Annotated in this window: 110 protein-coding genes and 3 tRNA genes (1 of these 113 cut by a window edge); 49 read left to right on the plus strand and 64 right to left on the minus strand. The window is 59.5% G+C overall.

The features are described from left to right. The 3 genes from G5380_RS13140 to G5380_RS13150 form a co-directional block, all read right to left on the minus strand. A partial coding sequence (locus G5380_RS13140; protein WP_421352800.1) for a GTP-binding protein occupies positions 1-365 on the minus strand: 365 nt, incomplete at its 3' end. 168 nt (positions 366-533) lie between these two features. Then, positions 534-608 (minus strand) — tRNA-Gly (locus G5380_RS13145). Between the two features lie 38 nt (positions 609-646). After that, positions 647-731: transfer RNA gene (locus G5380_RS13150), tRNA-Tyr, on the minus strand. A 263-nt stretch (positions 732-994) separates the two neighbouring features. Between G5380_RS13150 and coaA the strand changes: the two genes are divergently transcribed. Further along, on the plus strand, positions 995-1,933 hold the full coding sequence (gene coaA / locus G5380_RS13155) for a type I pantothenate kinase (protein WP_005339877.1): 939 nt from the start codon (positions 995-997) through the stop codon (positions 1,931-1,933). A gap of 81 nt (positions 1,934-2,014) precedes the next feature. On the opposite strand, the gene birA is transcribed toward coaA, so the two are convergent. Further along, entirely contained in the window at positions 2,015-2,980 is a 966-nt protein-coding gene (gene birA, locus G5380_RS13160; protein WP_421209070.1) for a bifunctional biotin--[acetyl-CoA-carboxylase] ligase/biotin operon repressor BirA, read from the minus strand. Continuing rightward, positions 2,977-4,014 carry a UDP-N-acetylmuramate dehydrogenase gene (murB, locus tag G5380_RS13165; RefSeq protein WP_158110830.1) on the minus strand — a complete coding sequence of 346 codons (1,038 nt, stop codon included), beginning with the start codon at positions 4,012-4,014 and terminating at the stop codon, positions 2,977-2,979. Before murB ends, birA begins: the two co-directional genes overlap by 4 nt. Positions 4,015-4,141: 127 nt before the next feature. Here murB and G5380_RS13170 point away from each other — a divergent pair, with 127 nt between their 5' ends. Beyond that, positions 4,142-4,795 carry a potassium channel family protein gene (locus G5380_RS13170; protein ID WP_005339863.1) on the plus strand — a complete coding sequence of 218 codons (654 nt, stop codon included), beginning with the start codon at positions 4,142-4,144 and terminating at the stop codon, positions 4,793-4,795. Next, positions 4,792-6,147 (plus strand): TrkH family potassium uptake protein, encoded by a 1,356-nt coding sequence (locus tag G5380_RS13175; RefSeq protein WP_005356363.1) that lies wholly within the window; start codon positions 4,792-4,794, stop codon positions 6,145-6,147. Before G5380_RS13170 ends, G5380_RS13175 begins: the two co-directional genes overlap by 4 nt. 41 nt (positions 6,148-6,188) lie before the next feature. Here the strand turns inward: G5380_RS13175 and G5380_RS13180 are convergent, their stop codons facing one another. Continuing rightward, positions 6,189-7,019, minus strand: coding sequence for a cupin domain-containing protein (locus tag G5380_RS13180; RefSeq protein ID WP_421352801.1), 831 nt, complete (start codon positions 7,017-7,019; stop codon positions 6,189-6,191). Between the two features lie 101 nt (positions 7,020-7,120). On the opposite strand from G5380_RS13180, the gene G5380_RS13185 reads away from it, so the two are divergent. Next, on the plus strand, positions 7,121-7,654 hold the full coding sequence (locus tag G5380_RS13185) for a carboxymuconolactone decarboxylase family protein (protein WP_064338932.1): 534 nt from the start codon (positions 7,121-7,123) through the stop codon (positions 7,652-7,654). 14 nt (positions 7,655-7,668) lie between these two features. Next, positions 7,669-8,109 carry a DUF417 family protein gene (locus G5380_RS13190; RefSeq protein ID WP_307895705.1) on the plus strand — a complete coding sequence of 147 codons (441 nt, stop codon included), beginning with the start codon at positions 7,669-7,671 and terminating at the stop codon, positions 8,107-8,109. 40 nt (positions 8,110-8,149) lie between these two features. Here G5380_RS13190 and G5380_RS13195 read toward each other — a convergent pair whose 3' ends face one another. The 3 genes from G5380_RS13195 to G5380_RS13205 all read right to left on the minus strand — a co-directional run bounded on the left by G5380_RS13195 (position 8,150) and on the right by G5380_RS13205 (position 12,600). Then, positions 8,150-10,123: a DNA topoisomerase III gene (locus G5380_RS13195; RefSeq protein ID WP_421209072.1), complete on the minus strand. Its 1,974-nt coding sequence runs from the start codon at positions 10,121-10,123 to the stop codon at positions 8,150-8,152. Between the two features lie 67 nt (positions 10,124-10,190). Then, positions 10,191-10,577 carry a response regulator gene (locus tag G5380_RS13200; protein WP_421352802.1) on the minus strand — a complete coding sequence of 129 codons (387 nt, stop codon included), beginning with the start codon at positions 10,575-10,577 and terminating at the stop codon, positions 10,191-10,193. A 55-nt stretch (positions 10,578-10,632) separates the two neighbouring features. Then, the gene (locus G5380_RS13205) at positions 10,633-12,600 is read right to left on the minus strand and encodes an ATP-binding protein (RefSeq protein WP_421352803.1); all 1,968 of its coding nucleotides are present in this window, start codon (positions 12,598-12,600) and stop codon (positions 10,633-10,635) included. 276 nt (positions 12,601-12,876) lie between these two features. On the opposite strand from G5380_RS13205, the gene G5380_RS13210 reads away from it, so the two are divergent. Together G5380_RS13210 and torA are read left to right on the plus strand one after the other, a co-directional pair. After that, on the plus strand, positions 12,877-14,007 hold the full coding sequence (locus tag G5380_RS13210; protein WP_005339847.1) for a NapC/NirT family cytochrome c: 1,131 nt from the start codon (positions 12,877-12,879) through the stop codon (positions 14,005-14,007). A 23-nt stretch (positions 14,008-14,030) separates the two neighbouring features. Further along, the gene (gene torA / locus G5380_RS13215) at positions 14,031-16,511 is read left to right on the plus strand and encodes a trimethylamine-N-oxide reductase TorA (RefSeq protein WP_421352804.1); all 2,481 of its coding nucleotides are present in this window, start codon (positions 14,031-14,033) and stop codon (positions 16,509-16,511) included. An 85-nt stretch (positions 16,512-16,596) separates the two neighbouring features. On the opposite strand, the gene G5380_RS13220 is transcribed toward torA, so the two are convergent. The 4 genes from G5380_RS13220 to G5380_RS13235 are packed head-to-tail and all read right to left on the minus strand — an operon-like array spanning position 16,597 to position 19,462. Continuing rightward, entirely contained in the window at positions 16,597-17,058 is a 462-nt protein-coding gene (locus G5380_RS13220; RefSeq protein ID WP_108542312.1) for a hypothetical protein, read from the minus strand. Positions 17,059-17,099: 41 nt separating this feature from the next. Next, positions 17,100-18,449, minus strand: a complete 1,350-nt coding sequence (locus G5380_RS13225; RefSeq protein ID WP_216952239.1) for a sensor histidine kinase — start codon at positions 18,447-18,449, stop codon at positions 17,100-17,102. Next, positions 18,446-19,102 (minus strand): response regulator transcription factor, encoded by a 657-nt coding sequence (locus G5380_RS13230; protein ID WP_005341873.1) that lies wholly within the window; start codon positions 19,100-19,102, stop codon positions 18,446-18,448. Before G5380_RS13230 ends, G5380_RS13225 begins: the two co-directional genes overlap by 4 nt. 21 nt (positions 19,103-19,123) lie before the next feature. Further along, on the minus strand, positions 19,124-19,462 hold the full coding sequence (locus G5380_RS13235) for a PepSY domain-containing protein (RefSeq protein ID WP_005339825.1): 339 nt from the start codon (positions 19,460-19,462) through the stop codon (positions 19,124-19,126). 63 nt (positions 19,463-19,525) lie between these two features. Here G5380_RS13235 and G5380_RS13240 point away from each other — a divergent pair, with 63 nt between their 5' ends. Next, positions 19,526-19,774 carry a PepSY domain-containing protein gene (locus G5380_RS13240; protein WP_013724184.1) on the plus strand — a complete coding sequence of 83 codons (249 nt, stop codon included), beginning with the start codon at positions 19,526-19,528 and terminating at the stop codon, positions 19,772-19,774. On the opposite strand, the gene msrQ is transcribed toward G5380_RS13240, so the two are convergent. Both msrQ and msrP read right to left on the minus strand, forming a co-directional pair. After that, the gene (gene msrQ, locus G5380_RS13245) at positions 19,771-20,397 is read right to left on the minus strand and encodes a protein-methionine-sulfoxide reductase heme-binding subunit MsrQ (protein ID WP_421209075.1); all 627 of its coding nucleotides are present in this window, start codon (positions 20,395-20,397) and stop codon (positions 19,771-19,773) included. The two genes, G5380_RS13240 and msrQ, sit on opposite strands and share 4 nt — an antisense overlap. Next, complete coding sequence (gene msrP / locus G5380_RS13250) at positions 20,388-21,389, minus strand: protein-methionine-sulfoxide reductase catalytic subunit MsrP (RefSeq protein ID WP_421352805.1); 1,002 nt, start codon at positions 21,387-21,389, stop codon at positions 20,388-20,390. Before msrP ends, msrQ begins: the two co-directional genes overlap by 10 nt. A 369-nt stretch (positions 21,390-21,758) precedes the next feature. On the opposite strand from msrP, the gene G5380_RS13255 reads away from it, so the two are divergent. Beyond that, positions 21,759-22,241 (plus strand): DUF1097 domain-containing protein, encoded by a 483-nt coding sequence (locus G5380_RS13255; RefSeq protein WP_005339809.1) that lies wholly within the window; start codon positions 21,759-21,761, stop codon positions 22,239-22,241. Position 22,242: 1 nt separating this feature from the next. On the opposite strand, the gene G5380_RS13260 is transcribed toward G5380_RS13255, so the two are convergent. The 4 genes from G5380_RS13260 to G5380_RS13275 all read right to left on the minus strand — a co-directional run bounded on the left by G5380_RS13260 (position 22,243) and on the right by G5380_RS13275 (position 25,640). Beyond that, on the minus strand, positions 22,243-23,523 hold the full coding sequence (locus G5380_RS13260; protein WP_421223022.1) for a sigma 54-interacting transcriptional regulator: 1,281 nt from the start codon (positions 23,521-23,523) through the stop codon (positions 22,243-22,245). Next, complete coding sequence (locus tag G5380_RS13265; RefSeq protein WP_227341794.1) at positions 23,520-24,038, minus strand: hypothetical protein; 519 nt, start codon at positions 24,036-24,038, stop codon at positions 23,520-23,522. The genes G5380_RS13260 and G5380_RS13265 overlap by 4 nt, the downstream gene beginning before the upstream one ends. Then, positions 24,035-25,444, minus strand: coding sequence for a sensor histidine kinase (locus G5380_RS13270; RefSeq protein ID WP_421252063.1), 1,410 nt, complete (start codon positions 25,442-25,444; stop codon positions 24,035-24,037). The genes G5380_RS13265 and G5380_RS13270 overlap by 4 nt, the downstream gene beginning before the upstream one ends. A gap of 103 nt (positions 25,445-25,547) precedes the next feature. Then, on the minus strand, positions 25,548-25,640 hold the full coding sequence (locus G5380_RS13275) for a YnhF family membrane protein (protein ID WP_216952243.1): 93 nt from the start codon (positions 25,638-25,640) through the stop codon (positions 25,548-25,550). 124 nt (positions 25,641-25,764) lie between these two features. On the opposite strand from G5380_RS13275, the gene G5380_RS13280 reads away from it, so the two are divergent. Next, positions 25,765-26,340, plus strand: a complete 576-nt coding sequence (locus G5380_RS13280; RefSeq protein ID WP_216952244.1) for a 2-amino-4-hydroxy-6-hydroxymethyldihydropteridine diphosphokinase — start codon at positions 25,765-25,767, stop codon at positions 26,338-26,340. Here G5380_RS13280 and G5380_RS13285 read toward each other — a convergent pair. Continuing rightward, the gene (locus tag G5380_RS13285) at positions 26,266-26,970 is read right to left on the minus strand and encodes an SDR family oxidoreductase (RefSeq protein ID WP_216952245.1); all 705 of its coding nucleotides are present in this window, start codon (positions 26,968-26,970) and stop codon (positions 26,266-26,268) included. The two genes, G5380_RS13280 and G5380_RS13285, sit on opposite strands and share 75 nt — an antisense overlap. A gap of 162 nt (positions 26,971-27,132) precedes the next feature. On the opposite strand from G5380_RS13285, the gene G5380_RS13290 reads away from it, so the two are divergent. Beyond that, positions 27,133-27,537 (plus strand): CBS domain-containing protein, encoded by a 405-nt coding sequence (locus G5380_RS13290; RefSeq protein WP_216979929.1) that lies wholly within the window; start codon positions 27,133-27,135, stop codon positions 27,535-27,537. On the opposite strand, the gene G5380_RS13295 is transcribed toward G5380_RS13290, so the two are convergent. Further along, positions 27,534-28,070, minus strand: a complete 537-nt coding sequence (locus G5380_RS13295; RefSeq protein WP_064338940.1) for a DUF2301 domain-containing membrane protein — start codon at positions 28,068-28,070, stop codon at positions 27,534-27,536. The two genes, G5380_RS13290 and G5380_RS13295, sit on opposite strands and share 4 nt — an antisense overlap. An 87-nt stretch (positions 28,071-28,157) precedes the next feature. On the opposite strand from G5380_RS13295, the gene G5380_RS13300 reads away from it, so the two are divergent. After that, a complete protein-coding gene (locus G5380_RS13300; protein WP_421209076.1) occupies positions 28,158-28,922 on the plus strand; it encodes a substrate-binding periplasmic protein in 765 nt (254 codons plus the stop codon). Between the two features lie 63 nt (positions 28,923-28,985). Here G5380_RS13300 and asnC read toward each other — a convergent pair whose 3' ends face one another. Further along, positions 28,986-29,447, minus strand: a complete 462-nt coding sequence (gene asnC, locus G5380_RS13305; RefSeq protein ID WP_005339783.1) for a transcriptional regulator AsnC — start codon at positions 29,445-29,447, stop codon at positions 28,986-28,988. Between the two features lie 154 nt (positions 29,448-29,601). On the opposite strand from asnC, the gene asnA reads away from it, so the two are divergent. Then, positions 29,602-30,594: an aspartate--ammonia ligase gene (asnA, locus tag G5380_RS13310; RefSeq protein ID WP_194494708.1), complete on the plus strand. Its 993-nt coding sequence runs from the start codon at positions 29,602-29,604 to the stop codon at positions 30,592-30,594. Between the two features lie 208 nt (positions 30,595-30,802). On the opposite strand, the gene G5380_RS13315 is transcribed toward asnA, so the two are convergent. The 4 genes from G5380_RS13315 to rluD all read right to left on the minus strand — a co-directional run bounded on the left by G5380_RS13315 (position 30,803) and on the right by rluD (position 36,392). Beyond that, positions 30,803-31,627 carry an MBL fold metallo-hydrolase gene (locus G5380_RS13315; RefSeq protein ID WP_421352806.1) on the minus strand — a complete coding sequence of 275 codons (825 nt, stop codon included), beginning with the start codon at positions 31,625-31,627 and terminating at the stop codon, positions 30,803-30,805. Between the two features lie 60 nt (positions 31,628-31,687). After that, on the minus strand, positions 31,688-34,261 hold the full coding sequence (gene clpB / locus G5380_RS13320) for an ATP-dependent chaperone ClpB (protein ID WP_005356335.1): 2,574 nt from the start codon (positions 34,259-34,261) through the stop codon (positions 31,688-31,690). A gap of 200 nt (positions 34,262-34,461) precedes the next feature. After that, positions 34,462-35,199, minus strand: coding sequence for a peptidoglycan editing factor PgeF (gene pgeF / locus G5380_RS13325; protein ID WP_421352807.1), 738 nt, complete (start codon positions 35,197-35,199; stop codon positions 34,462-34,464). Between the two features lie 212 nt (positions 35,200-35,411). Continuing rightward, positions 35,412-36,392: a 23S rRNA pseudouridine(1911/1915/1917) synthase RluD gene (gene rluD / locus G5380_RS13330; RefSeq protein WP_227341786.1), complete on the minus strand. Its 981-nt coding sequence runs from the start codon at positions 36,390-36,392 to the stop codon at positions 35,412-35,414. 117 nt (positions 36,393-36,509) lie between these two features. On the opposite strand from rluD, the gene G5380_RS13335 reads away from it, so the two are divergent. After that, positions 36,510-37,265, plus strand: a complete 756-nt coding sequence (locus tag G5380_RS13335) for an outer membrane protein assembly factor BamD (protein WP_005339769.1) — start codon at positions 36,510-36,512, stop codon at positions 37,263-37,265. 290 nt (positions 37,266-37,555) lie between these two features. Here G5380_RS13335 and G5380_RS13340 read toward each other — a convergent pair whose 3' ends face one another. Together G5380_RS13340 and G5380_RS13345 are read right to left on the minus strand one after the other, a co-directional pair. Continuing rightward, positions 37,556-39,238 (minus strand): ArnT family glycosyltransferase, encoded by a 1,683-nt coding sequence (locus G5380_RS13340; protein ID WP_421352808.1) that lies wholly within the window; start codon positions 39,236-39,238, stop codon positions 37,556-37,558. Then, positions 39,225-40,592, minus strand: coding sequence for a UDP-glucose dehydrogenase family protein (locus G5380_RS13345; protein WP_421352809.1), 1,368 nt, complete (start codon positions 40,590-40,592; stop codon positions 39,225-39,227). The genes G5380_RS13340 and G5380_RS13345 overlap by 14 nt, the downstream gene beginning before the upstream one ends. 401 nt (positions 40,593-40,993) lie before the next feature. Here G5380_RS13345 and arnB point away from each other — a divergent pair, with 401 nt between their 5' ends. From arnB to arnF, 7 genes are read left to right on the plus strand one after another with little or no spacing between them, the layout of a single operon-like run. Beyond that, positions 40,994-42,130, plus strand: coding sequence for a UDP-4-amino-4-deoxy-L-arabinose aminotransferase (gene arnB, locus G5380_RS13350; protein WP_421352810.1), 1,137 nt, complete (start codon positions 40,994-40,996; stop codon positions 42,128-42,130). A gap of 6 nt (positions 42,131-42,136) precedes the next feature. Beyond that, on the plus strand, positions 42,137-43,117 hold the full coding sequence (gene arnC, locus G5380_RS13355; protein WP_421172616.1) for an undecaprenyl-phosphate 4-deoxy-4-formamido-L-arabinose transferase: 981 nt from the start codon (positions 42,137-42,139) through the stop codon (positions 43,115-43,117). Continuing rightward, a complete protein-coding gene (gene arnA, locus G5380_RS13360; RefSeq protein ID WP_421352811.1) occupies positions 43,114-45,105 on the plus strand; it encodes a bifunctional UDP-4-amino-4-deoxy-L-arabinose formyltransferase/UDP-glucuronic acid oxidase ArnA in 1,992 nt (663 codons plus the stop codon). The genes arnC and arnA overlap by 4 nt, the downstream gene beginning before the upstream one ends. Continuing rightward, complete coding sequence (arnD, locus tag G5380_RS13365) at positions 45,098-45,997, plus strand: 4-deoxy-4-formamido-L-arabinose-phosphoundecaprenol deformylase (RefSeq protein WP_216952257.1); 900 nt, start codon at positions 45,098-45,100, stop codon at positions 45,995-45,997. Before arnA ends, arnD begins: the two co-directional genes overlap by 8 nt. A gap of 31 nt (positions 45,998-46,028) precedes the next feature. Beyond that, positions 46,029-47,672 (plus strand): lipid IV(A) 4-amino-4-deoxy-L-arabinosyltransferase, encoded by a 1,644-nt coding sequence (gene arnT / locus G5380_RS13370; protein ID WP_421352812.1) that lies wholly within the window; start codon positions 46,029-46,031, stop codon positions 47,670-47,672. Further along, positions 47,672-48,016, plus strand: coding sequence for an EamA family transporter (locus G5380_RS13375; RefSeq protein ID WP_421352813.1), 345 nt, complete (start codon positions 47,672-47,674; stop codon positions 48,014-48,016). Before arnT ends, G5380_RS13375 begins: the two co-directional genes overlap by 1 nt. Further along, the gene (arnF, locus tag G5380_RS13380) at positions 48,013-48,420 is read left to right on the plus strand and encodes a 4-amino-4-deoxy-L-arabinose-phosphoundecaprenol flippase subunit ArnF (protein ID WP_216952260.1); all 408 of its coding nucleotides are present in this window, start codon (positions 48,013-48,015) and stop codon (positions 48,418-48,420) included. The genes G5380_RS13375 and arnF overlap by 4 nt, the downstream gene beginning before the upstream one ends. Before the next feature lie 72 nt (positions 48,421-48,492). Here the strand turns inward: arnF and G5380_RS13385 are convergent, their stop codons facing one another. From G5380_RS13385 to yqhD, 7 genes are all read right to left on the minus strand, one after another. Next, complete coding sequence (locus tag G5380_RS13385; RefSeq protein ID WP_421352814.1) at positions 48,493-49,821, minus strand: CoA-disulfide reductase; 1,329 nt, start codon at positions 49,819-49,821, stop codon at positions 48,493-48,495. A gap of 98 nt (positions 49,822-49,919) precedes the next feature. Further along, positions 49,920-51,320: an L-cystine transporter gene (locus G5380_RS13390; protein ID WP_421352815.1), complete on the minus strand. Its 1,401-nt coding sequence runs from the start codon at positions 51,318-51,320 to the stop codon at positions 49,920-49,922. Between the two features lie 133 nt (positions 51,321-51,453). Then, entirely contained in the window at positions 51,454-52,740 is a 1,287-nt protein-coding gene (locus G5380_RS13395; protein WP_266135220.1) for a serine dehydratase subunit alpha family protein, read from the minus strand. 279 nt (positions 52,741-53,019) lie between these two features. Next, on the minus strand, positions 53,020-53,796 hold the full coding sequence (locus G5380_RS13400) for a substrate-binding periplasmic protein (RefSeq protein ID WP_323137699.1): 777 nt from the start codon (positions 53,794-53,796) through the stop codon (positions 53,020-53,022). Between the two features lie 98 nt (positions 53,797-53,894). Then, a complete protein-coding gene (pntB, locus tag G5380_RS13405; RefSeq protein WP_005339759.1) occupies positions 53,895-55,379 on the minus strand; it encodes a Re/Si-specific NAD(P)(+) transhydrogenase subunit beta in 1,485 nt (494 codons plus the stop codon). 11 nt (positions 55,380-55,390) lie between these two features. Beyond that, the gene (gene pntA / locus G5380_RS13410; RefSeq protein ID WP_040070064.1) at positions 55,391-56,917 is read right to left on the minus strand and encodes a Re/Si-specific NAD(P)(+) transhydrogenase subunit alpha; all 1,527 of its coding nucleotides are present in this window, start codon (positions 56,915-56,917) and stop codon (positions 55,391-55,393) included. Between the two features lie 507 nt (positions 56,918-57,424). Beyond that, positions 57,425-58,588 carry an alcohol dehydrogenase gene (gene yqhD, locus G5380_RS13415; RefSeq protein ID WP_040070066.1) on the minus strand — a complete coding sequence of 388 codons (1,164 nt, stop codon included), beginning with the start codon at positions 58,586-58,588 and terminating at the stop codon, positions 57,425-57,427. Positions 58,589-58,745: 157 nt separating this feature from the next. Between yqhD and G5380_RS13420 the strand changes: the two genes are divergently transcribed. From G5380_RS13420 to G5380_RS13445, 6 genes are all read left to right on the plus strand, one after another. Continuing rightward, positions 58,746-59,648, plus strand: coding sequence for an AraC family transcriptional regulator (locus G5380_RS13420; protein WP_421206339.1), 903 nt, complete (start codon positions 58,746-58,748; stop codon positions 59,646-59,648). A 17-nt stretch (positions 59,649-59,665) separates the two neighbouring features. Then, positions 59,666-60,178 carry a lipocalin family protein gene (locus G5380_RS13425; protein ID WP_421352816.1) on the plus strand — a complete coding sequence of 171 codons (513 nt, stop codon included), beginning with the start codon at positions 59,666-59,668 and terminating at the stop codon, positions 60,176-60,178. A 417-nt stretch (positions 60,179-60,595) separates the two neighbouring features. Beyond that, positions 60,596-61,291, plus strand: coding sequence for a DUF969 domain-containing protein (locus tag G5380_RS13430; RefSeq protein WP_005341931.1), 696 nt, complete (start codon positions 60,596-60,598; stop codon positions 61,289-61,291). Then, positions 61,291-62,214 carry a DUF979 domain-containing protein gene (locus tag G5380_RS13435; protein WP_216952266.1) on the plus strand — a complete coding sequence of 308 codons (924 nt, stop codon included), beginning with the start codon at positions 61,291-61,293 and terminating at the stop codon, positions 62,212-62,214. The genes G5380_RS13430 and G5380_RS13435 overlap by 1 nt, the downstream gene beginning before the upstream one ends. 17 nt (positions 62,215-62,231) lie before the next feature. Then, complete coding sequence (gene pcp / locus G5380_RS13440) at positions 62,232-62,876, plus strand: pyroglutamyl-peptidase I (protein ID WP_421352817.1); 645 nt, start codon at positions 62,232-62,234, stop codon at positions 62,874-62,876. Further along, the gene (locus tag G5380_RS13445; RefSeq protein WP_042031904.1) at positions 62,873-63,337 is read left to right on the plus strand and encodes a gamma-glutamylcyclotransferase family protein; all 465 of its coding nucleotides are present in this window, start codon (positions 62,873-62,875) and stop codon (positions 63,335-63,337) included. The genes pcp and G5380_RS13445 overlap by 4 nt, the downstream gene beginning before the upstream one ends. A 65-nt stretch (positions 63,338-63,402) precedes the next feature. Here G5380_RS13445 and G5380_RS13450 read toward each other — a convergent pair whose 3' ends face one another. After that, the gene (locus tag G5380_RS13450; protein ID WP_421312899.1) at positions 63,403-65,295 is read right to left on the minus strand and encodes a methyl-accepting chemotaxis protein; all 1,893 of its coding nucleotides are present in this window, start codon (positions 65,293-65,295) and stop codon (positions 63,403-63,405) included. 207 nt (positions 65,296-65,502) lie between these two features. Next, entirely contained in the window at positions 65,503-66,000 is a 498-nt protein-coding gene (locus G5380_RS13455; RefSeq protein ID WP_005339743.1) for a lactoylglutathione lyase family protein, read from the minus strand. A 100-nt stretch (positions 66,001-66,100) separates the two neighbouring features. Between G5380_RS13455 and G5380_RS13460 the strand changes: the two genes are divergently transcribed. Then, entirely contained in the window at positions 66,101-66,973 is an 873-nt protein-coding gene (locus G5380_RS13460; RefSeq protein WP_421206333.1) for a LysR family transcriptional regulator, read from the plus strand. A gap of 144 nt (positions 66,974-67,117) precedes the next feature. On the opposite strand, the gene G5380_RS13465 is transcribed toward G5380_RS13460, so the two are convergent. Beyond that, positions 67,118-67,194 (minus strand) — tRNA-Trp (locus tag G5380_RS13465). Positions 67,195-67,395: 201 nt separating this feature from the next. Between G5380_RS13465 and G5380_RS13470 the strand changes: the two genes are divergently transcribed. The 5 genes from G5380_RS13470 to G5380_RS13490 all read left to right on the plus strand — a co-directional run bounded on the left by G5380_RS13470 (position 67,396) and on the right by G5380_RS13490 (position 70,305). After that, on the plus strand, positions 67,396-67,938 hold the full coding sequence (locus G5380_RS13470) for a hypothetical protein (RefSeq protein WP_335865244.1): 543 nt from the start codon (positions 67,396-67,398) through the stop codon (positions 67,936-67,938). Positions 67,939-68,037: 99 nt separating this feature from the next. Further along, positions 68,038-68,232 carry a hypothetical protein gene (locus G5380_RS13475; protein ID WP_133249581.1) on the plus strand — a complete coding sequence of 65 codons (195 nt, stop codon included), beginning with the start codon at positions 68,038-68,040 and terminating at the stop codon, positions 68,230-68,232. Then, positions 68,213-69,133, plus strand: a complete 921-nt coding sequence (gene pyrB / locus G5380_RS13480) for an aspartate carbamoyltransferase (RefSeq protein ID WP_005339735.1) — start codon at positions 68,213-68,215, stop codon at positions 69,131-69,133. Before G5380_RS13475 ends, pyrB begins: the two co-directional genes overlap by 20 nt. Before the next feature lie 15 nt (positions 69,134-69,148). After that, positions 69,149-69,613 (plus strand): aspartate carbamoyltransferase regulatory subunit, encoded by a 465-nt coding sequence (gene pyrI, locus G5380_RS13485; protein ID WP_005339730.1) that lies wholly within the window; start codon positions 69,149-69,151, stop codon positions 69,611-69,613. Positions 69,614-69,813: 200 nt separating this feature from the next. Next, positions 69,814-70,305, plus strand: a complete 492-nt coding sequence (locus G5380_RS13490) for an arginine repressor (RefSeq protein WP_005339728.1) — start codon at positions 69,814-69,816, stop codon at positions 70,303-70,305. 131 nt (positions 70,306-70,436) lie between these two features. Here the strand turns inward: G5380_RS13490 and G5380_RS13495 are convergent, their stop codons facing one another. The 4 genes from G5380_RS13495 to arcA all read right to left on the minus strand — a co-directional run bounded on the left by G5380_RS13495 (position 70,437) and on the right by arcA (position 75,260). Beyond that, positions 70,437-71,843 carry a YfcC family protein gene (locus tag G5380_RS13495; protein WP_040070076.1) on the minus strand — a complete coding sequence of 469 codons (1,407 nt, stop codon included), beginning with the start codon at positions 71,841-71,843 and terminating at the stop codon, positions 70,437-70,439. Between the two features lie 123 nt (positions 71,844-71,966). Continuing rightward, on the minus strand, positions 71,967-72,971 hold the full coding sequence (gene argF, locus G5380_RS13500) for an ornithine carbamoyltransferase (RefSeq protein WP_421209090.1): 1,005 nt from the start codon (positions 72,969-72,971) through the stop codon (positions 71,967-71,969). A 79-nt stretch (positions 72,972-73,050) separates the two neighbouring features. Next, complete coding sequence (gene arcC, locus G5380_RS13505) at positions 73,051-73,977, minus strand: carbamate kinase (protein WP_005339719.1); 927 nt, start codon at positions 73,975-73,977, stop codon at positions 73,051-73,053. A 62-nt stretch (positions 73,978-74,039) separates the two neighbouring features. Then, positions 74,040-75,260 (minus strand): arginine deiminase, encoded by a 1,221-nt coding sequence (gene arcA, locus G5380_RS13510; protein WP_043850716.1) that lies wholly within the window; start codon positions 75,258-75,260, stop codon positions 74,040-74,042. Positions 75,261-76,007: 747 nt separating this feature from the next. On the opposite strand from arcA, the gene G5380_RS13515 reads away from it, so the two are divergent. From G5380_RS13515 to G5380_RS13525, 3 genes are all read left to right on the plus strand, one after another. Then, entirely contained in the window at positions 76,008-76,184 is a 177-nt protein-coding gene (locus G5380_RS13515; RefSeq protein ID WP_421209091.1) for a hypothetical protein, read from the plus strand. A gap of 106 nt (positions 76,185-76,290) precedes the next feature. Further along, positions 76,291-76,938 (plus strand): AAA family ATPase, encoded by a 648-nt coding sequence (locus G5380_RS13520; protein ID WP_216952274.1) that lies wholly within the window; start codon positions 76,291-76,293, stop codon positions 76,936-76,938. Between the two features lies 1 nt (position 76,939). Further along, positions 76,940-77,308 (plus strand): CopG family transcriptional regulator, encoded by a 369-nt coding sequence (locus G5380_RS13525; protein ID WP_216952276.1) that lies wholly within the window; start codon positions 76,940-76,942, stop codon positions 77,306-77,308. Positions 77,309-78,026: 718 nt separating this feature from the next. On the opposite strand, the gene hemN is transcribed toward G5380_RS13525, so the two are convergent. From hemN to G5380_RS13545, 4 genes are all read right to left on the minus strand, one after another. Further along, positions 78,027-79,400: an oxygen-independent coproporphyrinogen III oxidase gene (hemN, locus tag G5380_RS13530; protein ID WP_216952278.1), complete on the minus strand. Its 1,374-nt coding sequence runs from the start codon at positions 79,398-79,400 to the stop codon at positions 78,027-78,029. Between the two features lie 31 nt (positions 79,401-79,431). After that, positions 79,432-79,872 carry a DUF2489 domain-containing protein gene (locus G5380_RS13535; protein ID WP_421352830.1) on the minus strand — a complete coding sequence of 147 codons (441 nt, stop codon included), beginning with the start codon at positions 79,870-79,872 and terminating at the stop codon, positions 79,432-79,434. A gap of 11 nt (positions 79,873-79,883) precedes the next feature. Beyond that, positions 79,884-80,471, minus strand: coding sequence for a Der GTPase-activating protein YihI (gene yihI, locus G5380_RS13540; RefSeq protein ID WP_421206328.1), 588 nt, complete (start codon positions 80,469-80,471; stop codon positions 79,884-79,886). An 836-nt stretch (positions 80,472-81,307) separates the two neighbouring features. Continuing rightward, complete coding sequence (locus G5380_RS13545) at positions 81,308-81,925, minus strand: c-type cytochrome (protein WP_005339710.1); 618 nt, start codon at positions 81,923-81,925, stop codon at positions 81,308-81,310. 142 nt (positions 81,926-82,067) lie between these two features. Between G5380_RS13545 and yihA the strand changes: the two genes are divergently transcribed. Then, positions 82,068-82,724, plus strand: coding sequence for a ribosome biogenesis GTP-binding protein YihA/YsxC (yihA, locus tag G5380_RS13550; protein ID WP_421209092.1), 657 nt, complete (start codon positions 82,068-82,070; stop codon positions 82,722-82,724). Positions 82,725-83,500: 776 nt separating this feature from the next. Here yihA and G5380_RS13555 read toward each other — a convergent pair. From G5380_RS13555 to G5380_RS13595, 9 genes are all read right to left on the minus strand, one after another. Next, the gene (locus G5380_RS13555; protein ID WP_019445781.1) at positions 83,501-83,761 is read right to left on the minus strand and encodes a DUF1488 domain-containing protein; all 261 of its coding nucleotides are present in this window, start codon (positions 83,759-83,761) and stop codon (positions 83,501-83,503) included. Beyond that, positions 83,758-84,579: a shikimate dehydrogenase gene (gene aroE, locus G5380_RS13560; protein WP_421209093.1), complete on the minus strand. Its 822-nt coding sequence runs from the start codon at positions 84,577-84,579 to the stop codon at positions 83,758-83,760. The genes G5380_RS13555 and aroE overlap by 4 nt, the downstream gene beginning before the upstream one ends. A gap of 103 nt (positions 84,580-84,682) precedes the next feature. Beyond that, positions 84,683-85,591 carry an oxygen-dependent coproporphyrinogen oxidase gene (gene hemF, locus G5380_RS13565; protein WP_421209094.1) on the minus strand — a complete coding sequence of 303 codons (909 nt, stop codon included), beginning with the start codon at positions 85,589-85,591 and terminating at the stop codon, positions 84,683-84,685. Between the two features lie 112 nt (positions 85,592-85,703). Continuing rightward, positions 85,704-86,264, minus strand: coding sequence for an L-threonylcarbamoyladenylate synthase (locus G5380_RS13570; protein ID WP_421209095.1), 561 nt, complete (start codon positions 86,262-86,264; stop codon positions 85,704-85,706). A gap of 135 nt (positions 86,265-86,399) precedes the next feature. Further along, the gene (gene purE / locus G5380_RS13575; RefSeq protein WP_005339704.1) at positions 86,400-86,903 is read right to left on the minus strand and encodes a 5-(carboxyamino)imidazole ribonucleotide mutase; all 504 of its coding nucleotides are present in this window, start codon (positions 86,901-86,903) and stop codon (positions 86,400-86,402) included. A 74-nt stretch (positions 86,904-86,977) separates the two neighbouring features. Continuing rightward, positions 86,978-87,535, minus strand: a complete 558-nt coding sequence (locus G5380_RS13580) for a type I DNA topoisomerase (protein WP_005339702.1) — start codon at positions 87,533-87,535, stop codon at positions 86,978-86,980. 55 nt (positions 87,536-87,590) lie between these two features. Further along, entirely contained in the window at positions 87,591-88,064 is a 474-nt protein-coding gene (locus tag G5380_RS13585) for a DUF494 family protein (protein ID WP_227341765.1), read from the minus strand. Next, entirely contained in the window at positions 88,057-89,172 is a 1,116-nt protein-coding gene (gene dprA, locus G5380_RS13590; RefSeq protein ID WP_421209096.1) for a DNA-processing protein DprA, read from the minus strand. The genes G5380_RS13585 and dprA overlap by 8 nt, the downstream gene beginning before the upstream one ends. A 1-nt stretch (position 89,173) precedes the next feature. After that, positions 89,174-90,268 carry a LysM peptidoglycan-binding domain-containing protein gene (locus G5380_RS13595; protein WP_421209097.1) on the minus strand — a complete coding sequence of 365 codons (1,095 nt, stop codon included), beginning with the start codon at positions 90,266-90,268 and terminating at the stop codon, positions 89,174-89,176. A gap of 108 nt (positions 90,269-90,376) precedes the next feature. Here G5380_RS13595 and def point away from each other — a divergent pair, with 108 nt between their 5' ends. The 5 genes from def to G5380_RS13620 all read left to right on the plus strand — a co-directional run bounded on the left by def (position 90,377) and on the right by G5380_RS13620 (position 96,202). Continuing rightward, positions 90,377-90,889, plus strand: a complete 513-nt coding sequence (def, locus tag G5380_RS13600) for a peptide deformylase (protein WP_216952294.1) — start codon at positions 90,377-90,379, stop codon at positions 90,887-90,889. 12 nt (positions 90,890-90,901) lie between these two features. Further along, positions 90,902-91,846: a methionyl-tRNA formyltransferase gene (gene fmt / locus G5380_RS13605; protein WP_421352818.1), complete on the plus strand. Its 945-nt coding sequence runs from the start codon at positions 90,902-90,904 to the stop codon at positions 91,844-91,846. Positions 91,847-91,906: 60 nt separating this feature from the next. Beyond that, a complete protein-coding gene (rsmB, locus tag G5380_RS13610) occupies positions 91,907-93,199 on the plus strand; it encodes a 16S rRNA (cytosine(967)-C(5))-methyltransferase RsmB (RefSeq protein ID WP_421206317.1) in 1,293 nt (430 codons plus the stop codon). A gap of 87 nt (positions 93,200-93,286) precedes the next feature. After that, on the plus strand, positions 93,287-94,663 hold the full coding sequence (gene trkA / locus G5380_RS13615) for a Trk system potassium transporter TrkA (RefSeq protein WP_005339689.1): 1,377 nt from the start codon (positions 93,287-93,289) through the stop codon (positions 94,661-94,663). 96 nt (positions 94,664-94,759) lie between these two features. Then, positions 94,760-96,202, plus strand: coding sequence for a TrkH family potassium uptake protein (locus G5380_RS13620; protein WP_216952300.1), 1,443 nt, complete (start codon positions 94,760-94,762; stop codon positions 96,200-96,202). 239 nt (positions 96,203-96,441) lie between these two features. On the opposite strand, the gene typA is transcribed toward G5380_RS13620, so the two are convergent. Further along, complete coding sequence (gene typA / locus G5380_RS13625; RefSeq protein ID WP_106844305.1) at positions 96,442-98,253, minus strand: translational GTPase TypA; 1,812 nt, start codon at positions 98,251-98,253, stop codon at positions 96,442-96,444. 351 nt (positions 98,254-98,604) lie between these two features. Here typA and glnA point away from each other — a divergent pair, with 351 nt between their 5' ends. The 6 genes from glnA to G5380_RS13655 all read left to right on the plus strand — a co-directional run bounded on the left by glnA (position 98,605) and on the right by G5380_RS13655 (position 104,919). Continuing rightward, on the plus strand, positions 98,605-100,014 hold the full coding sequence (glnA, locus tag G5380_RS13630; protein WP_005339672.1) for a glutamate--ammonia ligase: 1,410 nt from the start codon (positions 98,605-98,607) through the stop codon (positions 100,012-100,014). A 115-nt stretch (positions 100,015-100,129) separates the two neighbouring features. Further along, positions 100,130-100,711, plus strand: a complete 582-nt coding sequence (locus tag G5380_RS13635; RefSeq protein ID WP_100647086.1) for a DUF4124 domain-containing protein — start codon at positions 100,130-100,132, stop codon at positions 100,709-100,711. An 80-nt stretch (positions 100,712-100,791) separates the two neighbouring features. Further along, the gene (glnL, locus tag G5380_RS13640) at positions 100,792-101,847 is read left to right on the plus strand and encodes a nitrogen regulation protein NR(II) (RefSeq protein WP_005356202.1); all 1,056 of its coding nucleotides are present in this window, start codon (positions 100,792-100,794) and stop codon (positions 101,845-101,847) included. A gap of 9 nt (positions 101,848-101,856) precedes the next feature. Beyond that, the gene (gene glnG, locus G5380_RS13645) at positions 101,857-103,275 is read left to right on the plus strand and encodes a nitrogen regulation protein NR(I) (protein WP_005339666.1); all 1,419 of its coding nucleotides are present in this window, start codon (positions 101,857-101,859) and stop codon (positions 103,273-103,275) included. Positions 103,276-103,416: 141 nt separating this feature from the next. After that, a complete protein-coding gene (gene add, locus G5380_RS13650) occupies positions 103,417-104,418 on the plus strand; it encodes an adenosine deaminase (protein WP_236095642.1) in 1,002 nt (333 codons plus the stop codon). 204 nt (positions 104,419-104,622) lie between these two features. After that, on the plus strand, positions 104,623-104,919 hold the full coding sequence (locus G5380_RS13655; RefSeq protein ID WP_421206314.1) for a hypothetical protein: 297 nt from the start codon (positions 104,623-104,625) through the stop codon (positions 104,917-104,919). Positions 104,920-104,985: 66 nt separating this feature from the next. On the opposite strand, the gene rmuC is transcribed toward G5380_RS13655, so the two are convergent. Both rmuC and G5380_RS13665 read right to left on the minus strand, forming a co-directional pair. Then, positions 104,986-106,326: a DNA recombination protein RmuC gene (rmuC, locus tag G5380_RS13660; RefSeq protein WP_421352819.1), complete on the minus strand. Its 1,341-nt coding sequence runs from the start codon at positions 106,324-106,326 to the stop codon at positions 104,986-104,988. Then, on the minus strand, positions 106,323-106,538 hold the full coding sequence (locus G5380_RS13665) for a hypothetical protein (RefSeq protein WP_033114762.1): 216 nt from the start codon (positions 106,536-106,538) through the stop codon (positions 106,323-106,325). Before G5380_RS13665 ends, rmuC begins: the two co-directional genes overlap by 4 nt. 140 nt (positions 106,539-106,678) lie before the next feature. Here G5380_RS13665 and G5380_RS13670 point away from each other — a divergent pair, with 140 nt between their 5' ends. Continuing rightward, positions 106,679-107,200, plus strand: coding sequence for a ferredoxin-type protein NapF (locus G5380_RS13670; RefSeq protein ID WP_216952305.1), 522 nt, complete (start codon positions 106,679-106,681; stop codon positions 107,198-107,200). 53 nt (positions 107,201-107,253) lie between these two features. On the opposite strand, the gene G5380_RS13675 is transcribed toward G5380_RS13670, so the two are convergent. From G5380_RS13675 to G5380_RS13700, 6 genes are all read right to left on the minus strand, one after another. Further along, entirely contained in the window at positions 107,254-107,706 is a 453-nt protein-coding gene (locus G5380_RS13675) for an Rrf2 family transcriptional regulator (RefSeq protein ID WP_033114760.1), read from the minus strand. 333 nt (positions 107,707-108,039) lie between these two features. Further along, positions 108,040-108,879 carry a PfkB family carbohydrate kinase gene (locus G5380_RS13680; RefSeq protein WP_421276221.1) on the minus strand — a complete coding sequence of 280 codons (840 nt, stop codon included), beginning with the start codon at positions 108,877-108,879 and terminating at the stop codon, positions 108,040-108,042. A 106-nt stretch (positions 108,880-108,985) separates the two neighbouring features. Further along, positions 108,986-109,957, minus strand: a complete 972-nt coding sequence (locus G5380_RS13685; protein ID WP_033114758.1) for a LysR substrate-binding domain-containing protein — start codon at positions 109,955-109,957, stop codon at positions 108,986-108,988. A gap of 155 nt (positions 109,958-110,112) precedes the next feature. After that, positions 110,113-110,841, minus strand: coding sequence for a glutamine amidotransferase-related protein (locus G5380_RS13690; RefSeq protein WP_216952309.1), 729 nt, complete (start codon positions 110,839-110,841; stop codon positions 110,113-110,115). Positions 110,842-110,927: 86 nt separating this feature from the next. Further along, positions 110,928-112,424 carry a CoA-acylating methylmalonate-semialdehyde dehydrogenase gene (locus G5380_RS13695; RefSeq protein WP_266135663.1) on the minus strand — a complete coding sequence of 499 codons (1,497 nt, stop codon included), beginning with the start codon at positions 112,422-112,424 and terminating at the stop codon, positions 110,928-110,930. An 82-nt stretch (positions 112,425-112,506) separates the two neighbouring features. Further along, positions 112,507-113,416: the 3' portion of an aspartate aminotransferase family protein gene (locus G5380_RS13700; protein WP_266135664.1), read on the minus strand. It continues 422 nt past the right edge of the window; the window shows 910 of its 1,332 coding nt (coding positions 423-1,332); its start codon lies beyond the right edge, outside the window; its stop codon occupies positions 112,507-112,509.

The raw sequence follows: 113,416 nt of genomic DNA on the forward strand, positions 1-113,416 counted from the left end.
AGCAGGATGTGCTCACGAGTCTGCGGCATCGGGCCGTCAGTCGCTGCTACTACCAGGATCGCGCCGTCCATCTGGGCTGCACCGGTGATCATGTTTTTAACGTAGTCGGCGTGACCCGGGCAGTCTACGTGTGCGTAGTGACGGGTAGCGGTGTCGTATTCTACGTGGGAGGTGTTGATGGTGATACCACGCTCACGCTCTTCCGGTGCCTTGTCGATCTGGTCGAAGGCGAAAGCTTTACCACCGAAGTGCTTGGCCAGCACGTTGGTGATAGCTGCAGTCAGGGTGGTTTTACCGTGGTCAACGTGGCCGATGGTACCCACGTTAACGTGCGGTTTATTACGCTCAAATTTTTCTTTAGACATGATCGTCCCTCTAAACTAACGCTGAGTACGCGGTGGCAAGCTAACCACAGAACAGTTTATATGATGGATTTGAATCTGGTGGGAAAGAGAGAGGTACTGATGGCTGGTTCGCTTGCCGAACTCACCCTAGGGTGCGGCTCTGCTAACGCCTGAGCCATATCAGCATCTTGGAGCGGGCAGCGGGAATCGAACCCGCATCATCAGCTTGGAAGGCTGAGGTAATAGCCATTATACGATGCCCGCATTTCTCTAACCCAAAGAACTCAAACCGCAGAGAAATATGGTGGAGGGAGAAGGATTCGAACCTTCGAAGGCAGAGCCGTCAGATTTACAGTCTGATCCCTTTGGCCGCTCGGGAACCCCTCCAGACGCCAGATTGTCACAACGGTAATTCTGCTTGCACCCGTTGTGTTTATCGCTTTTGCACGGCAAATAGACGACAGACAGTCAAGCGTCGCGCATTTTATTGTAAGGTTTTGGGGGATGCAACCATTGAACCCGGCAAAATATGCTTTATTGCTGGGAAGTTTGCAAAAAAGCGGGGGCAAACAAGCCAATCCTGCTGCGTCCCTTGTCGCTCCCCCACCCTTGGTGTATGGTCGCCGTGCCCAAGAAACAGTGATGACACCATGACGACAGAGCATAACCCCTATCTGCAATTCACCCGCGAACAATGGGCGTTATTGCGCGATTCGGTCCCCCTGACCCTGACCGAACACGATCTGCAGACCCTGCGCGGGATCAACGAGAAGGTGTCATTGCGGGAAGTGGAAGAGATCTATCTGCCTCTCTCCCGCCTGCTCAATCTCTATGTCAAAGCCAAACAGCGTCGCAGCCGGGTGCTGGAGCAGTTTCTCGGCCAGTCCCGCGGCAAGGGCACCTATATTATCAGCATTGCCGGCAGCGTGGCGGGGGGCAAAAGCACCACGGCCCGTATTCTGCAGGCCCTGTTGGAGCGCTGGCCGGAACATCCGCGGGTGGAGCTGGTCACCACCGACGGCTTCCTCTATCCCAACAAGGTACTGGAAGAGCGCGGCCTGATGCGCCGCAAGGGGTTCCCGGAATCCTACGACATCCGCCATCTGGTGGAATTTGTCGCCAACATCCGCGCTGGTCACGAGAAGGTCGAAGCGCCGGTTTACTCCCACCTTATCTACGACATCATTCCCGATGAGAAGAAGGTGGTGGAGCAGCCGGACATTCTGATCCTGGAAGGGCTCAATGTGCTGCAAAGCGGCATGGATTATCCTCAGGAGCCCCATCGGGTCTTCGTGTCGGACTTCGTCGACTTCTCCATCTATGTGGATGCCGATGCCGAACTGCTGCGCACCTGGTATATCGAACGCTTCCTGAAATTCCGCAGCGGCGCCTTCTCGGATCCCGACTCCTACTTCCATAACTACGCCAAGCTGGCGGAGAGTGAGGCGACCCAGATCGCCAGCAACATCTGGCAAGACATCAACTATCTGAATTTGCAAGAAAATATCCTGCCAACTCGTGAGCGAGCCAACCTGATCATGACCAAGGGCCATGAGCACGCCATCGAACAGATCAAGCTGCGCAAATGATGACTACAGTTGCCGGATAACGAAGAGGGGGCCCGCGGGCCCCCTCTTCTTGTTTGGTATCATGAGCGGCCTTGCTGACCCTCAGTCGCCCCGGCGCAGGGAGAGTTCACCACCCAGATAGAACTTGGTGCCCTCCTCCGTATCCAGTCGCAGGGCGCCGCGATCGTCGATGCCACGAGCGATGCCGCGGATCTCCTGATCTCCCATCAGCAGGCGCACCGGGCGACTGGCAAAGTGATCGAGCCGGTTCCACTCATCGACAAAGCTTGCCAGCCCCTGCTGCTCAAAGGTATGCAACGCCCGCTGCAGATGGACGATCATCCGGGCCGCCAACTGATTGCGATCGACCAGCTCGGGATTGATGTGGCGCAGCTCGGCCCAGGCCTGATCAATCTTCTCACCTTCGCGGGCAGGCATCGCCAGATTGAGACCGATGCCGATCACCAGATGACAGCTGGCCCCGGCACTGCCACTCATCTCCACCAGTATTCCCGCCAACTTGCGGCCCTGATAGTAGAGGTCGTTCGGCCACTTGAGCTCAACACCTTGATAACCAAGGCTCTCCAGCGCTTCAACCACTGCCACGCCGACCGCCAGACTCAGCCCCATGGCCGCCGCCATGCCTTGTTCGAGTCGCCAGTACATGCTGAGGATCAGCTGGCAACCAAACGGCGAAATCCAGGGTTTGCCACGACGACCGCGCCCGGCTGTCTGACACTCGGCCAGACAGCTCTCGCCAGAGCGCAGCTCATTGACCCGATCCAGCAGGTGTTGATTGGTCGAGCCAATGACCGGAAAACAGTGCACCGGTGCCATCGGGGCCAGTGCCTGCAAGGTAGCCTGATCATAGAGCGCCATCGGCACCGCCAACCGGTAGCCCTTGCCGGTCAGGCTAAAGAGATCCAACCCCAGCTCCTTGAGCGCCGCCATGTGTTTGCTCACCGCCGCCCGGCTGATGCCGAGCTGCTCACCCAGCTGTTCGCCGGAGTGAAACTGGCCGTCGCTAAGCAGGGTGATCAGGGTCTGTCTGATGGGAGTCAACGTCATGAGAGCACCTCGTCGAGCCAGGTTTCACCATGCGCACCCATAAAGCGCACCTCGTGCTCCAGCACCACGCCAAACGTCTGCTCCACGCTGTCGCGGACATGAGCCGCCAGCGCGATCAGCTCCATGGCACTGGCGCCCCCCAGATTGACCAGCACCAGCGCCTGCTCCTGATGAACAGCGGCACGGCCAATGGCGAAACCTTTCAAACCGCACTGATCGATGAGCCAGCCCGCCGCCAGCTTGGCCTGCCCTTCTCCAGCCGGATAGCAGGGCATCTGCGGATAGCGCGCCTTGAGATTCTCCGCCAGCGCGGCAGGCACCACCGGATTCTTGAAGAAGCTGCCCGCATTGCCGAGCACCGCAGGATCCGGCAGCTTGGCCATGCGGGTGGCACAGACGGTATCGAAGATGGCCTGCGCCGAAGGCGCGTCACCGAGCGCAGCCAGTGGGCCATAGCCCTGCACCGGTTGCCACGCCTTGGGCAGTTTGAGCCCGACGGCGGTGATCAGGTGGGAATCCTGATACTCGTGTTTGAAGATGCTGTCGCGATAACCGAAGCGGCACTCTGCCGCCGCGATCCGTTCAATCTCGCCACTCTGCCAGTTGAACGCCTCGACATAGGCGCAGAAGTCGGCCAGCTCAACGCCATAGGCACCGATGTTCTGCACCGGCGCGGCACCGACCGTACCGGGAATGAGCGCCAGATTCTCTAGCCCGAACCAGCCCTGTTGCAAGGTATGGCGCACCAGCTGATGCCAATCTTCACCGGCCGCCACATGGAGCAACCAGTGATCGCCACCATCTTCAGCGGTAATCCCCTTGAGCCGGTTGAGCACCACCAGACCGAGAAAATCGGTGGTGAAGAGCATATTGCTGCCGCCGCCCAGATTGAGGCGAGGCAACTGGTTGAGTTGTGGATCAGCACGCAGGGTCGCCAGATCGGCAACCTGCTCCACCTCGGCCAGCCAGAGGCAATACGCATCGAGGGCAAGGGTGTTGAGCTTCAACAAGGAGGCGTTGGCATTCAGTTTCATCGGTCTATCCCGGCTTGGTGCAAGGGCGCAGTCTACCTCAAGTTGCCCCATGACGAAAAACCCGAGCCCTTTTCGGGGGAATAGCAGTGGTTTAGAGTAGGCGACTTCAACTGCTGAGGAATAACTCATGAACAACCAGTTTGCCGTCATCGGCCTGGGCCTGTTTGGCAGCGCGCTGTGCGAAGAGCTGCAACGGCAAGATGCCGAAGTACTGGCCATCGATATCGACGAGAGCAAGACCCGGCAAATCGCCGCCCTCTGCAATCACGTTATCGTGGCGGATGCCACCGATGAGGCCACCGTGGCCGAGCTGGGACTGGCCAATTTCGATATCGTCTTCGTTGCCATCGGTGACAACCTGGAGACCAGCATCCTCACCACCCTCGTCTTGAAAGAGGCAGGTGTGAAGAAGGTGTGGGTCAAGGCGCGCGACAAGTTCCACGCCAAGATCCTGCAGAAAGTGGGCGCCGACAAGGTGATCAACCCGGAGTGGGACATGGGCCGCCGGGTCGCCCAGAGCATGCTGGACAACCGGCTGTTCGACTATCTGGAGCTGGGTCACGACATGGTGCTGACCGAGTTCGTGATTGGCCTGCAACAGAACGGCCGGGAACTAGGCGACTTCCACCTGCTGCAACAGAGCGATTTCCAGCTGCTCGCCATCAAGCGTGGTGATGTGCTGCACAACGTACTAACCGGCAAAATGGAGCTGCAACTGGGCGACATCCTGATCCTGGCGGGCAACAAGCACGCCATCGACCACTGGCTCGAAACCCTATGATCAACTGGCGCAGCAGCTACGCCTTCGCCCTCCATCGGGAGCAGGACTCTCGCTGGAGCGAAGCCCGGCTGATCCTCGGTAGCTTTCTGATCATTCTGCTGATTGGCACCATCTTTCTGGTGCAACCCTCCAGCCACAATGGCGAGGTCACCTTCGTCAACGCCCTGTTTACCGCCACTTCGGCCATCAGCGTGACAGGTCTTGGCGTGGTGGATACCGGCACCGCCTTCACCCTGCAGGGGCAGATTTTCCTGCTGATGCTGATGGAGATCGGCGGTCTGGGCCAGATGACCATGACCCTGCTGCTGATCGCCATCTTCAGCAAGCGGGTCGGTCTGCGCCAACAGGTACTGGCCAAGGAGGCGCTGGGACAGGAGGGCTCGGTCAACATCATTCAGCTGGTCAAACGGATCGTGCTGTTCGCCTTTATCGCCCAATTGATCGGTACCGGCATCATGGCGATCCGCTGGGTGCCCGAGATGGGTTGGGTGCACGGCCTCTATGTCAGCTTCTTCCACGCGGTATCAGCCTTCAACAACGCCGGGTTTTCGCTGTTTGCCAACAACCTCATGGACTACAGGGACGACCCCATCATCAGCCTGACCATCGCCGGCCTGCTGATCCTCGGGGGGATCGGCTTTACCGTCATCGTCGATCTGGTGCGCAACCGCCGCTGGCGCAAGCTGAAGCTGCACAGCAAGCTGATGCTGCTGATGACCCCGGCGCTGCTGCTGGCCGGTACCCTGATGTTCTGGCTACTGGAACACAACAACCCCGGCACCCTCGGTAAGGCCGGTATCGGTGGCCAGCTGCTGGCGGCCTTCTTCCAGTCTGCCAGCGCCCGTACCGCCGGTTTCAATACCATAGATATCGGGCTGATGACCCCGGCGGCGTTGCTGTTCCTGATGATGCTGATGTTTATCGGTGCCGGTGCCACCTCAACCGGTGGTGGTATCAAAGTCACCACCTTCGCAGTCGTGCTGCTGGCGACCAAGGCATTTCTGACCAAACGGCCCCATGTCACCGCTTTTGGCCGCACCCTGTCGCCCCAGATCGTGACCCGATCGCTGGCCATCATCATCGTCAGCACCATGGTGCTGATGCTGGCGATGTTCCTGCTGATGGTGACCGAGGATCTGCCGTTCGACAAAATCATGTTCGAGACCATCTCGGCATTTGCCACCGTCGGCCTCTCCACCGGCATCACCGCCTCCCTGAGCGAGCCGGGCAAGCTGATCCTGGTGCTGGTGATGATCTGCGGCCGTCTCGGCCCCCTGACCCTGGCCTTTATGCTGGCCCGCCCGGTCGAGACCCGCATCCGCTATCCGGAAGAGAACGTCTATACCGGCTGACCAGCCATGAACACGGGGCAGCCACTGGCTGCCCCGTTTTTTTATTCGGCTTGTTGCTGCGCCTTGAGCCAGCGCCCCGGGCTCACCCCCAGCTCCCGCTCGAATGCCCGACCAAAGGCAACACTGCTGCTATACCCCGCCCCCAACGCCACCTGCACTATGGGCTCCCCCGCCAGCAGTTGCTGGCAGGCGCGCGCCATGCGCCAGCGGGTCAGATAACCAAGCGGCGCTTGACCGACCCGCTCCTGAAACCTCGCGGCAAAGCGGGCCCGCGACATGCCGGCCTCCCGCGCCAGCGTGGCCACCGTCCAGGGTTCATCCCCACGCTGATGCATCACCGAGATCGCCTTGGCCAACTGGGGATCGGAAATGCCTGCCAACATCCCCTGCTGACACACCCCTTGCTCGACCAGATGACGCAGCAGCAGGATCAACAGTATCTCCAGCAAGCGGGAGATCAGCGGATCCTGCCCGTAGCGGGGGTGAAACGCTTCGTCAAACAGCTGACTCAGCACCGGTGTCAGGACAGGCAACTCACGTAGCGGCAGCACCAGCGAGCCCGGTAATGCCAGTTGCAACGGCGATGCGCCCCCCTTGCCGAATGCGACATTGGCACATACCAGATCGCAACCCCCCAACGTTCTGGGTTCAAGCTTGTGAGGACGTCCCCGAGGGAACAGGATCAGGGTCGGCTCCTCGAGCAGCAAGCTGGCTCCCCCCTCTTCACGCAGCATGACGGCACCGCTGCGCAGCAGATGAAGATGTCCGCCACTCGGATAATCATCACTGGAGGAGTTCTGGCACAGGTTGCCGGCGAAGAAGATCTTGGCTTCGGGGGAGGCATGAACCAACAGGGCAGAGAGCGGATCCATATTTGAGACGAATGGTATTTATTTGCAGACGATGAGTGATAAACCGTATCACGAATGACGGCACACTGTCTCCCGTACCTTCACTACCACAGGAGAAGATCATGAGCCGTATCCAACCAGTATCCCAACCGCAACCCGCAGCCGCCCAGACCCTGACCACCCTGCGCCGCAATCTGGGCATGGTGCCCAACCTCTACGCCACCCTGGCCCACTCGCCAGCCCTGCTCAATGGCTTTCTGGCCTTTGCCGAGGCGCTTGGCAAGGGGCGCCTCACTGCCCCACAACGGGAGTTGCTGGCACTGGCCATAGGTCAAGCCAACGCCTGCCAATACTGTTTGTCTGCCCACACACTACTGGCGGGCAAGGCCGGATTCTCGGCCCAGGAGATCCGGGCTGCCCGGCTCGGCCAGGCCTCGGCTCCCCTTGATCACGCCCTGCTGCAACTGGCAACGGCGCTGGTCAGTCAGCGCGGAGTGATCAGTGACGAGCAGCTTGCTAGCGCCCGGGCCGCAGGCGTAGATGACGAGCTGCTGCTGGAGGTGCTCGGCCAGGTGGTCGTCAATACCCTGACCAACTATGGCAACCACCTGGCAGCGACCGAGATCGACTTCCCGCCCGTCACTCTGACCCCTTAAACAAGGAGCCCCCCATGCAGCAACATGACAAAGGCTTTCTGGTCGCCCTGGCGGGCGTGGTATTGACCCTGCTCTGGATCGGCGTCTTCAAGTTTACCCCGACAGAGGCAGCCGCCATCAAACCACTGGTAGCCAGCCACCCCTTGATGAGCTGGCTCTATGGCCCCCTGTCGGAACAGAGCGTATCGAACCTGATCGGGGTGGTCGAGATAGTGATCGCCATCGGGCTGGTCGTGGGTCTGTGGCAACCCCGCATCGGTTACTGGTGCAGCATGGGGGCTATCGTCACCTTCCTGGCGACGCTGAGCTTCCTGCTGACCCTGACAGGTGTCTGGAAAGTGGTTGATGGCGTGCCAGTCACCGAGTTCTTCCTGTTCAAGGATCTGGTGTTTCTCGGTGTGGTTCTGCACTACCAGCACAGGATCCGTGCCAGCTTGCCCACTCAGGCAGCCTGACAACAATGCCTTTGGCGCCCAGGATGGGCGCCTTTTTTCGTTATGCAGCCCCGGTCTGGCGCTTGCTGGCCGTCTTGCGCGGTCGGGGCCCGCCAGTCGTGCTGGCCGCCGGACTCTTGCGCCTGGTAAAACGCCGCTTGCCGGCACCCGGCGCCTCCTTGGGTAGGGCGCTGAAGCTGGCGCCGGAGTCCTGCCGCGCCCCTTCAATCAGGCCGTTGAGCTGCTCGGTGAGCGGCCCCATGAACTGCTGGTAGCTGCCGTGGCGCTCGGCGATCTGGCCGAGGCTCTGCTCCCACAGCGCCGTCATATCCGGCGTGGTGGCAGTAGCAGGCAGCGCCTGCACCAGCGCCCGCCCGGTCGGGGTCGCCTTGATGCTCTTGCCCTGACGCACCAGAAAGCGACGCTTGAACAGCAGGTCGATAATGCCCGCCCGGGTCGCTTCTGTGCCGAGACCATCGGTGTCGCGCAGGGTCTTGCGGATCTCGGGATCCTGCACATAGCGGGCGATGCCGGTCATGGCCGCCAGCAGGGTGGCATCGGTGAACGACTTGGGCGGCTGGGTCATTTTCTCCTGCAGTTCGCCCCGCTCGCAGAGCAGTTGCTCTCCCTCTTTCAGGGCAGGCAACGTGCCCGCTTTCTCTTCGTCGTCATCCTCTTCCACCCCGAGCAGTGCCTTCCAGCCTGCCTTGAGAATGCGCCGCGCCTTGGCCTGAAACAGACCACCGGCGATGCGCAGCAGCACCTTGCTGTCGTTGTATTCGAACGGGGGATAGAACTGCAGCAGATACTGGCGGGCAATCAGGCCATAGAGCTTCGCCTCGTCGGCCCCCAGCGTGGCGGGGTTGCCCTGCTTCTCGGTGGGGATGATGGCGTGGTGGGCATCCACCTTGCTGTCGTTCCACGCCTTGCTGCGGATCTTGCCGTCTGCCTCGCTCACCGCCTTGGCCAACGCAGGCGCTGTGGCGGCGATGGCACCGCGCACCTGTTCGGCCCGCTTGAAGTGGTCGGTCGGCAGATAGCGGCTATCGGAGCGCGGGTAGGTGATGAGCTTGTGGCGCTCGTAGAGGCTCTGGCAGATGTCGAGCACCCGCTTGGCATCCATGCCGAAGCGCTTGGCGGCATCGATCTGCAGGCTGGAGAGGTTGTAGGGCAGCGGCGCCGCCTGCTTGCGGGCCTGCTCCTCCACCGATTCGACCTGTGCAGGCTGGCCGTTGATCCGGCTCACCACCTTGTCGGCCAGCGCCCGGTTGAGCACCCGCCCCTCCTCATCCTGCCACGGCAGACAGGCTTCCGATGGCAGCCACTTGGCGGTGAAACGCTCGTTGCTATCGGTCAACAGATGGGCCAGCACCTCGTAGAAGGGTTTGGGCACGAAGGCCTCGATCTCGAGATCCCGCCGCACCACCAGCCCCAGCAGCGGGGTCTGCACCCGACCAACCGAGAGCAGCTCGCTGCAACCTGCCTTGCGCCCGAGCAAGGTATAGGCGCGGGTCATGTTGATGCCGTAGAGCCAGTCGGCCCGACTGCGGGCCAGCGCCGAGACCGCCAGCGGCACGAACTCCTTGTTGTCCCGCAGCTTCTCGAGGGCACGGCGCACCGCAGGCGGGTTGAGATCGCTGATGAGGCAGCGCTGCACCGGCTTGGTTTTCGGGTAGCCGAGAAAGTCGATCACCTCGTCCACCAGCAACTGCCCTTCCCGGTCCGGGTCACCGGCGTTGACCACGCAGTCCGCCTGCTTGATCAGCCGCTTGATGACGGTGAGCTGGGTTTTGGTCTTGGGTTTGGCCACCAGCTGCCACTGGGCGGGGATGATGGGGAGATGCTCCATCCGCCACTGCTTGAAGGCGGCGTCATAGGCATCGGGCTCGGCCTGCTCCAGCAGATGGCCGATACACCAGGTGACCACATCCCCTTGGGCTGTTTCGATAAAACCGTCGCCCTTCTTGTGGGGCTTGGGCAGGGCATCGGCAATGGCGCGGCCCAGCGTGGGCTTCTCGGCGATAAAGAGTCGCATCGGTGGCTACCTGCAATACTGTATATGCAGACAGTATACAACTGCCACCGCGAAAGCCCAACTGCCCCTACTCGTCGAACGGGTGATCGTGGATGGCGGCAAACAGCCGCGCCTGATTGAGCAGCGGCGCATAGTGGAAGGCATTTTCGCCATCTTCTGCCAGCAGGTAGTCGGTCAGCTGTTCGCGCACCGCCTCTTGCAGGGTCTCCAGCTTCCACGGCTTGGCGAGGTAGTAGTGCAACCCGCCGCGATTGACCGCTTCGACGGTGGCCTCCAGCCCCGCTTGTCCGGTCAGCAGCAATTTGCGGCTGGCGCGGGTGGTGGCACGCGCCTCATCGACACTCTCGGCGGCTTCCAGTTCGAAGTGGGAACGGAACGGGGCGAGATCATGGATCACCGCATCCAGCACCTCACGCTCATCGTCCACACACAGGATCAGATAGTGTTTGTTCATTGCTCCTCCTTGGCGACATGGTTTGGCACGCCGCGCGATTGATGCTGGCGACGGCTCAGGCCGCATGCTCCTTGTTGTGATGAGGTTCGCCCCCGTAACCGGCCTGCCCCATGCCGTCCAGCGGCAGACAGACCCGCATCCGGGTGTAACGGCCCGGTTCGGAGGCCACCTCGATCCGGCCGTGGTGCTGCTGAACTATCTGCAGCGAAACGCTCAGACCAATCCCGAGGCCGAAATGTCCCTCCCGCTTGGTGGTGAAGTTGAGATCGAAGATCCGCTGCCACAGCTCGGGCTCGATGCCGCAACCGCTATCCTCTATCTCCACCATGACCCACTCGGGATCCAGCAATCCGGTACGGATGGTGAGTCGCCCCGGGCCGCTCATAGCATCCAGACTGTTGGCGATCAGGTTGGTCCACACCTGTTGCAGGGCGATGGGGTGACAGCGCACCAGCGGCAACGGCTGGTACTCCTTGCAGAGCTCATGATGCTTGAGGCGGTTTTCGAAAATCATCAGGGTATCTTCCAGCCCCTCGTGCAGGTCCACCAGCGAGGGTTCGAGCCGATCCTGACGGGCATACTGCTTGAGGCTCTTGACCAGATCGCCGATGCGACGGGCACACACCTCGATATTGCGCAGGAAGCTGCCGGTCTGCTGGAACAGCTCCAGCCGGGAGAGCAGCGCCTCCCGCTCGTCGGCAGTGCGGCTGGCAAACCAGCGCTGCCAGTTCAGCTCGTCATCCAGATTCATCTGCACCGCCAGCCGCGCCTGCTGGCGATCACCAAAGCGCCCCTCCGCCAGCCGGGTCTTGTCACGGATCTCGCTGGTCGAGACCGGCTGTGAGGAGAGCGCCTGACAGAGGGTCTGGTTGCCCAGCCCCTTGATGGTTGCTGGCAGCTCGAGATTGACCAGATCGGGGATGGCGGCCCGCAGGGTCTCGCTGCCACGGATAATGGCCGCCACCGGGTTGTTCAGCTCGTGGGCGACACCGGCCACCAGTTGACCCAGCATCGCCATTTTTTCGCTCTCCACCAGCTGGGCGTGAGCGGCATCGAGTGAGTTGAGGGTCTGTTGCAGCCGCATCTCGGTGCGGATGCTGTTTTGCAGACGGCGGTTGAAGTGGCGCAGCAGCAGGTTGGTAAAGGAGGGGAGCAGTTCGCTGCGCGCCTGCATCACCCGAGAGAATTGCAGCTTGTCGAGCTTGATCACCTCGGCACCGGTCAGAGTCACGCCGGTGGTGAAGGCGGGTTCGCCGGTCACGAAGGACATCCCCCCCACCAGCGAGCCGGTGCGGTAGTGCACCACCTCCTGATCGATCCCCTGCTCGTCCCGCTTGCGCAGCACCACCTCCCCCTTGGCGATAAACCAGAGGAAGCTGTTGGGCTCCCCCTCGCGAGTCAGCACATGGCCCGGACTGTAGTGGCGGCAGACCCGCTCCTCGTCATTGCCCTCGAAAAACTGGTAGAGGCCGTCGATCACCACCCGGGAGAGTTCTTCATCGCTGCAGTGGGTGTAATCCATAAAGCCCTGCCGATAGGCAGCCAACTGACGATCGACGTGGGCTCGCAGCAGCTTCTGGTTGTCGAGCACGGCGGCATAGCTCAGCAGGTCCGCCTCGGGACGCTGCAATACAAAGTGGCTGGCCTGCTCGATCACCGCCCGACGCAGGCTGCCATCGCGCCAGGGGCGTTGCAGGTAGTAGTCGAGACGACCGAGGTTTACCGCCTCGATGATCGATTTCATCTCCGGCTGGCTGCCCAGCAGGATCTTGCGGCACGCCTCGTGACGGCTGCCGAGACGGATCAGAAAATCGGCCCCTCGCCCATCCCCCAGCTCGCTGTCACACACCACCACGGCGGGTGGCTGCTCCTTGCGATCCAGCTCGTCCAAGGCCAGCTCCGCCGACCCCTGACCGACCACCACCACCAACGCGAAATGGCCGAGCAGCGGAGCCAACTCCTGTTCGAATTCGGCCAGCAGTTGCACGTTGGCGGCGACACACAGCAGTGAGAAAGGGCTCATCAGCGACACTCCGTTGAGGCTCACTGCTCACTATATCAACGAATCTTGTGGGGTTTTGCGAGGGGGCTAACAGCTGTCGCGGAAAGTGCACAAATAGATTAAACAGAAAACAACTGAATTTAATTCGACAATTAAATCAATAACAAAACAAAAGACAGAATGTGACAACAATCAAAAATATAAACCATGATGGAGGTCAACGCCTTATCCCTGTCATTACTACTACTATTGGACTAGTACTATGTAGGTAATTATTGACCGTAGGAAAACGCCGCCATGATTGGAAAACTGATAAGAAAAACCTGGTTCTGGCTCCTGCTGCTCGGGGCCCTGCTGGGTGTCGCGGCACTGGGTGTCACCGTGACCGTGCTGCACAAGACCAGCTCCACCGAATTCTGCGTCTCCTGCCACTCCATGCAGACTCCGCTCGCCGAGTATCAGGGCAGTGTCCACTTCCAGAACACCAAGGGGATCCGCGCCGAGTGCGCCGACTGCCACATCCCGGGCGACCCCACCTCCTACCTGTGGACCAAGATCCGCGCAGTGAAGGATATCTATCACGAGGCGATCGGCACGCTCGACACCCCGGAAAAGTATGAAGCCCACAAGCTGCGGATGGCCCAATCCGTCTGGGACGAGCTGAAAGCCAACGACTCCGCCACCTGCCGCAGCTGCCACAGCTATGAGGCGATGGACATTCTGGCCCAGCGCCCCAATGCCCGCGCCGAGCACCCGGTCGCCATCAAGGAGGGTCAGACCTGTATCGACTGCCACCGCGGTGTCGCCCACATCATGCCTGACATGAGCGGCCTGGCTGCCGCCGGTGCCAGCGAGCTGGCGCAGGCTGCGGCCCAGACCCCGGCCAACGTCACCACCCGTTACGCCATCGCTACCACCCCGCTGTTCCTCGATGCTGCCGCCAAGACCGACGAAGGCACCCTGATGCCCTCCACCAAGGTGGAAGTGCTGGCCAACGAAAACGGCCGCGCCAAGGTGCAGATCGAAGGCTGGCAACAGGATGGTGTGAGCGAAGTGTTCTACGCCGCACCGGGCAAACGGATCCTCAGCGTACTGGTCGGCGATGCCGCCAAGAAAGCACTGGTCACCGGCCAGAGCGAAACCGACAGCGCCACCAACCTCACCTGGCATCAGGTCAAGCTGACCGCCTGGGTCGACCAAAGCCAGCTCATCGGCGATCAGGGCAAGCTGTGGCAATACGCCTCCACCCTGATGTCCAACAACTGTACCGGCTGCCACGGCCTCACCGCGCTGGATCACTTCAATGCCAACCAGTGGATCGGCGTCATCAAGGGGATGGAATCTCGTACCTCCCTGACCCCGGAACAGGCTCGCATGTTGACCCAGTATGTCCAGAAACACGCCAGTGACATGAGCGCGGCCCACTAAGGCTGGCACAGAGGAAAACCGTTATGACTTTTTTCAATGACAAGAAGACCAATCTGTCCCGCCGCAACCTGCTCAAGGGGCTCGGCGCCTGCGCAGCCCTGCCCCTGCTCGGCGGCATTTTTCCCAAGAGTGCGCTGGCGAAAGCCATCAGCACCGCATTGAGTCAGTTCCCGACCCTGGTGCCCGCCCAGAAGGGCATTCTGACTGGCGCCCACTGGGGTGCTTTCGAGGCGATCGTCGAAGATGGCCGCATGGTGCGCGTCCAGCCGGTGGCCGATGATCCGGCGCCAAACGATCTCATCGACATGGCGCCGTTCCAGGTCCACGCCAAGAACCGCATCAAATACCCCATGGTACGCAAGAGTTGGCTGGAGCACGGCCCGGGCGCCAAGCCGGAGCTGCGCGGCGCCGACGAGTGGGTGCGGGTGAGCTGGGAGAAAGCCATCGAACTGGTGGCCGGTGAAATCCAGCGCGTCCAGTCTGACTTCGGCCCGCAGGCGATCCACGCCGGTTCCTACGGCTGGAAGAGTGTCGGCATGTTCCACAACAGCCGCACCCTGCTGCACCGCCTGATGAACCTCTCCGGCGGCTTCACCGGTTATGCCGGTGACTACTCCACCGGTGCGGCTCAGGTGATCATGTCCCACGTGATGGGCTCCATCGAGGTGTACGAGCAGCAGACCGCCTGGCCCAACGTGGTGGAAAACGCCGAACTGGTGGTGCTGTGGGGGGTCAATGCTCAGGTCACCCTGAAGAACAGCTGGAACATGCCGGATCACGAAGGTCAGGCTGGCTTCAAGGCGCTAAAAGAAAAAGGCACCCGCGTCATCAGCATCGATCCGGTCTACAACGAGACCGCCAAGCTGGTCGGCGCCGAGTGGATTGCCCCGAACGCCTACACCGACGTGGCCATGATGCTGGGTGTGGCCCACACCCTCTACAGCGAGAAGAAGCACGATCAGGCCTTCCTCGATCGCTACACCGTCGGCTTCGACAAGTTCCTCGCCTATCTGCTCGGCAAGGATGACGGTCAGCCGAAGAGCGCCGAGTGGGCGAGCACTGTATGCGGCGTCGATGCCAAGGTGATCCGCCAGCTGGCTCTCGACATGGCCGCCAAGCGCACCATGATCATGGCCGGTTGGGGCATGCAGCGTCAGCAGCACGGCGAACAGCCCAACTGGATGCTGGTCACTCTGGCCTCCATGCTGGGCCAGATCGGCCTGCCGGGCGGCGGCTACGGCTTCAGCTACCACTACTCCTCCGGTGGCAGCCCCACCGCCAAAGGCGGCATTCTGGCGGGCATCTCCGCCGGCAACGCACCGAAGAACAGCCCGGCCCCGATCCCGGTGGCCCGCATTGCCGACTGTCTCGCCAACCCGGGCAAGACCATCGACTTCAACGGCCGCAAGGTGACCTATCCGGACATCAAGCTGGTCTACGTGGCGGGCGGCAACCCCTTCCACCACCATCAGGACACCAACAACCTGCTGCAGGCGTGGCGCAAGCCGCAGACCGTGATCGTCCACGAGCCTTACTGGACTGCCACCGCCAAGCACGCCGATATCGTGCTGCCGGTCACCACCAGCTACGAGCGCAATGATCTGGAGATGGGTGGCGACTACTCCCAGCGCTATGTGTTCCCGATGCACCAGTGCGTGCCGCCCCAGTTTGAAGCCCGCAACGACTTCGATATCTTCAGCGCCATCGCCGCCAAACTGGGCGTGCAGGAGCAGTACACCGAAGGGAAGGATGAGATGCTGTGGCTCAAGCAGATGTACGACGGCATGGCGGCGCAGGCCCGTGGTGCCCGCGTGGCGCTGCCGCCGTTCAACATGTTCTGGGAATCCAACAACTACATCCGCTTCCCGATCCCGGAGGCCAACCGCCAGTGGATCCGTCACGCCGATTTTCGCGAGAACCCGCTGCTCAACCCGCTCGGTACCCCGTCCGGCAAGATCGAGATCTTCTCCAACACGGTGGCGGGGATGGGTTACGCCGACTGCGCCGGCCATCCCAAGTGGTATGAGCCCAGGGAGTGGGTGAAGAGTGAAGTGGCGGCGCGCTATCCGCTGTCGCTCAACACCTCCCACCCGACCCAGCGGCTGCACTCCCAACTCGACAACACCCCGCTGCGAGACAAGTTCGCCATCGCCGACCGCGAGGCGATCATGATCCATCCGCTGGATGCCAAGGCTCGTGGCATCGCCCAGGGGGATCTGGTGCGTGCCTTCAACGAGCGCGGCCAGATCCTGGTGGGCGCCCTGCTATCCGAGGATGTGCGCCAAGGCGTGGTGCGGATCTGCGAAGGGGCCTGGTATGACCCGGCCAAGCCGGGCGAAGCGGGCAGCATCTGCAAGAACGGCAACGTCAACTGCCTCACCTTCGACGAAGGCTCGTCCAGTCTGGCGCAGGGCAACTGCGGCCACATGGCCCAGCTGCAGATCGAGAAGTACACAGGCCCGGTGCTGGCCAACACCGCCCACGCGGTACCGGCCAACGGCTAAGGCGATTGCCACCCAATAAAAACGGCGCCATCAAGGCGCCGTTTCTTTATCTGTCTGCCAAAGAGCACACATAGTCCGGACGGATTTAAAAATCCCCCTCTTCCATATACTCCTGCGCGCACTCCACCAGCTGCGGCCACAGCTCTTCCGGCACCCAGGCGTCCGGGTCATCTTCATCCCCGTCGTACTGGCTCCAGAAATAGCGGCGCAGGCCGGAGGCAAACTCGTCGCTGATCTCGGCCAGCTCCGAGAGCGGCCCCAACCAGGCGATGCGGCGCAGGCCGGAGGCGAGATCGTTGATGGCATCCATCAGGGTGCGATCGTCGAAGCTCTGCTCCACCAGCAGGGTGAAGCGCTCGCGCGCCTGCTCGGTCTGCTCCTCGTCCAGCTCGCCCACATCGGCCAGCAAGTCGACAAAATCTTCCAGCAGGAACGCGATCAGGCCATCCCTGTCTTCAAACCACTGGATCTGGGCGCCCTTGACCCCCAGTACAGAGGCATCGAATGAATCGTCAAGATGGCACAGGGCCCACGGATCGTCGGTCATGGTTCTCTTCCTCAGGCTAAAACAAATGCCATATCTTATGCCTAGCTCTCGACCCTTGCCACCTTGGGCAACGAGAGGGAGGCGGCCAGCCCGCCCAGTTCGGCGCGGCCCATAATAAAGCTGCCGCGATAGGCTTCCGCCAGATCGGAGACGATGTTGAGACCCAAGCCCGAGCCCGGCACCTTCTCGTCGAGCCGCACCCCGCGCAGCACCGCCTTGGCGATCTGATCCTCGCTCATGCCGGGGCCGTCATCCTCGATACGCAGGGTGATCCAGCCCCCCAGCTCGGCGCTGGAGATACGCAGCTCGCTGGCGGACCATTTGAAGGCGTTCTCCAGCAAATTGCCCACCATCTCGTCGAAGTCCTGCTCCTCCACCCCGACCGCCAGATTGGCGGGCACTTGCAGATCCACCGTCTTGCCCGGATAGAGGCGGGAGAAGGCGCGGCAGATATACTCCACCCGCGCCCGCACCGGGGTCGACACCCCGAGGATCTTGGCGGCGCCGGTCACCCGCGCCTTACCGAGGTGATAGTCGATATGGCGCTGGATCTGGTCGAGCTGCTCGCCGATGGCGGCCTGATCCTCCGGCGGCAACTGGGCAACCTGATTGCGCATGATGCTGAGCGGCGTCTTGAGGGCGTGAGCCAGATTGCCGGTGTGGGCACGGGCACGCTGCAGCAGCTCGCCGTAGTGGTGCAGCAGCCGGTTGATATCCTCAACCAGCGGCTGGATCTCCAGCGGATAGCGCAGCCGGAATCCCTCCTGATGACCCTCGTGAACCCGCCCCAGTTCACGGCGCAGCAGATGCAGCGGCCGCAAACCATAGACGATCTGGAACATGAAGCCGAGCACCAGACCGGCGGCGGCAAAGCCGAGACCGAGGAACAGGCTGATGCGAGTTTTCTTCAGGGTCTGGATCAGGGTGCTGCTGTCCTTGGCCATCACCAGGGTAAAGACCCGATCCGAACCGGGCAACAGCACGGTGCGGGTCATGATCAGCAGCGGCTCCTTGTTGGGGCCCTTGCCAAAAAAGAGGTCAGGATCGCCAAAGGCAGACTTGAGGCCACGGCTCACCAGATGGGTGTCCCACAGGGATCGGGAGCGGCCCACCACATTTTCCCCCAGTTCCAACTGCCAGTAGTAGCCGGAGTAAGGTTGGCTGAAACGGGGATCGGCCATCGGTTCGATCACCACAGGTAGACCACTCTTCTCCACCTCCAGCCGGGAGAGCAGATCATAGAGCTGCAGGCGAAGGCCGTCGGCCTCCGCCTCCTGCCAGTAGTTGCGCATCATGGTCTGCAGGCTGAAGCCGGTGGCGAACAGAAACAGCCCGCACCACACCAGCGCAATGGCAAGCAGCCGCCCCCGCAGGGTTCGGACCAGCCTCATTCGTTGATCCGGTATCCGAGACCACGCACTGTCTCAATCAAGTCGGGATGGGTCTTCTTGCGGATCCGGCCGATGAACACCTCTACTGTGTTGGAGTCACGGTCGAAATCCTGAGCGTAGATGTGATCGATCAGCTCGCTGCGCGACACCACCTTGCCCCGATGCTGCATCAGGTAACCCAGCACCCGGAACTCGTGGGCGGTCAGCTTGATGGGGGTCCCTTCGTACCACACCTGGGAAGCCGCCATATCGAGCCGTACCCCGCCAATCTCCAGAACGGAGCTGGCGTTGCCTGCCGCCCGGCGCACCAGCGCATGCACCCGCGCCACCAGCTCGGCCACCTGGAACGGCTTGGTGAGGTAGTCATCGGCACCGGCATTGAGCCCCTCGATCTTCTCGTGCAGTTGGCCACGGGCGGTCAGTACCAGCACCGGGGTATCGATTCCCTTGCTGCGCCACTCCTTCAACACGCTCAGGCCATCGCGCCCAGGCAGGCCGAGGTCGAGAATGATGGCGTCATAGGGTTCGGTCTCACCGAGGAAACCGGCCTCGTTGCCGTCGTGGCAGAGGTCGGTGACAAAGCCGGAGAGGCGCAGCTGTTCGGCCAGCTGACCAGCCAGAATTTTTTCGTCTTCAACAATCAGAATTCGCATGAACAGGCTTCCACACAGGGGTTATTCATCATCCTCGACCGGGGGCTTTGGTGGTTCGAACAACCGCTCCAGATGGTGGCCCTTGGCCCACACCAGCTCAAGGTTGTCGGCCCGATAGGCTACCTTGATCACGCTGTTTTCCCGATCGATGACTCGCAGTTCATAGAGCCAGATACCATCCTCTTCTCCCAGATCCACCCGCAACACCCGCACCGGCAATCTGGCCGCCACCTCCATCATTTCATGGAAGGGCCGAACCCGTCCCTCATGGACAGCTTGCTGCAGCATGGCTTCATCAGGCGTGACCGCCTGTGCCAGCAACGGCAGCAATAACCCAAGCAGAGGGAGCGCTCTATTCATGGATGATTCATCTCCAAAAACCTAACATAATGGCGTTTATAGTCTGCCAGCCATGAATCCGGAATGAATATGATCCCGCGCAGTTTCCTGCTGATCCTTTGCCTGTTGAGTGCCACAAGCTGGGCGGCCCAGAGCCGTCTCGACATGGCCGGGCTGGTCAAACTCCTGCTGGCGCAAGGGTATCACGACATTCGGGAAGTGGAGCTGGAAGGGGACAAATTCGAGGTCAAAACCCTCAATCGCCAGGATCAGAAGGTGCATCTCATCGTCGATGCCTACACTGGCGAGATCAAACAACAAGAGGCCGATTAGGCCTCTTTTGCATTCCAGCGTCCCCGCATGGGGCGCAGCAGCTTCTCCCGCCTCGGCCAGAGCAGGGCGCAGGCCAGCAGCAGGTAGATGAGGGGCTCCCCCCAACCGCTCTTGAGCGACCACCAGTAGTGCACCGGCACCAGCAGGGCGATGGCATAGACCCAGTTGTGCAGCTTCTGCCATGCAGCGCCCATGCTGCGCTGCAATGCGGGCAGCGAAGTGATGCTGAGGGCGGCCAGCAGCAGCAGGGCCACCATCCCCACCACTATGTAGCTGCGCTTGACCAGCTCGCCGCCAATCAGCCCCCAGTCAAACTGCAGATCCAGCCCCAGCCACGCCATGAAGTGGAGCAGCGCCCAGGCAAAACACCAGAGCCCGAGGGGGCGGCGCAGCTTGATGAGCTGCCCCTGCCGCCAGCGCTTGGCCAGCGGCGAGACCAACAGGGTGAGCAGCAGCAGATTGAGCGCTCCCTTGCCGAGGTAGTGGATGAGCTCGGGCACCGGATCGCCCCCCAGCAGGCCTGCCGGGATGGCAAAAACCAGCCAGAGCAGGAAGCCGAGGGAGCACAGATGCACCAGCGCCCGCAAGCCGCTGATATGGGCCGGTTTCAATCTCAGTACCATTGGCGCAGATCCATCCCCTGATAGAGCGAGGCGACTTCGTCACCATAGCCGTTGAACATCAGGGTCGGCTGACGCTTGGCGCCAAACACTCCTCCCTCGCCGATGAAACGCTCGCTTGCCTGGCTCCAGCGCGGGTGATCCACCTGCGGGTTGACGTTGGCGTAGAAGCCATATTCGTTGGGAGCCAGCAGGTTCCAGGTGGTGGGCGGCATCTCCTCTACCAGCCGGATCGAGACGATGCTCTTGATGCTCTTGAAGCCATACTTCCACGGCACTACCAGCCGGATCGGCGCGCCATTCTGGGCGGGCAGGGTCTTGCCGTAGAGCCCCATCGCAAGGAATGAGAGAGGGTGCATCGCCTCGTCGATACGCAGCCCCTCCACATAGGGATACTCGATGCCGCCCCCCAAACTGGAGGCCTGCCCCGGCAGCGGTTTCGGATCAAACAGGGTTTCGAAGGCGACAAACTTGGCGCGACTGGTGGGCTCGGCACGGCGGATAATCTCCGCCAGCGAGATGCCGTTCCAGGGCAGTACCATGGACCAGGCTTCAACGCAGCGCAGCCGGTAGATCCGCTCCTCCAGCTCGCTTTTGTTGATGAGGTCCCACACATCGAGGGTAAAGGGCTTGGCCACCTCCCCCTCCACCTTGAGGGTCCAGGGTTCGGGCTTGAGGTAATGTGCGTTGCGAGCCGGGTCGGACTTGTCGGTGCCGAGCTCATAGAAGTTGTTGTAACTGGTGGCCTTCTCTTCCGGTGTCAGCACCAGATTGGCCGGGCGCTCCGCAGGCTTGCTGTTGAGCGGTTTGGTAGCTAATTGGGGGGCATCCTCTTTACCGCGCAGCAGGTCGAGCACTCCGGCCTGAGTGGGGAACGCCAGGGTGGCTGCGCCCAGACCCAGCCCCTTGAGAATAAGGCGGCGGTCCTGATAGACGGCTTCCGGGGTAACATCCTGTTCGGTGAGGGGGTGGGCGGTACGACGCTTGATCAACATTAAAAACTCCCGGGGCTGAGTGAGGCAGTATGGATAAGACCCGCCCCGGCAGATTTTTATTTCACACAAATTTACATCATGTGGTGCAGGGGCAGTGCCTTGGCCATGGTGCCGACCAGAAACAGGACTACGAACACCAGCAGGGGAACGATCACATTTGGCGCCATCAGACTCACTCCATGAGCAGGACAGGGCCTCTAACTATGGCCGACTGTCAGGCCGGTCACCAATGAATTTTTTTCGCGAGCGCAAGCGTATTCCTGAGTTGAAAAGGGTGATGAAGATCACACACAATTCGGCCCCCGCTTGCCGCCCCAATTGCCGGGGGTAGGCTGCCCATTTTGCGAAGCCAACTGAAGAGTCGCCCCCATGAGCCCACTGATCGCCATCGCCATCACTACTGGAATTCTCTCCGCCGTCTGGGGCTGGATTGCCGTCGCGTTCGGCCTTATCTCCTGGGTCGGCTTTCTCGGCTGCACCAGCTATTTCGCGTCAAGCGGCGGCTACAAGGCGCTGCTGCAGACCATCTTCTGCAACACCAGCGGCATGCTGTGGGCACTGCTGCTGATCCATGGCGACAGTCTGTGGGGAGCGGGTGTGGCGGGTTACGTGATGACGGGGGTGGTCGCAACCCTGATGTGCGTACAGGCCAAGCAGCAGTGGCTCGGCTACATTCCCGGCACCTTTGCCGGTTGCTGTGCCACCTTCGGGGCGGCTGGCGAGTGGCGGCTGATCCTGCCCTCCCTCATCATTGGCGCCTTGTTCGGTTACCTGATGAAGGCGAGCGGCCTCTGGCTCTCCCATAAAACCCAAAAAGCCGATGCCGCTCCGGCTGTGGTTGATCCCGCCTGATTTATCCCTTCGATTTGAAGTTTGCTGCTTCGATACCGTGCCGATTCAATAACTTGTAAAAATCGGTGCGGTTTCTACCCGCCAGGTTGGCCGCCAGAGTCACGTTGCCCTCGGTAGTGCGCAGCAAACGGATCAGATATTCCTTCTCGAATTCGGCACGAGCCTCATTGAAGGAAGGGATGCCACCACCGCCGCCGCTCAGGGCGGACTCAACCATGGAGACCCCGATCACCGGGCTGCAACAGAGGCTGGCGAGTTGCTCCACCAGATTGCAGAGCTGACGCACGTTACCGGGCCAGGCAGCTGCGGCCAACATCGCCAGCGCCTCCGGCGAGAAGCCCATCGCGGCGCAGTCGCTGTGGCGGCAGCGATAATCATCCAGCGCCTGTCTGGCCAGCAGCGGAATGTCTTCACTGCGGGCACTGAGAGACGGTAAGGTGATATTGGCGACGTTGAGACGATAGAAGAGATCTTCCCGAAAGCGTCCCTCCTCCATCGCCTTGACCAGATCCTGATGGCTGGAGCTGAGCACACGCACCTCCGGCGTGCCCTGGCCATACTCCTCCATCACCTGCAGCAGCTTGGCCTGCAAGGATTCCGACAGGCTGCCAATTTCGTCGAGAAACAGGGTCGCCCCCTTGGCCTGCTCGAACAGCCCGGACTGACCATCTTCACCAAACAGCTGCAAGTCGAGTGACGCCCACGGAATGGCGGCGCAGTTGATGGTATGGAGCGGCTTGTCGCGGCGCTGGCTGGCCTGGTGCAGCGCCTGCGCCATCGCCCCCTTGCCGGAGCCTGACGGCCCCATGATCAGTACTGGCACCTCCATGGTGGCGATGCTGTGAGCCTGGATCAGTAACTGTTCCAACTGGGGATTGCGGGTCAGGATCAGTGACTGCCACTCCTGCTGCTGTTTCGGCCGGGTCAGGCTGAGAGCATGCTCTATGGTGGCCAGCAGCTCATCCTTGTCAATGGGCTTGGTCAAAAAGCTGAAGACGCCGGAGCGGGTCGCCTGAATGGCATCCGGGATGGTGCCGTGGGCGGTCATGATGATCACCGGCAGCCCCAGCCACTGGGCCTGGATCCGCTCGAACAGCGCCAGACCGTCCATGCCCCCCATCCGCAGATCGCTCAGCACCAGATCGGCCCGCTGCTGGCGCAGCAGGTCGAGGGCCCCTTCCGCACTGTCGGCAGTATCCACCTCATAACCCTGACTGCGCAGCCGCATGCTCATCAGCTTGAGCAGACTGACGTCATCATCCACCAGCAAGATCCGGCTCATGGTATTACCTCACGATGCTCGTTGAGCTTGCGCTGGTTGAGCTGGTCATCGATGGCGGTCAGCTGTTCGATCTGGCGACGCAACCGCTGGATCTCCTGACTTTGATCATCGCGTCGGCTGTCGCGAGCCAGCAGCTGTTCGCCGAGGGCGATCCAGCTGCGCAAAAATGCCTGCGCATCGAGACCCAGCTCGGGCAGCATCTGCTTCAGGCGCGCCAGCCCGGCGGTACGATTGGCCACCGATTCGGCCGGGTGGGAATCCACCATCGCCAGACTGACCCGGCTCTCCAGATCATCCGCCCCTTTCAGGCGTTGACGCTCCTGCATCCGCTGCTGGGGGTGACTGGCCAGCAACCAGTCGGAGTATTGCAGACGTACCTGCATCTCCTTGTTGGCAAACTCCATCCGCTTGGCAAAAGCGATATCGGTGGAGTTCTGCTGTTCGTGCTGTGGCAGCAGGGCGCAACCCGCGAGCAACCCCATCATCAGGGCTGGAAATACGCGCTGTATCTTCATAGTTCTCTTTTCAACGTCAACCTGAAGCAGACATCCGCCTGTTCATCTTTCACCAGAACCAACTCACCTCCGAGACTATGGGCAGACTCCCGTGCGATAGAGAGGCCCATACCAGAGCCTTTCAATACACCTTGTCGCACTGTACTGCCTTGTTCGAAGGGTTCAAAAATACGTTGCTGATCGGCAGCGGGGATCTCTGGCCCCTCGTTGGCTACCTCCAGCCAGCTTGTCTGTTCATCCTGCCCTGCCCTGATCCAGATATTGCCCCCGCTGGCGCCGTAACTGACAGCGTTGGAGAAGAGGTTATCGAGGATCAGTCTCAACCGGTAGGGCTCCGCCCACAGGGTAACCGGCCCGATCGGCAAGTGTACACGGATCTGCTTGGACTCCAATGCCAACCGGTACTCGATGGTGAGTTCTGACAGCATGGGCAGCAGGGGGACAGATTCCAGCTCAAATGCCTCCTGCTGGGTGAGTCGATTGAAGTCGAGCAACCGCTCGATCAGGGTTTGCAAACGGCGACTGCTCTCGTCCAGCATCTGGCAGATCTCCAGCTGATCCGGCGTCAACGGCCCGACCAGCTGCTCGCAGAGCAGATCCGACCCCTCCCGCAGCACCGCTAGCGGGGTCTTGAGCTCGTGGGAAACATGACGCAGAAACTGGTACTTTTGCTGCTCCAGCTCCTTGAGCTTGTCGTAAAGCCAGAGGATCCGCTCCCCCAGCAACACCAGCTCGGCGGGGCCATCTACCGGCCTTGGATCCGGCTCGACCCCCGCCCCCAGGCTCAAGATGCGCGACTCAATCTGTCGTACCGGGTGGATGATCAGGTAGGTGAAGATAAAGACCATCAGCAGGCTGAGCGCCGCTACAGCGCCGCTCACCCACCAGAGCTCCCTGGTCAGTCCGGCGATGGTGAGTCGCACCCGATCCATGTGTTCGTCAACCCGGCTGCGGGTGACCATCTCAAGCTGCTTGTTGGCATCGTTAAACAGCTCTAGCTTGTCCCCCGCCACCGCAGCCTGGGCCAGCGCGGCATCCTGCAAGCTGTCGAGCCAAGCCAGCCCCTGATCGAGCCCCCTGTAGAGCTGACCGTCGGAGATAGAGCTGCGATGTTCTGCCAGCAACACCCGATACCCGTCGAGTTGCTGCTGGTAGCTGGTGAGGCTGCGGCGATCCCCCAGCACCGCGAAGCGGCGCAAGGTGCGTTCGATATCGATGGCTTGCGCCGTCAGCAGGGTGGCGCGGCGGGTATCCTTGACCGCCCGCTCCATCTCGTCGCTGGTGAGTTGGCTGAGGTGGGCAAGGGAGGTGCTGTTGTGCCAGATCATGCCGCCCAGCGGCATCAATACCAGCACGAATCCCATCAATACCACCTGCAGCAGGGAGCGTGGGCGAACCTTGGTCATCATCTCTTCTCTTGCGTTCTCACCGGTGCGCCAGCATAGCTGCACCGCCCAGAAAAACAAAACCGGCCAACAGGCCGGTTTGGATTATCTGGATTGTGGTGATTCACGCCAACGCGACAGAGGCCAGACAGATAATCATGATCAGCGCCAGCGCACCCGAAGCGGTCAACAGCGCCCATTTCAGCTCCACACTCATGCAAACCTCCTTTCTGCCAATCAGTGCCGGATCACAATAGATAAGACAATGTTAAGCCATAGTTAATCCGATAACCGTGAGCTGCGTATACATTTCAGATGAGCCCAACCCCGGGAAGGTCAGCATGTTCTATCTGTGTAGCATTGGTTCCAATATTGACCCGCATATCCATGTCAGCCGCGCGCTGGCCGAGCTGTTTGAGAACGTCGGTCCCCTTCGGCTGAGTTCGGTGATCCGCACCAAGCCGGTGGGAATGCACTCCAGCCACGACTTTCTCAACTGCCTGCTGGTGGTGGAGAGCCCGCTCGATGCCGCCCGCCTCAAGCAGCACTTTGTCGCCCTCGAGGTGGCTCACGGCCGTGATCGCAGCGATCCGCTCTGCAAGGTGCACGACCGGCCACTCGACATCGATATTCTGGCCAGCAACAGGAGCGGTGACTTTGCCTCGGCAGAGGTCGATTCCTATCTGGCGGAGCTGCTGGCAGAGCTCTACGGCCATGGCGAGGTGCATGACCCCAAGGTGGCGCTGCAAGTGACGCTCCCCGCCCAGTCGGGCAAGCTCAAACCCGGCAAGGGCTTGCTGACCCGGCAGGTCGGGCTGGGGCCGCTGGTGCTCGGCAACCCCTCAGAGGTTGGCCAGCGCGCGTCCGCCATCTACCTTGATGCTGGCACCCGTCATATAACTGTTCCCCATCAGTAACTGCACCGCCTGCCAGATGGGCTCAAGTCCCCCCTCCCGCGCCAGCGGTGTTTTCGCCAACACCTGCTGGCGCCATGCCTCGTCATGCTCGTCGAGAAACAGGATCGGCCCCGGCTCTATGGTGTTGACCCGCACCGCAGGCGCCAGCTCGCGGGCAAAGCTCATGGCCAGCGAATGGGCTCCCGCCTTGGTCGCCACATAGCTGGCAAAACGGGGGGCCGGGGCATGGATATAGATATCGGTGATGTGAATGATGCTGGCGTTGGGATTGCTGGCCAGCTGGGGGGCCAACGCCCGGTTTAGCTGGAAGGGGGCCGCCATGTGTACCCGGTAAAACTGCTCGAATTGGGCCAGTTGCGCCGCCGGATCAGTTGCCTGCGGCTCGAAGGCCGAGGCGTTGTGGATCACCAGCGCCAGATCCTGATGGGCAGCCAGCACATCGATCAGCTTGCCAACGTCCTCTTCCCGACCAAAATCCGCCAGCACCAGTTCGACCCCCAGTGCTGCCAGCGTGGCCAGCTCCGGCCGCTCGCTGCGATAGCTGCCCGTCACCTGCCAACCCGCTGCCACCAGCTGTTCACAGAGATAAAATCCGAGTCGACGGCCGCAGCCCGTAACCAATGCACGCATACGATCTCCTTTCCCTTTCATGGTCTTGCATGAACGAAGCCCGCCTGCCAGCGGATCACCGCCGATGGCTTGTGCCTATCAATCCCTGCGGCACAAGCCATTGGTCGCGAGCTACCCGCCCGCGTCATAGTGGCGGCATCCCCCTCTTGCGGAGTTACCACCATGCTGAAAGTACACCACCACATGGGTCGCCTGACCCACTCCCTGACTGCCGGACTCGGCCTGGCCGAGGCGCTGGATCGCCTGCATCAATCGGGTCTTGGCGGCCTGCCGGTGCTGGATGAGCAGAAACGGCTGATCGGCTTTCTTTCCGAACAAGATTGCATTCCCAGCCTGCTCACCGGCAGCTACCACTGCGATACCCGCACCCGGGTGGAGGATCTGATGAACCGTTCGCCCCTCTCGGTCGGGCCGGATGACAGTATTCTGGAGCTGGCCCGCCAGATGGCTGACGCCAAGCCCAAGATCTACCCGGTGCAGCAACAGGGCAAGGTGGTCGGCATCATCAGCCGCCGTCAGGTGATGCAGGCCCTCAACCAGCAGATGAAGGTGTGCCAGCAGACCTAGATCTGGTAACGCCCCTTGTCACCGATATCGAAGTGCAGGGGCATCCGCCACTTGGCCAGCGCCAGCAAGGTCAACAGGGCCCCGCAGGCCAGCGCCACCAGTGCGGCGGCCCACTCCACCCGCAACCACTCCAGCAGCCATAACGCCGGCAGCAATACGGGCACCAGCTTGATGCCGGGAATGGCGAAGCAAAACTGCTCCTTGAACGCCAGCCCGGAGAGGGTCGCCAACGCCGCCCCCAGCACCAACGCATCCGGAGCCCCCACCGCTGCCAGGGCCAGTGCACCCCAACCAAATCCCTGCAGAATCAGGCGAATCCGCTTGTCGTAGATATGCAGCGAGAAGCCGCAGATTGCGCTTGCCACTGCCAGCGACATCAACCATTGTGCCGACGGGAGCAGTGCCATCCCGCTCAGCAGCGCCGCACCGCGGCAAAGCAGCAACAGGGCTGCCGCACTCAAGCCAAGGCGGTAGAGCGAGACGGTCAACTTGTCGATCCCGTCTAGCGGGCTCTCGATTTCAGGATTTGCCATAAACAGTCGCTTCTAACGGATCAGGTGCCATCCAATATACTGGAATCAGGTCTTGGAATATCTTCAAACGGGCTCAGGAGACGTAGTTTGCGTGTGATCCCCCTGTTTTGGTTGCTGTTTCCACTCGGATTGCCCGCCAAAGAGCTGGTGATCTGCGGCACCATGGAGCCCCCGCTCAAGTATCTCGATGCCGATCAGAAACCCCGCGGACTCGATATAGACATAGTCACCACCATCTTCGACAAGCTGGAGACGCCCTTTCGGATCGAGCTGGCCGATTCCGGTGCCCGCCTCACCCGCAATGCCGAAACCGGCGCCTGCGATCTGGTGATGACCCACTCCTACAAGGCAGAGCGGGAGAGTTATCTCATCTATCCCCAACAGGCCCATCTTCGCCACAGCTGGCACTTCTTCGTGCGCAAGGCGGACCTGATGAAGATCCGCTACGAAACGCTGGCCGATCTCAAACCCTGGCGCATCGGCGTGACCAAGGATTTCTCCTACACCCCTGAACTGGCAGCGGCCATGACCGACCCTGCCTATCAGTTCCAGGAGATCACCATGAACCAGCTGCAACTGCGCAAACTGCTGGCCGGACGGATCGATACCGTGCCCATGCCGCTGGTCACCGCCTTCACCCAGATCAAGGAGGAGGGGCTGACGGGCAAGGTCGATTACCTGCCAAAACCGCTCAAGAGCAGCCCCTACTTCAACACCTGGGCCCGCGCACGAGCGGATGCACAGACCCCCGCCCTGATGGCGGCCTACGATGCCGAACTGCTGCGCATGAAGCGCAACGGCAGCCTCAAGACCCTCTACGACAAGTACGCCATCCCCTATCTCGAACCCTGATCAAGGGGTCAGGGTTTCGCACGGGAGCTGGATCTCTACGCCCTCCCCCTTATGCACACCGACTCAAGGTTTCACGTCCCGCAGGATCGGATTCTGCAGCGAAATCAGGGTTTCAGTGGATTGGATCTCGTCGATGGTCTGGATCTTGTTGATCAGCACTATCTGCAGCTCGTCGATGGAGCGGGTCATCACCTTCATGAAGATGCTGTAGTGGCCGGTGGTGTAGTAGGCCTCCACCACCTCGTCCAGCGCCTGCAGCTTGGCCAGTGCCGAGGGGTAATCCTTGGCGCTCTTCAGATTGATCCCGATAAAGCAGCAGACGTCGTAACCCAGCTTCTTGGGGTTAACCTGCACCCGTGTCCCCTCGATGATCCCCGCCTGTTTCATCTTCTCCACCCGCACATGGATGGTGCCCGGGCTGACCGCCAGTTGTTTCGCAAGTTCTGCGTAAGGGATCCGCGCATTCTCCATCAGAGCGGTGAGGATGGCCTGATCGAGATTATCGATTCGGTAATTTTCCGGCATTTTTTTGCACCTCCGTTGACGATACTTCATTAAATGACGGCTTATTTTGAATAAAAAAATACACAAAGCCTATTTCTATTATCGAATATTGAATTTAGTTGGCATTCCGTTGAAGAATCACCTCATCCACCGGGGTTTGAAACAGGAATTCAGCATGAAACAGCACTACATTCGCAGCCAACAGCAGATCAGCTTCGTCAAAGAGATGTTCTCCCGCCAACTCGCCCAACAACTGGGTTTGATGGAGGTGCAAGCCCCCATTCTGAGCCGAGTCGGTGATGGCACTCAGGACAACCTCTCTGGCCACGAGAATGCAGTGCAGGTCAAAGTGAAGACCCTGCCGGAGCACAGCTACGAAGTGGTCCATTCACTGGCCAAATGGAAGCGCCAGACCCTGGGTCGCTTCGGCTTCGGCCCGGGCGAAGGGATCTACACCCACATGAAGGCGCTGCGTCCGGACGAGGATCGCCTCACCCCCATCCACTCCGTCTACGTGGATCAGTGGGACTGGGAGAAGGTGATGCCGAGCGAGCGCCGCGATCTCGCCTATCTGCAAGAAACCGTGCGCGGCATCTGGGCCGCCATCAAGGCCACCGAGCGCGCAGTCTGCGCCGAACATGAGCTGACCCCCTTCCTGCCAGCCGAGATCCAGTTCCTGCACAGCGAAGAGCTGCTGGCCCGTTACCCGGACCTCGATGCCAAGGGGCGCGAGCGTGCCATCGCCAAAGAGCTGGGGGCCGTGTTCCTGATCGGCATCGGCGGTGCCCTCTCCCACGGTGAGCGTCACGATGTGCGCGCCCCGGACTATGACGACTGGAGCAGCCACAACGAGCTGGGTCTGGCAGGTCTGAACGGCGACATTCTGGTGTGGAACCCGGTGCTGCAAGACAGCTTCGAGATCTCCTCCATGGGGATCCGGGTCGACGCCGAGGCGTTGCGCCGCCAGCTGGCCATCACCGGCGATGAAGATCGCCTGCAGTACGACTGGCATCAGGATCTGCTGGCCGCACGGATGCCGCAGACCATCGGCGGCGGCATCGGCCAATCTCGTCTGGCCATGCTGTTGCTGCAAAAAGAGCATATCGGTCAGGTACAGGTTGGCGTCTGGCCAGCCGAGATGAAAGCTGCCGTGCAAGGCATGCTGTAACGAATGAAGGCCATGCCGGCGACATCTCAGCCGGCATGGCAACAGGCAGGTGGCCGTCGGGGTTGAGCGAGCGCATCCCCGGCAGGCTGTAAGACGCAAGGCCGTTAGCGGTTTTGTTTCGAAATCGGGGCTTGCCCCTGCGACCCGCTCAACCCACGTCAGGTCGCTTCACTACATTCCTCCCGGCAATCTTCGGATTGCCGTTTTTTTAGGCCGAAAAACTGTGATCGAACCCGGCCCCGATCTGGCGCTGGCGCGGCAACCTCGCCTTTCTGCTGCCGGTGCAGTGGCAGGCAAACAACTGATCCACCGCCTCTTCCTGCAGATAGGTGCCGAGCGCCACCACCCGCTCTGGGCTGGAAAACTTCAGGTGCAGGCCGCCGATGACGGCGTGGATCCGCTCGTCGCCACACACCTCCTTGGCCCGCGCGATGATGTTCTCGACCCCGGCGTGACCGCAGCCGATAAAGACGATGAGCCCCTGCTCGCTCTTGTAGGCCAGCGCCGAGTCGTCACTGATAAGATCCTTCTCCACCCGCCCACCCCGCACTATGTAGCCGAGCAGCGAAGGCGCAGCCCGGTCGCGCCGCACAATGCTGCCGAGGAACACCAGATGATCCGAGAGCCACACCGGCTCGGCCGAGCAGTGGGGAAGCAAGCCCTTGGCCGGCAGCGACTCCCGAGCCAGCTCCCCCGACAGGCGATAGAGGTTGCGCCGCCAGAAGGGCAGCGACAGGAAGTAGCCCCGCTCGCAAAACACATCCGGACAGGCGATGAGCGGGATGGGTCTTGGATAGGCAGGCAGCGAGCCGACCCCGCCCACGTGGTCGTAATGACCGTGGGAGAGCACCACATGGGTGAGCGAGGCGAGATCGATCCCCATCACGGCGGCGTTGTGGCGCAGCACCCGGCCACGGCCGCTGTCAAACAGCACCCTGAGGCCGTCACACTCCAGCAGCAACGCCAACCCTCGCTCGGGCAGACAGCCAGGCAGATGAACGTCATCATCCACCAGCACGGAAAACTTCAGCATCTCGCTCCCCCTGAAAACAAAACGCAGGCACGAGGCCTGCGTTTTTCATCGACAATCCCATTACTGGGTCATGGTGAGGCCGTTGCTGTCGGCCCCCAGCACCAGTTTTTTGCCCGGCACGATGCGGCCGGAGAGCAGCGCCTGCGCCAGCGGGTTCTCCACCTTCTGCTGGATCGCCCGCTTGAGGGGACGCGCCCCGTAGACGGGGTCGAACCCGGCATGCACCAGCTTCTCGAGCAGCGCTTCGCTCACCTCCACCTCGTAACCCTGAGCCTCAAGACGGCCCATCAGGCTCTTGAGCTGGATCCGAGCGATGGACTTGATGTGCTCCTCGCCGAGGGGATGGAACACCACCGTCTCGTCGATCCGGTTGATAAACTCCGGCCGGAAACTGCGGGTCAGCACATCCATCAGCATGGCCTTCATCTCGTCGTAATCCTTCTCGGAGTGGTGCTCCTGAATGAGATCCGACCCGAGGTTGGAGGTCATGATCACCACCGAGTTGCGGAAATCGACGGTCCGACCCTGACCATCGGTCAGGCGGCCATCGTCCAGCACCTGCAACAGGATGTTGAACACATCCGGATGCGCCTTCTCCACCTCGTCCAGCAGGATCACCGAGTAGGGACGACGGCGCACCGCCTCGGTCAGATAACCACCCTCTTCATAACCCACGTATCCGGGAGGCGCCCCCACCAGACGGGCCACGCTGTGTTTCTCCATGAACTCCGACATGTCGATCCGCACCATGGCATCCTGGGTATCGAACAGGAACTCGGCCAGCGCCTTGCACAGCTCGGTCTTGCCCACCCCGGTGGGCCCCAGGAACAGGAAGGAGCCGATGGGGCGGTTAGGGTCGGAGAGACCGGCACGGGAGCGACGAATGGCGTTGGAGACCGCATCGACCGCCTCCTCCTGACCAATCACCCGGCTGTGCAGCTGATCTTCCATCCGCAGCAGCTTGTCGCGCTCCCCTTCCAGCATGCGGGCGACCGGAATACCGGTCCAGCGGGCCAGGACGTCTGCGATCTCCACATCGGTGACCCGGTTGCGCAGCAGGCTGGTCTCCTGCATCTCGGCCTGAGTGGCGAGATCCAGCTGTTTCTCCAGCTCCGGAATGCGGCCATATTGCAGCTCGGACATCCGACCCAGGTCGCCTGCGCGGCGCGCCACATCGAGATCCTGACGGGCCTGCTCCAGCGCAGCCTTGATATGCTGGGTGCCGGCGAGAGCGGCTTTCTCGGCCTTCCACACTTCGTCCAGCTCGTTGTATTCCCGATCTTTTTCGCCAATCTCCTGATTGATCAGCTCCAGTCGTTTGCGGCTGGCATCGTCGTCCTCCTTCATCAGCGCCTGCTGCTCCAGCTTGAGCTGGATGATGCGCCGCTCGAGGCGATCGAGCGCTTCCGGCTTGGAGTCGATCTGCAACCGGATGCTGGCTGCTGCCTCGTCGATGAGGTCGATGGCCTTGTCCGGCAGCTGGCGATCCGCGATGTAGCGGTGGGACAGCTGGGCCGCCGCCACGATGGCAGGATCGGTGATCTGCACATGGTGGTGCAGCTCGTAACGCTCTTTCAGGCCGCGCAGAATGGCGATGGTGTCCTCCACGCTCGGCTCTTCCACCAGCACCTTCTGGAAACGGCGCTCCAGCGCGGCATCTTTCTCGATGTACTGACGGTACTCATCCAAGGTGGTGGCGCCGACGCAGTGCAGGTCGCCACGGGCCAGCGCAGGTTTCAGCATGTTGCCCGCGTCCATGGCCCCTTCGCCCTTGCCGGCGCCGACCATGGTGTGCAACTCGTCGATAAAGAGGATGACATTGCCCTCCTCCTTGGCGAGATCGGTCAGTACAGCCTTGAGCCGCTCTTCAAACTCGCCGCGATACTTGGCACCGGCCACCAGCGCCCCCATGTCCAGCGACAGCACCCGCTTGTTCTTGAGCCCTTCCGGTACTTCGCCATTGATGATGCGCTGGGCCAGTCCCTCGACGATGGCGGTTTTACCGACACCGGGAGCCCCGATCAGCACGGGGTTGTTCTTGGTGCGGCGTTGCAGCACCTGAATGGTACGGCGGATCTCGTCATCACGGCCGATCACCGGGTCGAGTTTGCCGATTTCGGCCCGCTCGGTCAGATCGATGGTGTACTTCTCCAGCGCCTGACGGTTCTCCTCGGCGTTGGCATCTTCCACCTTCTTGCCGCCACGCACCTTGTCGATGGCCGCTTCGAGTTTTTCCTTGGTCAGCCCCTGGGCGCGCAACAGCTCGCCCAGCGTTCCCTTGTCGTCGAGGGCAGCCAGCACGAACAGTTCGGAGGAGATGAACTGATCCTTGCGCTGCTGGGCCAGTTTGTCGCAGACGTTGAGCAGGCGGCCGAGGCCGTTGGAGAGCTGCACGTCCCCTTCCACGCCGCTGACGCGCGGCAGGCGATCCAGCTCCTCACCGAGACGGGAGCGCAGGGCGTTGATATCCATCCCGGTCAGGGTGAGCAACGGACGGATGGAGCCGCCATCCTGATTGACCAGTGCGGTCATCAGATGGACGGGTTCGATAAATTGGTGGTCACGACCCAGCGCAAGAGACTGGGCATCGGAAATAGCAATCTGGAATTTGCTGGTCAGGCGATCGAGGCGCATTGCACTCCCCCTTTCAAGACGGACGCCGCTTGCGCGGCAAACAACATAACTTTCTGAGATGAAAGATGAGGCCCGTACGGGCTATTTCAAGGGCTGTGACTGGTTATTTTTTCTGCAAGACGGGACAAGAACAGGATCCCCGCCTCTCTCATACGGATCTGTTCTTGAGAGAGACGGGCTATTAGTTGGCGGGGGATTGCTTAGCGGGCCAACCAGATGAGGGAGGCCATCCGGCCGGTCTGGCCGTCGCGACGATAGGAGTAGAACTGCTCGCTGTCGCTGAAGGTGCAGTATTCGCCGCCATAGACGGCGGTAACGCCAGCGCGGGCGAGGCGCAACCGCGCCAGCTGGTAGATATCTGCCAGCCATTTCCCCTCATTGGACGAAGGGACGAACGCCGCGACCGCTTCAGCCTGCTCAGCCATAAAGGCCTCGCGCACCTCTCCCCCCACTTCAAATGCGGCAGGGCCAATTGCCGGGCCCATCCAGGCCAGGAGCTCGCCCGGCTCGCAGCCCATGGCGGCGATGCTCGCCTCCAGCACGCCCTCTTTCAGTCCACGCCAGCCTGCGTGGGCCGCTGCGACCACGGTACCTGCCCGATCGCAGAACAGCACCGGCAGACAGTCAGCAGTCATCACGATGCAGGCCTGCTCCGCCTCATGGGCGCAGGCAGCATCAGCATCCGGCGCCTGCTGATAATGGCTGCTGACCTGATGAACCACGGTGCCGTGCACCTGATTAAGCCAGTTGAGGGGCCCCGGGATGGCAGCCGCCTGCTGCAGCCGGGCCCGATTGGCCTCGACTCGCACCGGTTCGTCACCCACGTGGGCCCCCAGATTGAGGCCGGTAAAGACCCCTTCACTTACTCCGCCATCCCGGGTGGTCGAAAGGGCACGGACGCACGCTGGTGCCGGCCAGTCGGGTTCAAGCCATTTCATTGCTCACTCCTTCACGCTCTATCGTTCAAATGGAAACGGGGCGCTTGGCTGCAACCAGTCAAGACGCCCCGTTTCAAGGTTCTGTGTGCTACGCGCTGTATCGGCGGGTTACGGCAGAAGTTGTCGCAATACCGCCAGATTCATCACCCTTTCCAGAGCAGCTCGTCCAAGTTGGCGAGGGCTATTCAGGAGTGCAGTGCCTCAATCAAGCACTATTTCCAGACCAATTCATCCGGATTGGCGAGGGTGTCGGCACGCAGCACCTCCATCAGCGCCACCATGTCTTGCGGCGTGGGGGAGTGCCACTGCATCACTTCACCCGTGATGGGATGAGCCAGCTGCAGCATGGTGGCGTGCAGCGCCTGACGATGGAAGTTGCGCAGCGCCTCGGTCAGCTCGGGGGTCGCGTTGCGCAGCGGGCGCAGACGGCCACCGTAGGCGGGATCCCCCACCAGCGGGTGTTTGATGTGCGCCATGTGGACACGGATCTGGTGGGTACGGCCGGTTTCCAGACGCAGACGCAGACGGGTGTGGCCACGGAACTTCTCGTGCACCCGGTAGTGGGTCACAGAGGGGCGGCCATTGGGCACCACGGCCATATGGGTACGCTGGGTCGGGTGACGGCCTATGGGCGCATCAACCGTACCACCTGCGGTCATGTGACCGATGGCGATCGCTTCGTACTCACGGGTGATCTGGCGCGCCTGCAACGCTTCCACCAGATGGGTCTGGGCGGGTACGGTTTTGGCAACCACCATCAAACCTGTGGTGTCTTTATCCAGACGATGCACGATACCGGCGCGGGGTACCTCGGCAATGCCGGGGTAGCGGTGCAGCAGGGCGTTGAGGATGGTGCCATCCGGCGTGCCTGCGCCCGGGTGAACCACCAGACCGGCTGGTTTGTCGATCACCAGAATGTGTTCATCTTCATAAACGATGTTGAGCTCGATATCCTGGGCATCCCAGCGAGTATCATCTTCCAGCTCGACATTCACATGCACCTGCTGCCCGGCCAAAATCTTCTCGCGCGGGGTGTTGGCAACCTGACCGTCCAGGGTCACTCTGTCCTGTAAAATCCACTCCTTGATGCGGGTGCGGGAGTAGTCTGGAAACAATTCGGCCAGGGCCTGGTCGAGTCGCTGCCCGAATTGGTGATCCTGGAATTCGCCTGTCAGTTCAATATGCTGGCTCATGTATGGTCTCTTGAGCGGGGGGTATCAATTCGAAATAATCCGGGTATTCTAGCTTTTCTTTTAGCCAAGCATAACGGATACTTTGCCAATTTCGTGGAAATGGACCGGATGTTGTTGATGGGAAAGAAGTCTCACCTGCTGATGTCGCTCGCCTTGGTCGCTACCTTGATCACAGGCTGTTCCAGCACCAAACCCAAGGTACCCGACGAACCGCCGGAGACCCTGTACCAGAAAGCACGCCTCAAACTGGACGTTGGCAATTACGTGCAAGCCACTGAATTACTTGAGGCTTTGGACTCTCGCTACCCGTTCGGCGCCTACTCTAACCAGGTACAGCTTGACCTCATCTATGCCTACTACAAGCAGGATGATACCGCTCAGGCGATCGCCAATATCGACCGTTTTATCCGCCTCAATCCGGCGCATAAAAATATCGATTACGTATTCTATATGCGCGGCCTGACCAACATGGCGGCGGATTACAACTTCTTCCAGAGCCTGTTCGGTATCGGTCGTGACGACAAAGACCCGGCTTATGCCCGTCAGGCATTCCAGGATTTCAAGACCCTGCTGCAAAACTACCCCAACAGCGTCTATGCCGCCGATGCCCGCGCTCGCATGATTGGCCTGAAGAATCGTCTGGCCCGATATGACCTGAGCGTGGCCGAGTATTACGTGAAGCGTGATGCACTGGTCGCGGCCGCCAACCGGGCCAAGCTGATTGTCGAGACCTACCCCGACACAGCCGAAACCGAGAAGGCACTGGAGATCATGGTCGAGTCTTACGACGCCCTGAAGATGCCGCAGCTGGCCAAGCATGCCCGCGAAGTGCTGGCCAAGAACTACCCGGAGAACCGCCTCGGCCGTGGCTGAGTGATACGGATAAACCGGTAATAAAAAAACCGATGCCAAGGCATCGGTTTTTTTATTTTTGCAATCCACCAATCCGGCTGGGTGAAGTTCCTGCAACCCATAGCGGTCGCGGCCCCTCACACCCCATCTATCCCATTCATTAGCCACCTGCGAGATGGCCGCATCGTGAAGTTCGCTTATCACCAAGGGTTGCAAACCCGCTGTCAGCCCGACGCCAGGCCGGGAAGAGCGGAACCGTCACCACATGGCCATATTGCCTCATACAGTGCCCCTGAATGGGAATAGATGGCTTAATGGCACTGTAATCCTGTCACCAGAGTCAGTAGTTGCCCCTTGTCCGAGCGCAGAGCGGTCTGGGCCAGCAACTGATAGGGAATCCCCTCCAGCAGCTTGACCCTCTCCCCGGCCGTACCATTGACCAACACGGCATCAAACCGGGTATCACGACAGGCAACCACATCCCTCACTTTCTCCCTGTCCAGATTAGCTACCCGCATCTCTTCATAGGCAGAGAGCAGACCAAGCTCCGTCTCCCCCAATTGCCAGCCGGCGATGCGATCCCGCTTCTCGAGCGGTATTCCCTCAAGCAACCGGGCCATCTTTCCCGATACTCCCTTGGCGGCATCGATCAAGGGGTAAACCAGTGTAAAGGTGAGCAGAAACATGATGGCCACCGAGCTGGCAACATGAGTAGCGCCATGCACCTCCTTGCGCCGCAACAACAGCGCCAGCGCAATCACGAAGAGCATACTGGCGGGGATATAACGCCACCCCAGCTTGCTGGCGACCTGTAGCACGTCTGCCGGAACATGACTGGCCACCGGTAGTGAAGGGCCCAGCAGAGGTAGCCCTATGACCACGACACAGAACAGCAGCATGAAACAGAGCCATCCCCGACCATAGCGAGCCGTCCATCCCGGCCAGTTCAGGCTGACCTGACCCAGCATGATGGCAAATACCGGCAACAACGGAAAAAGATAGAGGGTGCGCTTGGTGGATGAGAGGGTTAACAGCAAAAGGGTGCCCACTGCCCAGCACAACAGAAATAACCTCTCACGACTCCAGCGTCGCTGTTTGATGGTTTGCCAACCCCAATAGAAAATGAATGGCAACCAGGGGATGGTATATTCAGCCATCCCCAATAAATAATAGAGATAGGCCCCTTTCTTGATATGGCCGAGTTCGGTCGAGGTGCCTGTCAGGCGGCCTACCTGATTCTGCCAGAACCACTCATTCCATAAAGCATCGCCATCGACATGATTAATTAATTCACGAATCCACGCTGCCACTGGCAATATAAAACAGAGCAGCATCAGCAGATGCTGCCAGATAAATCCTGGCAGTTTTTTGTCGATGGCGGCACATCTTGCAGCGAAGAAGAATAGCGGGAACCAGCCAAAAAAAACTGTCAGTGGCCCAATAGGACCTTTTGCCATAAAACAGCCCGCCAACCCTATTCCGGCCAGTATCGCCATCCACCGACGGCTTACAAGGTAATATTCTGAAAATGCCCAAAGGGTAAATATGACAAAGAAGGCAAGCGCACTGTCCGTTCTGATCCAGTGCGTGTTGATGATAAATCCTTCCATGGTGCCCAGTGCGATCACCGACCAGATCGCGGCCGATCTATTGCCAAGCAGGCGATAGGCCAGCAGGCCGGTAAAGAGCAGCATACCCGCCGCCCAGACCACGCCCGCCAACCGCAGGCTATTGGTCACCCCCAGCCAGGATTCAAACCCATCAAGAAACGGCAGAGCGGCCATATAGAAGAGCGGCGGCTTCTCGATAAAGCTGTGCCCGCCAAGGGTCGGTACCACCCAATCGCCATTGCGGTACATCTCGAGTGCAATAGCCGCTTCGCGAGGTTCATCAGGCGTCCAGAGCTGATGGTCAAACTGGCCAAACAGCAGCACCAGCGTAACCAGCAGCAACATCCAGCAGAGCGTGCGCTCCGAAATATCAGCACTCTGCATGGCTCATACCTTCTGTAATGGTCTCCCCACGCCCGATGGCATAGTAGGAAAAGCCCAGCCCCTTCATCTTGAGCGGATCGTAGAGATTGCGACCATCGACGATGAGGGGGTGCGCCAGCATCTTCCTGATCTGGGCAAAATCGGGCGCCTTGAACTCGTTCCACTCGGTACAGATGACCAACGCATCCGCCCCCGCCAGCGCTGCCTCCCTGGTCCCCATCAGCGACAGCTCGGGCTGGCAACCATAGATACGCTGTGCCTCCTTCATCGCCACCGGATCGAAGGCCTGCACCCGGGCCCCCTCCTGCCAGAGCGCCTCCATCAACACCCGGCTCGGCGCTTCGCGCATGTCATCCGTATTGGGCTTGAAGGCGAGTCCCCAGATGGCGATGGTCTTGCCCGCCAGCGACTCGCCTCGCTCGTGAAAGTGGCAGGCCAGGGTGTCGAAGAGCTTGAACTTCTGCCGCTCGTTGACCCGCTCCACCGCACGAATAAGCGGCGTGTCGTAGTCGAGGGCCGCTGCAGTCGCCAGAAATGCCCTCACATCCTTGGGGAAACAGGATCCGCCATAACCACAACCGGGATAGATAAACTGGTAGCCGATGCGCTGGTCGGCACCAATCCCCTGCCGCACCAGCTCGATATCGGCACCGACCCGCTCGGCCAGCCCGGCCATCTCGTTGATAAAGCTGATCTTGGTGGCCAGCATGCAGTTGGCGGCGTACTTGGTCAGCTCGGCACTGCGAACATCCATAAACAGAATGCGGTCGTGATTGCGATTAAATGGCTCATACAACTCGCGCATCACGGCTCTGGAACGCTCCTTGCTGGTGCCGATAACAATGCGATCCGGGCGCTGGCAATCCCTGACGGCCGCCCCCTCTTTCAGAAATTCCGGATTGGAGACCACATCGAATTCAAACTGCTTGCCAAGTTCGGCCTGCTGCTCCCTGACCCAGTAAAACACCTTGTCTGCCGTACCAACCGGCACGGTGGATTTGTTGACGATGATCACCTCATCTGCGCGATGCTGGGCAATCGATCTCGCCACCGCCCTGACGGCGCTCAGATCGGCCGAACCATCCTCATCAGGGGGCGTACCGACGGCGATAAATTGCACGTCACCATGGGTAACCGCCATGGGAATATCCGTGGTGAATGTCAGCGAGCCATTTTGCAATGTCTGGTGTAATAACACATCCAGTCCCGGCTCATATATTGGTAATTCGCCATGGGATAATCTATTTATTTTATCTGCATCGAGATCGATACAAACAACCTGGTGCCCTACATCTGCCAATACAATTGCCTGTACCAGTCCGACATAGCCACTGCCAAACACTGTGATATTCATAACGATTTTTCCATAATGCGTAATGATGGAAACTTTACATCCTTTACTCAATTGCACTACGGGCAATTTGTAACAAGCAATGTCAATTCTGAATGACACCAAACCTGTTGAGCAATAGCAGATGATTTAGATGGCGACAGTCAAAAAAGTGACTAAACACCAACCTAAAATAAAGCCAAGCGATTTTTTGTTACGAGATATTTCCATATTAAGCCACGCCATCAAAACGGCAGTAATTGTTACCAAGTGTTGCTGTGTGCTTGAATAAAAACTCGTTATTCAGCTACTTTCAAAATATATCGAGCAACCTCGACACTTTCCCCAGGCATATTTCCAGTGAAAATCAGCAATGCAGATTTTCATCGTCATTTTATTTTTTGCGACATTAAGACCGGAGTCGTATGAAAGACTTTCTGCCATTCTCAAAGCCTGCCATGGGCGAGGCCGAGATCCGTGCCGTCAGCGAGGTGTTGCAATCGGGATGGATCACCACGGGCCCGAAAAATCATGAGCTGGAGCAGCGTTTCTGCGAGACCTTTGGCTGCCAGCATGCTGTTGCGCTCTGCTCCGCGACCGCGGGCATGCATGTCACCCTGATGGCGCTGGGGATTGGCCCGGGTGACGAGGTGATTACCCCCTCCCAGACCTGGGTCTCCACCATCAACATCATCACCCTGCTGGGGGCCACCCCGGTCTTTGTCGATGTGGACAGGGATACTCTGATGGTCAGCGCCGACCAGATAGCGCCGCTCATCACCCCCAACACCCGGGCCATCATCCCGGTCCACTACGCAGGGGCACCAGTCGACCTCGACCCCATCCTCGCCCTGGGTCGCCAGCACGATATTCCAGTCATCGAAGATGCCGCCCATGCAGTCGGCACCCGCTATCGCGCGCGCTGGGTCGGGGAAACCGGCACCGCCATCTTCTCTTTCCACGCCATCAAAAATCTTACCTGTGCCGAGGGAGGCATGCTGGTGACCGATGACAAGGCGCTGGCCGACAAGGCTCGCATGCTGAAATTCCACGGCCTGGGAGTCGATGCCTTCGACCGCATGACGCAGGGACGCAAGCCGCAGGCGGAGGTGATCATGCCGGGCTTCAAATACAACCTGGCCGACATCAACGCCGCCATCGCCCTGGTGCAGCTGGCCCGCCTGCCCGAGCTCAATGCCAAGCGGGTCGAACTGGTGTCTCGCTACCATGAACGTCTGGCCAACCTGCCGCTGGCACCGCTGGCCATCCCCACCTACCCCCATCTGCATGCCTGGCACCTCTTCATGGTGCGGGTCGACCCCGAGCAGTGCGGCCTCGATCGCGATCAGCTGATGCAGGCGCTGCAGGAGCGAGGCATCGGCAGTGGCCTGCATTTTCGCGCCGCCCACACCCAGAAGTACTACCGGGAGCGCTATCCGGATCTTTCGCTACCCAACACAGAGTGGAACTCGTCACGGCTCTGCACCCTGCCCCTCTTCCCCGACATGACGCTCTCCGACGTGGATCGGGTTGTGGCAGCCCTGACCGACATACTGGAGTAACAATACGTGAACCATAACGATATCAAACGGGTCTCAGTCATCATCCCCGTCTACAACGAGGAGGCGAGCCTGCCGGAACTGCTGCAACGGGTGACCGACACCTGCGAGCAGCTGAGCCAGGATTACGAAGTGATCCTGATCGACGACGGCAGCAACGACCGATCCGCCACCATCATCAGCGAAGCCGCCAATCGCGAAGGGAGCAAGCTGGTCGCCGTGCTGCTCAACCGCAACTATGGCCAGCATGCCGCCATCATGGCCGGCTTCGAGACGGCAACAGGGGATCTGGTGATCACCCTGGATGCCGATCTGCAGAACCCGCCGGAAGAGATCCCGCGGCTGGTCGCCACCGCCATGGAAGGGTATGACGTGGTCGGCACCATCCGCCGCAACCGGCAGGATTCATGGTTTCGCAAAACAGCCTCACGCTTTATCAACAAGTCGGTACAGCGGGCCACCGGCGTCCAGATGAGCGACTACGGCTGCATGCTGCGTGCCTATCGCCGCCACATCATCGACGCCATGCTCTGCTGTCAGGAGCGCAGCACCTTCATCCCCATCCTGGCCAACAGCTTTGCCCGCCGCACCACCGAGCTGGAGGTGGGCCACGCCGAGCGGGCCCACGGCGAATCCAAATATGGCCTGATGCACCTTATCAACCTGATGTACGACCTGGTCACCTGCATGACCACGGCCCCGCTGCGCCTGCTCAGCATCGTTGGCAGCCTGGTGGCGGGGATCGGCTTCACCTTCTCGATCCTGCTGCTGCTGCTGCGTCTGTTACTGGGCGCCGACTGGGCAGCAGATGGCGTCTTCACCCTGTTTGCCATTCTCTTCACCTTTGTCGGCGTACAGCTGATCGGGATGGGGCTGCTGGGTGAGTACATAGGCCGCATGTATACCGATGTGCGCGCCCGCCCCCGCTACTTCATTCACCAAATCGTTCGCTCCACACCGGATGCTTCGCAACAGGAAACTCAATCATGAACGTTGTCGTCTTTGCCTATCACGATATCGGCTGCACCGGTATCGAGTCACTGCTTCAGGCCGGTTATCAGATCCAGGCGGTCTTCACCCACGCCGATGATCCGGGCGAGAACCGCTTCTTCGGTTCGGTGGCCCAGCTCTGCGCCGAACATGACCTGCCGGTCTACTCTCCCGAAGACGTGAACCACCCGCTCTGGGTCGAGCGTATCCGCGAACTGGCGCCCGAGGCCATCTTCTCCTTCTACTACCGCAACCTGCTCAAGCAGGAACTCCTCGATATCCCGACCGTCGGGGCCTTCAATCTGCATGGATCCCTGCTGCCTGCCTATCGTGGCCGGGCGCCCATCAACTGGTGTCTGGTCAACGGCGAGCGCGAAACCGGCATGACCCTGCACCGGATGACAGCCCGTGCCGATGCCGGCGATATCCTTGCCCAGCAGGCAGTAAGCATTGCCCACGATGACACCGCACTGACCCTGCATGGCAAGATGCGCCAGGCAGCCCACGCCCTGCTGGAAGGGGAGCTGGTCAAACTCAAGCGCGGTGACGCCACCTTCACCCCGCAGGACGAGAGCAAGGCAAGCTACTATGGTCGCCGCACCCCGGCCGATGGCGAGCTGCGCTGGGATAAGCCCGCCAGGGATCTCTATAACCTGGTACGTGCCGTTACCCAGCCCTACCCGGGGGCCTTCAGCTTCGCCGGTGATCGCAAGCTGACGGTCTGGCAGGCAAAGCCGCTGGCGATCCAGAGCGACCAGCAGCCGGGCACCATTCTCTCCCACGACCCGCTGCAGGTGGCCTGTGGTGAAGGGGTGCTGGAGATCCTGACAGGCCAGGCCGAAGGAGGGCTCTATGTACGCGGCGCCCAACTTGCCCGCGAGCTGGGGCTGATGGAAGGGATGAAGATCGGCGACAAGGCGAGCAAGGCCATGCGCAAGGCACGGCTGACCCGGGTGTTGATCCTCGGCGTCAACGGCTTTATCGGCAACCACCTCACCGAGCGTCTGCTCAAGGATGGCGGCTACGAGGTCTATGGCCTCGATATTGGCTCCAGCGCAGTGGAACGCTTCATCGGCCACCCCCACTTCCACTTCGTGGAGGGGGACATCAGCATCCACACCGAGTGGATCGAGTACCACATCAAGAAGTGCGACGTGATCCTGCCGCTGGTGGCCATCGCCACCCCCATCGAGTACACCCGCAACCCGCTGCGGGTGTTCGAACTCGACTTTGAAGAGAACCTCAAGATCGTCCGCTACTGCGTCAAGTACCACAAGCGCATCATCTTCCCCTCCACCTCCGAGGTGTACGGGATGTGCGACGACCACAGCTTCGACGAAGATGAATCCCGCCTCATCGTCGGCCCCATCAACAAGCAGCGCTGGATCTACTCGGTCTCCAAGCAGCTGCTGGATAGGGTGATCTGGGCCTACGGCAAAAAAGAGGGGCTCAACTTCACACTGTTCCGTCCCTTCAACTGGATGGGCCCACGCCTCGACAGCCTGGACTCTGCCCGCATCGGCAGTTCCCGCGCCATCACCCAACTGATCCTCAATCTGGTGGACGGCACCCCGATCCAGCTGGTGGATGGCGGCGCCCAGAAACGCTGCTTCACCGATATCGAGGATGGCATTGAAGCCCTGTTCCGCATCGTCGAAAACAGGGGCAATCGCTGCAACGGCCAGATCATCAACATCGGCAACCCGGATAACGAGGCGAGCATTCGCGAGATGGGCGAGGTGCTGCTCGCCAAGTTCGAGGCCCACCCGTTGCGCCACCACTTCCCGCCATTTGCCGGCTTCAATCTGGTGGAGAGCAAGTCCTTCTACGGCGACGGCTATCAGGATGTCTCCCACCGCCGCCCGAGCATCCGTAATGCCCGCAAGCTGATCGACTGGGAACCGACCATCGAGATGGAAGAGACCATCGGCAAGACGCTGGACTTCTTCCTGCAGGGGGCGGTCACGACGGGAGTCGAGCATGACTGAAGTGGGTCTGCGGATCGACGTCGATACCTTCAGGGGAACCCGTGACGGGGTTCCCCGCCTGCTGCAACTGCTCGACAAGCATCAGGTGAAGGGGAGTTTCTTCTTCTCGGTCGGTCCGGACAACATGGGGCGCCACCTGTGGCGTCTGCTAAAACCCCGCTTCCTGCTCAAGATGCTGCGTTCCAACGCCGCATCCCTCTATGGGCTCGATATCCTGCTGGCTGGCACCGCCTGGCCCGGCAAGTCCATCGGCAGAGAGCTGGGTTCCCTGATGCGCGACACCGATAAGGCGCACCATGAGGTGGGGCTGCATGCCTGGGATCACCACGGCTGGCAGGCCAATACCGGTCGCTGGGACGAAGCCGAACTGATCCGCCAGACCCGGCTCGGAGTCGATGCCCTGAGCGAGATCCTGGGGCGCGAAGTGGATTGCTCCGCCGCCGCCGGCTGGCGAGCCGATCCCCTCACCACCCAGGCCAAGGAGCAGTTCGGCTTTCGTTACAACAGTGACTGCCGTGGCTGCGGCCTGTTCCGTCCCATTCTGGAGGATGGTCGGCCCGGCACCCCGCAGATCCCGGTCAACCTGCCCACCTTTGACGAGGTGATTGGCAGCCAGGTGACGGCCGAGCGCTTCAACCACTTCCTGCTGGAGCAGCTGACTGCGGCACCGCAACCGGGCCCCCATGTCTACACCATCCACGCCGAGGTGGAGGGGATCGTCATGGCCGAGCAGTTCGATCTCCTGCTCGATGAAGCCAGGTCGCGCGGCATCCACTTCATCCCCCTTGGCAACCTGCTTCCCCCCGACCCAGCCCTCTTGCCGACCAGCCATCTGCTGCGCGGCTCCCTGCCAGGACGCGAAGGGTGGCTCGGTTGCAAGATGACGCCATGAACCCGCTCGCCAGATTGCAACAGAGAATCTCATGAAGATGACCCGATGGGCCCTGCCCCTTTTCTTCCTCGCCTTTTACCTGCTGCCACTCAACCAGCGGATGCTGTGGAGCCCGGACGAAAACCGTTACGCCGAGATCAGCCGGGAGATGATCACCACGGGTGACTGGGTGGTGCCCCACTTCCTTGGCCTGCGCTACTTCGAGAAACCCATCGCCGGTTACTGGTTCAACAGCCTCAGCCAGCTGCTGTTTGGCGAGAGCAACTTTGCGGTCCGCTTCGCCTCGGCCGCAGCCACCGGCCTGAGCGCCCTGCTGATCTTCTGGTTCGCTCTGCAGCTGTGGCAGTGCCGGCGTAAAGCGTGGTTCGCCAGCCTGATCTATCTCTCGACCCTGATCGTCTACGGCATCGGCACCTACAGCGTGCTGGATGCCATGGTCACCCTCTGGCTCAATGCCGCCATGGTGAGCTTCTACCTCATCCGGCAAGAAGGGCCGCCCGGTCGCAGAGTGGCAGGCTATCTGCTGTTCGGCCTCGCCTGTGGCATGGGCTTTCTCACCAAAGGCTTTATCGCACTAGCGGTACCCGTGGTAGCCATCATGCCCTACGCCATCTATCAGCGCCGCCTGCGCGAGCTGGTATGTTTCGGGCCGCTGGCCATCCTTAGCGCGGCTCTGCTGGTCGCCCCCTGGGCCATCGCCGTACACCTGCGCGAGCCGGACTACTGGCACTACTTCTTCTGGATTGAGCACATCCAGCGCTTCGCCTCGGAAGATGCGCAGCACAAGGCGCCATTCTGGTACTACCTGCCGATGGGGCTGCTCGGCACCCTGCCCTGGCTCGGCCTGCTGCCGGGGGCACTGAAGCAAGGATGGCAAGCGCGCAAGAACAGCCCGGAAACCCTCTATCTGTTGGCCTGGGTGGTGTTGCCGCTGCTCTTCTTCAGCATTGCCAAAGGCAAGCTGCTCACCTATATCCTGCCCTGTTTCGCCCCGCTGGCCATGCTGATGGCCACCAGCGCCGTGGACAAAATCAAGGAAGGTAAAGAGCGGGCCTTCAAACTCAACGCCTGGCTGAACGGCCTGTTCGGCCTCATCGGACTGGTAGTGCTGACCGTGCTGGCTTTATCCCGCGACCAAGCCATCTACGGTGAAGAGGATCACGGGGCACTGTCGGTGGCCATGGCCATCTTTATCGGCTGGTCCCTGCTCGGACTCATCCAGTTGCAGGCGGTCAGTCGCCGCTGGGTCCTGAGCGCGCTCTGCCCCATGATACTGGCCATCGGCCTGCCCTGGGCGCTGCCGCAATCACTGATCGACTCAAAGCTGCCAGAGCGTTTCATCAAGACCAATCAGGCCGTGCTGCAGGGTTCAGAGACTCTGCTGGCCAGCGATCCGGGACTGGCATCCGCTCTCGCCCGGAGCACCCGGCGCGGCGAGATCATGCTGTTCGACGACAAAGGAGAGCTAGCTTACGGCCTGGGCTATCCGGATGCCAAGGGCCGCTATGTTGCCCGTGCAGAGTTCCCGAGATGGTTGGCACAAGCGCGTGAGAAGGGGCAAGTTGCCCTGCTGATGAAGACCGATCACGACGGAGAGACCGGCCCTCTGCCCCCTGCCGACGAGACCCTCGTCAGCCACCGGCTGACCCTGCTCATCTACCATGGAGTACGCTGATGGATATAGTGCTGCTATTACTGGTGTGCCTGCTGACCAGCAGCGGCCAGATGCTGCAAAAGCAGGCCGTTATCTGCTGGCAGCGTAACCCCTGTAACCACCTGCAAAAGCTGCGTTCCCCCTGGCTTGTTGCCAGCGTGGCAGCACTTGGCAGTGGCATGCTGCTCTGGATTTATCTGTTGCAACGACTGCCGCTGAGCATGGCCTACCCCATGCTCAGCATTAATCTGGTGCTGGTGCTGCTCGGCTCACGCCTCTTTTTCCACGAGCCGGTGAGCAGCAACAACTGGCTGGGGGCTGCCACCATCATCGTCGGCGCCCTGCTGCTGGGAGGCCTGCGATGAAGGGCTATCTCTACGTGTTAGGCAGCATAGTGCTGGTGACGGTGGCGCAGCTCTGCATGAAGTGGGGAGCGATCAGCCTCCCTGCATGGCAGGCCGATCCCGCCGTGATGCTGGCTCACCCCCTGCCACTCCTCACCATCGTCATCGGCATCCTCTGCTACGGGCTATCGCTGCTCTGCTGGCTGGCCGCGCTGCACTCCACACCGCTCAATATCGCCTACCCACTGCTCAGCACCAGTTACGGGCTGGTCTATCTGCTGGCGGTGAGCATGCCGGTCTTTGCCGAACCGCTGGTGGCAAGCAAGGCGGCAGGTGTTGCGCTTATCTTCTTCGGCGCCGTGCTGGTCGGCAGCAAACCGGCGACAGGCAAGCCGGAGCGGCAAGATCCCCCTGCCAATCCCTGAGGCAGCTTTAAACAAAAAGAAGAGGCGGCCCCCTGTGCCGCCTCTTCTCATTTTCCGCCTGACCAGCGCCTGTTACTTCGCGACGTTGCCCGCCACGTTCAGGGCATCCCAGGTGCGGGAGAAGGGCGGCGCATAGGCAAAGTCCAGCATGCCGAGCTGTTCGGTGGTCACTCCCATGGTGATGGCCACCGCCAGCGCGTCGATACGGTGGACCGCCCCCTTGCGACCGAGGATCTGGCCACCCAGCAGCCGCTTGCTGCCCGCCTCATAGACCAGCTTGACGTGAATGTCTGACTGACCCGGGCAGTAGTTGGTGTGGCACTTGTCCTTGATCACCACGGTGCGATAGTCGATGCCCATCGCCCTGGCTTCCTGCTCGGAGAGGCCGGTACGGCCCGCCTCCAGCCCCAACACCTTGAGCGCCGCAGAACCGAGGGTACCCGGGAACTCCTGCTCGGCCCCGGCCAGGTTCTCACCCACCATGCGCCCCAGCTTGTTGGCGATGGTGGCGAGCGGTACATAGACCTGCTGCTGCTTTACGCTGTGCCAGACGCTGGCACAGTCGCCGGCCGACCAGACGTTGGCCAGCGAGCTGCGCCCCTGACGGTCCACCTTGATGGCACCATTGCCGAGCCGCTCGATGCCGGTATTAGCCAGAAACTCGGTGTTGGGCTTCACCCCGGTGCAGACCACCACGATATCGGCCTCGTACTCGCCCTGGCTGGTGCGCACGCCGGTCACCCGACCATCCCCCAGCAGTGCTTCAACTCGCTCACCCAGATGGAGAGATACCCCCTGCTCGCGCAGTTCTGTTTCGATGTGCTGGGTGATCTCGCCATCAAACGCATCGGGGATGACTCGATCCGCCAGTTCGATGAGACGCACCTCTTTACCCTGATGGACCAGCGCCTCGACCACTTCCAGCCCGATAAAGCCGGAGCCGATCACCACGGCGCGGCGATTGTTCTTGTCTTGCACCGCCGCCTTCAATGCCAACCCATCGGCCATCCGGCGCAGACCGAATACCCCTTGCTGCTGCAAACCGGGGATGGGGGGCATCACTTCGCGGGCACCGGTGGCGATCATCAGCCGGTCGTAGCGATCGGTGAAGGTGTCGCCGTTATGCTCCACCACCAAGGTCTGGGCAGTTGCGTCAACGCTCAGCACCCGATGGCCAATCTTGACCTCGATCCCCTTGGCGGCGAACTGCTCGGGGGTGAACTCGGCCATGTAACCGGGCTCCTGAAACTCGTCACCGACGAAGTAAGGCAGGCCGCAGGCACCAAAGGAGATCACCTCGGAGGCCTCATACACCACGATTTCGGCATCGATGGCCAGACGGCGTGCCTTGGCCGCCGCACTCATACCGGCGGCTTCGCCACCGATGATCAGAATTCTCATAGTTTTTCCTCTCGATGGCGCAGGGAGGGCATGCCCTCCCTGCGGTCTATGACGGGAAAGAGTCACCCCTTTCCACGGGCAGATCAACCGACAGCAAATCAGACGGTGGACTCTTCGCCGTCCAGACTCACTTCGTGATCGCTGTTGAACACATGCATGTCGGTCTCGCCCATCAGGCGGCTGGTGACCGTCCCTGCGGTGATGGAGCCGGAAACGTTGAGCGCGGTACGGCCCATGTCGATCAGCGGCTCGATGGAGATAAGCAGACCGGCCAGCGCCACCGGGAAGTCCAGCGCGGAGAGCACGATCAGCGCGGCAAAGGTGGCGCCACCGCCAATCCCGGCCACCCCGAAGGAGCTGACTGTGATGATGGCGATCAGGGTCATGATAAAGCCGGGATCCATCGGGTTAACCCCGACGGTCGGCGCAATCATCACGGCCAGCATGGCCGGATAGATACCGGCGCAGCCGTTCTGGCCGATGGTGGAACCGAAGGAGGCGGCGAAGTTGGCGATCCCCTCAGGAATACCCAGCGACTTGGTCTGGGTCTGCACGTTCATCGGGATGGAGCCCGCACTGGTGCGCGAGGTGAAGGCAAACGCCAGCACCGGCGTGATCTTCTTGAGGAAGCGCAGCGGGTTGATGCCGACCATGCTCACCAGCAGCAGGTGCACGACAAACATGATGGCGATAGCGCCGTAAGAGGCCATCACAAAGCTGAGCAGGTTGAGGATGTCAGCATAGTTGGAGCCGGAGACCACCTTGGTCATCAGCGCCAGTACGCCAAACGGGGTCAGGCGCAGCACCAGGGTCACCATTCGCATCACGATGGCATGAGCCACGGCCACGAAGTGGCTGAAGCTGGCGAAGATCTCCGCCTTCTTGCGGGCGATGCCGGTAGCTGAGAGGCCAATGAAGATGGAGAAGATCACCACGGCGATGGTGGAGGTCTTGCGCGCCCCGGTCATGTCGAGGAAGGGGTTGGCGGGAATGAACTCCAGCATCATCTTGGCGAAAGACATGCTCTCGACGCTGCCGAGGGTGGTCTGCAGCGCGGCGCCCCGGGCGCTCTCGGCGGCACCGGAGGTGAGCCCTTCAGCAGTCAGGCCAAACAGGTTGGACATCAGGATGCCCGCCCCGGCGGCGATGGCGGTGGTGAAGATTAGCACGCCTATGGTCATGGCGCTGATCTTGCCCAGCGCAGTGCCACCATTGAGCTTCAAGATAGCGCTGATGATGGAGACCATGATCAGCGGGATGATGATCATCTGCAGCAGCTTCACATAGCCGCTACCCACGATATCCAGATAGTCGATGGTCTGAACAATGACGGGCGAACCTGCACCGTAAAGCAGTTGCAACGCGGCGCCGAACAGAATACCGAGCCCCAGACCGGCAAATACCCGGCGGGTGAAGCTCACATGTTTTTCCTGTAACCGGTAGAGAAAGAACAGCAAGATGGCGGCGATGGCCAGATTGCCGATAACGCTAAATGTCATGGTATGACTCCCCAAAAAGCGGGCTTGCGCCCGAGAAACAAGAGCAAGCGCCATGCTTGCCCTGGCAACCGTGTCAGACGGTCTGCGCCGTCGTGACAAGAACAAGGGGGTCTATCGCCCCCTTGTCACAGATTCACTGCTTCTGCTGTTTCGCTCGCATGATGTTGATGATTTCGATGTCGGTATCCAGCATCCCCTCTTTGGAGAGGCGGCCCAGATTGGCGATGGTCTGGTCCACATCGTCGGAGACGATCCCCTCGCTCTGGGGCACATGCAGATTGTTGATGGCCATCAGGGAGGATTTCACCGCCGCCGAGGTGGAGGTAGAGACCTTCATGGAGCAGGCGCTGCCGGCGCCGTCACAGATGATGCCGGAGACATCGCCAATCATGTTGTTGATGCAGTGGCTGATCTGCTGATACTGGCCGCCCAGCAGCCAGGTGATGGCGGCACCGGCCCCCATGGCGGCGGTACTGGCGGCACAGAGGGCCGACAGCTTGTTCTGATAGGTCTTGATGTAGATGGCCACCAGATGGCTCATCACCAGTGCCCGGGTCAGCTGCTCGTCGCTCGCCTTGAGGAAGCGGGCAGCCGCGACCACCGGCATGGTGGCGGCAATGCCCTGATTGCCGGAACCGGAGTTGGACATGGCGGGCAGCATGGCGCCATCCATCCGCGCATCGGAGGCAGCGGAGGAGAGGCGCATCGCCAGGGTCATCAGGTCATCGGAGAGCAGCTTGCGCTCCACCTGCTCGGTGAGGATCTTGCCGATCTTCAGGCCGTAACCCTGCAACCCTTCGTCCGCCAGCGCCTGATTCATGGTGGCGGCCTCGCGGATAAAGTCGATCTCCGCCAGCGGCACTTCCAATGCAAAATCGACGATCTCCCGCAGGGTCATGGCCGGTTTGGCGGATTTGGCTGGCTGGATCTGCACGCCGGGGGCACTGGCCTGCTCCATCAGAACCTCGCCATCCTTCTCCATCAGGATGATGCGAGTGTGGTCGGTACAGATCACCACCCGGGCACTGTGCCCTTCAACTTCGGCCAGCACCTCGGCGTAGAGCACGTCCGGCACATCCTTCACATCCACCTTGATGACCGGCAGCAACGTCTTGGCCGCTTCCACCTGTTCTGGTGTAAGGGTCTTGAGCACCTCCAGCCCGGCATCGGGGTTGCCCCCTGTGATGCCGACCGCAGCGGCCACCGGCAGACCGATCATGCCGGTGCCCGGCACCCCGACGCCCATGCCGTTCTTGAACAGATTGCCACTGACCCAGACGCTGATGCGGGTCGGGGTCTCCCCCAGCAGCTTGCGGCAGTTGGCCGCTGCCAGCGCCACCGACATCGGCTCGGTACAGCCCAGGGCCGGCACCACTTCACGCTTGAGCAGGGTAATAAAGTCGGTCCATTGTGGTTTCATCTGTGCATTCTCATCTTGGTGGCGCAATGCCTGTCATCGCCACAGGCAACAGCATGGCAAAAAAGGGTGACACGGGATCAACATCAAGCAGGAGCGCGTCGCCAAGGCGTCGCGAGAGAGGTGGCCGTCTGATGACTGCCCCATGCAAATCAACTTAATTTGATTCTAATATCAATAAAATCAAATTAAGTTGCGCAACATCGCTTTTTTAGCGCCATTATGCCCGTCTTTTAACAAAGCGCGACAATTTGTGATGCAACGCACAGACGATGGAGTCACCTAGAGATGATAGCGGGCCAGCAGCTGCTGGTAGGCCGGGGTCTGCTTGAACTGTTTCAAGGCGGCCGAGAAGCGCCTCGCCAACTGGTCATGGCCGGGCTTGTGGGTAAATCCGAGAAAGTTGCGGTTATCGTCGGTCAGCAGGCGGCGACCATTGACCACCTGATCCTGCAGCCCCTGGGTACGCAGCAGATAACGACCAACTTGTTCATTGAGCACGACACCATCCAGTCGGCCGGCCATCATCAGATGCAACTGCTTGACCATCTTGCCATCGCCCGTCATGGCGACCCTGATCACCCCTTCATCGGCCAGAAAATCGGGGCTGTAGGCATAGTCGGCCTGAATGCCGATCCGCAACCCCTTGAGGTCGGATAATTGCTCGAATTTCACCGGACGATCCACCGGATAGAAGAGCACTTCGCCACTACGAGAGAGCGGCTCTTCGGGATAGTGGAGCCACTCTTGGCGATCCTTGTTATAGAAGACGTCGAGTACCGCATCCCCCTGCCCGAGGCGGGCCTGTTGCAACACCCGCTTCCATGGCAGCACCTTCACCTCGGTGCGATAGCCGAGCTGCTGCAGCACGGTGCGAGCCAGCTCGAGATCTGCGCCCACCAGCTCCCCCTTGTCGCTGTGCATCACATAGGGGGGCCACAGTTCTGTCAATATGGTCAGGGTCGGCTTGTCATGAGCCATAGCCATGCCACCGACGAGAAGAGATGCCAGCAGCCAGCCGTACAACCCGATCCTTCGCCAACCCTGACACCACATCATGGAGATCCCTCATGGTCCGTATGGATTGAGGATATACAAGGGATGAGCAATAAAAAAGGAGGCCGAAGCCTCCTTGCTATTCACTCTCTGAATGGCACTTACAGTGCTTTCAGGATTGCCTCGACGCTGGCCTTGGCATCGCCAAACAGCATCTGGGTATTTTCCTTGAAGAACAGCGGGTTCTGGACACCGGCGTAGCCAGTGTTCATGGAACGCTTGAAGCCGATGACGTTCTGCGCTTTCCACACTTCCAGCACCGGCATACCGGCGATCGGGCTGCCCGGATCTTCCATCGCAGCCGGGTTGACGGTGTCGTTGGCACCGATCACCAGCACGGTATCGGTATCGGCGAAGTCGTCGTTGATCTCGTCCATTTCCAGCACGATGTCATACGGGACCTTCGCTTCCGCCAGCAGCACGTTCATGTGGCCAGGCAGACGACCGGCAACCGGGTGGATACCGAAGCGCACCTTGACGCCACGATCACGCAGCTTCTGGGTGATTTCAGCCACCGGATACTGGGCCTGCGCCACCGCCATGCCGTAGCCCGGGGTGATGATGACGGAGCTGGAGTTCTTCAGCAGGTCAGCCACTTCCTCGGCGCTGGTTTCGCGGTATTCGCCCATCTCCTGATCAGCCGTAGAGGCTACGCCGTCGGAGCCGAAGCCACCGGCGATCACGGAGATGAAGGAGCGGTTCATCGCCTTGCACATGATGTAAGAGAGGATCGCACCGGAGGAACCCACCAGGGCACCGGTGACGATCAGCAGGTCGTTGGAGAGCATGAAGCCCGCCGCCGCTGCCGCCCAACCGGAGTAGGAGTTCAGCATGGAGACCACGACCGGCATGTCTGCGCCACCGATGGAGGCAACCAGATGCCAGCCGAAGGCGAAGGCGATCAGGGTCATCACCAGCAGGGCGAAGGTAGAGCCGCCCGCGTTGACGAAGTAGACCATCAGCGCCAACGAGGCGACCACGGCCAGCAGGTTCAGCTTGTGGCGGTGCGGCAGCATCAGCGGCTTGGAGGAGATGAGACCACGCAGTTTGCCGAAGGCAACCACGGAACCGGTGAAGGTTACGGCACCGATGAAGACGCCCAAGAAGATCTCGACCAGATGAATGTTCAGCATAGCGCCGGTCAGGTGCTCGACCTGAGCAACGCTGTTGGCCTGCTCGAACGCCGCACGAGCGGCTGCCAGAGTGGCATCCAGGTTGGAACCGACGGAGACGACCACCTCAGCAGGTGCAGAGGGGTGCAGATCGATGAAGCTGTTGAAGCCCACCAGCACTGCCGCCATACCCACGAAGCTGTGCAGCACGGCCACCAGCTCGGGCATCTCGGTCATCTCGACCTTGAGTGCCAGACGCACGCCGATGGCACCGCCAATCACCATGGCCAGGATGATCCAGTGAACGCCACTGGTCTCCGGGTTGAATACGGTGGCGAGCAGGGCGATAGCCATACCCGCGATACCGAACAGGTTGCCATGCTTGGCCGTTTCTTGCTTCGACAGTCCCGCGAGACTGAGGATGAAGAGCACGGCGGCAACGATATAGGATGCTGTTACCAGTCCTTGAGACACGTTAAACCCCCTTAATCCTTACGGAACATCTTCAGCATGCGCTGAGTGACGGTGAAGCCGCCGAAGATGTTGATACTGGCAATCAGCACGGCGATGAACGCCAGCGCGGTGACCAGGGTCGACCCTTGCCCGATCTGCAGCAGGGCACCGACCACGATAATGCCGGAGATGGCATTGGTGACCGACATCAGCGGCGTGTGCAGAGCGTGAGAGACGTTCCACACCACGTAGTAACCGACCACACAGGCCAGGATGAATACGGTGAAGTGGGAGAGGAAGGCTGCCGGGGCAACGGAGGCGATCCAGCCGAAGGCGGCGATGCCGAGGGCACCGAACACGAACTTCTTGTTGGAAGGCTTGGCCTCTTCCTTCTTGGCTGCCGGTTTGGCGGCGGCCGGTTTCTGCGGGGCAGCAGAGACGGAGATGGCGGGCGGCGGGAAGGTCACTTCACCGGCCTGGATCACCGTCATGTTGCGCTGAACCACATCTTCGAAGTCGATGGCAACGTTGCCGTCCTTCTCCTTGCACATCAGCTTCATCAGGTTGACCAGGTTGGTACCGTAGAGCTGGGAGGATTGGGCAGGCAGACGACCCGGCAGATCGGTGTAACCAATCACCTTGACGCCGTTGGCAGTGACATGCAGCTCACCCGGCACTGTGTATTCACAGTTACCGCCAGCCTGAGCGGCCATGTCCACGATGACGGAGCCCGGCTTCATGCTGTCCACCATCTCTTTGGTGATCAGCTTCGGAGCCGGCTTGCCCGGGATCAGGGCGGTGGTGATGATGATATCCACCTCTTTGGCCTGCTGGGCGAACAGCTCCATCTCGGCCTTGATGAACTCATCGGACATGACTTTGGCGTAACCATCGCTGGATGCACCGTCTTCGCCACCGAAGTCCAGCTTGAGGAATTCCCCCCCCATGGATTCGATCTGCTCGGCCACTTCCAGACGGGTATCGAACGCACGCACGATGGCACCGAGGGAACCGGCCGTACCAATGGCGGCCAGACCGGCCACACCGGCACCGATCACCAGTACCTTGGCAGGCGGCACTTTACCGGCTGCAGTGATTTGACCGGTGAAGAAGCGACCGAACTGGTGCGCAGCTTCAACCACGGCACGATAGCCACCGATGTTGGCCATGGAGGAGAGGGCATCGAGGGACTGGGCACGGGAGATCCGCGGCACCATATCCATCGCCATCACATTGATGTTTCGCTCGGACAGCTTCTTGACCAGCTCAGGGTTCTGGGCAGGCCAGATGAAGCTCACCAGAGTGGCGCCATCTTTAATTTGTGCGATCTCGGCATCGGTCGGCGCATTGACCTTGAAGATAAGGTCGGCTTGCCAGACATTCGGCACCACGCTGGCACCGGCAGCCTCGAAGGCGGCATCATCGAAGCTGGCCGACAGGCCTGCGCCGGTCTCGATGGCGACCTCGAAGCCGAGCTTTTTCAGCTGCTCGACGGTAGCCGGGGTCGCTGCGACCCGGGTCTCACCGGCGAGACTCTCTCTCGGTATTCCAATCTGCATGACTATTCCCTGATGGTTAATAAACAATCGCTGCCCAGTGTCTCACTTCTGACGAAACAAGACATGACCAAAGTGCAGGTCCAGGGCTCTTTGTTATGAAAATCAGTAGGCTTTACCTCAACCTCCTGTCATGGTCAGGCCCCCGCTTTTCAGGCGCGAAGGTGATTAGTATCAAATTTTGGAGTTTTATTACAACCGCAGTCCCGACGGCACTCGTACAGAATTCAGCCCATCCCTGGCTACGATTAAAAAAAACAAACCAAATTAGAGGCTTATACCAGTAAAAACGGCTGAAAAAAGTGATCCAACCAGTCAAAAAAAATGTTTTACCGGCCCTCTATCTTAGCGTTTTTTGTTCTTACGAAATCCGCTTTCGTCTCACTTCACGCAGCAAAACGCCGAAAAGTAACATTTTCCCAACAAAAGCGGGGCCGCTCAGCCGCCATATGGCGGGAGATGGCCCCGGCAATTCAATCGTTTCGCCCGTTTGGCACCGATTGGCGGCCCTTACCAGGCCGCTTCATAAATATGCTGGCTCTGCACCAGATCGATGTCGCCGTGCTCGCCCAGACGGGTCATGCCGTGCTCACCCAGCTTGCCGATCAGGGTGTCGATACCCAGATCTTTCAGACCGTAGTCGCGCAGTCGGGTCTTGACCCCCATCCGCTCGAAGAAGTCGCGGGTCGCGGCGATGGCATCGTCGATGCGCTCCGCTTCGCTGCCGCTGTTCAAGCCCCACACCCGCTCTGCGTATTGCAGCAGCTTGGCATGTTTCTGTTTGCGCTTGGCCTGCAGCAGGGCAGGCAGCACCACCGCCAGAGTCTGGGCGTGGTCGAGGCCGTGCAGGGCAGTCAGCTCGTGACCCAGCATATGGGTGGCCCAATCCTGCGGCACACCGGCACCGATCAGGCCGTTCAGCGCCATGGTGGCGCTCCACATGATGTTGGCGCGCACCTCGTAATTGTGCGGCTCGGCCAGCGCCTTGGGGCCCTCTTCGATCAGGGTCAGCAGCAAGCCTTCAGCGAAGCGATCCTGCACCTTGGCATTGACCGGATAGGTGAGGTACTGCTCCACGATGTGGACGAAAGCATCCACCACCCCGTTCGCCACCTGACGCTCGGGTAGGGTGTAGGTGAGCACCGGATCCAGCACGGCGAAGCGCGGCATCACGAACGGCGAGAAGAAGTGCACCTTGTCGCCACTGCTGCGACGAGTGATGACGGCGCCCATGTTCATTTCGGAACCGGTCGCCGGCAGGGTCAGCACGGAACCGAGCGGGATGGCGGAGCGCACTTCGCTGCCGACGGTCTCGAGAATGTGCCAGGGATCCTTGGCCAGATCGTAGTGCGCAGCAGCGGCGATAAACTTGGTGCCATCGAGCACGGAGCCACCGCCAACGGCGAGCAGGAAGTCGACCCGCTCGGCACGGGCCAGCTCCACGGCGCCCATCAGGGTCTCGTAGGCCGGGTTCGGCTCGATGCCGCCAAATTCAAACAGAGTCATGCCAGCCAGCTCGTTGCGGATCTGTTCCAGCAGGCCGCTGCGTACCACGCTGCCGCCACCGTAGGTGATCATGACGCGGGCATCGCTCGGAAGCTGCTCGCGCAGCTGGGCGATCTGCCCTTGGCCGAACAGGATTTTGGTCGGGGTATGGAGAGTAAAGTTGTTCATCGACATTGCCTTCTTCTGATAGTCAGGGCGGCCTGGCCGCGAAATCGTGATTGCATTTTTCTCCAGAACCACCCTACCATCAAGACAACATCCTGCTTTATTCTTGCCTATTTCTACAAAGCAGCGAAAACCGGAACTGTCGAATCAAAGAGCGCCCATGCAAAACCGTTACAGCGACCTCGCAACCAGATTGACCCGCCACGTCACCGCCCCCGGCATCACCCCATCACCGGTGAAACAGGTCAACCTCATCTATACCACCGAGCACCATGGCCGCACCCCGGTGCTCTACCAACCGCGGATGATCGTTATCCTGCAGGGACACAAGGTGGGTTATCTGGCGGATCAGGTATTTCGCTACGACCCCAACCACTACCTGCTGATGACCCTGCCGCTGCCCTGCGAGTGCGAGTGTTTCGCCTCCCCCGAGCAGCCCCTGATCGGTTTCTCCATCGAGATCGATCTGGTCATCCTGCAGGAGCTGTTGCTGGAGCTGGGCGATGCCCTGCCCGCCCCCGCGCCGCAAAAGAGCGGCGTCCACTCGGTCCCCCTGTCGGAAACCATGTTCTGCGCCGCCGAGCGACTGATCGAGCTGATGGACAACCCGCTGCACGCCAGGGTGCTGGGGCCGCAGACGGTGCGGGAGATGCTGTTCCACGCCCTCACCGAGGGGGGCGGCCCGGCGCTGCAGGCGCTCGCCAATCGCCACAACCATGTGGGCCAGATCGCCCGGGTGCTGCGTATGATAGAGTCCCGTTATGCCGACAACCTCACCATGGAGGAGCTGGCGCGGGAGGTGAACATGAGCGTCTCCGCCTTTCACCACCACTTCAAGGCGGTCACCGCTACCTCGCCGCTGCAGTACATCAAGTCGTTTCGCCTGCACAAGGCGCGGATGATGATGTTGCACGACGGCATCAAGGCGGGCACCGCGGCGGCCAGAGTCGGTTACGAGAGCAACTCCCAGTTCAGTCGGGAGTACAAGCGCTTCTTCGGCAGCACGCCGACGGATCAGGCCTCCCGCTTTCGGGATGGCCAGCTGCGCATCATCGAGGGATAACAAGAGAGGGATTACTTATGCGTTCACTGCTTTGCCTGTTCACCGCTTTGCTGCTGACGGCCTGTACCGGGATTGCCGATGGCATCCGCCCCGTTACCGGCTTCCAGCTCGATCGTTATCTTGGCACCTGGTACGAAATCGCCCGCCTCGACCACAGCTTCGAACGGGGGCTGGAGCAGGTGAGCGCCACCTACAGCCTGCGCGATGACGGCGGCGTCAAGGTGCTCAACCGCGGCAAGCAGAGCGATGGCAGCTGGCGTGAGGCGGAGGGCAAGGCCTACTTCGTCGGCAACCCTGACGAGGCGCGGCTCAAGGTGAGCTTCTTCGGCCCCTTCTACGGCGGCTACAACGTAATCGACCTCGACCCCGATTACCAGCTCTCGCTGGTGACCAGCTACAACCACGACTACCTCTGGATCCTCTCCCGCTCACCCAACCCGCCCAAGGCGAAAGTGGATGCGCTGGTCGCCAAAGCGAAGTCGCTGGGCTTTGCCACCGATCAGCTGATTTGGGTCAAGCAGATCCCCTGAGACAGCACCGGTGGCGATGCCGTCGCCACCGGTTCTCTTCGCCTCTCCCTTTCACTTTCCTCACCCCAGCTCCGCACAACCACAGTCATACCCAGCCATTCGCTGACGGTTGCCAGATAGACATTGCGCAACAATCCCCATCACCCACCAACGGAAGAGAATAGCGATCATATTGTCAGCCCAATATTGTCGCCAGGCACCCCAAAATAATCTGAATGACTGATTAGGGGGCAAAAAATAGCCTGGACGGTGCAGGACTCACCATTTACCAGCGAACAATAAACCGGCAAAAACCCCCAATAGAAAACCAATCGAATCCCTTTTTGGGGATTTTTTGTTGCCATCGCAGTAACCAGATGATAAACAGCTCGGCCACCCCAAAATGCATATAAATATTCACTTTAACGAGGTGATTAATTGGAATTTATTAAATTAAGCGGAATTCTTATTATTTTATTGGGATTTTATTTCAAACTCGACACTCTGGCCGTCGTACTGGTGGCCGCCGTCACCACGGCGCTGGTCTCCGGTCTCTCCATGACCGATTGCCTCTCCCTGCTGGGGGAAGCCTTCGTCTCCAACCGCATGGTGACACTGTTTCTGCTGACCCTGCCGATGATCGGCATCTGTGAACGCTACGGCCTCAAACAGCAGGCGGTCACCCTGATCGAACGGATCAAGAAGCTCACCCCGGGCAAGTTCATGACCCTCTATATGTTTATCCGCGAACTGGCCGGTCTCTTCTCGGTGCGGGTTCAGGGTCACACCCAATTTATTCGTCCGCTGGTCAACCCCATGACTCAGGCAGCCGCCACCAAGGTGCACGGCAAATTAAGCGAAGAGGACGAGGAATATATCAAGGCGCGGGTTTCCGCCACCGAAAACTACGGCAACTTCTTTGCCCAGAATACCTTCGTCGCCTCAGCCGGGGTATTGCTGATCGTCGGCACATTTGAATCTCTTGGATATAGCGTCTCTGCCGTCGATATTGCCAAGGCATCCATGCCGATCGCCATTATCGCCCTGCTGATGGTGGCTATTTCCAATATGTGGTTTGACCGTCAGATGGCCAAGACATATACCGTGAGCAGCGACAAGGAGGGGCAACAATAATGGCGACCCTCATCCCCAACATGCTCGAATTCTTTTATGTGCTGATCGGCGTCATCCTGTTCAGCAGCGCCTGGCGCGTCCTGCGTGACCCCAGCCACCCGGCCAAAATCGGTACCGCCCTGTTCTGGACCATTCTGGGTGTACTGTTTGCCTTCGGCAGCTATATCCCCAATGTCATCAATGGCGTGCTGATCCTCGCCATGGGGGTCATCACCCTGCTCAAGCAGGTGAAGATCGGCAAGCTGGAGCAGGCGAGCGAGGAGGAGTCCCAGCGCCACGCCAGCCGCATCGGCAACCGGATCTTCCTCCCCTGCATCCTGCTGGCCGTGCTGGCGGTGGTGATCGCCCAGTTCACCCCCCTTGGCGGTCAGGTCGGTATCGGTCTGGCGGCGGTCATCGCCTTCGTCATCACGGTACTGCTGACTCGTGCCACCCCCTCTACCGTAGTGGGTGACTCCGACCGGATGATCCAGCAGGTCGGCATTACCGGCATTCTGCCGCAACTGCTGGCCGCGCTCGGGGTGATCTTCAACAAGTCCGGCGTCGGCGATGTCATCTCCCACGGCATCTCCACCGTAGTGCCGGTCGGCAGCCCCTTCGTCGGGGTGGTGGCCTACTGCCTCGGCATGATGGTCTTCACCATGATCATGGGCAACGCCTATGCCGCCTTCACGGTCATCACCGCCGGCATCGGCATCCCCTTCGTCATCGCCCAGGGCGGTGACCCGGTGGTGGCCGGTGCGCTGGCGATGACCGCCGGCTTCTGCGGCACCCTGATGACCCCCATGGCCGCCAACTTCAACGCCCTGCCCGCCGCCCTGCTGGAGATGAAGGATCTCAACAAGGTGATCAAGGTGCAGGTACCGATGGCGCTGACGCTGGTGCTGATCCATATCGCCCTCATGTATTTCTGGGCATTCTGACCATTCGGGAGAAGATGATGAAAGTACTGATTACCGGTTTTGACCCCTTCGGCGGCGAGCCCATCAACCCGGCATGGGAGGCGGTCAAACGCCTGCCAGAGACCATTCTGGACGCCACCGTGATCAAGGCGCAGCTCCCCACCGTCTTTGGCAAGTCAGCCACCCTGCTGGCGGAGCTGATGCGTCAGCACCAGCCCGACGTGGTGATCAACGTCGGACAGGCGGGCGGTCGCTTCGCCATTACCCCGGAGCGCATCGCCATCAACATCGACGATGCCCGTATCCCCGACAACGAGCAGCAGCAGCCCATCGACGAAGTGATTCAGGCCGATGGCGCACCGGCCTACTTCTCCCGTCTGCCCCTCAAGGGGATGGTGCAGCGCATCAAGGAGAACGGCATTCCGGCGGCGGTTTCCAACACCGCCGGCACCTTCGTCTGCAACCACATCATGTACCAGCTGCACTACCTGATTGAGAAAGAGTTCCCGGCGGTGCGCGGTGGCTTTATCCACGTTCCCTACATCACCGAGCAGGTAGCGGACAAGGTGAACCAGCCCTGCCTCGCCATGAGCGAGATTACCCGCGCGCTGGCGCTGGCCATCGAGGCGGTGGTGCTGCAGCAGGATGGCGATATCAAGGTCGTGGGCGGCGAGATCTCATGAGCCTTTGCCAGCCACGCCCGCTGTTCGTCTACGGCAGCCTGATGGACGGGCTGTTCAACTACCGCCGCTATCTGGCTCACCACGTGAGCCAGACGCCCCGGCGCGCCCGGGTGCGCGGCGCTCTCTATCACCTGCAGCACAAGGGCTACCCCGCCCTGCTGCAGGGGGATGACTGGGTCTATGGCGAGCTGTTTGTGCTGGACGACTTCCCTGCCGCCATCGCGGCGCTCGACGAGATGGAGAACTTCCACGGCGAGGATGATCCCCAGAGCGAATATCTGCGCCAGCTCATCGAGGTGGAGATCTTCGACCCGGCGCAGGGGCGTTATGTCGGCCAACAGCAGGCCTACCACTACCGCTACGTAGTGCAGCACGATCCCAAGTGGCAACAGGGCAAGCACTACCTGCCCGACGGCAACTGGCGCGCTTTCCATCTGGCGCAACTGGAGAGCGCCGCCTGACGGTCAGCGACAATAACAAAGGGCAGCCCGCGGGCTGCCCTTTTTCATGGAAGATGGCCTGAGGATCAGAGCCGGAAGCGCCCGATCTCCTGCTCCAGCCGCTCGGTCAGCGACTTGAGTTCGGCCGCCTGCGCCGCCTCGTCGCCCGCCTGCTCGGCCAGCTCTTGCGAGACGTGGCGGATATTCTCGGTATTGCGGCTGATCTCGCCGGTCACCGAAGTCTGCTCCTCGGCCGCTGCGGCGATCTGGGTCGCCATGTCGCTGATGGAGCCGATCGCCTCGTTGATCCGGGCAAGGCTCTGGTTGGCCGCTTCCGCATCCTCGACGCTGGTACCCGCCAACTGACGGCTGGTCTCCATGCCGCCCACGGCGCGACGAGTGGTCTGCTGCAGGGTCTCGATCATCTGCTGGATCTCGTCGGTGGAGTCGTGGGTACGGCGCGACAGCACCCGCACCTCGTCCGCGACTACCGCAAAACCGCGTCCCTGCTCACCGGCCCGGGCCGCCTCGATGGCGGCGTTGAGCGCCAGCAGGTTGGTCTGCTCGGCGATGCCGCTGATGGTCGCCAGAATGCCGCTGATCTTCTGGGCATGGCTGTCGAGCTCATTGATGATCTGGCTGGCATCGGCCACTTCGTCCGCCAGACCGGTAATGCTGCGCTGACTCTGGCCAACCTGGGATTGACCGGCGACCGCCAGTGCAACCGCATCGGTGGCGGTGGTGGCGGCAAACTCGGCGTTGCCGGCGATCTCCTGGGTAGCGGAAGCCATCTCGGTCACCGCGGTCGCCACCATCACGATCTCGTCCTGCTGCTGGCGTACCCGCTGACTGCGAGCCTGCGCCCCGGCCGCCTGGGCACGGGACTGTGCCGCCAGCTCGATGGTCACATCCCGCAACCGACTGACGATGCCATGCAGCCGCGCCACGAACTGGTTGAAGTTCTGGGCCAGCTGGCCCACCTCATCCTTGCTGTGGGTGTTGATGTGAACGGTGAGATCCCCCTCGCCGTGGGCAATGTCGTGCAGGGCGTGCGCGACCCGGCCTAGATCGGCGAACAGGTATTTGAAGGTAGCGGTGAGCAGGGCGCTGAACACCAGCATCAGCACCAGGGTCAGCCCCACCAGCTCCCACAGCAGGCTGCTGAGCGGCGCTTCCAGCACATCGCGATACATCACCATGGCCAGCAGCCAGTCGGTGCCCGGTACCGGTTGTACCGCCAGCAGCACATCCCGCCCGTCGAGGGTGGCGGCGTGCAGCTCGCTGTTTTCGCGGCCCCACTGCTGGAAGGTGGCGGCAGAGAGTCCCGGCGCCAGCTCGGCGATGGGCTTGAGCGCCAAATCCTTCTGCGGATGGCCGACGATGAGGCCGCTGCTGTCGAGCAGCATGGCGTAGCCCTCACCCTGCACCTTCATCGCCAGTACTTCATCGATCAGCTTGTCGAGCGCCAGGTTGGCCCCCACGGCGCCGACCAGCTCGCCCTGATGGCGCACCGGCTCGGAGAGAGTAACCACCAGCTTCTGCATGGTGACGCTGACATAGGGGGCAGTGACGATCAGCTGCCCCGCCTTCACCGCATCCTGATACCAGGGGCGCTCGCGCGGGTCATAGTTGCCGGTGTTGAGGGAGGGATCCTGCCGGGTCATCACCCCCTGCGCGGAGCCAAAATAGGTGAGGCCGAAGCCGCCGGAGGTGTAGGCCTGCTTCAGGTGCGGCACCAGCTCGGCTTGGGGGTTATCGCTGATCAGGTTGACCAGCGCATGGACGGTGTTCTTGCGATCCGTCATCCATTCGCCGATGGCGACCGAGTAGGCGTGGCCATAGTTGACCGCCTCGCTCTGGATGGCGCTCATGGTGCGGGATTTTAGGGTGTGAAAGGCAACGATGCCGAGCAGTGATGCCATCAGCAGCACTACGCCAAGACTGGTGGCCAGCAGCTTGCCGCGCAGAGAGAGGGTCATGACGACGAATCCTTGTTGTTGTGTCAGGCAGGGAAAACCCTGATGTATCAAAGGCTATCGGCCGCAATATGAACAGACTTTAGTGAATCTGTATATTTTCCCATCTATCAACAACAGAACGCGCTATTCGTGTGAACCAGATCGCTATTCCATGCTACTGACTCTTGTAACAACAAAGCAGCAGGCCGCCCTAAGGCGGCCTGTTACTTACCCCTGATATGCACCGGCGGAGTAGGTCAGCTCATAGCTGTGGCTGTAGATCTCGACGATATTGCCGAAGGGATCTTCCATGTAGACCATGCGGTAGGGCTTCTCGCCCGGGTAGTACTCGCGCACCGGCATCCGCTGCTTGCCGCCCGCCGCGACGATGCGCGCCGCCAGCCCCTCGACATCCGGATCCTGCACGCTGAAGTGGAACACTCCGGTCTTCCAGAATTCGAAGTTGTTCTCACGGCGCTCGCTGTTGGGAAACTCGAACAGCTCGATGCCGATCTTGTCGCCGGTGGAGAGGTGGGCGATGCGGAAGGAGCCCCAACCCGGGCCAAACACGTCGTTGCACATCACGCCGATGGCGGAGTCATCCTCGGTGATGGTGGTCGCCGGCATGATGAGATACCAGCCCATCACCTTGGTATAGAACTCGACCGCTTTGTCGAGGTCAGTCACCGTGATGCCGATGTGGGAGAAGTTGCGTGGGTAAGTCATAAGTCACCTTGAAATTGTGTGTGGGAAACAGGTGACATGATAGGAAGGAGAGCCATAATGAAAAATAAGGTCAAACTAATGGAAGGCATAAATTAAATTTATGGTTAATCCACTCTGGCTCCACACCCTGGTGGTGGTGCATGAAACCGGCAGTTTTACCCGTGCCGCCGATCGGCTGGATCTCACTCAGGCCGCCGTCAGTCAGCATATCTCGCGCCTCGAGGCCGAATTTGGCCCCCTGCTGCTGCGCAAGCCTCGTCTGCTGGAGCTCACCCCGCGCGGGCTGGTGCTGCTCGACTTCGCCCGCCAGCAGGAGCAGGCCGCCGAACAGCTGCGGGCACGCCTCTCGGACGACGACCCTCACCACGGCGCCATCACCCTGTCCACCCCGGGTAGCATTGGTCTGCTGCTCTATCCCCTGCTGCTCGACCAGCAACAAGAGCACCCCGGACTCACCATCCAGCACCGCTTTGCCCCCACCCCCGACATAGTGCAGGCGGTACTGGCGGGGCGCAGCGATCTGGGACTGGTGGATCAGCCGCCTGAACACCTCAGCATCGCCGCCGAGCCCTTCGCCCGCGAACCCCTCTGTCTGGTGGTGCCCAACGATGGCAAGGAGCCGAGCTGGCAGTACCTCTGTCAGCTCGGCTTTATCGACCACCCGGATGGCCGCAGCATGGCACAACGCCTGTTGGGACGACGCTACCCCGGCCAGCGCGTTGACGAGATCCCGCAGCGCGGCTTTACCAACCAGATCGGCCTGATCCTGGAGCCGGTCGCCCGCGGCCTCGGCTTTACCGTGCTGCCCCGCTTCGCCGTCACCGCCTTTGCCCAACAGGAGAAAATCCGGGTGATCCAGAGCAGTATTGAGGTGATCGACACCCTCTGGCTGATCTACCGCGCCGAGTGGCCGCTCCCCGCCCGCCACCAGCGGCTGGTCACCGTCCTGAAACAGCGGGTTGCTGCACATTGAACGCTCTTGCGGCAGACATAGAGATCAATGTGGCCACAGTCACCGAGAGCTAGCGGCAAGAAGGAGAAGAGAAAGGAGAGAGGGATAAATTGGCGAACGCCGGAAATGCGAAAGGCCAGCTCAATGAGCTGGCCTTTCTGAAAATGGCAGGGGCGGCAGGACTCGAACCCGCAACCATCGGTTTTGGAGACCGCTGTTCTACCAATTGGAACTACGCCCCTGCAACAAACGAGGCGTAGTATACAAAGCGGGTTTCAAAGGTAAAGGCTTTTTTCACACTTTTAATGCGATTGCACAAATCCCGAACAAGTCGCGCCGATTTGTGCAGCAACGAGGGGTAACTTGCTGTATTTCCAGACTCAGCGGGGTAGGAATGGGGCATAAATGGGGGTAGGGTGAAATCAGGTACCGGGAGGCCACTTATGCTCAATTACCGACTGCTCCAACAACTTGCGCCCCTCAACTTCAGGGACGAACGCAAAACAGAGTCCCTGCCCGACTACCTGGCCCGGGTCGCCCCGCTGGTGCCCTTCATCCCCGAAAATGTGCTTTCCCAGTGGATTTACCGTCATTGGCGCGGTTTTGAGTCCAACTGGAGCTTTATCGATCTCGCCAGCCACCAGTTCGCATGCGAAAGCTGGCCCACCGCGCAGATTATCGAGCAGATAGACTCCCGCCATATGGAGGTGATCGAGCGCTGGGGCGAGATGCTGCGCAGCAACCGCTATGTCCGCCGCTCCTGGCTCGGCGAGAAGATGCTAAACGACGGCACCTGGCCCGAACCTGTCATCGTGCTGGTGCCGGAAGAGGGAGCCAGCTACCCGAACGGTCATCCCCTACCCCGCCCCTACTGCCTGCTGGAAGGACACCACAGACTCGGTTATTTGCGCGCCATGGCCCGCGATGGGGAATCGCTGCAAGAGACGCACAAGGTGTGGATTTGTCGTCATGTTTCCGTCACTTAAACGTTTTTCATGCTGAAATTGGCATCGTAAATAAAATTTTGACAATTAAAAAAGCGGCCCTATAATCTGTCCGGTTTTGAAAAAGGTCGGGACGAAACGATGCAGTTTTTGATTCAGAAAACAGCCTTGCAGACGGGTGGTGCGCACCAGAGCGGCCCCGTTGTTTCCGGTTCCCACCCCAAAGATCCCCAGTTATTTTTAAAAAAAGCCCCTGTTTCAGGGGCTTTTTTTTGTGCCCGAAAAACCTCCAATGATGTCAAAGGGAATGCAGACGATGACCAATCCACTCTATAAGAAACATGTCATCTCCATTTCGGACCTGACCCGGTCAGAAATGGAACTGGTAGTCTCAACCGCACAACGGTTGAAGGCTGAACCTGACACCAGCCTGTTGAAAGACAAGCTGGTTGCCAGCTGCTTCTTCGAAGCCTCCACCCGCACCCGCCTCTCCTTCGAGACCGCGGTACAGCGCCTTGGCGGCAACATCATCGGCTTCGCCGACGGTGGCAACACCAGCGCCAAGAAGGGCGAGACGCTGGCTGACTCCATCAAGATCATCGGCTCCTACTCGGATGCGGTGGTGATGCGCCACCCGAAAGAGGGTGCGGCCCGTCTAGCCTCCGAATTCTCCCGCGTGCCGGTCATCAACGGCGGCGACGGCTCCAACCAGCATCCGAGCCAGACCCTGCTCGACCTGTTCACCATCCATGAGACCCAGGGTCGTCTGGACAACCTCAACGTCGCCTTCGTCGGTGACCTGAAATATGGCCGCACCGTGCACTCGCTGGCCCAGGCCCTCAGCCTGTTCAACTGCCGCTTCTTCTTCATCTCCCCGGAAGCGCTGGCGATGCCGGACTACATCTGCGAAGAGCTGGAAGAGAAGGGTATCCAGTTCAGCGTCCACCAGACCATGGAAGAGGTGATGCCGGAGCTGGACATCCTCTACATGACCCGCGTCCAGAAAGAGCGCTTCGACGAGACCGAATACAAGCACATGGCCGCCAAGTTCATTCTGGAGCTGGCAACCCTGGAAGGGGCCAAGCCCACCATGAAGATCCTGCATCCCCTGCCCCGCGTCGACGAGATCGATGTGGCGGTCGACAAGACTCCCCACGCTTGCTACTTCCAGCAGGCGGAGAACGGGGTCTATGCACGCCAGGCGCTGCTGGCACTGGTACTGAACGAAACTGTCTGAGCTTAGGGGAATATCATGTCTGACAAGAACCAACTGCAAGTCGAAGCCATCCGTCACGGCTCCGTCATCGATCACATCCCCGCTGGCCAGGGCATCAAGATCCTCAAGCTGTTCCAGCTGGTCGAAACCCAGGAGCGGATCACCGTCGGCTTCAACCTGAAATCCGGCGCACTGGGCAAGAAGGATCTCATCAAGATTGAGAACACCCGCCTGACCGAGCAACAAGCCAACCAGCTTGCGCTGTTCGCCCCTAAAGCGACCGTCAACATCATCGAAGACTTCAATGTGGTGAAGAAGCACCAGCTGGAGCTGCCGGAGTTCATCGCCGGGGTGTTCCACTGCCCCAACTCCAACTGCATCTCCCACAACGAGCCGGTGGACAGCTACTTCCGGGTGCGCGAAGTGAAAGGCGTGGTGCGGATGAAGTGCAAATATTGCGAGAAGTCCTTCACTCAGGACATCGTCAGCGAGCGTTACTGATATCTGATTGGGCCCCGCGGGGCCCATTTTTGAACCCTGTCACATCACCGAATTTCCAGTCAGCTATAATTTGCCATCGCAAGATGGTAATGCCCGCTCATTCCCTGCATATAGATGGATTATCAGTGTTTTTACCTGATAACTGACTGCTATGGCAGATATCGCGCGTTTACCTCCGGTCATCATCAAAGGAATTCGCCGTGGTCAAAACCCTCAGTCGTCCCGTTGCCCAAGAGCCCGATCTGGCCCAGCTGGATGCCTGTCGCCAGATCATCGGTCAGCACTGCTACAGCACCCAGGAAGAGATCCGTCGCGAGCTGTCGGAGCGCGGCTTTGCCGACATCAGCCAGTCCACCATCTCCCGTCTGTTGCGCCGCCTCGGCGTCGCCAAGGCGCAGAATGCCAACGGCAAGAAGGTCTACACCCTGGTCGATGAGCAGCTGGAACCCGCCGGCAGTACCCGCTCGATCCACGACATGGTGCGCGAAGTGGTACACAACCAGCAGATGGTGCTGATCCACACCACCCCGGGAGCCGCCACCGTGGTGGCCCGCCTGCTGGATCGCAACGCCAATCCCGAGATCATGGGCGCCGTCGCGGGCAATGACGTGGTGCTGGTCGCGCCGCGCCATATCAGCCGCACCCGTCAGGCCCATGCCGCCGTGGTGCGCACCCTGGCGCAGGCCCGCTAAGCTCTCTCCCCCAAATGCACTGAGGCGACCCGCGGGTCGCCTTTTTGTTGCCTGCGACTTTGTGTCCATCACTTCTTGCGCTCATAAAAAACGGGAGCCCGCAGGCTCCCGTTTCATCTTGCTTGTCATCCTCAGGAGAGCACGGCACCCAGGCTCAGGCAGACCACGATCAGCACGGTCAGGATACCGAGCAGCGGAGCCACCCACTTCAGCCAGCGCACATAAGGCACCTTGGCAATAGCCAGGCCGCCCATGACCACGGCGGAGGTCGGGGTCACCAGATTCACCAGACCGGAGGCAGACTGGTAAGCAGTCACCACCAGATCGCGACCCACGTTGGCAAAGTCGGCCAGCGGCGCCATGATCGGCATGGTCAGTACGGCCAGACCGGAGGAGGACGGCACCAGGAAGGAGAGCACCACTTCCAGCACGAACATAACGTTGATAAAGACGATGGTGGAGAGGCCAGTCACTATCCCTTCTGCACTGTGCAAAATGGTGTGAGTGATCATGCCGTTATCCATTACCACCACGATACCGCGGGCGATACCGATGATCAGCGCCACACCCAGCAGGTCGCGGGCACCGTCGATAAAGTTGGAGGTCAGCTCCTCTTCGCTCATGCGGGAGATGACACCGACTATGATGGCGGCAGCCAGGAACACGCCGGAGATCTGCGCCATCCACCAGCCCAGCACGGCCACACCATAGATCATCACGGCAAAGGCGGCGACGAAGATACCCAGCACGATTTTACGGGTCAGGGTGAACTCCAGCATCTGGTCGCTCTTGTTGCCGAGGAAGTGGGCACGGTTCTCTTCCCACTTGTCAGCCACCAGAGATTTGCTCGGATCGCTGCGCACCATCTTGGCGTAACGCATGACGTAGGCAACACAGAGCAGCCAACCGGCGACCAGCATGGCAACGCGCAACCAGATACCGTCGGTGAAGGAGATACCGGCGGCGTTGGCGGCAATAACAGTCGCAAACGGGTTGATGGTGGAACCCAGAGTACCGATACCGGCGCCCAGCAATACGGTTGCCGCTGCCACCACTGGGTCGAAGCGGGCGGCCATCATCACCGGCACCAGCAGGGTGTAGAACGGCAGCGACTCTTCGGCCATCCCGTAGATGGTGCCCCCTGCGGCGAACAGCGCCATCAGGATCGGGATCATCCACTCTTCCCGGCCGCGCAGGCGGTCGGTCACACGTTCAATACCGGCATCGATGGCACCTGTCTTGGTCACAATGCCAAGAAAACCACCGATGATCAGGATAAAGAGGGAGACGTCGATGGCGCCTGCCTCATAGGTGTCATGGTTGTAGAGGCCATCGATAGGTGCCAGCAGCACGTCGACGATCCCCTGGGGATTCCCCTCCACCAGTTTGTAGGTACCCGCCACCGGCACTTCTTTGCCGAGGGCTTCGTTCATGGTCATCTCATATTTGCCGGCCGGCACTATCCAGCTCAGGGCGGCCACCAGGGCGATCAGCACAAACAGTATCGTGTAGGCTGACGGGAACTTGAATTTGGTCATGGTCCAGCTTCCTTCTGTGGGTGTGGTATCCATGCAGGCTGCGGGTTGTAGGGTTAGAGGTATTATGCCGCTGTCACATGGTCGAAAAGCCGGGGGTCGCCCCCCGGCACCACTACTGCGACCTTAGTCGCCCAGCGTAGCAACCATCACTGCCTTGATGGTGTGCATCCGGTTTTCGGCCTCGTCGAACACGATGCTGTGCTCGGATTCGAACACGTCCTCGGTCACTTCCAGGCCTTTCATGCCATATTTGTCAGCCACTTCCTTGCCCATGGTGGTCTCGTCGTTGTGGAACGCCGGCAGGCAGTGCATGAATTTCACATCCGGGTTCTTGGTGGCGTTGATGACATCCATGTTGACCTGATACGGAGTCATCAGTTTGACGCGCTGATCCCATGCTTCTTTCGCTTCACCCATGGATACCCAGACGTCGGTGTAGAGGAAGTCAGCACCCAGCACACCCTCTTTCACATCTTCGGTCAGGGTGATGCGTGCGCCGGTCTCTTCGGCGATCAGGCGGCACTTGGCAACCAACTCCTCTTCCGGCCAGAAGGCTTTCGGCGCGACCAGACGGATGTCCATGCCCATTTTGGCGGCGCCGACCATCAGGGAGTTACCCATGTTGTTGCGGGCATCACCCAGGTAGGCGAACTTGATTTGATCCAGACGCTTGCCCTTGCCGTGCTCCAGCATGGTCATGAAGTCAGCCAGGATCTGGGTCGGGTGGAATTCGTTGGTCAGGCCGTTCCAGACCGGAACACCGGCGTAGGCGCCCAGCTCTTCCACGATCTCCTGACCGTAGCCGCGGTATTCGATACCGTCATACATGCGACCCAGTACACGGGCGGTGTCCTTCATGGACTCCTTGTGACCGATTTGGGAACCGCTTGGGCCAAGGTAGGAGACTTGTGCGCCCTGGTCGAAGGCCGCCACTTCAAATGCACAACGGGTGCGGGTAGAGGTCTTCTCGAAGATCAGGGCAATGTTTTTGCCGGCCAGGTGTTTGCGCTCGTAGCCACCGTATTTGGCTTTCTTCAGGTCGATGGCCAGGTCAATCATGTATTGGATTTCGCGCGGGGTGAAGTCCAGCAGTTTCAGGAAGTTACGGTTACGCAGATTAAAAGCCATGATGAGTTCTCTCTATATATGTTTCAGACCAGTTCGGGCAGTAGTGTTGACTACGCATTCTCAGTACAGATATCGGTAATTACGCATGTACGGTGCGGGTGGCGACGATATTGGTGCCGGCTTCACCCTTGAGGATGGCGAGGCCATCTTCCAGCGAGCCGATGCCGACCATGCCGCCGGTCGCTTTGACAAATTCACAGGAGGCTTCGACTTTCGGTCCCATGGAACCTGCGTCGAACTTGACTCCGGCCAGCTCGTCCGGGCTGGTGACTCGCAGCGGACGCTGGGTCGGTTTACCCCAATCCAGATAGACGGCATCGGCATCAGTCAGGATCAGCAGGGCGTCGGCCTTGATCTGCTTGGCCAGGTAGGCGGCAGACATGTCCTTGTCGATGACGGCTTCGATACCGGTCAGGCTCTGGCCATCCCAGGTCACAGGGATGCCACCACCACCGGTACAGATGATGAGGTGGCCCTGGGCAATCAGAGTTTCGATGGCGTCGCCTTCAACGATGCGCTGGGGCAGCGGGGAGGGCACTACGCGGCGGAAGAACTTGCCGTCAGCCTTGACCACCCAGTGCTTCTCTTCTGCCAGGGTGCGGGCTTCAGCCTCTTCGTAGACGGGGCCGATAAATTTGGTCGGATTGGCAAACGCCGGATCCTTGGGATCGACCTGCACCTGAGTCAGCAGCGCGGTGACGTTGCGGCTCGGCATCAGGTTTTTCAGCTCCTGGATCAGCATGTAACCGATCATGCCCTGGGACTCGGCACCCAGCACATCCAGCGGATAGGGGGATACCTTGGTGTAGGCACTGTTTTGCAGGGCCAGCAGACCGACTTGCGGGCCGTTGCCATGCACCAGCACCACGTTGTACTCCTGAGCGATCAGGGCGATGGTCTTGGCCGCAGTGGCGATGTTTTTGCGCTGGATATCCGCTTCCAGTGGCTCACCACGACGGAGCAGTGCATTGCCACCCAGAGCGACGACGACAGTTGGTTTTTTCATAGTGGTTAATCTCGAGTTTGGTTCTGTGTGGCGCCAGCTTCTGCCGGCGCCACGCCGTCTCATCAGATGCTGTCGCGTTCCATCGGGCAGCTCATGCAGCGGGCGCCGCCGCGGCCACGGCCCAGTTCATCACCCGGGATGGAGAGAACTGTGATACCGGCCTTGTCATATTTCTCGTTGGTGTAGGTATTGCGCTCGTAACCCACCACCACGCCGGGACGTACGGTCAGCACGTTATTGGCGTCGTTCCACTGCTCGCGTTCGGCTTCGAAGCTGTCACCGCCAGTGGTGATGATCTTCAGCTGATCCACGCCCAGTGCTTTCTCGATAGCAGTGACGAAGTAACCCTCTTCCTTGATGTTCATGCCGGTGGCGCCGCCCGGAGTCAGGCTCCAGCACTGCACATCCTTGCGGATCACTTCCGGATAGACGGAGAAAGTATCGACATCCATATGGGTCATGACGGTATCCAGGTGCATGCAGCTGCGGTGTTTCGGCAGTTCCATGGCGATGACCTGTTTGGCCTGACCGTGTTTGAACAGGCTGCGAGCCAGATGCTCGACACCTTGCGGGGTAGTGCGCTCGGACATGCCGATCAGCACAGCGCCGCGGCCGATAACCAGTACGTCGCCACCCTCGATGGTGGAGTTGTCGTAGTCACGCTCCTCATCACCGAAGTACTTGATGAAGTCCTGACCGGCAAACATCGGGTGCCAGCGGTAGATAGCCTTCACATGGTTGGTCTCGCGGCGACGAGCTGGCTTGGCCATCGGGTTGATGGAGACGCCACCGTAAACCCAGCAGGAGGTGTCACGGGTGAAGAGGTGGTTGGGCAGCGGTTCGATGATGAAATCGGTCGGAGCGTGCATGCCAACTACCATGTTGACGCCGCTGTAGGGCATCTCGGAGTAGGTCAGGCCGCCGGAGAGAATGCGGGCCAGCTCGCGGTGCGGCATGTCAGCCAGGAAGCAGCGCACGTCGTTGGCAAAAGAAGAGCCGAGGCGGTAGTCGGAGACCTGATGTTGCAACAGCCAGGTTTTGGCTTCCGGCACATCAAGTGTTTCGGCCAGCAGATTGGTCAGCAGGAAAACTTCGACATTCTGATCGCGCAGTACCTGAGCGAATTTGTCGTGCTCCTGACCGGCACGTTCAACAGACAGGACGTCATCGAACAGCAGATCCTGGCAGTTGGAAGGAGTCAGACGCTTCAGACTGAGGTTGGGGCGGTGCAACATGACACGGCGCAATTGGCCAACTTCAGAACCTACATAAAATTTGCTCATGATTATATTCCGTCTAGCAGTGGTCCCTGCGAGTGATTGAATAGATTCCTTCTATTCATGCTCGTGGCTAAGGCGGGATATTCTTTATGTAGGGTAATCGGCTTATGTTCTATCCTGCCCTTGCCTTTCGAGACCGAGGTTAGCCCTGCGAATCACGACAAACTTAGACATTGATCACATTCACTCAGAACTGAATATATTCACCATCCAATCTATGACCCCGGTAGCAAATTGCGCATTTTCCAAACAAATAGCACCGAATAACCATGCAAAACCACCCTGCTATATTTCAGATTGATTCATTTTTTATTCATGCCAGTTCACTGGAGTGATTAAATGCAAATAACAAAAACCGTTAAAAATCAACACTTTAAATAACCTTACAAATAGAATTTGAATATTACTCCCTAGGTATTGAATACATCGCCGTGACGGGAGGAACGCGGGAGAAATAAATACTCACATCTACCACATTCACTGCATAAATCTTTTCTTGTTCCAGATCATGGCATTGATGCCAACCCCATCAGGCTCGGCCTTATAAGTCATCACCTCTTTGTGCAGTTCAACTTAATATGCACAAAGTCCGCATCAAGGTGGGCAGCCATCCTCGTCGGTCACCACAACGCCTTTTGATACTTTTTTCATTAATTGAATTTATTCACCTCACCTTGCGCTGGCGCCAACCTCGACTTAACTCAGAAAGTGATCCGGATCACACAGGAATGGCACTACCAAGGAGTTGTTATGAAGATGAAACCCATGCTGTTGCTCGCGACTTTGCTGCTCTCTGCTCTCCCCACCCTCAGTCAGGCTGAAGGAGCCCCTGCCATACCCATGGTGGTCTGCAATGTCGACAAGGCCCCCCAGATACTGGTGCCCGACTATGTCTGCCGCTGGCATGGCGGCAGTGTTCACTATTAACCTGCAGAACGAGAGGAGCATCACTCCTCTCGCCTTTCTCGCCTTGTGATGAGCCAACCCCCTCCTATACTGAAATCAGCGGTTTTCTCATGGATAGGGGAACGTCATGATCTTGTTGGTCGGTGGGGAGAAGGGTGGCAGTGGCAAGAGCTGCCTGGCGCAAAATCTGGCGGTCTACCTCAGATCCCAATTTCAGGGAGAGGTGTTACTGGTCGACTGCGACCCGCAACGCACTACCTCGGACTGGATTCAGGAACGCAATGACAACCCGGATCTGCCACAAATCAACTGCGTTCAGCTCTATGGCAATATTCGCAACGATCTGCTTAGCCTGAAAAATCGCTATGACTACGTCATCGTCGATTGCGGCGGGCAAGACAACCGGGCACTGCGCTCCACCATGGCTGTCGCCACCCACGCCCTGATCCCCTTGCGCCCGAAACGCCGCGACCTCAAGACCCTACCCCACATGGAAGATCTGATCACCACCTGCAAGATGGTCAATCCGACCCTCAATGCAGCCGTTGTATTGACCCAATGTCCATCTTTGCCCAATCAGGTAAAGCGGATTCTCGAGGCCAAAGAGGTATGTGCCTCGTTCGGAGTCGACGTACTGAATTCCATCACCTATGGCCGCAACGTCTACGACGATAGTGAGGAAAAGGGATTATCGGTGATGGAGATAGAACCGGATGGCAAATCTGCCGAAGAGATCCGGGCCATCGCCAAAGAGTTCCTGAAAGTGGGGGTATGAGATGGGCTTGGCGGACCTGAAGAAAAAGCATCAGCTGCATCACCAGAAGAAGTTCACTGTCGATGAATTTATCGAAGATGCTGAGTTCTACGCCAAGGGTAAACCCAAGGTTGTCAGCCTTGAGTTGAGTCTGCATAGGGATGAAGCCTTGTCGGCACTGGCCTTTATCGAGAGTGGTGAGCATCTGAAGCCCAGCTTTAAAAAAGCGACCTTCTCCATGAGTACAGTGGCCATCGATGAGCTGGGTAATCTGACCCAACAAGACGGCATGAACAAGTCCCTGCTACTGCGCCTCTTTACCCACTACTTCTCTTCGCTCACCCCTGAAGAGCGCCAAACCATCTATGAGCGCCTCAACCAGCACCTATAAATACCCCATTCACTGCTCTTTTCCTGCCGTCACACCCACATTGGGTGATCACCATCAGAGCACAGAATCTGTTTCCAAAGTAACCAAAATCCCGCGTAAGAGATCTGCCATTCCACATGTAAGTAAACAGCCGAAAAGATCCCCGAGATAATCGGAAGATAAGATCTTAAAACATGAAGATGATTAACTTAACCAGCTGTTTATAAATGAAAAAATCGAAACCCATAACTTTCGAAATAGCTAATGACAAAAACGTTTTCCAATCTGGCGTTGTAGCCGGTTATAAAATCCTTATAGTTACTCATGCACGGACGCAATGAAGTCGGTCAGGAAGGCTGGCTGCCAGGGTTGGGCAAATGGACTCACCACAGGATGTGGTAAAGGACACCTCCCAGGACGGAGAAAGTGCGACGGGACAGGATGACTCGTCAGGCCAAGATGGCTAAAGGACACCCCAAAGGATTGGGAAGGGGAAACCTAAAGGAAGAGGTAAACAGTCAGGGATTGCAGGGAGCAACTTCGTTCAAGGATCTGAGCGATACGACTACCGGGGGCGACGCAAGTCGCCCCCATCTTTTTATCTGCGTTTCACAGCCCTATCGCTTGCCTCAGCCCACGGCCTTCTTGCCAGAACCTTCCCGACCCGCTGCCTAAGCAAAATACATATGAAAGGGCGCCACTATGGCACCCTTTTCTGTTTTCTAATCGGCAAACAAGCTTATATCACGCGAGAGAACTGCTGCTGACGCGCCTTGTTGCGCAGGTACACGTCGAAGCACATGCAGATATTGCGGATCAGCAGCTGCCCCGTGGAGGAGACCTCCAGGCCATCCTCCGTCATACGCACCAATCCATCGTTGATGAAGGTCTGCAGCAGCTTGAGATCGTCGGCAAAATACTCTCTGAAATTGAGACCGTGCGCCTGCTCGACAGACGCAAAGTTCAGACGGAAATCACAGATAAGCCGCTTGATCACCTCACGGCGGATCAGGTCATCCTGATTGAGCGAGCAGCCTTTCCACTGGGCATGACCCAGCTCTGCAACCTGTGCGTAATAGGTCTTGAGCTCTTTCTGGTTCTGGGAGTAGGCATCACCGATCATGCTGATGGAGGAGACCCCCAGCCCCAGCAGATCGCAATCACCTTGAGTGGTATAGCCCTGGAAATTGCGGTGCAGCTTGCCCTCGCGCTGCGCCACCGCCAGCTCGTCATCGGGTTTGGCAAAATGGTCCATGCCGATGAACTGGTAACCCTGGCCAGTGAGGAAGGCAATGGTGTCCTGCAGCATGGCCAGCTTCTCCTGCGGCGCAGGCATATCAACCTCTTTCAACTTGCGCTGGGCAGCAAAGCGACTCGGCAGATGGGCATAGTTGAAGATGGAGAGGCGCGCCGGATCCGTCTTGAGCACTTCTTCCAGCGTATGGTGGAAGCTGACACGATCCTGATGCGGCAGGCCATAGATAAGGTCTAGGTTGGTCGAGCGGAAGCCTAGTTCACGGGCCCGTTCCAACATGGCTTTAATAAAGTCGTTGTCCTGCTCGCGGTTGACTGCGACCTGTACATCCTTGTTGAAGTCCTGCACCCCAAGGCTGATGCGGTTGAAGCCGACATCTCGCAGCACATCCAGCATGGTAATGGCAATCTCGCGCGGATCGACCTCGATGCTGAACTCCCCCTCTTCGGCGAAATGGAAGTGCTCACGCAGCATGGCCATCAGACGGCGCGTTTGCGCTTCATCCAGATAGGTGGGTGTACCGCCACCCCAGTGCAGCTGGGTGACCAGACGATGCTTGAAGAACGGGGCTTGCGCCTTGATCTCCTGCTCCAGGTAGTCGAGGTACTCGTCAGCCTTGTGCTGATGACGGGTAATGACCTTGTTGCAGCCGCAGTAGTAGCAGAGCTTGTGACAGAAAGGGATATGCACGTAGAGCGACAGATTGCGCTCGGGATACTGGCCAGCAGCGTGGACAAAATCCGGATAGCCGAAGCTCTCGTTGAACTCCAGCGCAGTGGGATAAGAGGTGTATCGCGGGCCACTGTAGTTATATTTTTCGATCAGGGCCTGATCCCACACAATCTGTTCTGCTTGCACGCTCGCTTCCTCTCTTGTTGTTATTGTTGGCTCACCGACCTAACTGAAAATCCTTCAGCTGGGCCACATCCTTGAGGATCTGAGCCTCCAGCTCGGCCTCGTAGCCGCTGCGTTCGAGATCCATCTTCATCACTTCATTGCGCTTGAGGGCACGTCTGGCCTCATGAGTCGGCATATCTTTCACCTTCTCATACAGCCCGTACAGACCCGGGAACTCGGCAACAAACGCCCGTCCCCCCTTGATCTGCAACGCATCCAGCAGATTGGTCAGCCGAATGGCGCCTTCGGAGTAATCACACTGCCCCTCCCGCACCGCATGGGCAATGACCCGCACGCTCTCCAGAATTCGTTCATTGCGAGCGGTAATCGCCTGCCACTGCATCGCTTGCTGTCGTCTCAGCCTGGCCAGCAGCATGCCTGCATAGATGGCCAACCCTGACAAACTCAGGCCGCCCAACAGGGCGGCCAGCATCCATCCACTCATCACTTTTTCTTCGGCTCAGGCTTGGGTTCCGGCTTGAAATCGACCTGGTTGAAACGGTCCCACAACTCCTCTTCGGAGGCTGGTTTCTGCTCGTCGAACTCGGCGTCATCGCCATCATCAAACGGCAGATCATCATCTTCATCATCGTCGTTGTCGATGATGCCCAGCTCATCCATCAGCTCCTGATAACGGTCGACGCGCTGATCAACCCAGGCCTGCTCGGCCGCTTCCAGGGTTTCACCGGCATCCAGACGATCCAGCAGATCATTCAAGCGGTCATCGTTTTCGATAGAAGCCAGTTCCTGCTCGGGCGTCATCACCAGCTTCTTCTCTTTCACCGCCTTGGGGGCTGTCGGCTTCTTCTGTTTGTCATCCACCACCAGTACCACCGGCTTGCGGGAACCGATACGCGGATCTTTGGACTGGCTGTTGCCAGACTTGCTCTTCGGCTGTTCAACTTGCTGACGAGAACCAGCCTTCAGGCCTTTGCGCTTGGCAGCCCGTTTACGCTCACGGCCTTCTTGAGCACTGACATCAGATTCTTTGCGCTTGCCAGTAGGCTTGCGAGTGGGTTGTTTGGCAGACATGAATGGCTAACTCCGAAAATAACTGGTTTGACCCGTACCCGGGATGATTTCACCCGGTGGGATACGATGCGAGGAACAGTAAGGCTGGAACAAGAGCAGGATCCCGCACCAATCAGGCCCAATCAGGCCACTGAACACCGCAGGATCGGTATCCTCTGGGCATGTTGCTGGTATTTTGACACAGAATGGCTAATCGGGTTAATGACCCAAAAGAAAAAAGGCAGCCGAAGCTGCCTTGATATGTTCATGCGTGCGCCATCCTGAATGGCAAAACAGTCTGTTTCGTCCTCTCCATGACAACTTGTCGCCGCATCATATCGTTGTGTGGTCATCCTGACCTTATATTGGTCGTTCCTGAATGTGCGTGTGCCTGTTTGACCCGTCTCGACCGCATCCTGCCATCGTGCCGGGGAGTCTGCATCCCGTAACCCCATCCCGCTCCGGAGATGGTCACCATCCTGATCCTTCAATCCTTTGCCAGCTCATCCGAGCCCATGGCATCCCGCCACGCCAGCCATCCTCTGCTCACAACACCCTGTCGTGAAACCGTCACCCAATCCGTGGGTGAATCCATTAAGCCTACTGTACCAACTCTATAAAGCGGCTCAATCCACTCAAAACATTCTCAACATGTCGAAAAATATCAATATTTATATAATTCACTGATAAATAATGATTATTTAATATTTTATGCAATTTTATGAGCCTTGGCCTGCCTTGAGAATGGGAGATCTCTTACAGAACGGGGGGATTAAACCGAGAATTATCTGAAAGCCATAAAAACAACAGGGAGCCCAGGCTCCCCGTTTCAACTCAAATCGACCGTATCGACTATATCAGTGCAGACCCGCCACATATTTGGAGAGGGCTTCGATATCCTGATCAGTCAGTTTCTTGGCAACATCCCGCATCATGCCATTCGGATCGTTGTCACGCGTCCCGGCACGGAATGCGGTGAGCTGAGCCTTGATATAGGCAGGATGCTGGCCGGACAGGTTGGGATACTTCGCCTGTTCGACACCCGAGCCACGAGGACCATGGCAAGCCGTACAAGCTGCCAGACCGCGACTCATGTCACCACCCATATAGAGAGCCTTGCCCGCTTCGACCACGTCGTCAGGGACAGCGATAGGGGTAACCTTCAGGCTGGAGAAATAAGCCGCCAGGTCATCCATGTCCTGTTCCGACAAAGGTAACGCCATCGGCCCCATCACTGGCGCAACCCGGCCAATTTGACCAGAAGCGGCAGCCTTCAGTTCAACTAACTGCTTTTTGATATATGATGCGTGCTGACCAGCAATTTTGGGGTACATATCAACCAGGCTGTTTCCGTCCGGTCCATGACAAGCCGCACAAACGGCAGCCTTGGTCTGTCCCGCAGCGGCATCGCCCTTGGCTTGTGCCATCCCCGTTACGCCAACCATCAGAGCAAGAGTAATGACTAGGTTCTTCATGGCGTTCCAACTTTTCGTTATTAGGCTTCCAGATCCCATGCCGCTGAAGGCATGTTAAAATAAACGCGTTTAAGCGACGCTATTTTACACCATTTTACAAAAAAGTAACTCTATAACCCTCTATCTCCATGGGGAATTTACGTTGGAAACACAAACTCTGAATTTCAATAAGGTGCATTTTGTGACCAGCGCACCCGACATCCGTCACCTGCCAAATGATGGGGGTGTCGAGATCGCGTTTGCCGGCCGTTCCAACGCCGGTAAGTCATCTGCATTGAACACCTTAACCAAACACAAGAACCTGGCGCGCACCAGTAAGACACCCGGTCGTACCCAGCTGATCAACCTGTTTGAGCTGGAACCGGGCAAGCGTCTGGTCGACTTGCCGGGTTATGGTTATGCGCAAGTTCCGCTCGAAATGAAGCTCAAGTGGCAAAAGTCACTGGCAGAGTATCTGCAGCGTCGTGAGTCATTGAAAGGTCTGGTGATCCTGATGGACATCCGCCACCCGCTCAAAGATACCGACATGAACATGCTGGAGTGGAGTTCACACCGTCAGTTGCCCGTCATGCTGTTGCTGACCAAGGCTGACAAACTGAGCCCAGGTCCGCGCAACAACCAGGTGATCAAGGTGCGCCAGGCTGTTGCCAACCTCGGTTCCCAGATCCAGGTTGAAGCGTTCTCCTCCCTCACCAACATCGGTGTGGAGAAGCTGGCGCAAACCCTGACCGAATGGTACGTCAGTGGTGACGATACCGACCTGCTGGACGCTGACGAACAGCAACCTGTCGAGGAGTAATCCACTCCTCGCTCTCCTTGCAATTGGCGGAGCACTCCTCCGCTGATTGAAAGGGTTTCAGATTGCCGCTTTCACCTGCCTCACGACAAATACCCCGCATTCGCCTCCCCAGTTATATCCATTACCGCTTACAGTTCATATAGATAGATCGTTAATTCATGATGGGAATTAACTTAAGGAGGCGTTGATAGCGTTTTCAAATTCGTTCTTTCAAAACGAACAGTAATTACAAAAAGAGACAAAAATGAAATTTAATTACAAAATCTAACCGAAAGGGATAAAAATGAGGCCGGACGACAGTGATGCCATCCAGCCTGAAATAATAAGTTCAAAAAATTGGGAAGAAGCTGAATCTTGAGTACCAGACGACAGGTATTCCTCAAGAAGCAGCCTCATTCTATCAAATGCATCGCCAATTTAAAGCATTTACTCTAAATGATGCGCATAAAAAAACACCCCGACGAGAACCTCATCGGGGCAGCTATTCAGCCACATTCAATTACGTGAAATAAAAGGTCTGAAAGATAGAACATCTTACCTCTGTACCCTACGCAGACAACTGTACAGCAAAGCAGCAGAAAGTGAAAGTAATTTATGTAATTTAGTTTCACAACTTACAGATTAAGAAAAAACCTTTTACTTTCATGCAGATAAAAAAATCCCCAGTACGAATACCGGGGAGTTATAAAGGTGACTAGCTAGCACTTCCTCAACTATCTAGTTAGTCAGCGCCATTTCAAAGTAGTTCCGCTACAAAACAAAAAAACTTTGAAAAATCAGAGATAGATAGCGCCATCTTCAGCAAACTCTTGTTCTTCAATGAGTTTTTCAGCCATGTCTTCAATATCAAAACGTACACTTTCGAAGGCTCTGACGATGTCATCCTCTCTCGTCAGCGCCAGACCTGTCATTCTCTCCAGTCGCCGCTGGCTGATGTAACAATCTATCAGCGCCCCCATCTGCTGGGCAGGAAAACGCACCCGCTGTTCGTCAGCCTGCCACTCCATCAGGTCGGGAAACAGAATACCCTGGTTCATATCACCCCCAAGTTACGCTTCAACTCTCTCAATACCTGTTTAGTCCCGGGACGAATTCCGCGCCACACGGTAAACGCTTCGGCGGCCTGTTCCACCAGCATGCCGAGTCCATCCATGGTTTGACGGGCCCCATGCTGTTTGGCCCAACTGATAAACGCCGTATCCGAGGCGCCATACATCATGTCGTAGATGGCAATATCAGTGTGGATCAGGGCAGGGGCCAACGGCGGCAGCTCCCCTTGCAGGCTGGCGGAGGTAGAGTTGATGACGAGATCGAATGGCCCTGCCAACTGCTCATAGGTCTGGGCAGTCACAGGCCCCAGATCGCAGAATTCGGCAGCCAACTGTTGCGCTTTTGTGTGGGTGCGGTTGGCGATCACCAGCTCGCTCGGCAGCTCTGCCAGCAGCGGCGCCAATGCACCACGAGCCGCGCCACCGGCACCCAGCAGCAGGATCCGGCTATCCGCCAGCGTCACACCATGGGACTTGAGATCGGCGACCAGACCGGCGCCATCGGTATTATCCCCCAGCAACATGCCATCATCGGTCAGCTTGATGGTATTGACCGCGCCCGCCCGCTTGGCCCTGGGGCTCAAGCGATCGACCAGAGTAAATGCCTGCTCCTTGAAGGGAACGGTGACATTGCATCCCTTGCCCCCTTGGTCAAAGAAGGTGCGCAGGGCGTGGGCAAACTCGTCGACGGCGGGTTCAGCCAGCCCATACTCCAGCTCTTGCTGGGTTTGTCTGGCAAACAGGGTGTGAATGAAGGGGGACTTGCTGTGGCGCACCGGGTGGCCAAAAACCAGATAACGATCCATCAAAGAGTTCCATCAGAGGGCAATATTCCGATTTAACGGGTTTTCGCACTCGGGAACAAGCCGAATATCGGCCAGTAAAAAGGGACCATCATGGTCCCTCGGGTCACAGCCACTCTCGCGGCGTGAGGTAATCGGTGTAGAGCAAGGCCTCAGGAGTGCCCGCCTCCGGCTGCCAGTCATACTCCCAACGTGCCAGCGGAGGCATCGACATCAGGATCGACTCGGTACGTCCGCCTGTCTGCAACCCGAACAGGGTGCCACGGTCATACACCAGATTGAACTCCACATAACGGCCGCGACGATAGAGCTGGAACTCCCGCTCCCGCTCGCCATAGGGCAGTGCCTTGCGTCGTTCGATGATCGGCAGGTAGGCATCGAGATAACCCCGACCTACCGCCTGCATAAAGGCAAAGCAGTCGGCAAAGGGCCAGCGATTCAGATCGTCGAAGAAGAGACCGCCCACCCCCCGAGTCTCGTTGCGGTGCTTGAGGAAGAAGTAGCGATCGCACCAGGATTTGAACTCGGGGTAGATCTCATCACCGAACGGCTGGCAGAGATCACGGGAGACCTGATGCCAGTGCTGCACATCCTCGGCAAACGGATAGAAGGGCGTCAAATCGAAGCCACCGCCAAACCACCAAATGGGCTCTTCGCCTTCCTTCTCGGCGATGAAGAAACGTACATTGGCGTGGCTGGTCGGCACATAGGGGTTGTGCGGATGGATCACCAGCGACACGCCCATCGCCTCGAACTTGCGACCGGCCAACTCGGGCCGATGGGCTGTAGCAGAGGCAGGCATGGCATCGCCATAGACATGGGAGAAGTTGACGCCCCCCTGCTCGATCACCGCGCCGTGGCGCAGCACACGGGTGCGCCCACCGCCACCGCCTTCACGGCTCCAGGCATCTTCTACAAAGTGTCCACTGCCGTCGGCCTGCTCCAGACCACGGCAGATATCGTCCTGCAACTGCAACAGGAAGGCCTTGACCTGGGCCACATCCGGTTTGCTCATCTTGTCTCCAGTCAGGCAGGATCGTGAACGCCCTGTCCATTTTTATAGTTAAATCAATCCGATGAGCTCACCGCTCAGCGGATTGATAGCAAATCATGACGTATCCGCCTGCTCAGGAGGGGCGAATAATGGCGCCGGTTCGGGCGTCCTTGATCTCGGATGGGTTAGCTTGACCACCCACTTCACCGGGCAGGATATAGGCTAACTTGCTTGCCAGCCGCTCACCGATATCGGCCACCCGACGGGCAGGCTCCTCACCGGTCAGGTTGGCGCTGGTAGAGACCAGCGGCTTGCCAAAGGCGCGACACAGCGCCTGCACCTGAGGATGAGCCGTCACGCGTACCGCGATGGTCTCGAACTGCCCGGTCAGCCAAGCCGGCGTCGTCCCGCGGGCAGGCATGATCCAGGTAAAAGGACCGGGCCAGCTGGCTTCAACCAGAGCCAGTTGCTCACCGCTAAGCTGACTCAGATCGATGTAATCCTGCAATTGCGCCACGTCGGCAGCAATCAGGATCAACCCCTTCTCCACCGGACGCTGTTTGATGGCCAGCAGTCGCTGCACCGCAACTTCGGAGTCGGGATCACACCCCAGACCAAACACGGCCTCGGTCGCATAAGCAATCACCCCTTCCTGCTGGAGGGCGGCAACCGCCTGTTCAAATTCATTTGGCATAGGAAAAATGCGGCAGCCTGGCTGCCGCCTCGTCACTTAGTAGCAAGTTGAATCCGTATGGCGGCGACCATGGCAAAGTGACGTGTTGCTGTTGCACAGGAAAAATACGACACATCCGGATCGCCACCTATTCACTTACTTGAGTTGAGCCTGTAGGGCGGCATCCTTGGCCATCACCTCTTCGGCATTCTTCTGGCGTTCGGCCCGAACCTTGGCCGCCAGTTCATCATCGGCTACTGCCAGCATCTGGGCTGCCAGATAACCTGCGTTCTTGGCACCGGCTTTGCCGATCGCCACGGTCGCCACCGGTACACCACCCGGCATCTGCACGGTGGAGAGCAGCGCATCCAGCCCCTTGAGCGGACCACCATCGATGGGCACCCCGATCACGGGACGAGTCGTGATGCCGGCTACGGCACCCGCCAGATGCGCAGCCAGACCGGCAGCACAGATAAAGACCTTGCAGCCACGGGCCTCGGCATCGGTCACATACTGATGGGTCGCAGCCGGCGTGCGGTGCGCGGAGGTGACTTTGACTTCCACTGCGATATCAAATGACTTGAGCACCTCGAGGGTAGTCTGCATCACGGGGAAATCAGAATCAGAGCCCATCAATACGGCAACAAAGGGTTTATTCATGGTGGGAATTTCCTTACTCCAAGTGGGGGGTTGAAGTTCACCGAAAACGTTTCAATCCGCTTGCGGCGGCGGGATTATACCTGCTCACTTTGGTGGCCGCATTTCTTTTGCGGACAGACCCAACGCAGAGTTCCCCTCACTTTTTTCTCTACCATGATGCCCCAACCACACGCGGGACAAGGCATGGGGATCGGCTTGTCGTTCACCACATATTTGCAGTGTGGATAGCCATCACAGGAGTAAAACTGCTTGCCGTAGCGGGAGGTGCGGCTCACCAGATGACCCTTGCCGCACTCGGGGCAGAGGATCTGGGTATCATCGCTCTCCTGCAGGGATTCGATGTGCTGACAGGCCGGATACTGGGTACAACCGACAAACAGACCATAACGCCCCTTCTTGATCGCCAGCGGCTCTCCGCAATCGGGACAGGCAGAGCCTTCGAGCACCTTTTCGATGTCACGGCCGGATGGCGTCAGGGAGCGAATGTAATCACAGGCAGGATAGGCAGAACAGCCGAGAAAGGGGCCATGTTTGCCCTGGCGGATCACCAGCTCGGCCCCGCACTGCGGGCACGGCTCGCGCTCGAAGGCATGTTCGTGGGCTGAAAAGAGGTGATGATCGATTTTTGACATGGGCCGCGCCTTGAAATCCAGATGGCCTGAATTCTACCAGCGCGGCACCGGACTGTCAGTGAATGACGCCGTCTGACTCATCAAACACCAGCTCTTCCATCTGCTGGTAGGCATTTTCACTGCCCGGTACGTTGAACAGCACCATCATGACGACCCACTTCAGGTCATCCAGCTCGATATCCGGCTTGTCCAGCTCGAGCAGGCGCTCGATACAGATCTCGCGGGTTTCGGCATTCAGCACCTGGGCCTGTTCCAGAAAGAGCAGGAAGCCGCGGCACTCGGTGCTGAGGCGTGCCAGCTCTTGCGGGGCATAGATACGCATCGAGCCTTGCGCGCTGGCGGCCACATAGACCTCCCGCTCGCTATCATGCAGATTGGCCAGTCGCTCCAACCAGTCGAGCGCCTTGTCGATCTCTTCCTTGTCAAAACCGGCTCGGCTCAACTCGTCGGTGAGTTCATTCTGCTCGACCATCACATCTGCATCGCTGTGGATGTAGGTCTCGAAAAGGTACATCAATACATCAAACATGATTCGCCCTCCTCGCTCTGACGTATCCACCGGCTACCGCCATCACTGCACCGGCCAGCTCCAGCTCTACCAACCTGCCCAATACCACTTCGACAGGAAGCTGGGTCCGCTCGGCAACGGTATCCACGCTCGTGGTCTCGTAATCTACGTTATCCAACAAATCAGCATAAGGCAATTCGCTATTATGCTGTTGCTCAGATGGTATGGCCGACGGATCTGGCCGTGCGAACCACTCTGGCAACTCTTCCACTATATCGGCCGCACTCAGCACAAGTTTGGCCCCCTGCTGAATTAATCTGTTGCACCCTATCGCCTGGGCGTTTTGCGGGGCGCCGGGTACCGCAAACACTTCGCGCCCCTGCTCCAGTGCATAGCGAGCGGTGATCAGCGAACCACTCTGCTCGGTCGCCTCCACCACCAGAGTTCCCAACGACAGACCACTGATAATACGGTTGCGACGAGGAAAATGTTCAGCCAGCGGCCCTTTATCCGGCGCCAGCTCGGAGATAAGCAAACCACCTTTCTCCAGAATCTGACCTGCCAGTCCCTGATGGCGTTTGGGGTAGAGGCAATCCAGCCCGGAGCCCAACACGGCAAGGGTGATACCACCACAAGCCAGCGCCTGCTGATGGCAAACACCATCGATACCGAGCGCAAGGCCCGAGGTGATGGCGAACCCGCATCTAACCAGTTCGCTACAGAGACGGGACGCGTTATCTTTGCCTGCATAGGTGGGATGACGTGTCCCCACCATCGCCAGCTGGGGTAGCGACAGCGCTTCAAGATCGCCACGGCAGTAGAGCAACAGGGGGGCCGCGGGAATTTCACGCAACAAGGGCGGATAAACAGGGTGATCTTGCGGAATAAGGAGATTGCCAGGTAACGCGGCCCAAGCCAGACTCTGCTCAACAACCGGCGAGGGCCAGCGCAGTTGTTTGATCTGCTCTGACGACAGCCCCATACCGTGCAGCTGTGTTTCATCGCTCTGAAACAGGGCATCAATCGAACCGCCGATCTGCTCCAGCAGCCGAACTGCGGTTACAGGGCCGATTCCGGTAACCGCATTGAGGGTTAACCAGAGCGCCAAGCGCTCATCGGGGTAGTGCACGTCAGAAGTGAGTGACCTGATAACCCGAGCTCACCATGTCCTTGCTCTGCATGATGAGGCCATAACTCAGCTTGTCATACACCTTGAACAACATGACGCGGGCAATCGCTTCAGAGGGCAGTGGTGCCTTCTGGTTGCCACTACTGTAGAACACCTTGTCGTAGACAGAGGAGAACTCCTTGTATTTCACTGCACCATTCTTGGTGACCAGCGCAGCCCCCGGACGCCGAACATCGAGCACATCGCCCGCGGAGAGTTGATCCCGAGCGCCTTTGTTAATCAAGACCACATCAAACTTGCCCCCTCCCCTGGCTTTGCTCGGCAAGTCGATGATGTAGCCAGGGGCAATCGCCGGGGCAGCCTTGGGCATGAAAACCGCAGGCATGTTCTCCTGAGGGGGCAGCTCCATAATCTTGTCACCCTGCAATACTTCACGCTGGTTGTGGGTGAGAGTAACTTCGCTCCGATCACCATCCAGCAGCGCTACCGCACGCACCACGCCTGCAAAGATGGCCTCCTGACCCAAAAGCTCACCTGTCTCGCGATCCTTGTAGACCACCCCGGGATGATAGATGCCATACATCTTGCCCGGTATCAGAGCTCCCTGCACATAGAGGGTGTCCCCCTCAAGCATTCCAATGTGCTTTTCGTCTGAACCCAGCAAATAGGGCAGCATTTTCTGCTGCTGACTGTCGGCCAAAATATGGTCCGTCTGCAAAAAGGGACCTATCTCGCTGAAGGGCAGAGTAGGGATAGGATTTGCCTTGCTCTCATAACGGGTTTTCGGGCCGAGACGGATGACCTGTTTGTCCCCCTGCATCGCTTTGCCCAGCCGGGGCTCACCATTGACCCAGCTCAGGTGCAGCACGTCCCCTGGGTAGATCCAGTGCGGATTGGCAATCTGTGGGTTGATGTTCCAGAGCCGGGGCCACAGCCATGGCTCAGAGAGATATTTGCCGGAGATATCCCACAGGGTATCGCCTTTTTGCACTACATAGCTTTCGGGATAACCCGCTTTCAACCTCAGCTGATCGGCCAGAGCAGCTTGGCTCATGGTCACCAGCAGGCAGGTGAGGATGGTTTGCTTCAGATACATAACACTCCCTGTTACCTCTGCGCGCAAAGTGTTGCTGTTTTTTGTCGGCGTAAATGACTAGAATTACGCCAATATTGACTGCATTTATACGAAACTAAAGAAAAAACTATGGCCATTCTAGATGTATTGCGTTTTCCCGATGAGCGTCTGCGTACTATCGCAGCCCCTGTCGAGACCTTTACACCCGAGTTACAACAAATTGTAGATGATATGTTCGAAACCATGTATGCGGAGGAAGGCATTGGCCTAGCCGCAACGCAGGTGGATATTCATCAACGCATCATAGTGATCGATGTCTCTGAAAACCGTGAAGATCCTCTGGTATTGATCAATCCGGAAGTGATCTCCCAGTGTGGCAGCACCGGCATTGAAGAGGGTTGTCTCTCCGTGCCTGGCAGCCGCGCTCTGGTGCCTCGCGCTGAGCAGATCAAGATCCGCGCCCTGGATCGCCACGGCAAACCGTTCGAGCTGGAAGCGGACGACCTGCTCGCCATCTGTATCCAGCACGAGATGGACCACCTGATGGGCAAGTTGTTCGTGGATTACCTGTCCCCGCTCAAGCGCCAGCGCATTCGCCAGAAGCTGGAAAAGATGGCCCGTGAAGATCGCAAAGTCCTCTGAGGATCTGCCCCATTGAATAAGCTGAAACTGATTTTTGCCGGTACTCCCGACTTCGCCGCCCGTCACCTGGCGGCGTTGTTGTCTTCCGACCACGAGGTCGTTGCCGTTTATACCCAGCCCGACAAGCCCGCCGGCCGTGGCCAGAGGCTCACCGCCAGCCCGGTCAAAGAGCTGGCACTGGCCCACAACCTGCCGGTTTACCAGCCCGCTACCCTGCGCAAGGAAGAGGCGCAAGCCGAACTGGCCGCCCTTGGCGCAGACCTGATGGTCGTGGTGGCCTATGGCCTGATCCTGCCCAAGGCGGTACTCGATACCCCGCGTCTGGGCTGCATCAACGTCCATGGCTCCCTGCTGCCCCGCTGGCGTGGCGCGGCACCGATCCAGCGCTCAATCTGGGCGGGCGATAGCGAAACCGGCGTCACCATCATGCAGATGGATGTGGGGCTGGATACCGGCGCCATGATCCGCAAGGTAAGCTGCCCCATCGCCGCCGACGAGACCTCTGCCAGCCTCTATGACAAGCTGGCAGAGCTGGGTCCGCAGGCGCTGGTCGACACCATCGATGCCATGGCTGCCGGTGAAACCGCTGCCGAGGCGCAAGATGATGCGCTGGCCAACTACGCCGAAAAGCTCTCCAAGGAAGAGGCCCGCATCGACTGGTCGATGGAGGCTGTTGCCATCGAACGCTGCATCCGCTCGTTCAACCCCTGGCCCATCAGCTGGTTTGAAGTAGCTGACCAGACCATCAAGGTATGGCAAGCCGCCGTCATCGACATCGACCACGGCCAACCCGCCGGCACCCTGCTCAAGGCCGACAAGCAGGGGATCGATATCGCGACCGGCAAAGGGGTACTGCGCCTGCTGACCCTGCAACCGCCCGGCAAGAAAGCGATGTCCGTTTCGGATCTGCTCAACTCTCGCCGCGACTGGTTTGAACCCGGCACGCAATTGAATTGAACTGGATTGAATTGACACAAGCGGGGCCCAGGCCCCGACTTGCGCATCTAAGGTAACTCTATGAAAACACGTGCACAGGCCGCTCTCGTTATTCAACAGGTGCTGGATCAGGGTCAATCCCTCTCCGCTGTTCTGCCTGCTGCCCAGGAGAAGGTCGCGCCTCGCGATCGTGCTCTCCTGCAAGAACTCTGCTACGGCACCCTGCGCTGGCTGCCCCGCCTCGATGCGGCAGTCAACGAGATGATGGACAAGCCGCTCAAGAACAAGAGCCGCATTTTCCACTACCTCATCCTGGTCGGTCTCTATCAGCTCATCTACACCCGCATTCCGGCTCACGCCGCGGTGGCCGAGACCGTCAACGCCGTCAAACTGCTCAAAGGCACCTCACTGCGTGGCCTCATCAACGGCGTGCTGCGCAACTTCCAGCGCAGCGCCGAAGTCATTCTGCTGCGCATCGACCGCGTTCCCAGCATTCGCCTCGGTCATCCGGAGTGGCTCACCAAGCGCCTGCGTCAGGCCTATCACGATGAGTGGGAATTCATCATGGAGGCGAACAACCAACGCCCTCCCATGTGGATCCGCAACAACAGCCAGCGCCAGAGCCGCGATGCCATGCTGGCTCGCATGGCTGAAGTCGGCATCAATGCCGTGGCCGGTGAAGAGGGCGAGGATTGCATCCTGCTGGAGCGACCTTGCGATGTGACCAAGCTGCCCGGCTTCGAGGTCGGTGACTGCTCGGTACAGGATGGTGCCGCACAACAGGCCGCGGCACTGCTCGACCCACAACCGGGTGAGTGGGTACTGGATGCCTGCGCGGCACCCGGTGGCAAGACTGCCCACCTGCTGGAGCGTCAGCCCAAGCTGGCTGGCGTGGTCGCCGTCGATGCCGACGAAAACCGCCTCAAGCGAGTGCAGGAGAACCTGGACCGCATCGGCCTCACCGCCAAGGTGATCCATGGCGATGCCGCGGCACCGGAACAGTGGTGGCCGGAGGGTCAGTTCGACCGCATCCTGCTGGATGCCCCCTGCTCCGCCACCGGCGTCATCCGTCGCCATCCCGACATCAAGTGGTTGCGCCGTGATCAGGACATCCGCGAGCTGGCCGAGCTGCAGCGCCGTATTCTCAATGCCCTCTGGGGCAAGCTGAAAAGCGGTGGCACCCTGCTCTACGCTACCTGCTCCGTCCTGCCGGAAGAGAACCGCGAACAGATCCGTGCCTTCCTTGCCGCGACCAAAGATGCCAAATTGGTACCGCTGCACGAACATGACACCCCGGACTGCCCGGGCCGCCAGTTCCTGCCGGGTGAAGCCGAGATGGATGGCTTCTACTACGCCAAACTGGTCAAGCTCTGAGCCGGGCATGACAAACCTCATTCGGGAGAGCCGCCAGCTCCGTTCTGGCGCTCCCCTTTACTGCCTCAATGTGAGTAGACGTTCCCTATGAAAATCATCATTTTGGGAGCCGGCCAAGTCGGCGGCACCCTGGCCGAGAACCTGGCCGGGGAGAACAACGACATCACCATCGTCGACACCGACAGCGAGCGCCTGCGCGAACTGCAGGACAAGTTTGACCTGCGGGTAGTCAACGGGCACGGCGCCCACCCCAAGGTGCTGCGCGAAGCGGGGGCTCAGGATGCCGACATGCTGGTCGCCGTCACCAACAGTGACGAGACCAACATGATCGCCTGTCAGGTGGCCTACTCCCTGTTCAACACCCCGAACAAGGTGGCGCGGATCCGCTCACCAGCCTATCTGACCGAACGGGATCGCCTGTTCCTGCCGGAATCGGTGCCGGTGGATCACCTGATCGCGCCGGAGCAGCTGGTGACCGACTATGTTCGTCGCCTGATCGAGTATCCGGGTGCCCTGCAAGTGGTTGATTTCGCTGGTGGCCGCGTCGGTCTCGTGGCGGTCAAGGCCTACTACGGTGGCCCGCTGGTAGGTAACGCCCTCTCCACCCTGCGCGAGCACATGCCCAACATCGAGACCCGGGTAGCGGCCATCTTCCGTCAGGGCCGCCCGATCCGCCCGCAAGGTACCACCATCATCGAAGCGGATGACGAGGTCTTCTTCGTCGCCGCCGCGGGCCATATCCGTGCCGTGATGTCTGAGCTGCAGCGCCTCGAGAGCCCCTACCGCCGCATCATGATCGTCGGTGGTGGCAACATCGGCGCGGGTCTCGCCCGCCAGCTGGAGAAGCGCTACAGCGTCAAGCTCATCGAGCGCAACCAGAAGCGGGCGGAGCAGCTCTCCGAACTGCTGGAGAACACCATCGTCTTCTGCGGCGATGCGGCGGATCAGGAGCTGCTGGCAGAGGAGCACATCGACCAAATCGACGTCTTCATCGCCGTGACCAACGAGGATGAGGCCAACATCATGTCGGCGCTGCTCGCCAAGAAGATGGGTGCCAAGAAGACCATGGTGCTGATCCAGCGCGGCGCTTACGTGGATCTGGTGCAGGGTGGCTCCATCGATATCGCCATCTCGCCCCAACAGGCCACCATCTCGGCCCTGTTGACCCACGTGCGCCGAGCCGATATCGCCAACGTCTACAGCCTACGCCGCGGCGCTGCCGAGGCGATCGAGGCAATTGCCCACGGTGACGAGAACACCTCCAAGGTGGTCGGCAAGACGGTGGGCGAGCTCAAGCTGCCGCCGGGCACCACCATCGGTGCCGTAGTGCGCGGGGATGAGGTGCTGATCGCCCACGATCGTACCAAGATCCAGCAGGATGACCACGTGGTCATGTTCCTGGTGGACAAGAAGTACATCCCGGAAGTGGAGCGGCTGTTCCAGCCAAGCCCCTTCTTCCTGTAACGTCTTCATGCGCACAGGCTGTCAAACCAGACCCGGCTCAGCTCCTCCAAGGGGATGGTCCGGGTCTTTTGTTAATCAACGACCAGGTTATCGAACATGATCAAACTGCGTCCCATTATCTTCACCCTCGGGCTGGTGCTCTCCAAGCTGGCGCTCTTCATGTGGCTGCCCACCTTGCTGGCACTGCTCACCGGGTCAGAGGGATTTGTCGAGTTTCTCAAGTCCGTGCTGATCACCCACGGCGCCGCCCTGCTCTGCCTCCATTACGGCCGCAAGGCGGAGTTTCATCTGGGGGTGCGGGAGATGTTCCTGCTCACCACCTCGGTCTGGGTGGTTGCCTGTATCTTCGGGGCGCTGCCCTTTGTCTTCATCACCCACATCAACTTTACCGACGCCTACTTCGAGACCATGTCGGGGGTGACCACCACGGGCTCTACCGTGCTCTCCGGCCTCGACAACATGGCCCACAGCATCCTGTTGTGGCGATCCATCCTACAGTGGCTGGGGGGGGTCGGCTTTATCGTGATGGCGGTTGCCGTACTGCCCTATCTCAACGTCGGCGGCATGAAGCTGTTCCAGACCGAGAGCTCGGACTGGTCAGACAAAAGCGCCCCGCGTGCCAAGACGGTCGCCAACAACATCGTTGTGGTCTATCTGGTGCTCTCCATGCTCTGCTTCATGGCCTACTGGGCCAGCGGCATGAATATGTTCGAGGCGATCAACCACGCCATGACCACCCTCAGTACCGGCGGCTACTCCACCTCCGATCAATCCATGTCCCACTTCTCCAACTCGGCACACTGGATTGGCACCCTGTTCATGTTCCTCGGCGGCCTGCCCTTTCTACTCTATGTGCAGAGCCTGAATCACAGGGACTACAGCCTGCTCAAGGATGCCCAGGTGCGCGGCTTCTTCTGGCTGGTGGTGTGGGTCACCGTCATCATGACCTTCTATCTGTGGGAGAGAGATCTGTTCGGCTTCTGGGATGCCCTGCGCATCAGCTGCTTCAACATCGTCTCGGTACTCACCACCACCGGCTATGGTCTTGGTGACTTCGGCACCTGGGGGCCGCTCGCCAGCATCGTCTTCATCGTGCTGCTGGCTCTTGGGGCCTGCTCTGGCTCCACTGCGGGCGGCCTCAAGATCTTCCGGGTACAGGTGGCCTTTGCCCTGTTCAAGAAGCAGATGCGCCAACTGATGCACCCTTCCGGCGTATTTCCCCAGAAGTACAACGGCCGGACAGTCAATGACGCCATCATCCGCTCAATGATCTCCTTCGTGCTGGCCTACTTCGCCATCATTCTGATGATAGCCGCACTGCTGGGCGCCATCGGGCTTGACCCCCTGACAGCCATATCCAGCTCCATCACCGCCGTTGCCAACGTCGGCCCGGGCATGGGCCCGGTGGTCGGCCCCAGCACCAACTTTGCCAGCCTGCCGGAATCGGCCAAATGGCTGCTGTCATTCGGCATGCTGCTGGGACGACTGGAGATCCTGACGGTCGCCGTGCTCTTCTTCCCCTCCTTCTGGCGCCAGTAACGCTCACCGTAAGCAAGCAAAAAGCCGCAGCGTTCACCCGCTGCGGCTTTTTTATCTCGTCCATCCCCACGACCTTCCCTCAACGCTCATCAGCCCCATTACCGGTGGCCTGAACGACCTCATCGGCATGGCCAGAGCGGATCACAAGCATAAAAAAACGGACCCAAACCAGAGGTTTGGGTCCGTTTATCAGTGAACCGTCAGCGGCCGCAAGGGCTGCCGAGACTCAGCACATGGCATTAACCACGGCCAGAGCGTTTGCGATCCAGCTCGGTCAGCAATTTCTTGCGGATACGGATGTTCTTAGGAGTCACTTCTACCAGTTCGTCGTTGTCGATGAACTCGAGAGCCTGTTCCAGAGTCATGCGGATCGGCGGAGTCAGCACCTGAGCTTCGTCGGTACCGGAGGCACGCATGTTGGTCAGCTGTTTGCCTTTCAGGCAGTTAACAGTCAGGTCATTGGAACGGGAGTGAATACCGATTACCTGGCCTTCGTACACCTCGGTCGCGTGACCGATGAACAGACGACCGCGGTCTTGCAGACCGAACAGGGCGTAAGTCAGTGCCTTACCGGTTGCGTTGGAGATCAGCACACCGTTCTGACGCTCACCGATGCTGCCACCCTTGTGCGGACCGTAGTGGTCGAAGGTGTGGTACAGCAGACCGGTACCGGAGGTCATGGTCATGAACTCGGTCTGGAAGCCGATCAGGCCACGGCTCGGGATCATGAAGTCCAGGCGGACACGACCCTTGCCATCCGGGGTCATGTTGGTCATTTCGCCTTTACGCAGACCCAGCTGCTCCATCACGGAACCCTGGTGCGCTTCTTCAACGTCCACAGTCACAGTTTCGAACGGTTCTTGCAGTTCGCCGTCAACAGTACGCAGGATTACTTCCGGACGGGATACCGCCAGCTCGTAACCTTCGCGACGCATGTTTTCGATCAGGATGGAGAGGTGCAGTTCACCACGACCGGATACGCGGAACTTGTCCGGATCATCAGTCTCTTCCACGCGCAGGGCCACGTTGTGGACCAGCTCCTGGTTCAGACGCTCCAGAATGTTGCGGGAGGTCACGAACTTGCCCTCTTTACCGGCGAACGGTGAAGTGTTGACCTGGAAGGTCATGTTCACGGTCGGCTCGTCAACGGAGAGCGGCGGCAGGGCCTCAACGGCACCGTTGTCACAGATGGTGTCGGAGATTTTCAGCTCGCCCAGACCGGTGATAGCGATGATGTCACCCGCTTGCGCGTCGGCAACTTCAGTACGGGACAGACCCAGGTAACCCAGCACCTGACCGACTTTACCATTACGGGTCTTGCCGTCAGCACCAACGATGGTGACTTGCTGGTTGGTCTTGACGCGACCACGGGTGATACGGCCGATACCGATAACGCCCACGTAGGAGTTGTAGTCCAGCTGGGAGATCTGCATCTGGAAACCGCCTTCGGCATCAGCCTTCGGCGCTTCAACGTTGTCAACGATGGCCTGGAACAGCGGCTCCATGTTTTCGGACTCGACGTCCTGATCCATGGTGGCCCAACCGTTCAGTGCAGAGGCGTAAACAACTTTGAAATCCAGCTGTTCGTCAGTCGCGCCCAGGTTGTCGAACAGGTCGAATACCTGATCCATTACCCAGTCAGGACGAGCACCCGGACGGTCAACCTTGTTGATGACCACGATCGGCTTCAGACCCTGAGCGAACGCTTTCTGGGTCACGAAACGGGTTTGCGGCATCGGGCCGTCTACGGCGTCAACCAGCAGCAGCACGGAGTCAACCATGGACAGTACGCGCTCTACTTCACCACCGAAGTCGGCGTGACCCGGGGTATCAACGATGTTGATGCGGTAGTCATTCCAGCGGATCGCAGTGTTCTTGGCGAGAATGGTGATGCCACGTTCCCGTTCCAGATCATTGGAGTCCATGATCCGTTCCTGGCCTTCCGTGGAGCGGTCCAGGGTGCCGGACTGCTGCAGCAGCTTATCAACCAGAGTCGTTTTGCCGTGGTCAACGTGCGCAATAATCGCAATATTGCGTAAATTCTCTAACATTCTCGCCTCAATCACCGGGTAAAATTGGGCGCTAATTGTACTCTTGCCTTTGTGATCTGCCTAGCAGAATTGCAGTACATTCGCGCATAACAACAGATCTGGATCATAGACCTCTCTGACAAACCCTGCTTAGATGGGCGGTGACCGTATTTCGCGCACCATTACAGTGCACCAAAACGATCCACCATCGCACTAAATTGATGCAACGCGAGTCGAGATCGCCTGATTTTGGGGAGCCTCTTCAGCGAGATTGCCCTGAAATCAAGCTGTCACAAACTTGGCACGATACTGGCTTATGTGAATACGACGACGCATTCACCCAGAGAGTTTTAACACCGGAGGTTACTTAGCATGTCAGCCCAGAACGTTTTGGCCCTGATCCAGGAACACGAAGTCAAGTTTGTTGATCTGCGCTTTACCGACACCAAGGGTAAAGAGCAGCATGTATCCATCCCTGCTCACCAGGTTGATGAAGATTTCTTCGAAGACGGCAAGATGTTCGATGGTTCCTCCATCGGCGGCTGGAAGGGCATCAACGAATCCGACATGGTACTGATGCCGGACGCAGCCTCCGCCAAGCTGGACCCGTTCACCGAAGAGACCACCCTGAACATCGTTTGTGACGTACTGGAGCCTGCCACCATGCAGGGCTACGACCGCGATCCGCGCTCCATCGCCAAGCGTGCAGAAGATTTCCTGAAGTCCAGCGGCATCGCTGACACCGTGCTGTTCGGGCCGGAGCCGGAATTCTTCATGTTCGACAACATCACCTTCTCCAACACCATGGGCCACAGCTTCGTGAAAATCGAATCTGAAGAAGCCGCATGGAACTCCGGCACTGCCTATGAGCATGGCAACAAGGGTCACCGTCCGTTCGTGAAAGGCGGTTACTTCCCGGTTGCACCGGTCGACTCCTCCCAGGATATCCGTGCCGCCATGTGTCTGGTGCTGGAAGAGATGGGCCAGGTCGTTGAAGCTCACCACCACGAAGTGGCCACTGCCGGTCAGAACGAGATCGCTACCCGCTTCAACACTCTTACGCTGAAAGCAGATGAAGTACAGGTACTGAAGTACGTGATCCACAACGTGGCCCACGCCTACAACAAGACCGTCACCTTCATGCCGAAACCCATGTTCGGTGACAACGGCTCCGGCATGCACTGCCACCAGTCTCTGGCCAAGAACGGCGTCAACCTGTTCGCCGGGGACCTGTATGGCGGTCTGTCCGAGATGGCGCTGCACTACATTGGCGGTATCATCAAGCACGCCAAGGCCATCAACGCCTTCGCCAACCCGACCACCAACTCCTACAAGCGTCTGGTTCCGGGTTATGAAGCACCGGTCATGCTGGCCTACTCTGCCCGCAACCGTTCTGCCTCCATCCGTATCCCGGTGGTACCGAGCCCGAAAGCTCGTCGTATCGAAGTGCGCTTCCCGGATCCGGCTGCCAACCCGTACCTGGCCTTCGCAGCCCAGCTGATGGCCGGTCTGGACGGTATCATCAACAAGATCCATCCGGGCGATGCCATGGACAAGAACTTGTACGACCTGCCGCCGGAAGAGGCTGCAGAAGTGCCGACCGTTGCTGGCTCTCTGGACGAAGCCCTGGCTGCTCTGGATGCTGACCGCGAGTTCCTGACCCGTGGCGGCGTGTTCAGCGATGACTTCATCAACTCCTATCTGGAACTGAAACAGCAGGATGTTGACCGTGTGCGCATGACCCCGCACCCGCTGGAGTTCGAACTGTACTACTCCGTCTAAGTCGCAGCAGACAGCCCATTTAGATTGGGGCAGCTTGCCGAATCGTGACAAAACCCGCCAGATGGCGGGTTTTTTCTCTGATAGGATTAAGCAAGATACCGTCAAGGAGAGATGGATGAACAAGATACATGGCATAGGAGCAATTACCCTCCTGTTACTGACCTCATTCAGTACTCATGCGGCCAAGGTCTACTCCTGGGTCGATGGCAATGGCATTACCCACTACACGGATGCCCCTCCTCCCGGCAAAAACGTAAAGGAGGTGGATCTGCGGGCTGCTCCCCTGCTGGGTAGCGCCCCCAGCTCGGTACAGGTAGACAACTTCAACAGCCTGACTGGCGCCGATGCCAAGAAGGAGCAGGAGGCGGCCAAACTGGTGATCGAGCTGCTCTCCCCTGAACAGGGCAGCACCCTGCGCGACAACACAGGCAATATCGTCTTTCAGGGTCAAATCAGCCCCAAACCGCCAACCCAGTATGATGTGCGCCTGACCCTGGATGGCAAGGCTGCCCCCATCGTCAGCAACAGCCTCTCTATCCGGGTCGAAAATGTCGATCGCGGTGCCCACGAAGCTCAGCTAGAACTGCTCGCCAAAGACGGTACGATCCTTGCTAAATCCACACCAGTCACCTTTTACCTGCATAGAGCGACCGTGACGCCGGCTCCCAAACCCACCCCCAAAGCCAACCAGGGGTGATATAGCGCACCGATGCGGGTAAACTCTATGCACCATATCGGTGCATAATAGGTGTGTAGCACCGTTTTAGGGAGAAACCTGTGCCAACCCGCTCGGACAACGCCAAAACACTCTTGGATAATTTGCTGACCGCCGTGATCCTGATGGATGAACGGCTCTGCATCCAATTCGTCAACCCGGCGGCTGAACAGCTGCTCTCCCTCAGTGAACGCCGGCTGATCGGCATCGAACTGCCTCATCTGCTGGAACATATCTCCCTCGATTTGCAACGGCTCAAGCAGTGCCTCGTTTCAGGGCAAGGCTTTACCGATAGCGAAGTGACTCTGGTGGTAGAGGGAGAACCGCGACTGGTGGAGCTGAGCGCCACCCCCATGGCCGACCACGAACAGCGCCTGCTGGTGGTGGAGCTGCGCAAGATCGACCAGCAGAAGAAGATCAGTCAGGAGCAGCAGCAACATGCCCAGCAGCTGGCGGCCAAGGAGCTGGTGCGCGGCCTGGCACACGAAATCAAGAATCCCCTCGGCGGCCTGCGTGGCGCGGCCCAGCTGCTGCAAAAAGAGCTGCCGGATCCGGCCCTGCGCGAATATACCGGCATCATCATCGAACAGGCTGACAGGCTGCGGGTACTGGTCGATCGGCTGCTCGGCCCCCAGCGCCCCGGCCGTCACCAGATGCACAATGTCCATTCGGTACTGGAACAGGTACGCCGACTGGTGGAGCTCGAACTCCCTCCCTCTGTTCGCATCGAGCGGGATTACGATCCCAGCATCCCCGAATTCGAGATGGAGCCGGATCAGCTGCAGCAGGCGTTTCTCAACATAGTGCGCAACGCCGCCGAAGCACTGGGGGATCAGACCGGGCTTATCCGTATCAAGACCCGCACCGCGTTCCAGATCACCATCCACGGCCAGCGTTACCGGCTGGCGGCGGAGATCAAGATCATCGACAACGGCCCCGGCATTCCCGATGCCATTCGCGACACCCTGTTCTACCCCATGATCACCGGCAAGGAGGGGGGAACCGGGCTCGGCCTCTCCATCGCCCAGAACCTGATCGACCAGCACAAGGGGCGGATTGACTGCATCAGCTGGCCGGGTCACACCGAATTCACCATTTTTCTACCGCTTCGCAAGTAAGGGAACCCCATGACCGCCAAAGTGTGGATCGTCGATGACGACAGTTCTATCCGCTGGGTGCTGGAGCGCACTCTCGGCAGCGAAGGCTTCAACTGCGAGAGCTTTGCCGATGGCGAAGCCCTGCTGCACGCCCTTGAGCTGCGATCGCCCGATGTCATCCTCTCCGATATCCGGATGCCCGGCATCGATGGTTTGAGCCTGCTGGAGCAGATCCACCGCCGTCAGGCCGATCTGCCCATCATCATCATGACCGCCCACTCGGATCTCGACAGCGCGGTCAACGCCTACCAGCGCGGCGCCTTCGAGTACCTGCCCAAACCGTTCGACATCGACGAAGCGGTGACCTTGGTGCGCCGCGCCGAGAATCATCTCAAGGAGCAGCGCACCAAGCGCAAGTCTCGTCAGCAAGAGGCCACCGCCACTCCCGAAATCATCGGTGAGGCACCGGCGATGCAGGAGGTGTTCCGCGCGATCGGCCGCCTGTCACGCTCCAGCATCTCGGTGCTGATCAACGGTCAGAGCGGTACCGGCAAGGAGCTGGTCGCCCACGCCCTGCACAAGCACAGCCCGCGCGCCCACAAGAACTTTATCGCCCTCAACATGGCGGCTATCCCGAAAGATCTCATCGAATCCGAGCTGTTCGGTCACGAGAAGGGGGCCTTCACCGGCGCCAACAACATCCGCCACGGCCGCTTCGAGCAGGCCGACGGTGGCACCCTGTTTCTCGACGAGATCGGTGACATGCCGCTGGATGTGCAGACTCGGCTGCTGCGGGTCTTGGCCGATGGCCAGTTCTACCGGGTCGGTGGCCACCAGCCGGTGCAGGTGGATGTACGGATCATCGCCGCCACCCACCAGAATCTGGAGAAACGGGTCGCCGATGGCGAGTTTCGCGAGGATCTGTTCCACCGTCTCAACGTCATCCGCATCCACATCCCCGCCCTCAAGGAGCGCCGTGAGGACATCCCCCAGCTGGCACGTCACTTCCTGCTGCGCGCCGCCAAAGAGCTGAACGTCGAGGCCAAGAGCCTGCACCCGGATACCCAGGCCTATATCAGCCGCCTGCCCTGGCCGGGCAACGTGCGCCAGCTGGAAAACGTCTGCCGCTGGCTCACCGTGATGGCCTCGGGGCAAGAAGTGCTGGTCGGCGACCTGCCTGCCGAGCTGCTCACCCCCATCACCCACAACGCCGAACCGGGCCAACCGGCGTTGCCCGGTTGCTGGCAGCAACAGTTGCAAGAGTGGGTGGCCAGCAAGTTGGCGCTGGGAGAGACAGACATCCTGGCCGATGCTATGCCCCAGTTCGAGCGGATCATGCTGGAGACAGCGCTGGAGCACACCCATGGCCACAAGCAGGAGGCCGCCCGCCTGCTTGGCTGGGGTCGCAACACCCTGACCCGCAAGCTGAAGGAACTCGATCTCTCCTGAGTCCTGGGGAAAAACGATTCCCATCACGCCTTGATAAATCACCGACCAATAAGACCCCGTTTGCCAGCAAACGGGGTATCTTTTTTGAAAGCCCCGCCTAGAATGGCAGGCTTTCAAACCCGACTCGAAGAAGGCGCCATCATGATTGACAGATCTCTCCCCCTGACCGACCTGCACCGCCATCTGGACGGCAACATCCGCCCGCAAACCATCCTCGAGCTGGGTCGCCAACACAATATTCAGCTGCCCGCCTTCGAGCTGGAGGCGCTGCGCCCCCACGTACAGATCGTCGAGAACGAGCCGAGCCTGGTCGCCTTCCTGAAGAAGCTGGACTGGGGTGTTGCCGTGCTGGCCGACTATGATGCCTGCCGCCGGGTCGCCTACGAGAACGTGGAAGATCTGCTGCGCGCCGGTATCGACTATGCCGAACTGCGTTTCAGTCCGGCCTATATGGCGATGGCCCACAAGCTGCACCCGCAGGGCGTGGTAGAAGCCATCATCGACGGCGTGGCCGCGGGCAGCCGCGATTTCGGTATCAAGACCAACCTGATCGGCATCATGAGCCGCACCTTCGGCACCGAGCAGTGCAATCGGGAGCTGGCCGCCTGTCTGGCCCACCGCGACAAGCTGGTCGCCATCGATCTGGCCGGTGACGAGCTGGGTTTCCCGGGGGAACTCTTTGTCGATCACTTCCGTCAGGTGCGCGATGCAGGCATGCGCGTCACCGTACACGCAGGTGAAGCCGCTGGCCCCGAGAGCATGTGGCAAGCCATTCGCGAGCTGGGCGCCGAGCGTATCGGCCACGGCGTCAAAGCGATTCAGGATCCGGCCCTGATGGCCTATCTGGCCGAGCACCGCATCGGCATCGAATCCTGCCTCACCTCCAACGTCCAGACCACCACAGTGGCGAGCCTGACCGAACACCCGATCCGCCAGTTCCTGGCCGCTGGCGTGCTGGCTTGCCTCAACACCGACGATCCGGCGGTGGAAGGGATCGACCTGCCCCACGAATATGAAGTGGCCGCTCCGGCCGCCGGCATGACCGCGAGCGAAATCCGCACCGCCCAGCAGAACGGCCTGACCCTGGCCTTCCTGAGCGATAGCGAGAAAGCCGAGCTGAGCGCCCGCGCCGCCAGCCGCTGATCCACACCGGCACTGCAAATAGAAACGGCCCACTTCGGTGGGCCGTTTCTATTTGCCTGTTACATGGTCAGACATAAAACCAAAAGCCTCACATGACGAATTCGCCAATGAAAAACCATTATAAACAATGAGTTGAGCAATACTCCAAACTCCCTCATTCTAATTGCGTAACCGTGAGGTTACTTCTTACAAAGAGGGTTTTTGATGGATATTACACCAGATATTGTTGGGCACTTCCGCGCTTCGTTTTTCGGTCAATTCGGTAAGGAAGATACATACCCTACCGAGAAAGTTATCTTCGCCTTGCAAGAAGCGAGCTATGAGACAGGGGGTAGCCGTTGGGGGGAATATGGATCGCAGACATTAAAACAACGAGGGATGTTTTATCTCGCAGCTCATATATTGACTCAACCAACCAGTGCAGTTCTAAAAACAACCAGCTTTGGCCAGCAATACCAAAAACTCAGAAGACGAGTGGGAATGGGAGCCATCGCCTGTTAACAAAGTTAAATGGCAAAAGGCCCAAACCGGGGTTGGACCTTTTGCGGATGGCGATGCAGGGAAAAACTACTCCCGCTCCTTGTCGCGTTCCAGCGCGCGCTCAACTAGCGGCTCGGGTAGGCTCTTTGTTACCTCCACCCCCAGCTCGCGGAAACGCTCGACCTGCGCAATCAGGTTGCCACGGCCGTTGACCAGCCGTCCCATCGCCTTGTCGTAGCTCTCCTGCGCCTTGTGCAGGCTGCCGCCCATCTGCTGCATCTCCTCGACAAACAGCCGCAGCTTCTCGTAGAGGCGACCGGCCCGTTCGGCAATCTGGCGGGCATTCTGGTTCTGCCGCTCGTAGCGCCACAGGTTTTCGATGGTGCGCAGAGCCACCATGAGATTGGTGGGGCTCACCAGCAGGATATTGTTGTCGAGACCGTAACGCACCAGCGAGGGATCGGCCTCCATCGCGGTGAGGAAGGCGGGCTCCACCGCCACGAACATCAGCACATAGTCGAGGGTGCGCACCCCGGGCAACTGCTGATAATCCTTGCGGCCCAGCTCGCGGATGTGGTTGCGCACCGAGGCGACGTGCTCCTTGAGCGCCACAGCCTTCTCCAGCTCGTCCCCGGCGTTATACCAGCGCTCGTAGGCGGTCAGCGACACCTTGGCGTCGATGATGATGTCTTTTTCCTGCGGCAGGTGGACAATCACATCGGGCTGGTAGCGCTTGCCCTTCTCCACCTCGATATTGACCTGGGTGTGGTACTCGTGGCCCTCGCGCAGGCCGCATTCGCTGAGGATCCGCGCCAACACCACTTCCCCCCAATTGCCCTGTTGCTTGCTGTCGCCCTTGAGGGCGCGGGTCAGGGCCGCAGTCTCTTCGGTCATACGAGCATTGAGCTCGGCGAGGCGCTCCAGCTCGAACTTGAGGCTGTGGCGCTGGGCCGTCTCCTGGGCGTGGGTCTCCCCCACCTGACGACGAAAGCCCTCGAGCTGCTCCTTGAGTGGCGTGAGCAGCAGATCGAGGCTGCTTTGGTTGAGTTCACGGAAGTTGCCGGAGTTTTGCTCGAAGATCCGGTTGGCAAGGTTCTCGAACTGCTGGCTGAGGCGCTGCTCCGCCTCCTGTTGCAGTTGCAGCTTCTCGGCGGCAGCCAGCCGCTCGCTGCGCAGGGTCGCTTCCGCATCCTTGAGTCGGGCGGTGAGTTTGATGAGCAGGGTCTGCTGCTGATCCAGCTTCTGCTGGCCCTGCATGCGCTCATCCTGCAACTCGTCGAAGCGATCCTGCAACGCTTGATGCCGCTCCTGCGCCAGCATCAGCTCCTGAGCCTGTGCCGTGGCGGCCCGTCGCCCGATCAGCCAGCCAAGCCCGAGGGCCAGCACGGCGGCTGGCAGCAGGATGACCCAGAGCCCGGGCTCGATCATTTACGGCTCCGCTGGCGCAGGAAGAGTTCGAGATAGCGGTTGGCCAGCAGCCAGAGCAGCACGTAGATGAGGTAGGCGGCGAGCACCACCCACTTGTGGCTGTTAACCCCGGTATCGAGCTCGACGAACTCGATGCCCTTGATGCGGCAGTAGCCCCACATCAGCAGGGGAAAGATATAGAGCAGGGACGAACGCCAGAGAAAAAGCCACATATGTTTTCATTCAACCACGTAAAAAGACCCGCCTAGCTTACACAAGGGCAACTGCGCTTGCGATCCTGACGGCCGCTATTCTCTGGCCTGCTTCCCGAAACTTCGATAAAATTAACCCCTAATAGGTATCAGGGGCGAGCATGACTCACTATTTCCTCCGTTGGCTGACACAAGGTTGGCAAGCTTCCCGCAAGCCCGCAGTGGTTTGCCATGAAGCGCGCCCGCCATGGGCCATCGAGGAGTCCCAGTACCTCTCCCTCTGCAGCCGCTGTGGCGAGTGTTTCAAGGCCTGCCCGCGCGGTCTGCTCAAACCGGCCACCCAGGAGGAGTACGAGGGGAGCCCCATCGCCGGTACGCCGGTACTCGATCTCGCCTGTGGCCAGTGCAGCTACTGCGGCAGCTGCGCCAGAGCCTGTCCCACCGGCGCCCTCGACCTGCAGCTGGGTCGTCAGGTGCAGACCCGGGTGCAGATTGAAGAGAGCTGTCAGGCACGGCAGGGCTTCTACTGCCTGCTCTGTGAAGATGCCTGTCCCCAGCAGGCAATCAAGGCCACAGCCGATGGCATCAACGTCAACATGGATGCCTGCAATGGCTGCGGCGCCTGCGGCCTCGCCTGTCTGCACGGCGCCATCACCCTGATCCGCCAGCCGGGCAATCGCTGACAAACAAAAGGGGCCATCAGGCCCCTTCTATATCTGTTCTTGCTTCCTGCCCATCAGGCCATCGCCAGAATTGACTCCTGCTCGATGCCCAGCAGATGGCAGAGACGGTTCGGATCGCGCACCGCATCGGCCAGGGTGTACTCACCCAGCACTTCGAGGAAGGCGTTCATGGCGCGGCGCAAAATGCCCTGAATGCGGCAGCCACCGGAGAGACGGCAGTTCTCGCGCTTGCAGTCGACCGGACAGAGCACGTGCTCCATATCCATCACCACATCGCGCAGGTTGATGGAGACCGCGGAGCGACCGAGGCGGATACCGCCATGCTTGCCACGTACCGTCTCGATGTACCCCTTGATGCCGAGCTGGTGCACTATCTTGACCACGTGGTTGCGAGAGATGCCGAAGGTATCGGCCACTTCGGTAATGGTCGACAGGCGATCGCCCGGCTGCACCGCCAGGAAGGTCAGGGTACGCAGGGCGTAGTCGGTAAATCGTGTCAGTTGCATGGTCGCACTTGCCTCTTACTACAAGCCAGGAATCAGGACGACAACATTGAGCTAAGAGGCAGGAGACAACCGGTTTGCCTCTGTTCGCCATTGGTTCGCCAGAGGAGGGGCCTGTCTCTTAATCTGAGTTGCGGAGTGACAAGGTTAAGAGCAGCACAACCGGGTGTCGATGAAGATGCACATAAATCGACACTTTCTTTGATTGATCGCAAACTTGCCGGGTTAGCCCGGCGTTTACCTCCATTCTGGCGGCTAAATTTCCCGAAATTCCTCACCGCCGCACCCAACAGACAAGAGGGGAAATCTCCCTTCGAACAGTGAATAAACGGGGCGTCAGTGCGGCGGTTTCAGCCAGTTTTTCAGCGCGACCGATGGGATGGAGCTCTCGGAGGCGACGGCAAACGCCCCCCAGTCCACCGCGCACTGTAGCGCATCCTTGATCGCCATGCCGCGCGCCAGGCCATGGATCAATCCGCCAGCGAAAGCATCCCCTGCTCCCGTGGTATCGACCACCGAGACTGGCCGCGCGGCGACCCTAATCTGCTCGTCGCCATGGATGGCCACCGCCCCCGCCTTCCCTTCGGTCAACACAAGCCATTCAAGCTGCTCACCCGCCAACTGGCGGGCATGTTGCCAGGGGTCACTTACCTCGCCGAGATCGGAGCGGGAGGCCACCAGCACATGGCAGGGACGGCGCGCTTGGCCGCCCTTGGGATACTGGGCCAACACAAAGCTCTTGCCGAGCATCTGGCGCATATAACTGATGATGGCGGTGCCGGGATAGTTCACGTAGAGGCAGTCGATCCCCTCCTGTGGCAGATCACCGGGCAGATCGGGACGACGGGGACGGCGAAGTATGGTGCGCTCGCCGGTGGAGTCCACCAGGATCAGCAACTCGCCGGTCTCGCCGCCAAAGCGCTCCACATGGCTGCAATCCAGCCCGTAACCGGCCGCCTGCTCCAGCAGCCAGTCGCCGGTCTCGTCCAGCCCGATGCGTGAGGCAATGGTCACCTCGTGACCCGCCCACACCAGCCCGATGCCGGTATTGGCGGCACCACCTCCCAGCCTGCGTCCCTGATCCACGTATTGCAGCCGGGCCCCCGCCACCAGCGGTTCGGAGAGGGAGAGCACATGATCACAGTTGAGATTGGCAAGCAGCAGAATACGTGACATAGAGACCTCGGACGATGGAGATAGCCCAAAAGAGACAGGCTGAACCCCGAGTAGAGCCCAGCCTGACTGAAGAGACAACCGTAAGCGATCGGTAATCCGATCGGGATCAATAGATGGGCAGTTCCACCCCGGCCAGCAGCTCGTCGATGCGCGCCTGGGTCGGTTGTTGCATCACGCTCTGGATCACCTCCTTGGTGAGGTGAGGCGAGAAAGAGCTGATGAAGTCATACATGTAGTTTTGCAGCAGAATGCTCTTGCTGAAGCAGATTTGGGCCGGACAGGGCTTGAACAGGTGCTCCAGATTGATGGAGACCAGCCCGGGGCTGTCGGTGTCGTTGGCCACCAGCGAGGAGATGATGCCGATGCCAAAGCCCAGCTCCACATAGCGCTTGATCACTCCGGCATCCATTACCGTCATGTAGTAGCTCGGGGTCAGCCCCGCCGCCTGAAACACCTCATCCTGCACCTGCCGACCGGTGGCACCGCTCTCGTAACTGAGGATGGGGTAGTGGCAGAGCTGCTCCAGGGTCGGCTTCTTCACCTTGGCCAGCGGGTGATCCTGCGGCACCACCAGCGAGAGGGTCCAGAGGTAGGCGGGCAGCGCGATCAGCTCCTTGTCGAAGCCAATTTCGTGGGCAACGATGGAAAAATCGGAGTAACCCTTGCTGATCTGCTCCTTGCTCGCCGACATCACCGGATGGAGGTGGAACGAGATTTTGGGGTACTTCTTGGTGAAGTAGGTAACCGACTTGGGCAGCAGATAGCGGGCGATAGTGTGGGTAGTGTGAATGTTGAGGGTGCCCACGGTCGGATCCAGATACTCACGGGAGATCGCCTTTATCTTGCTCTCGATGTTGAGCATCGCCTCGGCACACTTGATGATCTCCTCGCCCACCGGGGTGATGCGGTGCAGATGCTTGCCACGGCGCTCGAAGATCCGCACTCCCAGCTCGCTCTCCAGCAGGCCGATCTGCTTGCTGACCCCGGGCTGGCTGGTATAGAGCGCATCGGACGCCACCGAGACGTTGAGGTTGTGGTCCCGGATCGCGATCAAGTACTTCAATTGCTGTAGTTTCAAGGCTTCACCCTCTCAAGCTGGTGCGGCGATCACGCCAGACAAACAGGCCGCCACAAAGGGCGGCCAGTGTATCATCCGATCCCGACATCGCAGCGCTTGATCCTTCATTTTGCTACAAAATCTAGCACCCGAAGGGGGTCGCTGACAAACCGGGCTCAGGCTGCGCCGGCCCGCAGCGGCAGGATCCCCAAAAACTGCAGCAACCACTGCATCATGGTGGTCGAATCCACCTCTCCCTCCAGCGAGGAGAGGCTGCTCTGGTAACGCTCGTCGGGTAACAGGCCTCGGCGCCGCTCGATCAGCGCCCGGTTGTACTCCACCGAAAATTCCGGATGTCCCTGAATGGCAACTATGTTGTTCCCCTGCAGGAACATGAAGTTGGGGCAAAAATCGTTGCCCGCCAGCCGGGTCGCTCCGGGGGGCAGCAGGGCCACCTGATCCTGATGACTGGCCAGAATACGGATCTGATCACGAGACGGCGCCATCCAGGGCTCATCAGCCAACATGGGGTGCACCGACACTCCCAGCCCCCACCCCTTGGTAGACTTCACCACCTCGCCCCCCAGCGCCTGGGCGATCACCTGATGACCAAAACAAATCCCGGCCAGCTTGACGTCGGCATCATGGGCCCGACGGATCCAGCCACGCAACGCCTTGATCCAAGGGATATCGCTATAGGCATCGTGGCGCGAGCCGGTGATGAGCCAGGCATCGCACTCGTGCAGATCCTCCGGCAGCTCCCCATCGATGGCTGACCAGACCCGAAACTCCAGCTCGGGTGCCAGCGGCTGAAACCCCCTGATAAACATCTCGGAGTAGACGGGGCCAAAACGATCCGCCAGATCGGGATCCAGCCGGTCACAATCGAGAATTCCCAATCGCATCTGTTGCTCCTTTACAGAAGTGCCCCCGCAGACCAGCGATCTGCGGGGGCAAGAGAATTAAATCATGGTGGTGAGCCCTGGGCTCATCACTTCATGGTTGGCATGGAGAATTCGGCACCACTGCGCAGGCTCTGGGGCCAGCGCGCCGTCACCGTCTTCATCCGGGTATAAAAGCGAACCCCATCCGGCCCGTGCATGTTGAGCGGCCCGAAGATGGAGCGCTTCCAGCCGCCAAAGCTGTGAAACGCCATCGGCACCGGAATGGGAACGTTCACCCCTACCATACCGACCTGTACCCGCGCCGTGAAGTCCCGCGCGGTGTCGCCGTCGCAGGTAAAGATGGCGGTGCCATTGCCGTACTCATGTTCATTGATGAGTCGCAGCGCCGTCTCGTAGTCCGGCACCCGCACGATGGAGAGCACGGGGCCGAAGATCTCCTCGCGATAGATGCGCATCTCGGGGGTCACCTCGTCAAACAGGCAGCCACCGATAAAGTAACCCTCGTCGTGGCTCAGCGTGCGACCATCGACTCGCAGCGCGGCCCCTTCGGCCACCCCCTGATCCACATAACCGCGCACCTTGGCCAGATGCTCCTTGCTGATAAGCGGCCCCATCTCGTTTTCCGGGCTCTGGCCCAGCCCCGGGCCCACCCGCAGCTTCTCAACGAGCGGTTTCAGTTTGGCTACCAAGGCATCGGCGGTCTCGTCACCCACTACCACGGCTACCGAAATGGCCATGCAGCGCTCGCCCGCGGCCCCATAAGCGGCCCCCATCAGGGCAGAGACCGCCTGATCGAGATCCGCATCCGGCATCACCACCATGTGATTCTTGGCGCCGCCCAACGCCTGCACCCGTTTGCCGTGGGCCGAGGCGGTGGCATAGATGTACTGGGCGATGGGGGTGGAACCGACAAACGACACGGCACCTACTCGCGGGTCGGTCAGCAGCACATCCACCACCTCCTTGTCACCGTTCACCACGTTGAGCACGCCGTCCGGCAGACCGGCCTCCTTGAGCAGCTCGGCCATCCGCAGCGAGAGAGAGGGATCCTTCTCGGAGGGTTTGAGAATGAAGGTGTTGCCGCAGGCGATGGCGACCGGGAACATCCAGAGCGGCACCATGGCCGGGAAGTTGAACGGGGTGATGCCGGCGCAGACCCCGACCGGCTGCATCATGGAGTAGCTGTCTACCCCACGGCCGACGTTGAGGGAGTGCTCCCCCTTGAGCAGATGGGGAATGCCGCAGGCAAACTCCACTACCTCCAGCCCGCGGGTCAGCTCACCCTGCGCATCGGAGAAGACCTTGCCGTGTTCGCGGCTGATGAGCTGGGCAAGCTCATCTCTGTGCTGCTCCATCAACTCCTTGAAGCGGAAAAAGACCCGGGCCCGCACCAGCGGCGGGGTTTGCGACCAGTCGGCAAAGGCGCGCTCGGCGATGGCGATCGCCTCCTGACACTCGGTGGCGCTGGAAAGCCCCACGCTCCCCTGCTGCTTACCGCAGGCGGGATTGAAGATGGCCCCTTGCCGCTCGCTGCGACTCTCCAGCGGCTGGCCGTTGATGAAGTTGCTGACCCTGTATGTCATGTATCCTCCGTGATAACTGATGTGGTAAATGCGCTGAGCAAATCAACGCAAGGCCCCGCAGTGCGGGGCCATCAAATATGGGTTAGGGTTGTGCCTGCAGGGCATCCTGCAGCAGGGTGAAGAGATCGTCGATCTGGCTGCGCTCGATGATAAGGGGTGGCGACAGGGCGATGATGTCGCCGGTCACCCGGATCAGAGCCCCCTTCTCGAAGCAGCGGACAAACACCTCATAGGCGCGCTTGCCCGGCGCATCCGGCATCGATTCCAGCTCGATACCCGCCACCAGCCCGTAGTTGCGCACATCCTTCACATGCTTGCAGCCCTTCAGCGAATGGGCCGCCTCCTCCCAGTAGCCCGCCAGATCGGTGGCACGGCTGAGCAGGTTCTCGTTGCGATAGATCTCGAGGGTCGCGAGCCCCGCAGCAGCAGCCACCGGATGACCAGAATAGGTGTAGCCGTGGAACAGCTCGATGGCCCCCTTGCCTGCCGCCATCATGTCGTCATAAATGTGCTTCTGCACCAGTACAGCTCCCATGGGGATAGCGCCGTTGGTGAGCCCCTTGGCGCAGGTGATCATGTCGGGGATGACATCGAACTCCTGTGCGGCAAAGGGGGAGCCAAGACGACCGAAACCGGTGATCACCTCGTCAAAAATCAGCAGGATGCCGTGTTTGGTACAGATCTCCCGCAGCCGCTTGAGATAGCCTTTCGGCGGCATCAGCACGCCGGTACTGCCAGCGATGGGCTCGACGATCACCGCCGCGATATTGCTGGCATCGTGCAGAAAGACGATCTTTTCCAGCTCGTCGGCCAGCGCCACATCCTCCTCGGGCAGTCCTTTGGTGAAGGCATTCTTGGCGATATTGAGGGTATGGGGTAGATGATCCACCCCGGTCAGCAGGGATCCAAACCACTTGCGATTGCCAGGAATGCCCCCCACCGAGATGCCGCCAAAGCCAACCCCGTGATAACCCCGCTCGCGACCAATCAGC

It is taken from the genome of Aeromonas sp. 604443 (genome assembly GCF_049170315.1).
Taxonomy (GTDB): domain Bacteria; phylum Pseudomonadota; class Gammaproteobacteria; order Enterobacterales; family Aeromonadaceae; genus Aeromonas; species Aeromonas veronii_A.

What these genes read in the sequence shown, in the direction of transcription:
- coaA (WP_005339877.1), top strand. Translation starts at nt 995, where the DNA reads ATGACGACAGAGCATAACCCCTATCTGCAATTCACCCGCGAACAATGG.
- birA (WP_421209070.1), bottom strand. Translation starts at nt 2,980, where the DNA reads ATGACGTTGACTCCCATCAGACAGACCCTGATCACCCTGCTTAGCGAC.
- murB (WP_158110830.1), bottom strand. Translation starts at nt 4,014, where the DNA reads ATGAAACTGAATGCCAACGCCTCCTTGTTGAAGCTCAACACCCTTGCC.
- G5380_RS13170 (WP_005339863.1), top strand. Translation starts at nt 4,142, where the DNA reads ATGAACAACCAGTTTGCCGTCATCGGCCTGGGCCTGTTTGGCAGCGCG.
- G5380_RS13175 (WP_005356363.1), top strand. Translation starts at nt 4,792, where the DNA reads ATGATCAACTGGCGCAGCAGCTACGCCTTCGCCCTCCATCGGGAGCAG.
- G5380_RS13180 (WP_421352801.1), bottom strand. Translation starts at nt 7,019, where the DNA reads ATGGATCCGCTCTCTGCCCTGTTGGTTCATGCCTCCCCCGAAGCCAAG.
- G5380_RS13185 (WP_064338932.1), top strand. Translation starts at nt 7,121, where the DNA reads ATGAGCCGTATCCAACCAGTATCCCAACCGCAACCCGCAGCCGCCCAG.
- G5380_RS13190 (WP_307895705.1), top strand. Translation starts at nt 7,669, where the DNA reads ATGCAGCAACATGACAAAGGCTTTCTGGTCGCCCTGGCGGGCGTGGTA.
- G5380_RS13195 (WP_421209072.1), bottom strand. Translation starts at nt 10,123, where the DNA reads ATGCGACTCTTTATCGCCGAGAAGCCCACGCTGGGCCGCGCCATTGCC.
- G5380_RS13200 (WP_421352802.1), bottom strand. Translation starts at nt 10,577, where the DNA reads ATGAACAAACACTATCTGATCCTGTGTGTGGACGATGAGCGTGAGGTG.
- G5380_RS13205 (WP_421352803.1), bottom strand. Translation starts at nt 12,600, where the DNA reads ATGAGCCCTTTCTCACTGCTGTGTGTCGCCGCCAACGTGCAACTGCTG.
- G5380_RS13210 (WP_005339847.1), top strand. Translation starts at nt 12,877, where the DNA reads ATGATTGGAAAACTGATAAGAAAAACCTGGTTCTGGCTCCTGCTGCTC.
- torA (WP_421352804.1), top strand. Translation starts at nt 14,031, where the DNA reads ATGACTTTTTTCAATGACAAGAAGACCAATCTGTCCCGCCGCAACCTG.
- G5380_RS13220 (WP_108542312.1), bottom strand. Translation starts at nt 17,058, where the DNA reads ATGACCGACGATCCGTGGGCCCTGTGCCATCTTGACGATTCATTCGAT.
- G5380_RS13225 (WP_216952239.1), bottom strand. Translation starts at nt 18,449, where the DNA reads ATGAGGCTGGTCCGAACCCTGCGGGGGCGGCTGCTTGCCATTGCGCTG.
- G5380_RS13230 (WP_005341873.1), bottom strand. Translation starts at nt 19,102, where the DNA reads ATGCGAATTCTGATTGTTGAAGACGAAAAAATTCTGGCTGGTCAGCTG.
- G5380_RS13235 (WP_005339825.1), bottom strand. Translation starts at nt 19,462, where the DNA reads ATGAATAGAGCGCTCCCTCTGCTTGGGTTATTGCTGCCGTTGCTGGCA.
- G5380_RS13240 (WP_013724184.1), top strand. Translation starts at nt 19,526, where the DNA reads ATGAATATGATCCCGCGCAGTTTCCTGCTGATCCTTTGCCTGTTGAGT.
- msrQ (WP_421209075.1), bottom strand. Translation starts at nt 20,397, where the DNA reads ATGGTACTGAGATTGAAACCGGCCCATATCAGCGGCTTGCGGGCGCTG.
- msrP (WP_421352805.1), bottom strand. Translation starts at nt 21,389, where the DNA reads ATGTTGATCAAGCGTCGTACCGCCCACCCCCTCACCGAACAGGATGTT.
- G5380_RS13255 (WP_005339809.1), top strand. Translation starts at nt 21,759, where the DNA reads ATGAGCCCACTGATCGCCATCGCCATCACTACTGGAATTCTCTCCGCC.
- G5380_RS13260 (WP_421223022.1), bottom strand. Translation starts at nt 23,523, where the DNA reads ATGAGCCGGATCTTGCTGGTGGATGATGACGTCAGTCTGCTCAAGCTG.
- G5380_RS13265 (WP_227341794.1), bottom strand. Translation starts at nt 24,038, where the DNA reads ATGAAGATACAGCGCGTATTTCCAGCCCTGATGATGGGGTTGCTCGCG.
- G5380_RS13270 (WP_421252063.1), bottom strand. Translation starts at nt 25,444, where the DNA reads ATGACCAAGGTTCGCCCACGCTCCCTGCTGCAGGTGGTATTGATGGGA.
- G5380_RS13275 (WP_216952243.1), bottom strand. Translation starts at nt 25,640, where the DNA reads ATGAGTGTGGAGCTGAAATGGGCGCTGTTGACCGCTTCGGGTGCGCTG.
- G5380_RS13280 (WP_216952244.1), top strand. Translation starts at nt 25,765, where the DNA reads ATGTTCTATCTGTGTAGCATTGGTTCCAATATTGACCCGCATATCCAT.
- G5380_RS13285 (WP_216952245.1), bottom strand. Translation starts at nt 26,970, where the DNA reads ATGCGTGCATTGGTTACGGGCTGCGGCCGTCGACTCGGATTTTATCTC.
- G5380_RS13290 (WP_216979929.1), top strand. Translation starts at nt 27,133, where the DNA reads ATGCTGAAAGTACACCACCACATGGGTCGCCTGACCCACTCCCTGACT.
- G5380_RS13295 (WP_064338940.1), bottom strand. Translation starts at nt 28,070, where the DNA reads ATGGCAAATCCTGAAATCGAGAGCCCGCTAGACGGGATCGACAAGTTG.
- asnC (WP_005339783.1), bottom strand. Translation starts at nt 29,447, where the DNA reads ATGCCGGAAAATTACCGAATCGATAATCTCGATCAGGCCATCCTCACC.
- asnA (WP_194494708.1), top strand. Translation starts at nt 29,602, where the DNA reads ATGAAACAGCACTACATTCGCAGCCAACAGCAGATCAGCTTCGTCAAA.
- G5380_RS13315 (WP_421352806.1), bottom strand. Translation starts at nt 31,627, where the DNA reads ATGCTGAAGTTTTCCGTGCTGGTGGATGATGACGTTCATCTGCCTGGC.
- clpB (WP_005356335.1), bottom strand. Translation starts at nt 34,261, where the DNA reads ATGCGCCTCGATCGCCTGACCAGCAAATTCCAGATTGCTATTTCCGAT.
- pgeF (WP_421352807.1), bottom strand. Translation starts at nt 35,199, where the DNA reads ATGAAATGGCTTGAACCCGACTGGCCGGCACCAGCGTGCGTCCGTGCC.
- rluD (WP_227341786.1), bottom strand. Translation starts at nt 36,392, where the DNA reads ATGAGCCAGCATATTGAACTGACAGGCGAATTCCAGGATCACCAATTC.
- G5380_RS13335 (WP_005339769.1), top strand. Translation starts at nt 36,510, where the DNA reads ATGGGAAAGAAGTCTCACCTGCTGATGTCGCTCGCCTTGGTCGCTACC.
- G5380_RS13340 (WP_421352808.1), bottom strand. Translation starts at nt 39,238, where the DNA reads ATGCAGAGTGCTGATATTTCGGAGCGCACGCTCTGCTGGATGTTGCTG.
- G5380_RS13345 (WP_421352809.1), bottom strand. Translation starts at nt 40,592, where the DNA reads ATGAATATCACAGTGTTTGGCAGTGGCTATGTCGGACTGGTACAGGCA.
- arnB (WP_421352810.1), top strand. Translation starts at nt 40,994, where the DNA reads ATGAAAGACTTTCTGCCATTCTCAAAGCCTGCCATGGGCGAGGCCGAG.
- arnA (WP_421352811.1), top strand. Translation starts at nt 43,114, where the DNA reads ATGAACGTTGTCGTCTTTGCCTATCACGATATCGGCTGCACCGGTATC.
- arnD (WP_216952257.1), top strand. Translation starts at nt 45,098, where the DNA reads ATGACTGAAGTGGGTCTGCGGATCGACGTCGATACCTTCAGGGGAACC.
- arnT (WP_421352812.1), top strand. Translation starts at nt 46,029, where the DNA reads ATGAAGATGACCCGATGGGCCCTGCCCCTTTTCTTCCTCGCCTTTTAC.
- G5380_RS13375 (WP_421352813.1), top strand. Translation starts at nt 47,672, where the DNA reads ATGGATATAGTGCTGCTATTACTGGTGTGCCTGCTGACCAGCAGCGGC.
- arnF (WP_216952260.1), top strand. Translation starts at nt 48,013, where the DNA reads ATGAAGGGCTATCTCTACGTGTTAGGCAGCATAGTGCTGGTGACGGTG.
- G5380_RS13385 (WP_421352814.1), bottom strand. Translation starts at nt 49,821, where the DNA reads ATGAGAATTCTGATCATCGGTGGCGAAGCCGCCGGTATGAGTGCGGCG.
- G5380_RS13390 (WP_421352815.1), bottom strand. Translation starts at nt 51,320, where the DNA reads ATGACATTTAGCGTTATCGGCAATCTGGCCATCGCCGCCATCTTGCTG.
- G5380_RS13395 (WP_266135220.1), bottom strand. Translation starts at nt 52,740, where the DNA reads ATGAAACCACAATGGACCGACTTTATTACCCTGCTCAAGCGTGAAGTG.
- G5380_RS13400 (WP_323137699.1), bottom strand. Translation starts at nt 53,796, where the DNA reads ATGATGTGGTGTCAGGGTTGGCGAAGGATCGGGTTGTACGGCTGGCTG.
- pntA (WP_040070064.1), bottom strand. Translation starts at nt 56,917, where the DNA reads ATGCAGATTGGAATACCGAGAGAGAGTCTCGCCGGTGAGACCCGGGTC.
- yqhD (WP_040070066.1), bottom strand. Translation starts at nt 58,588, where the DNA reads ATGAACAACTTTACTCTCCATACCCCGACCAAAATCCTGTTCGGCCAA.
- G5380_RS13420 (WP_421206339.1), top strand. Translation starts at nt 58,746, where the DNA reads ATGCAAAACCGTTACAGCGACCTCGCAACCAGATTGACCCGCCACGTC.
- G5380_RS13425 (WP_421352816.1), top strand. Translation starts at nt 59,666, where the DNA reads ATGCGTTCACTGCTTTGCCTGTTCACCGCTTTGCTGCTGACGGCCTGT.
- G5380_RS13435 (WP_216952266.1), top strand. Translation starts at nt 61,291, where the DNA reads ATGGCGACCCTCATCCCCAACATGCTCGAATTCTTTTATGTGCTGATC.
- pcp (WP_421352817.1), top strand. Translation starts at nt 62,232, where the DNA reads ATGAAAGTACTGATTACCGGTTTTGACCCCTTCGGCGGCGAGCCCATC.
- G5380_RS13445 (WP_042031904.1), top strand. Translation starts at nt 62,873, where the DNA reads ATGAGCCTTTGCCAGCCACGCCCGCTGTTCGTCTACGGCAGCCTGATG.
- G5380_RS13450 (WP_421312899.1), bottom strand. Translation starts at nt 65,295, where the DNA reads ATGACCCTCTCTCTGCGCGGCAAGCTGCTGGCCACCAGTCTTGGCGTA.
- G5380_RS13455 (WP_005339743.1), bottom strand. Translation starts at nt 66,000, where the DNA reads ATGACTTACCCACGCAACTTCTCCCACATCGGCATCACGGTGACTGAC.
- G5380_RS13460 (WP_421206333.1), top strand. Translation starts at nt 66,101, where the DNA reads ATGGTTAATCCACTCTGGCTCCACACCCTGGTGGTGGTGCATGAAACC.
- G5380_RS13470 (WP_335865244.1), top strand. Translation starts at nt 67,396, where the DNA reads ATGCTCAATTACCGACTGCTCCAACAACTTGCGCCCCTCAACTTCAGG.
- G5380_RS13475 (WP_133249581.1), top strand. Translation starts at nt 68,038, where the DNA reads ATGCAGTTTTTGATTCAGAAAACAGCCTTGCAGACGGGTGGTGCGCAC.
- pyrB (WP_005339735.1), top strand. Translation starts at nt 68,213, where the DNA reads ATGACCAATCCACTCTATAAGAAACATGTCATCTCCATTTCGGACCTG.
- pyrI (WP_005339730.1), top strand. Translation starts at nt 69,149, where the DNA reads ATGTCTGACAAGAACCAACTGCAAGTCGAAGCCATCCGTCACGGCTCC.
- G5380_RS13495 (WP_040070076.1), bottom strand. Translation starts at nt 71,843, where the DNA reads ATGACCAAATTCAAGTTCCCGTCAGCCTACACGATACTGTTTGTGCTG.
- argF (WP_421209090.1), bottom strand. Translation starts at nt 72,971, where the DNA reads ATGGCTTTTAATCTGCGTAACCGTAACTTCCTGAAACTGCTGGACTTC.
- arcC (WP_005339719.1), bottom strand. Translation starts at nt 73,977, where the DNA reads ATGAAAAAACCAACTGTCGTCGTCGCTCTGGGTGGCAATGCACTGCTC.
- arcA (WP_043850716.1), bottom strand. Translation starts at nt 75,260, where the DNA reads ATGAGCAAATTTTATGTAGGTTCTGAAGTTGGCCAATTGCGCCGTGTC.
- G5380_RS13515 (WP_421209091.1), top strand. Translation starts at nt 76,008, where the DNA reads ATGAAGATGAAACCCATGCTGTTGCTCGCGACTTTGCTGCTCTCTGCT.
- G5380_RS13520 (WP_216952274.1), top strand. Translation starts at nt 76,291, where the DNA reads ATGATCTTGTTGGTCGGTGGGGAGAAGGGTGGCAGTGGCAAGAGCTGC.
- G5380_RS13525 (WP_216952276.1), top strand. Translation starts at nt 76,940, where the DNA reads ATGGGCTTGGCGGACCTGAAGAAAAAGCATCAGCTGCATCACCAGAAG.
- G5380_RS13535 (WP_421352830.1), bottom strand. Translation starts at nt 79,872, where the DNA reads ATGCTGGCCGCCCTGTTGGGCGGCCTGAGTTTGTCAGGGTTGGCCATC.
- yihI (WP_421206328.1), bottom strand. Translation starts at nt 80,471, where the DNA reads ATGTCTGCCAAACAACCCACTCGCAAGCCTACTGGCAAGCGCAAAGAA.
- G5380_RS13545 (WP_005339710.1), bottom strand. Translation starts at nt 81,925, where the DNA reads ATGAAGAACCTAGTCATTACTCTTGCTCTGATGGTTGGCGTAACGGGG.
- G5380_RS13555 (WP_019445781.1), bottom strand. Translation starts at nt 83,761, where the DNA reads ATGAACCAGGGTATTCTGTTTCCCGACCTGATGGAGTGGCAGGCTGAC.
- aroE (WP_421209093.1), bottom strand. Translation starts at nt 84,579, where the DNA reads ATGGATCGTTATCTGGTTTTTGGCCACCCGGTGCGCCACAGCAAGTCC.
- hemF (WP_421209094.1), bottom strand. Translation starts at nt 85,591, where the DNA reads ATGAGCAAACCGGATGTGGCCCAGGTCAAGGCCTTCCTGTTGCAGTTG.
- G5380_RS13570 (WP_421209095.1), bottom strand. Translation starts at nt 86,264, where the DNA reads ATGCCAAATGAATTTGAACAGGCGGTTGCCGCCCTCCAGCAGGAAGGG.
- purE (WP_005339704.1), bottom strand. Translation starts at nt 86,903, where the DNA reads ATGAATAAACCCTTTGTTGCCGTATTGATGGGCTCTGATTCTGATTTC.
- G5380_RS13580 (WP_005339702.1), bottom strand. Translation starts at nt 87,535, where the DNA reads ATGTCAAAAATCGATCATCACCTCTTTTCAGCCCACGAACATGCCTTC.
- G5380_RS13585 (WP_227341765.1), bottom strand. Translation starts at nt 88,064, where the DNA reads ATGTTTGATGTATTGATGTACCTTTTCGAGACCTACATCCACAGCGAT.
- G5380_RS13595 (WP_421209097.1), bottom strand. Translation starts at nt 90,268, where the DNA reads ATGTATCTGAAGCAAACCATCCTCACCTGCCTGCTGGTGACCATGAGC.
- def (WP_216952294.1), top strand. Translation starts at nt 90,377, where the DNA reads ATGGCCATTCTAGATGTATTGCGTTTTCCCGATGAGCGTCTGCGTACT.
- rsmB (WP_421206317.1), top strand. Translation starts at nt 91,907, where the DNA reads ATGAAAACACGTGCACAGGCCGCTCTCGTTATTCAACAGGTGCTGGAT.
- trkA (WP_005339689.1), top strand. Translation starts at nt 93,287, where the DNA reads ATGAAAATCATCATTTTGGGAGCCGGCCAAGTCGGCGGCACCCTGGCC.
- G5380_RS13620 (WP_216952300.1), top strand. Translation starts at nt 94,760, where the DNA reads ATGATCAAACTGCGTCCCATTATCTTCACCCTCGGGCTGGTGCTCTCC.
- typA (WP_106844305.1), bottom strand. Translation starts at nt 98,253, where the DNA reads ATGTTAGAGAATTTACGCAATATTGCGATTATTGCGCACGTTGACCAC.
- glnA (WP_005339672.1), top strand. Translation starts at nt 98,605, where the DNA reads ATGTCAGCCCAGAACGTTTTGGCCCTGATCCAGGAACACGAAGTCAAG.
- G5380_RS13635 (WP_100647086.1), top strand. Translation starts at nt 100,130, where the DNA reads ATGAACAAGATACATGGCATAGGAGCAATTACCCTCCTGTTACTGACC.
- glnG (WP_005339666.1), top strand. Translation starts at nt 101,857, where the DNA reads ATGACCGCCAAAGTGTGGATCGTCGATGACGACAGTTCTATCCGCTGG.
- add (WP_236095642.1), top strand. Translation starts at nt 103,417, where the DNA reads ATGATTGACAGATCTCTCCCCCTGACCGACCTGCACCGCCATCTGGAC.
- G5380_RS13655 (WP_421206314.1), top strand. Translation starts at nt 104,623, where the DNA reads ATGGATATTACACCAGATATTGTTGGGCACTTCCGCGCTTCGTTTTTC.
- rmuC (WP_421352819.1), bottom strand. Translation starts at nt 106,326, where the DNA reads ATGATCGAGCCCGGGCTCTGGGTCATCCTGCTGCCAGCCGCCGTGCTG.
- G5380_RS13665 (WP_033114762.1), bottom strand. Translation starts at nt 106,538, where the DNA reads ATGTGGCTTTTTCTCTGGCGTTCGTCCCTGCTCTATATCTTTCCCCTG.
- G5380_RS13670 (WP_216952305.1), top strand. Translation starts at nt 106,679, where the DNA reads ATGACTCACTATTTCCTCCGTTGGCTGACACAAGGTTGGCAAGCTTCC.
- G5380_RS13675 (WP_033114760.1), bottom strand. Translation starts at nt 107,706, where the DNA reads ATGCAACTGACACGATTTACCGACTACGCCCTGCGTACCCTGACCTTC.
- G5380_RS13680 (WP_421276221.1), bottom strand. Translation starts at nt 108,879, where the DNA reads ATGTCACGTATTCTGCTGCTTGCCAATCTCAACTGTGATCATGTGCTC.
- G5380_RS13690 (WP_216952309.1), bottom strand. Translation starts at nt 110,841, where the DNA reads ATGCGATTGGGAATTCTCGATTGTGACCGGCTGGATCCCGATCTGGCG.
- G5380_RS13695 (WP_266135663.1), bottom strand. Translation starts at nt 112,424, where the DNA reads ATGACATACAGGGTCAGCAACTTCATCAACGGCCAGCCGCTGGAGAGT.